This is a genomic window from Trichococcus shcherbakoviae, from assembly GCF_963666195.1.
GTDB classification, from domain to species: domain Bacteria; phylum Bacillota; class Bacilli; order Lactobacillales; family Aerococcaceae; genus Trichococcus; species Trichococcus shcherbakoviae.
The window spans coordinates 1,972,501-2,086,537 of sequence record NZ_OY762653.1 but is presented as its reverse complement, the minus strand read 5'-3'; the positions used below and the strand labels follow the sequence as shown (position 1 = coordinate 2,086,537).

Annotated in this window: 103 protein-coding genes, 25 tRNA genes, 5 rRNA genes and 3 riboswitches (2 of these 136 running past the window's edge); of the genes, 25 read left to right on the top strand and 108 right to left on the bottom strand. The window is 48.7% G+C overall.

All coding sequences use genetic code 11. The annotated features are described in order from the left end of the window. Both ACKPBX_RS10010 and ACKPBX_RS10005 read left to right on the top strand, forming a co-directional pair. Positions 1–328 carry the end of an ABC-F family ATP-binding cassette domain-containing protein gene (locus tag ACKPBX_RS10010; protein ID WP_319995272.1) on the top strand. 1,628 nt of this gene lie to the left of the window's left edge, so only the last 328 of its 1,956 coding nucleotides appear in the window; the start codon falls outside the window, past its left edge; the stop codon is at positions 326–328. A 108-nt stretch (positions 329–436) separates the two neighbouring features. Then, positions 437–1,093 (top strand): HAD family hydrolase, encoded by a 657-nt coding sequence (locus tag ACKPBX_RS10005; protein WP_319995271.1) that lies wholly within the window; start codon positions 437–439, stop codon positions 1,091–1,093. A gap of 55 nt (positions 1,094–1,148) precedes the next feature. Here the strand turns inward: ACKPBX_RS10005 and tsaD are convergent, their stop codons facing one another. From tsaD to tsaB, 4 genes are read right to left on the bottom strand one after another with little or no spacing between them, the layout of a single operon-like run. Then, the gene (tsaD, locus tag ACKPBX_RS10000; RefSeq protein WP_319995270.1) at positions 1,149–2,171 is read right to left on the bottom strand and encodes a tRNA (adenosine(37)-N6)-threonylcarbamoyltransferase complex transferase subunit TsaD; all 1,023 of its coding nucleotides are present in this window, start codon (positions 2,169–2,171) and stop codon (positions 1,149–1,151) included. Next, complete coding sequence (gene rimI, locus ACKPBX_RS09995; protein ID WP_160117119.1) at positions 2,171–2,671, bottom strand: ribosomal protein S18-alanine N-acetyltransferase; 501 nt, start codon at positions 2,669–2,671, stop codon at positions 2,171–2,173. The genes tsaD and rimI (ACKPBX_RS09995) overlap by 1 nt, the downstream gene beginning before the upstream one ends. Then, positions 2,655–3,272: a ribosomal protein S18-alanine N-acetyltransferase gene (gene rimI, locus ACKPBX_RS09990; RefSeq protein ID WP_119093838.1), complete on the bottom strand. Its 618-nt coding sequence runs from the start codon at positions 3,270–3,272 to the stop codon at positions 2,655–2,657. Before rimI (ACKPBX_RS09990) ends, rimI (ACKPBX_RS09995) begins: the two co-directional genes overlap by 17 nt. Beyond that, positions 3,247–3,981, bottom strand: coding sequence for a tRNA (adenosine(37)-N6)-threonylcarbamoyltransferase complex dimerization subunit type 1 TsaB (gene tsaB, locus ACKPBX_RS09985; protein ID WP_119093837.1), 735 nt, complete (start codon positions 3,979–3,981; stop codon positions 3,247–3,249). The genes rimI (ACKPBX_RS09990) and tsaB overlap by 26 nt, the downstream gene beginning before the upstream one ends. 210 nt (positions 3,982–4,191) lie before the next feature. On the opposite strand from tsaB, the gene ACKPBX_RS09980 reads away from it, so the two are divergent. Beyond that, a complete protein-coding gene (locus ACKPBX_RS09980; protein WP_086988720.1) occupies positions 4,192–4,425 on the top strand; it encodes a CsbD family protein in 234 nt (77 codons plus the stop codon). Positions 4,426–4,527: 102 nt separating this feature from the next. Here the strand turns inward: ACKPBX_RS09980 and ACKPBX_RS09975 are convergent, their stop codons facing one another. Together ACKPBX_RS09975 and galT are read right to left on the bottom strand one after the other, a co-directional pair. Next, positions 4,528–5,514, bottom strand: coding sequence for a LacI family DNA-binding transcriptional regulator (locus tag ACKPBX_RS09975; RefSeq protein WP_086629464.1), 987 nt, complete (start codon positions 5,512–5,514; stop codon positions 4,528–4,530). Positions 5,515–5,548: 34 nt separating this feature from the next. Then, entirely contained in the window at positions 5,549–7,051 is a 1,503-nt protein-coding gene (gene galT / locus ACKPBX_RS09970) for a UDP-glucose--hexose-1-phosphate uridylyltransferase (RefSeq protein ID WP_319995269.1), read from the bottom strand. A gap of 202 nt (positions 7,052–7,253) precedes the next feature. Between galT and ACKPBX_RS09965 the strand changes: the two genes are divergently transcribed. The 3 genes from ACKPBX_RS09965 to ACKPBX_RS09955 are packed head-to-tail and all read left to right on the top strand — an operon-like array spanning position 7,254 to position 9,142. Continuing rightward, positions 7,254–8,186 carry a ring-cleaving dioxygenase gene (locus tag ACKPBX_RS09965; RefSeq protein WP_319995268.1) on the top strand — a complete coding sequence of 311 codons (933 nt, stop codon included), beginning with the start codon at positions 7,254–7,256 and terminating at the stop codon, positions 8,184–8,186. A 19-nt stretch (positions 8,187–8,205) separates the two neighbouring features. Continuing rightward, positions 8,206–8,814, top strand: coding sequence for an alpha/beta hydrolase (locus ACKPBX_RS09960; RefSeq protein ID WP_319995267.1), 609 nt, complete (start codon positions 8,206–8,208; stop codon positions 8,812–8,814). A gap of 31 nt (positions 8,815–8,845) precedes the next feature. Continuing rightward, positions 8,846–9,142: a DUF896 domain-containing protein gene (locus tag ACKPBX_RS09955; RefSeq protein WP_086629470.1), complete on the top strand. Its 297-nt coding sequence runs from the start codon at positions 8,846–8,848 to the stop codon at positions 9,140–9,142. 57 nt (positions 9,143–9,199) lie between these two features. Here ACKPBX_RS09955 and ACKPBX_RS09950 read toward each other — a convergent pair whose 3' ends face one another. The 6 genes from ACKPBX_RS09950 to ACKPBX_RS09925 all read right to left on the bottom strand — a co-directional run bounded on the left by ACKPBX_RS09950 (position 9,200) and on the right by ACKPBX_RS09925 (position 16,547). Next, positions 9,200–10,264 carry an acyltransferase family protein gene (locus ACKPBX_RS09950; protein ID WP_319995266.1) on the bottom strand — a complete coding sequence of 355 codons (1,065 nt, stop codon included), beginning with the start codon at positions 10,262–10,264 and terminating at the stop codon, positions 9,200–9,202. Between the two features lie 140 nt (positions 10,265–10,404). Continuing rightward, positions 10,405–11,844, bottom strand: a complete 1,440-nt coding sequence (gene proS, locus ACKPBX_RS09945) for a proline--tRNA ligase (protein ID WP_086629474.1) — start codon at positions 11,842–11,844, stop codon at positions 10,405–10,407. A 335-nt stretch (positions 11,845–12,179) separates the two neighbouring features. Continuing rightward, the gene (locus tag ACKPBX_RS09940; RefSeq protein ID WP_086629476.1) at positions 12,180–12,743 is read right to left on the bottom strand and encodes a GNAT family N-acetyltransferase; all 564 of its coding nucleotides are present in this window, start codon (positions 12,741–12,743) and stop codon (positions 12,180–12,182) included. A 95-nt stretch (positions 12,744–12,838) separates the two neighbouring features. Then, positions 12,839–14,200 carry a class II fumarate hydratase gene (fumC, locus tag ACKPBX_RS09935; protein ID WP_119093835.1) on the bottom strand — a complete coding sequence of 454 codons (1,362 nt, stop codon included), beginning with the start codon at positions 14,198–14,200 and terminating at the stop codon, positions 12,839–12,841. Positions 14,201–14,251: 51 nt separating this feature from the next. Next, entirely contained in the window at positions 14,252–15,874 is a 1,623-nt protein-coding gene (locus ACKPBX_RS09930; protein ID WP_407702596.1) for an NAD-dependent malic enzyme, read from the bottom strand. A 97-nt stretch (positions 15,875–15,971) separates the two neighbouring features. Further along, positions 15,972–16,547, bottom strand: a complete 576-nt coding sequence (locus ACKPBX_RS09925) for an acyl-CoA thioesterase (protein ID WP_233436863.1) — start codon at positions 16,545–16,547, stop codon at positions 15,972–15,974. 172 nt (positions 16,548–16,719) lie between these two features. Between ACKPBX_RS09925 and ACKPBX_RS09920 the strand changes: the two genes are divergently transcribed. Beyond that, complete coding sequence (locus ACKPBX_RS09920) at positions 16,720–17,154, top strand: universal stress protein (protein ID WP_319995264.1); 435 nt, start codon at positions 16,720–16,722, stop codon at positions 17,152–17,154. A 152-nt stretch (positions 17,155–17,306) separates the two neighbouring features. On the opposite strand, the gene ACKPBX_RS09915 is transcribed toward ACKPBX_RS09920, so the two are convergent. Next, entirely contained in the window at positions 17,307–18,158 is an 852-nt protein-coding gene (locus ACKPBX_RS09915) for a DUF4352 domain-containing protein (protein ID WP_086629482.1), read from the bottom strand. 203 nt (positions 18,159–18,361) lie between these two features. Between ACKPBX_RS09915 and ACKPBX_RS09910 the strand changes: the two genes are divergently transcribed. Further along, on the top strand, positions 18,362–18,973 hold the full coding sequence (locus tag ACKPBX_RS09910) for a CAP domain-containing protein (protein WP_086629483.1): 612 nt from the start codon (positions 18,362–18,364) through the stop codon (positions 18,971–18,973). A gap of 72 nt (positions 18,974–19,045) precedes the next feature. Here ACKPBX_RS09910 and rrf (ACKPBX_RS09905) read toward each other — a convergent pair. The 12 genes from rrf (ACKPBX_RS09905) to ACKPBX_RS09850 form a co-directional block, all read right to left on the bottom strand. Beyond that, positions 19,046–19,161: ribosomal RNA gene (gene rrf / locus ACKPBX_RS09905) — 5S ribosomal RNA — on the bottom strand. A gap of 92 nt (positions 19,162–19,253) precedes the next feature. After that, a 23S ribosomal RNA gene (locus ACKPBX_RS09900) occupies positions 19,254–22,167 on the bottom strand. A gap of 210 nt (positions 22,168–22,377) precedes the next feature. Next, positions 22,378–23,936, bottom strand: a 16S ribosomal RNA gene (locus ACKPBX_RS09895). The 16S, 23S and 5S rRNA genes sit together here, the layout of an rRNA operon. A 532-nt stretch (positions 23,937–24,468) precedes the next feature. After that, positions 24,469–24,786, bottom strand: coding sequence for a PTS lactose/cellobiose transporter subunit IIA (locus ACKPBX_RS09890; protein WP_086986657.1), 318 nt, complete (start codon positions 24,784–24,786; stop codon positions 24,469–24,471). Positions 24,787–24,811: 25 nt separating this feature from the next. Continuing rightward, positions 24,812–25,132, bottom strand: a complete 321-nt coding sequence (locus ACKPBX_RS09885) for a PTS sugar transporter subunit IIB (protein ID WP_086629793.1) — start codon at positions 25,130–25,132, stop codon at positions 24,812–24,814. A gap of 139 nt (positions 25,133–25,271) precedes the next feature. After that, positions 25,272–26,708: a glycoside hydrolase family 1 protein gene (locus ACKPBX_RS09880; RefSeq protein ID WP_319995263.1), complete on the bottom strand. Its 1,437-nt coding sequence runs from the start codon at positions 26,706–26,708 to the stop codon at positions 25,272–25,274. Positions 26,709–26,813: 105 nt separating this feature from the next. Beyond that, positions 26,814–27,131 carry a PTS lactose/cellobiose transporter subunit IIA gene (locus ACKPBX_RS09875; protein WP_086629794.1) on the bottom strand — a complete coding sequence of 106 codons (318 nt, stop codon included), beginning with the start codon at positions 27,129–27,131 and terminating at the stop codon, positions 26,814–26,816. 25 nt (positions 27,132–27,156) lie between these two features. After that, positions 27,157–27,477: a PTS sugar transporter subunit IIB gene (locus ACKPBX_RS09870; RefSeq protein WP_086629793.1), complete on the bottom strand. Its 321-nt coding sequence runs from the start codon at positions 27,475–27,477 to the stop codon at positions 27,157–27,159. A 66-nt stretch (positions 27,478–27,543) separates the two neighbouring features. After that, positions 27,544–28,854 (bottom strand): PTS sugar transporter subunit IIC, encoded by a 1,311-nt coding sequence (locus tag ACKPBX_RS09865; RefSeq protein WP_119092713.1) that lies wholly within the window; start codon positions 28,852–28,854, stop codon positions 27,544–27,546. Between the two features lie 196 nt (positions 28,855–29,050). Next, positions 29,051–30,451, bottom strand: a complete 1,401-nt coding sequence (locus tag ACKPBX_RS09860; RefSeq protein WP_319995262.1) for a glycoside hydrolase family 1 protein — start codon at positions 30,449–30,451, stop codon at positions 29,051–29,053. 254 nt (positions 30,452–30,705) lie between these two features. Continuing rightward, a complete protein-coding gene (locus ACKPBX_RS09855) occupies positions 30,706–31,461 on the bottom strand; it encodes a MurR/RpiR family transcriptional regulator (protein ID WP_319995261.1) in 756 nt (251 codons plus the stop codon). A 178-nt stretch (positions 31,462–31,639) separates the two neighbouring features. Continuing rightward, complete coding sequence (locus ACKPBX_RS09850; RefSeq protein WP_086629789.1) at positions 31,640–32,677, bottom strand: DUF7309 domain-containing protein; 1,038 nt, start codon at positions 32,675–32,677, stop codon at positions 31,640–31,642. 196 nt (positions 32,678–32,873) lie between these two features. Between ACKPBX_RS09850 and ACKPBX_RS09845 the strand changes: the two genes are divergently transcribed. Further along, entirely contained in the window at positions 32,874–33,635 is a 762-nt protein-coding gene (locus ACKPBX_RS09845) for a GNAT family N-acetyltransferase (RefSeq protein WP_086629788.1), read from the top strand. Positions 33,636–33,988: 353 nt separating this feature from the next. Here ACKPBX_RS09845 and ACKPBX_RS09840 read toward each other — a convergent pair whose 3' ends face one another. From ACKPBX_RS09840 to ACKPBX_RS09795, 10 genes are all read right to left on the bottom strand, one after another. Further along, positions 33,989–34,273 (bottom strand): DUF503 domain-containing protein, encoded by a 285-nt coding sequence (locus tag ACKPBX_RS09840; RefSeq protein ID WP_233442751.1) that lies wholly within the window; start codon positions 34,271–34,273, stop codon positions 33,989–33,991. 244 nt (positions 34,274–34,517) lie between these two features. Then, complete coding sequence (gene hisIE, locus ACKPBX_RS09835) at positions 34,518–35,159, bottom strand: bifunctional phosphoribosyl-AMP cyclohydrolase/phosphoribosyl-ATP diphosphatase HisIE (protein ID WP_319995260.1); 642 nt, start codon at positions 35,157–35,159, stop codon at positions 34,518–34,520. Further along, positions 35,152–35,916 (bottom strand): imidazole glycerol phosphate synthase subunit HisF, encoded by a 765-nt coding sequence (gene hisF, locus ACKPBX_RS09830; protein WP_119092716.1) that lies wholly within the window; start codon positions 35,914–35,916, stop codon positions 35,152–35,154. Before hisF ends, hisIE begins: the two co-directional genes overlap by 8 nt. Continuing rightward, complete coding sequence (gene hisA / locus ACKPBX_RS09825; protein ID WP_086629784.1) at positions 35,913–36,617, bottom strand: 1-(5-phosphoribosyl)-5-((5-phosphoribosylamino)methylideneamino)imidazole-4-carboxamide isomerase; 705 nt, start codon at positions 36,615–36,617, stop codon at positions 35,913–35,915. Before hisA ends, hisF begins: the two co-directional genes overlap by 4 nt. Then, positions 36,618–37,193: an imidazole glycerol phosphate synthase subunit HisH gene (gene hisH, locus ACKPBX_RS09820; protein ID WP_086629783.1), complete on the bottom strand. Its 576-nt coding sequence runs from the start codon at positions 37,191–37,193 to the stop codon at positions 36,618–36,620. After that, positions 37,190–37,768 (bottom strand): imidazoleglycerol-phosphate dehydratase HisB, encoded by a 579-nt coding sequence (gene hisB / locus ACKPBX_RS09815; protein WP_119092717.1) that lies wholly within the window; start codon positions 37,766–37,768, stop codon positions 37,190–37,192. Before hisB ends, hisH begins: the two co-directional genes overlap by 4 nt. After that, complete coding sequence (locus ACKPBX_RS09810; RefSeq protein WP_140186260.1) at positions 37,765–38,763, bottom strand: pyridoxal phosphate-dependent aminotransferase; 999 nt, start codon at positions 38,761–38,763, stop codon at positions 37,765–37,767. Before ACKPBX_RS09810 ends, hisB begins: the two co-directional genes overlap by 4 nt. Continuing rightward, the gene (gene hisD / locus ACKPBX_RS09805; RefSeq protein ID WP_119092719.1) at positions 38,760–40,010 is read right to left on the bottom strand and encodes a histidinol dehydrogenase; all 1,251 of its coding nucleotides are present in this window, start codon (positions 40,008–40,010) and stop codon (positions 38,760–38,762) included. The genes ACKPBX_RS09810 and hisD overlap by 4 nt, the downstream gene beginning before the upstream one ends. Continuing rightward, a complete protein-coding gene (hisG, locus tag ACKPBX_RS09800; protein WP_119092720.1) occupies positions 39,997–40,614 on the bottom strand; it encodes an ATP phosphoribosyltransferase in 618 nt (205 codons plus the stop codon). The genes hisD and hisG overlap by 14 nt, the downstream gene beginning before the upstream one ends. Before the next feature lie 12 nt (positions 40,615–40,626). Continuing rightward, positions 40,627–41,448 (bottom strand): ATP phosphoribosyltransferase regulatory subunit, encoded by an 822-nt coding sequence (locus ACKPBX_RS09795; protein WP_319996428.1) that lies wholly within the window; start codon positions 41,446–41,448, stop codon positions 40,627–40,629. 159 nt (positions 41,449–41,607) lie between these two features. Here ACKPBX_RS09795 and hisJ point away from each other — a divergent pair, with 159 nt between their 5' ends. The 3 genes from hisJ to ACKPBX_RS09780 all read left to right on the top strand — a co-directional run bounded on the left by hisJ (position 41,608) and on the right by ACKPBX_RS09780 (position 43,997). Next, the gene (gene hisJ, locus ACKPBX_RS09790) at positions 41,608–42,414 is read left to right on the top strand and encodes a histidinol-phosphatase HisJ (protein ID WP_319995259.1); all 807 of its coding nucleotides are present in this window, start codon (positions 41,608–41,610) and stop codon (positions 42,412–42,414) included. A 157-nt stretch (positions 42,415–42,571) separates the two neighbouring features. Further along, positions 42,572–43,147 (top strand): DUF1836 domain-containing protein, encoded by a 576-nt coding sequence (locus ACKPBX_RS09785; protein WP_160116960.1) that lies wholly within the window; start codon positions 42,572–42,574, stop codon positions 43,145–43,147. Next, positions 43,134–43,997, top strand: coding sequence for a DegV family protein (locus ACKPBX_RS09780; RefSeq protein ID WP_233436759.1), 864 nt, complete (start codon positions 43,134–43,136; stop codon positions 43,995–43,997). The genes ACKPBX_RS09785 and ACKPBX_RS09780 overlap by 14 nt, the downstream gene beginning before the upstream one ends. Before the next feature lie 260 nt (positions 43,998–44,257). On the opposite strand, the gene ACKPBX_RS09775 is transcribed toward ACKPBX_RS09780, so the two are convergent. Continuing rightward, positions 44,258–45,655: a 6-phospho-beta-glucosidase gene (locus tag ACKPBX_RS09775; protein ID WP_319995258.1), complete on the bottom strand. Its 1,398-nt coding sequence runs from the start codon at positions 45,653–45,655 to the stop codon at positions 44,258–44,260. A gap of 263 nt (positions 45,656–45,918) precedes the next feature. Continuing rightward, positions 45,919–46,818 (bottom strand): aldo/keto reductase, encoded by a 900-nt coding sequence (locus ACKPBX_RS09770; protein ID WP_086629774.1) that lies wholly within the window; start codon positions 46,816–46,818, stop codon positions 45,919–45,921. A gap of 232 nt (positions 46,819–47,050) precedes the next feature. Between ACKPBX_RS09770 and ACKPBX_RS09765 the strand changes: the two genes are divergently transcribed. Continuing rightward, positions 47,051–48,028 (top strand): aldo/keto reductase family protein, encoded by a 978-nt coding sequence (locus ACKPBX_RS09765; RefSeq protein WP_319995257.1) that lies wholly within the window; start codon positions 47,051–47,053, stop codon positions 48,026–48,028. A gap of 255 nt (positions 48,029–48,283) precedes the next feature. On the opposite strand, the gene aroD is transcribed toward ACKPBX_RS09765, so the two are convergent. From aroD to arfA, 12 genes are all read right to left on the bottom strand, one after another. Continuing rightward, positions 48,284–49,063, bottom strand: coding sequence for a type I 3-dehydroquinate dehydratase (aroD, locus tag ACKPBX_RS09760; RefSeq protein ID WP_324291910.1), 780 nt, complete (start codon positions 49,061–49,063; stop codon positions 48,284–48,286). A 146-nt stretch (positions 49,064–49,209) separates the two neighbouring features. Then, complete coding sequence (locus tag ACKPBX_RS09755) at positions 49,210–50,481, bottom strand: alpha-galactosidase (protein WP_319995256.1); 1,272 nt, start codon at positions 50,479–50,481, stop codon at positions 49,210–49,212. Then, complete coding sequence (locus ACKPBX_RS09750; RefSeq protein WP_319995255.1) at positions 50,474–52,462, bottom strand: glycoside hydrolase family 127 protein; 1,989 nt, start codon at positions 52,460–52,462, stop codon at positions 50,474–50,476. The genes ACKPBX_RS09755 and ACKPBX_RS09750 overlap by 8 nt, the downstream gene beginning before the upstream one ends. A gap of 130 nt (positions 52,463–52,592) precedes the next feature. Continuing rightward, positions 52,593–52,829: a DUF6171 family protein gene (locus ACKPBX_RS09745; RefSeq protein ID WP_319995254.1), complete on the bottom strand. Its 237-nt coding sequence runs from the start codon at positions 52,827–52,829 to the stop codon at positions 52,593–52,595. A gap of 1 nt (position 52,830) precedes the next feature. Next, positions 52,831–54,282: an alpha-N-arabinofuranosidase gene (locus ACKPBX_RS09740; protein ID WP_407702542.1), complete on the bottom strand. Its 1,452-nt coding sequence runs from the start codon at positions 54,280–54,282 to the stop codon at positions 52,831–52,833. Positions 54,283–54,299: 17 nt separating this feature from the next. Next, a complete protein-coding gene (locus tag ACKPBX_RS09735; RefSeq protein WP_319996426.1) occupies positions 54,300–55,253 on the bottom strand; it encodes a glycoside hydrolase family 43 protein in 954 nt (317 codons plus the stop codon). Between the two features lie 37 nt (positions 55,254–55,290). Then, positions 55,291–56,733 carry a glycoside hydrolase family 43 protein gene (locus ACKPBX_RS09730; RefSeq protein WP_319995253.1) on the bottom strand — a complete coding sequence of 481 codons (1,443 nt, stop codon included), beginning with the start codon at positions 56,731–56,733 and terminating at the stop codon, positions 55,291–55,293. A 34-nt stretch (positions 56,734–56,767) separates the two neighbouring features. Next, a complete protein-coding gene (locus ACKPBX_RS09725) occupies positions 56,768–57,181 on the bottom strand; it encodes a hypothetical protein (RefSeq protein ID WP_319995252.1) in 414 nt (137 codons plus the stop codon). A gap of 14 nt (positions 57,182–57,195) precedes the next feature. Further along, positions 57,196–58,035 carry a carbohydrate ABC transporter permease gene (locus ACKPBX_RS09720; RefSeq protein ID WP_086629765.1) on the bottom strand — a complete coding sequence of 280 codons (840 nt, stop codon included), beginning with the start codon at positions 58,033–58,035 and terminating at the stop codon, positions 57,196–57,198. Positions 58,036–58,040: 5 nt separating this feature from the next. Then, positions 58,041–58,964, bottom strand: coding sequence for a carbohydrate ABC transporter permease (locus ACKPBX_RS09715; protein WP_086629764.1), 924 nt, complete (start codon positions 58,962–58,964; stop codon positions 58,041–58,043). Between the two features lie 98 nt (positions 58,965–59,062). Continuing rightward, a complete protein-coding gene (locus ACKPBX_RS09710) occupies positions 59,063–60,292 on the bottom strand; it encodes an extracellular solute-binding protein (protein WP_319995251.1) in 1,230 nt (409 codons plus the stop codon). 16 nt (positions 60,293–60,308) lie between these two features. Further along, entirely contained in the window at positions 60,309–61,808 is a 1,500-nt protein-coding gene (gene arfA / locus ACKPBX_RS09705; RefSeq protein ID WP_319995250.1) for an arabinosylfuranosidase ArfA, read from the bottom strand. 344 nt (positions 61,809–62,152) lie between these two features. Between arfA and ACKPBX_RS09700 the strand changes: the two genes are divergently transcribed. After that, on the top strand, positions 62,153–63,055 hold the full coding sequence (locus tag ACKPBX_RS09700) for an ArsR/SmtB family transcription factor (protein WP_086629761.1): 903 nt from the start codon (positions 62,153–62,155) through the stop codon (positions 63,053–63,055). Positions 63,056–63,418: 363 nt separating this feature from the next. Here ACKPBX_RS09700 and tkt read toward each other — a convergent pair whose 3' ends face one another. The 3 genes from tkt to ACKPBX_RS09685 form a co-directional block, all read right to left on the bottom strand. After that, positions 63,419–65,422, bottom strand: a complete 2,004-nt coding sequence (gene tkt / locus ACKPBX_RS09695) for a transketolase (RefSeq protein WP_319995249.1) — start codon at positions 65,420–65,422, stop codon at positions 63,419–63,421. Between the two features lie 195 nt (positions 65,423–65,617). Then, complete coding sequence (locus tag ACKPBX_RS09690) at positions 65,618–67,003, bottom strand: MATE family efflux transporter (RefSeq protein WP_319995248.1); 1,386 nt, start codon at positions 67,001–67,003, stop codon at positions 65,618–65,620. A gap of 105 nt (positions 67,004–67,108) precedes the next feature. Continuing rightward, a complete protein-coding gene (locus ACKPBX_RS09685; protein ID WP_174565829.1) occupies positions 67,109–68,029 on the bottom strand; it encodes a Gfo/Idh/MocA family protein in 921 nt (306 codons plus the stop codon). A gap of 189 nt (positions 68,030–68,218) precedes the next feature. On the opposite strand from ACKPBX_RS09685, the gene ACKPBX_RS09680 reads away from it, so the two are divergent. The 6 genes from ACKPBX_RS09680 (at position 68,219) to ACKPBX_RS09655 (ending at position 75,019) form a co-directional block, all read left to right on the top strand. Then, positions 68,219–69,613 (top strand): 6-phospho-beta-glucosidase GmuD, encoded by a 1,395-nt coding sequence (locus ACKPBX_RS09680; protein ID WP_068561631.1) that lies wholly within the window; start codon positions 68,219–68,221, stop codon positions 69,611–69,613. A 25-nt stretch (positions 69,614–69,638) separates the two neighbouring features. Continuing rightward, complete coding sequence (gene celB / locus ACKPBX_RS09675; RefSeq protein ID WP_086629756.1) at positions 69,639–70,967, top strand: PTS cellobiose transporter subunit IIC; 1,329 nt, start codon at positions 69,639–69,641, stop codon at positions 70,965–70,967. Between the two features lie 179 nt (positions 70,968–71,146). Further along, a complete protein-coding gene (locus ACKPBX_RS09670; protein ID WP_086629755.1) occupies positions 71,147–71,860 on the top strand; it encodes a GntR family transcriptional regulator in 714 nt (237 codons plus the stop codon). Positions 71,861–71,881: 21 nt separating this feature from the next. Then, the gene (manA, locus tag ACKPBX_RS09665; protein ID WP_319995247.1) at positions 71,882–72,841 is read left to right on the top strand and encodes a mannose-6-phosphate isomerase, class I; all 960 of its coding nucleotides are present in this window, start codon (positions 71,882–71,884) and stop codon (positions 72,839–72,841) included. Positions 72,842–73,059: 218 nt separating this feature from the next. Next, a complete protein-coding gene (locus ACKPBX_RS09660; protein WP_319995246.1) occupies positions 73,060–74,766 on the top strand; it encodes an IS1634 family transposase in 1,707 nt (568 codons plus the stop codon). A gap of 91 nt (positions 74,767–74,857) precedes the next feature. Then, complete coding sequence (locus tag ACKPBX_RS09655) at positions 74,858–75,019, top strand: hypothetical protein (protein ID WP_407702541.1); 162 nt, start codon at positions 74,858–74,860, stop codon at positions 75,017–75,019. 80 nt (positions 75,020–75,099) lie between these two features. Here the strand turns inward: ACKPBX_RS09655 and ACKPBX_RS09650 are convergent, their stop codons facing one another. Continuing rightward, positions 75,100–75,960 carry an ROK family protein gene (locus tag ACKPBX_RS09650; RefSeq protein ID WP_140186228.1) on the bottom strand — a complete coding sequence of 287 codons (861 nt, stop codon included), beginning with the start codon at positions 75,958–75,960 and terminating at the stop codon, positions 75,100–75,102. Positions 75,961–76,311: 351 nt separating this feature from the next. Here ACKPBX_RS09650 and ACKPBX_RS09645 point away from each other — a divergent pair, with 351 nt between their 5' ends. Continuing rightward, the gene (locus tag ACKPBX_RS09645; RefSeq protein ID WP_319995245.1) at positions 76,312–77,361 is read left to right on the top strand and encodes an aldose epimerase family protein; all 1,050 of its coding nucleotides are present in this window, start codon (positions 76,312–76,314) and stop codon (positions 77,359–77,361) included. 253 nt (positions 77,362–77,614) lie between these two features. On the opposite strand, the gene ACKPBX_RS09640 is transcribed toward ACKPBX_RS09645, so the two are convergent. The 3 genes from ACKPBX_RS09640 to gloA2 all read right to left on the bottom strand — a co-directional run bounded on the left by ACKPBX_RS09640 (position 77,615) and on the right by gloA2 (position 80,472). Next, entirely contained in the window at positions 77,615–78,508 is an 894-nt protein-coding gene (locus tag ACKPBX_RS09640) for a DMT family transporter (protein WP_119092756.1), read from the bottom strand. Between the two features lie 238 nt (positions 78,509–78,746). Then, positions 78,747–79,736 carry an L-glyceraldehyde 3-phosphate reductase gene (gene mgrA / locus ACKPBX_RS09635; protein ID WP_068561642.1) on the bottom strand — a complete coding sequence of 330 codons (990 nt, stop codon included), beginning with the start codon at positions 79,734–79,736 and terminating at the stop codon, positions 78,747–78,749. 355 nt (positions 79,737–80,091) lie between these two features. Further along, a complete protein-coding gene (gloA2, locus tag ACKPBX_RS09630; protein WP_086629743.1) occupies positions 80,092–80,472 on the bottom strand; it encodes an SMU1112c/YaeR family gloxylase I-like metalloprotein in 381 nt (126 codons plus the stop codon). 219 nt (positions 80,473–80,691) lie between these two features. Between gloA2 and ACKPBX_RS09625 the strand changes: the two genes are divergently transcribed. Next, positions 80,692–81,033, top strand: coding sequence for a heavy metal-binding domain-containing protein (locus ACKPBX_RS09625; protein ID WP_086629742.1), 342 nt, complete (start codon positions 80,692–80,694; stop codon positions 81,031–81,033). Positions 81,034–81,083: 50 nt separating this feature from the next. On the opposite strand, the gene ACKPBX_RS09620 is transcribed toward ACKPBX_RS09625, so the two are convergent. From ACKPBX_RS09620 to ACKPBX_RS09605, 4 genes are all read right to left on the bottom strand, one after another. After that, the gene (locus ACKPBX_RS09620) at positions 81,084–83,258 is read right to left on the bottom strand and encodes a type IA DNA topoisomerase (RefSeq protein ID WP_319995244.1); all 2,175 of its coding nucleotides are present in this window, start codon (positions 83,256–83,258) and stop codon (positions 81,084–81,086) included. A 154-nt stretch (positions 83,259–83,412) separates the two neighbouring features. Next, positions 83,413–85,608 (bottom strand): DNA topoisomerase III, encoded by a 2,196-nt coding sequence (locus tag ACKPBX_RS09615; protein ID WP_119092738.1) that lies wholly within the window; start codon positions 85,606–85,608, stop codon positions 83,413–83,415. A gap of 120 nt (positions 85,609–85,728) precedes the next feature. After that, positions 85,729–86,280 carry an ECF transporter S component gene (locus ACKPBX_RS09610; RefSeq protein WP_233436760.1) on the bottom strand — a complete coding sequence of 184 codons (552 nt, stop codon included), beginning with the start codon at positions 86,278–86,280 and terminating at the stop codon, positions 85,729–85,731. Next, the gene (locus tag ACKPBX_RS09605) at positions 86,259–86,681 is read right to left on the bottom strand and encodes a DUF4430 domain-containing protein (RefSeq protein ID WP_160116962.1); all 423 of its coding nucleotides are present in this window, start codon (positions 86,679–86,681) and stop codon (positions 86,259–86,261) included. The genes ACKPBX_RS09610 and ACKPBX_RS09605 overlap by 22 nt, the downstream gene beginning before the upstream one ends. An 87-nt stretch (positions 86,682–86,768) precedes the next feature. Then, positions 86,769–86,925: riboswitch (adenosylcobalamin (AdoCbl) riboswitch) on the bottom strand. 358 nt (positions 86,926–87,283) lie between these two features. Here ACKPBX_RS09605 and ACKPBX_RS09600 point away from each other — a divergent pair. The 3 genes from ACKPBX_RS09600 (at position 87,284) to ACKPBX_RS09590 (ending at position 91,257) form a co-directional block, all read left to right on the top strand. Beyond that, entirely contained in the window at positions 87,284–89,320 is a 2,037-nt protein-coding gene (locus tag ACKPBX_RS09600; protein ID WP_119092739.1) for a copper-translocating P-type ATPase, read from the top strand. Positions 89,321–89,538: 218 nt separating this feature from the next. Continuing rightward, positions 89,539–90,963 carry an IS5 family transposase gene (locus ACKPBX_RS09595; RefSeq protein ID WP_319995243.1) on the top strand — a complete coding sequence of 475 codons (1,425 nt, stop codon included), beginning with the start codon at positions 89,539–89,541 and terminating at the stop codon, positions 90,961–90,963. Positions 90,964–91,059: 96 nt separating this feature from the next. Beyond that, complete coding sequence (locus ACKPBX_RS09590; RefSeq protein ID WP_233436761.1) at positions 91,060–91,257, top strand: SHOCT domain-containing protein; 198 nt, start codon at positions 91,060–91,062, stop codon at positions 91,255–91,257. A 97-nt stretch (positions 91,258–91,354) separates the two neighbouring features. On the opposite strand, the gene ACKPBX_RS09585 is transcribed toward ACKPBX_RS09590, so the two are convergent. The 48 genes from ACKPBX_RS09585 to ACKPBX_RS09350 all read right to left on the bottom strand — a co-directional run. Continuing rightward, positions 91,355–92,755, bottom strand: a complete 1,401-nt coding sequence (locus tag ACKPBX_RS09585; RefSeq protein ID WP_119092741.1) for a sensor histidine kinase — start codon at positions 92,753–92,755, stop codon at positions 91,355–91,357. Next, positions 92,752–93,435 carry a response regulator transcription factor gene (locus ACKPBX_RS09580; protein WP_119092742.1) on the bottom strand — a complete coding sequence of 228 codons (684 nt, stop codon included), beginning with the start codon at positions 93,433–93,435 and terminating at the stop codon, positions 92,752–92,754. The genes ACKPBX_RS09585 and ACKPBX_RS09580 overlap by 4 nt, the downstream gene beginning before the upstream one ends. 32 nt (positions 93,436–93,467) lie before the next feature. Next, positions 93,468–94,982 (bottom strand): multicopper oxidase family protein, encoded by a 1,515-nt coding sequence (locus tag ACKPBX_RS09575; protein WP_119092743.1) that lies wholly within the window; start codon positions 94,980–94,982, stop codon positions 93,468–93,470. 153 nt (positions 94,983–95,135) lie between these two features. Continuing rightward, complete coding sequence (locus tag ACKPBX_RS09570; protein ID WP_086629731.1) at positions 95,136–96,266, bottom strand: sodium ion-translocating decarboxylase subunit beta; 1,131 nt, start codon at positions 96,264–96,266, stop codon at positions 95,136–95,138. A 16-nt stretch (positions 96,267–96,282) separates the two neighbouring features. After that, positions 96,283–96,630, bottom strand: coding sequence for a biotin/lipoyl-containing protein (locus tag ACKPBX_RS09565; protein ID WP_086629730.1), 348 nt, complete (start codon positions 96,628–96,630; stop codon positions 96,283–96,285). 34 nt (positions 96,631–96,664) lie between these two features. Then, complete coding sequence (locus tag ACKPBX_RS09560; protein ID WP_086629729.1) at positions 96,665–96,961, bottom strand: OadG family transporter subunit; 297 nt, start codon at positions 96,959–96,961, stop codon at positions 96,665–96,667. A gap of 18 nt (positions 96,962–96,979) precedes the next feature. Then, the gene (locus ACKPBX_RS09555; RefSeq protein WP_233436764.1) at positions 96,980–98,359 is read right to left on the bottom strand and encodes an oxaloacetate decarboxylase subunit alpha; all 1,380 of its coding nucleotides are present in this window, start codon (positions 98,357–98,359) and stop codon (positions 96,980–96,982) included. A gap of 285 nt (positions 98,360–98,644) precedes the next feature. Beyond that, positions 98,645–99,019, bottom strand: a complete 375-nt coding sequence (gene dhaM / locus ACKPBX_RS09550; RefSeq protein WP_119092745.1) for a dihydroxyacetone kinase phosphoryl donor subunit DhaM — start codon at positions 99,017–99,019, stop codon at positions 98,645–98,647. After that, positions 99,012–99,605, bottom strand: a complete 594-nt coding sequence (gene dhaL, locus ACKPBX_RS09545) for a dihydroxyacetone kinase subunit DhaL (protein ID WP_319996425.1) — start codon at positions 99,603–99,605, stop codon at positions 99,012–99,014. Before dhaL ends, dhaM begins: the two co-directional genes overlap by 8 nt. A gap of 121 nt (positions 99,606–99,726) precedes the next feature. After that, positions 99,727–100,434, bottom strand: a complete 708-nt coding sequence (nagB, locus tag ACKPBX_RS09540; RefSeq protein ID WP_319995242.1) for a glucosamine-6-phosphate deaminase — start codon at positions 100,432–100,434, stop codon at positions 99,727–99,729. 10 nt (positions 100,435–100,444) lie between these two features. Continuing rightward, positions 100,445–101,590, bottom strand: coding sequence for an N-acetylglucosamine-6-phosphate deacetylase (gene nagA, locus ACKPBX_RS09535; protein ID WP_319995241.1), 1,146 nt, complete (start codon positions 101,588–101,590; stop codon positions 100,445–100,447). 68 nt (positions 101,591–101,658) lie between these two features. Beyond that, positions 101,659–102,474 carry a MurR/RpiR family transcriptional regulator gene (locus tag ACKPBX_RS09530; RefSeq protein WP_319995240.1) on the bottom strand — a complete coding sequence of 272 codons (816 nt, stop codon included), beginning with the start codon at positions 102,472–102,474 and terminating at the stop codon, positions 101,659–101,661. A gap of 297 nt (positions 102,475–102,771) precedes the next feature. Further along, positions 102,772–103,263: an energy coupling factor transporter S component ThiW gene (thiW, locus tag ACKPBX_RS09525; RefSeq protein WP_319995239.1), complete on the bottom strand. Its 492-nt coding sequence runs from the start codon at positions 103,261–103,263 to the stop codon at positions 102,772–102,774. Between the two features lie 131 nt (positions 103,264–103,394). Continuing rightward, a riboswitch (TPP riboswitch) is annotated at positions 103,395–103,496 on the bottom strand. A 62-nt stretch (positions 103,497–103,558) separates the two neighbouring features. Then, positions 103,559–103,661, bottom strand: a riboswitch (TPP riboswitch). 36 nt (positions 103,662–103,697) lie between these two features. After that, positions 103,698–104,681 (bottom strand): zinc-binding dehydrogenase, encoded by a 984-nt coding sequence (locus tag ACKPBX_RS09520; protein ID WP_140186178.1) that lies wholly within the window; start codon positions 104,679–104,681, stop codon positions 103,698–103,700. Positions 104,682–104,705: 24 nt separating this feature from the next. Then, on the bottom strand, positions 104,706–105,515 hold the full coding sequence (locus ACKPBX_RS09515) for a DUF5131 family protein (protein ID WP_319995238.1): 810 nt from the start codon (positions 105,513–105,515) through the stop codon (positions 104,706–104,708). Positions 105,516–105,602: 87 nt separating this feature from the next. Beyond that, a complete protein-coding gene (locus ACKPBX_RS09510; protein WP_140186174.1) occupies positions 105,603–106,226 on the bottom strand; it encodes an ABC transporter permease in 624 nt (207 codons plus the stop codon). Continuing rightward, the gene (locus ACKPBX_RS09505) at positions 106,223–106,996 is read right to left on the bottom strand and encodes an ABC transporter ATP-binding protein (protein WP_086629702.1); all 774 of its coding nucleotides are present in this window, start codon (positions 106,994–106,996) and stop codon (positions 106,223–106,225) included. The genes ACKPBX_RS09510 and ACKPBX_RS09505 overlap by 4 nt, the downstream gene beginning before the upstream one ends. 17 nt (positions 106,997–107,013) lie before the next feature. Then, positions 107,014–107,913: a glycine betaine ABC transporter substrate-binding protein gene (locus ACKPBX_RS09500; protein WP_319995237.1), complete on the bottom strand. Its 900-nt coding sequence runs from the start codon at positions 107,911–107,913 to the stop codon at positions 107,014–107,016. Then, positions 107,914–108,543: an ABC transporter permease gene (locus ACKPBX_RS09495; RefSeq protein WP_140186171.1), complete on the bottom strand. Its 630-nt coding sequence runs from the start codon at positions 108,541–108,543 to the stop codon at positions 107,914–107,916. Positions 108,544–108,556: 13 nt separating this feature from the next. After that, the gene (locus ACKPBX_RS09490; protein WP_119092754.1) at positions 108,557–108,847 is read right to left on the bottom strand and encodes a hypothetical protein; all 291 of its coding nucleotides are present in this window, start codon (positions 108,845–108,847) and stop codon (positions 108,557–108,559) included. A 377-nt stretch (positions 108,848–109,224) separates the two neighbouring features. After that, positions 109,225–109,563, bottom strand: coding sequence for a winged helix-turn-helix transcriptional regulator (locus ACKPBX_RS09485; RefSeq protein ID WP_068561675.1), 339 nt, complete (start codon positions 109,561–109,563; stop codon positions 109,225–109,227). 163 nt (positions 109,564–109,726) lie between these two features. Next, positions 109,727–109,810, bottom strand: a tRNA-Leu gene (locus tag ACKPBX_RS09480). Positions 109,811–109,849: 39 nt separating this feature from the next. Then, positions 109,850–109,920, bottom strand: a tRNA-Cys gene (locus ACKPBX_RS09475). Between the two features lie 22 nt (positions 109,921–109,942). After that, positions 109,943–110,014: transfer RNA gene (locus tag ACKPBX_RS09470), tRNA-Gln, on the bottom strand. Positions 110,015–110,022: 8 nt separating this feature from the next. Then, positions 110,023–110,095 (bottom strand) — tRNA-His (locus ACKPBX_RS09465). A gap of 11 nt (positions 110,096–110,106) precedes the next feature. Further along, positions 110,107–110,187, bottom strand: a tRNA-Tyr gene (locus tag ACKPBX_RS09460). Positions 110,188–110,200: 13 nt separating this feature from the next. Beyond that, a tRNA-Phe gene (locus tag ACKPBX_RS09455) sits at positions 110,201–110,273 on the bottom strand. Positions 110,274–110,292: 19 nt separating this feature from the next. Next, a tRNA-Asp gene (locus tag ACKPBX_RS09450) sits at positions 110,293–110,365 on the bottom strand. Between the two features lie 2 nt (positions 110,366–110,367). Continuing rightward, positions 110,368–110,440, bottom strand: a tRNA-Val gene (locus ACKPBX_RS09445). 77 nt (positions 110,441–110,517) lie between these two features. Continuing rightward, positions 110,518–110,589: transfer RNA gene (locus ACKPBX_RS09440), tRNA-Glu, on the bottom strand. A gap of 28 nt (positions 110,590–110,617) precedes the next feature. After that, a tRNA-Ser gene (locus ACKPBX_RS09435) sits at positions 110,618–110,705 on the bottom strand. A gap of 39 nt (positions 110,706–110,744) precedes the next feature. Further along, positions 110,745–110,818: transfer RNA gene (locus ACKPBX_RS09430), tRNA-Ile, on the bottom strand. A gap of 11 nt (positions 110,819–110,829) precedes the next feature. Continuing rightward, positions 110,830–110,900, bottom strand: a tRNA-Gly gene (locus tag ACKPBX_RS09425). A 1-nt stretch (position 110,901) separates the two neighbouring features. Continuing rightward, positions 110,902–110,977, bottom strand: a tRNA-Asp gene (locus ACKPBX_RS09420). Between the two features lie 89 nt (positions 110,978–111,066). Then, positions 111,067–111,138: transfer RNA gene (locus ACKPBX_RS09415), tRNA-Met, on the bottom strand. Between the two features lie 103 nt (positions 111,139–111,241). Next, positions 111,242–111,331: transfer RNA gene (locus ACKPBX_RS09410), tRNA-Ser, on the bottom strand. 20 nt (positions 111,332–111,351) lie between these two features. Further along, positions 111,352–111,425, bottom strand: a tRNA-Ile gene (locus ACKPBX_RS09405). 14 nt (positions 111,426–111,439) lie between these two features. Beyond that, positions 111,440–111,513: transfer RNA gene (locus ACKPBX_RS09400), tRNA-Met, on the bottom strand. Positions 111,514–111,523: 10 nt separating this feature from the next. Continuing rightward, a tRNA-Ala gene (locus tag ACKPBX_RS09395) sits at positions 111,524–111,596 on the bottom strand. A 16-nt stretch (positions 111,597–111,612) separates the two neighbouring features. After that, positions 111,613–111,686: transfer RNA gene (locus ACKPBX_RS09390), tRNA-Pro, on the bottom strand. 19 nt (positions 111,687–111,705) lie between these two features. Further along, a tRNA-Arg gene (locus ACKPBX_RS09385) sits at positions 111,706–111,779 on the bottom strand. Between the two features lie 32 nt (positions 111,780–111,811). Then, a tRNA-Gly gene (locus ACKPBX_RS09380) sits at positions 111,812–111,883 on the bottom strand. Positions 111,884–111,886: 3 nt separating this feature from the next. Then, a tRNA-Thr gene (locus ACKPBX_RS09375) sits at positions 111,887–111,962 on the bottom strand. Between the two features lie 12 nt (positions 111,963–111,974). Beyond that, positions 111,975–112,056: transfer RNA gene (locus ACKPBX_RS09370), tRNA-Leu, on the bottom strand. A 3-nt stretch (positions 112,057–112,059) separates the two neighbouring features. Continuing rightward, positions 112,060–112,132, bottom strand: a tRNA-Lys gene (locus ACKPBX_RS09365). A gap of 15 nt (positions 112,133–112,147) precedes the next feature. Further along, positions 112,148–112,221, bottom strand: a tRNA-Asn gene (locus tag ACKPBX_RS09360). Positions 112,222–112,242: 21 nt separating this feature from the next. Then, positions 112,243–112,358 (bottom strand): 5S ribosomal RNA (gene rrf / locus ACKPBX_RS09355). A gap of 93 nt (positions 112,359–112,451) precedes the next feature. After that, a 23S ribosomal RNA gene (locus ACKPBX_RS09350) occupies positions 112,452–114,037 on the bottom strand; it runs 1,328 nt beyond the window's last position.

Here is a 114,037-nt window from a genome sequence, read left to right as displayed (position 1 = left end):
AGCTCTGCAGCAGGCCGAAAACGCCACGGAAACAAACACTGCCGTTGAGCCTCTTTCGAAAGCCAAAGGGGATTATGTTTCTTCCAAGGAAAAGCTGAAATTGGAAAGAAAACTGGCCCGGCAAGTGGAGGCTTTGGAGGATGAATTGGCGACCGTCGAGGGGGCCATCGCTGCCATCGAACTGCAATTGACCGAGCCGGAAGTCTACGGTGATCACGAAAAAGTCCAACATTTCAACCAGCAATTGCTTGCCCTACAGGCACGGCAGGATGAACTGATGCAGGATTGGGAAGAACAGACAATGGCGCTCGAGGAACTGAGTGAATAATGAAGCGGATAACCGTTTTGGCTCACGCGCTTTCGGTTTCAGTTGAGGGATGCCGGAACTTTTGTTAAGATGCACTGGAACAAGTACGCATAATATGGAGGTTAGCATATGTTAGAAGCCGTTTTATTTGATATGGATGGTGTCATCATCGATACGGAACCATTCTTTTTGCGATCAGAGAGTATGTTATTGAAGGAATTTGGAGTGGACACCGAGTTGGAGTACCATTTCCGCTATCAGGGAACAACGCATGAGTATATGTGGGAAACAATGAAAAATGAATTCGATCTGGATGCCCCAGTCGGAGAATTGGTGGAGCGAGCGAACGTCATCCGAAACCGCCTGATGGAAGAAGATGGCCTGCAACCGATCCCTGGTGTGATCTCATTCATTGCGCGTCTGCATGAAGCAGGTGTCCCATTGGCAATCGCCTCTTCCTCTCCGTTGACAGATATCCATAAGGCTGTAAAAGCATTGGACATCGAAAAATATTTCAGCTATTTCGTTTCGGGAGAGAGCGTTGCGCACTCCAAGCCTGCGCCGGATATTTTCCTGAATGCTGCCGAAAACCTGAAAGCCAATCCGGAAAACTGCGTCGTCATAGAGGACTCCCGAAACGGGGTTGCCTCTGCACATGCGGCAGGCTGCAAATGCATCGGTTTCCGCAATCTTGAGTTCCCTCCGCAGGATCTATCCTTGGCGACCGTCATCGTCACCGATTTTTCGGATCTCGATGCTGATTACTGTAGAACGCTGGTCGATTAATAAGCACAAAAAAGAGAACGCTGGTCGACATAATCGGCCAGCGTTCTCTTTTTTCTTATTCTCCCAACACCAATCCGGGATGTGCATTCAGATTGTATCCGGCAAAATGTTTTTGTCGGTATTCGGTGTAGGCCGCAGCCCCGATCATCGCCGCATTGTCCCCGCAAAGCGACAATGGTGGAATGACGACTTCGACTTCCGGAAGCTCTAATGCCATTTTTGCGGACAAAGCCTCACGTAAGCCTCTGTTGGCGGCGACTCCGCCAGCCAGCAGCAGCTGCTTGATGTTCTTTTCCTTGGCCGCACGCAACGTCTTATGTACCAAAACCTCCACGACACTCGCCTGAAAACTGGCGGCCAAGTCGTAAGGATTGATGTCATCCCCTTTTTGGCGCGCATTATGGACAGTATTGATGACGGAACTTTTCAATCCGCTGAAGCTGAAATCATAATTGTCCTCTTTGATCATAGCGCGCGGAAAATGCATCGTTTCTTTACCTTCATGAGCCATTTCATCCATTTTTTTCCCGCCTGGATACGGCAAGCCCAAAATGCGGCCGATTTTGTCGTAAGCCTCTCCCGCAGCATCATCCCGCGTTTCGCCGATGATGTCGAAAGAGCCGTCCTTTTCCATATACACCAATTCCGTATGCCCTCCGCTGACAACCAAAGACAACAACGGGTAGCGCATCGGCGTCACCAACTGGTTCGCATAAATATGGCCGGCCATATGATTGACCGGAATGAGCGGTTTCTGATGCGCAAAAGCCAACGCCTTCGCTGCACTGACGCCGATCAGCAACGAGCCGACCAACCCTGGACCATGCGTTACCGCAATCGCATCGATTGCATCGAAAGTGACCTGGGCCTCATGCAATGCCGCTTCAACGATTTGGGTGATCTGCTCGACATGATGACGGCTCGCCACTTCCGGCACGACCCCGCCAAAGCGCATATGGCTTTTGATCTGGGAAGCGACAACATTCGAAAGGACCGTATTTCCGTTTTTCACCACAGCTACACTTGTTTCATCGCAACTGCTCTCAATCGCGAGTATGGTCACATCTGTTTCCGTCATCAGTCTTCCGCCTCCTCTTTATTTTCCGATGTCAGCGCCAATTCCATGATGTAGGCATCCTCGATCGGATTCTGATAATACTCTTTTCTTCGGTATATTTCTGTGAAACCTATTTTTTTGTACAGGTTGTAGGCAGCTTCGTTGGAGACACGGACTTCAAGCCAAAGCCGTTCCATCCCCTGCGTTTGCAGCAAGACGATCATCTCCTGCAACAATTTTGTTCCGATGCCTTTTCCTTGCTGATTAGGTGCTACCGCAAAATTATTGACCGATGCCTCATCCACAACCGCCATGCAACAAATATAGCCCACCAGCTTGTTTTCTTCCATGCAGCCTGTGTAAAGGGAATGATTATCCTTCAGTTCAGACAGGAACGAAGAAGCTTTCCAACTGGAATGCCCCTCATTGGCCAGCAATGTAAGTTCGTACAAATCCTGTGCATGTTGCTCCAACTTGCCTGCGTCCGCCTTCAGGTCGCAGATTTCAAACGTGCGTTGCATGAACATCTTCCTTTACTTCCGATTGTTTTCCCGCTAACGGCCATACCATCTCCAAAGCGTCTTCGCCATCACCGTGGTAATAATGCTGCTTGACACGCTCAGGCAGAAAACCCATTTTCGCGTACAAAGCCTTCGCCCGATGGTTTGACATCCTCACTTCCAGACTGATGCTGGTGGCGCCTTTTTCGTCTGCAAAGCTTCTCAGTACCCGCAACAACAAAGTAGCCGCACCTATCTGCTGAAATTCGGGCACTACCGCCAAATTCGTGATATGGATATCTTTTCCGTCCAATCTGGCACCCAAAAAAGCGATGGGCGAATACCCTTCATACAGAACGTAATACAGCGATTTGGGATTCTGCAATATATCATTCTCCAATGCGGTCCTTCCCCAAGGGGTCGCGCCAGCATAGCTCATCCGTTCGATATAGAGAATATCCGGAATATGCTGTTTCCTGCCGATCATCAATCTGACGGGCAGCTGATTACGCAGCAAATAGGTTTCCTCATCGGAGGGAACGCGCTTTGAAAGGAATTTAGCCAGAACATCAGCCTGAACTTCCTTGTACACGGATTTAAATCGATGAATCCACTCTTTCAACGTAGTCTTCCCTCCGATTACTGTGATGCTTTTCTTCCCATTTTTCTTCAGCTTCCGGGTTTTTCAAGTAAGCCGGCACAAATGTGTGCGGATCCTCCGCTGTTCCGGATTCCGAAAGTGTGGCCAGAACGCTCGCGCGCGGCAAAGCCTGTGACTCTCCCGCAAACAGCGCGCGTTCCTTGAATAGTTCACTGATGCGCTCGCGGTATTTGCTGATGTCTTCTCCCACAAACAGATAGGTGCCTTCTTCCGCCAACAAGCGTTGGAACCACTCTTCACTGGCTATATGTGTGTCGGCAATCCGTTCCACCAACAAGTTGTCCTCGAATTGATAAACCGCTGTGTAACAGTTGCCCCGGCGTGCGTCAATCATTGGGACAAGCTTGTGCGCAGCCCCTTCACAATTGCCGGCGATAACCTTCAGGCTGGAGATCGGCACCAAAGGAATCGCCAATGTCCATGCCAAAGTCTTGGCGATGGTCGCTCCGATCCTGACCCCTGTGTACGATCCCGGACCCTTAGCGACTGCGATGCGTTCCAAATCGGCAGGCTTCCATCCGGCAAGTTGCATGACATGGTCCACTGCGGGCATCAATTGGGTGCTGTGCTGAAGATTTCCGTTTGTGGTGACCTCTGCGAGCAAGCGGCCATTTTCGCATACAGCCGCACTCATTGTCTGGTTTGAGGATTCGATGGCTAATATTTTCATCTGAATAGCCTCCTTTCCCTGATTATTCTGCTCATCTAGTATAGCATTTAATCAAGGCGATAAAAAGTATGCATCCTTCCAAATACTTCCTGAAGGACGCTGGATGCCCAGTTGGTCTCAAGGGCTATTGCTTGATTCTGATAATAAATGCTTTAAAATAGGTTATAGTAAGCGAAGCCAATCAGTGTGAAATCAAAAGGAGGAAACATCATGGATTCAGGTATGGGCGATAAATTAAAAGGCATGAAGGACAAAGTAGTCGGCAAAATCAAAGAGGAATACGGCGACCTAGTGGACGACCCAGAAAAAGAACTCGAAGGAAAACTCCAACAAGCACGCGGTGAAGCAGTCGAAAAAGCGGGCGAAATCAAAGAAGACATCAGCGACAAAGTCGATGATTTAGCCGATAAAGCAAATGATAAAATCGATGAGTGGAAAAAATAAGACTCATTTTTGATGTGAAAAGAAGCCGCCCCAACAACCTGTAACGGATTGTTGGGGCGGCTTCTTCTTTTTTCAGAGCGGTTCAGCATTGACTTGGTGGAATCACTTTGTCGATGCGCGCTTGATCCATTCAGTGGACAAGCTGATTTTTTTGGCTATTTTCCGCGGATAGGCGATGCGGTCAAGCAACAAGGATACACCTGTGTTGCCCATCTCGCGCGTATCGACACGGATGGTCGACAAAGTCGGATAGACGTATTTGGCGACCTTGCTATCGTTGAATCCGACTACTGAAATTTGATTTGGTACCGCAATATCCGCTTCCTGCAAAGCACGCAAGGCACCTATCGCAATTGCATCGTTTTCGGCAAACAGGAAAGTCGGAAGCTGTTCCCGGTTTTCGTTGATTAACTGATTCATCATTTCGTATCCCGAGGAAGTGCTGAAACTCCCGACGCGGTGATACTTGTCCCGGTACCAGCCGCGCTTGCGCAGTTCGGCAAGAAACAGCTCCGAGCGCAGATCGCGGACCAGCATTTCTTTGTCGTTCGTCAGCTCTTTGCCTTCCAAAAATCCGATTTTGGTGTGTTCGCCTCTGTCCATTTCGGCAATGACCTGTTCCATCGCTGATGCAAAATCAACAATGACGCAATCCTGTTTCCATTTGAATTGGTCCGAGTCGATGAAGCACAGGGGCTTGCCGAAATCCATCAGCCTCTGCACCTGTCGCTCTCCGAATTTACCGATTGCCACGATGCCGATGACGTCCTTTTCGATATCGAAGGTCACATCATGGAAAACCCGTACGACATCGTACCCTTCGGCTTCGGCACGTTCTTCGGCCCCTAAACGGATGCCTTGATAATAGAGGTCATCCAATTCTTCCTCTTGGGTGTACCACTGCAGCAGCAGGATCTTTTCCCTGCTTTTCTTTTTTTTCGTTTTAGTATAATTCAGCTCTTTTGCGGCTGCGAAAATCCGATCTTTCGTTTCCTTGCCGACAGAAAGCGTCTCATCGTGGTTCAGCACGCGCGAAACCGTCGCAGTCGAGACTCCTGCCCTTTCGGCGATGTCCTTCATGGTCGCCATACTTACTCCACCTCAGTCGTTCTTCTGTGTATTTTCATTGTTGACTTTCAAGTGTGCTCAAAAAGCGATCAAAGGCAGCTTGGCCTTCCGCTGTTTGCTTATACACACCCGCATCCTCGATCACGCGCAGGAATTTTTCCCCGACTGCCTCATGGAACATTTCCATGACGGAATCTGCTTCGAAAGGCCCTTGCTGCTTTAGTTCTTCGGCCCACTCCCGATGGCAGGAGGCGACATCAGCGGTTTTCCCCAGCAGATAGTCGGCAACTTCGTTGAGCTCTGTATCCAATCGCGGCGGCAAAATCGCCAGGCCGAGCACTTCGATTAAGCCGATGTTTTCTTTTTTGATGTGCTGGACATCCGGATGCGGATGGAAGATGCCGTCAGGCAACGCTTCGCTTGTCCGGTTATTCCGCAACACCACATCCAACTCGTAAGCTTCTCCGACACGGCGCGCAATGAGGGTTACCGCATTATGGCGCATGCCTGCCGATTCCGCTAAGATATCCGCTTGCGGGTCGCTGTACCTTTGCCATTCTTCCATAATGGTGCACGCGGCGGCAGCGACCACATCCCTATCCTCTGAACGGAGACGAATGACCGAAAGCGGCCAAAAGAGTACTTCGGCTTCGACTTCCGGGAAACCTTCCAACGCCAGGTTCCGGAGAACTTTGGCAGCTTCCATGGGGAAATGGTGACGCCCGCCTTGATAATGTTCATGGCTGAGGATGGAACCTCCGACTATCGGCAAACCCGCATTGGATCCGATGAAGTAATGTGGGAAAACCGTCACGATCTCCAACAGGTTCGCAATCGTCTCTTCATTGACATGCATGGGCACATGCTCTTCGGAAAGGATGATGCAGTGCTCGTTATAATAGGAATAAGGCGAATATTGAAAGCCCCAATTTTCCCCGAACAAAGGAAGACGCACAATCCGATGATTGCTTCTTGCGGCCGAGTCTGATCTCCCTCTGTATCCTTCATTTTCCATGCAGAGCGCACAAATAGGATAGTTGCCGCCTTCCGTTGCACGCGCAGCCTCCATCTGTTGGCGCGTTTTCTCGGGTTTGGAAAGGTTTATCGTGATCTCCAGCTTGCCGTATTTGGAATCGATCGAAAAATGTTTGTTTTTTGCGATTTTCCTAGTCTTGATGTAGTCATTATCCTGACTCAAACGATAGAACTCATCGGTTGCCCGCATCGGTGCTTCTTCATAATGCATCCAGAAACGCTTGTTCACTTCCGAAGGCAAAGGTGTGATCAGTTCCATTACTTGCGCTTCCATGATTTCGATTTCCTCAGGAATATCCGAAATCAGATGCTTTTCAATCGCGTAGCCGATCATCCGATCCAGTGAGTCCAGTAAATTGGGCAAAGGAATGGAAGGTATTTTTTGAACATCATAAGTGTCTATCTCTAATAAACCCAATAAGTGATTGATGGCGTATCGCTCATCCAGGCTATGGATGCGATGTGCCGCAATGCCTTTACTGACAAAATCCCGTATGACTTGGTCGATGCTGCTATCCTGCAAATTTACCCCTCATTCCTCTGTTGTTGTAGGTTTAATTATAGCATATGCCCCGCGGTAAATTTTACTCCTATCTTAACTTTTTATTTACCCACCGCTTCACACTTACTATTTGACAGCGTGATTTTCTCGTGTTATTATTATTTCGAATTCGAGATATTAAATTTACTGAACCCAAAATTATTTAAAAGGAGTGTCTTTTATAATGAAAAAAACAGCAGGAATCCATCATATTACAGCCATCGTGGGTCATCCCCAGGAAAACGTCGATTTCTATGCAGGCGTGCTCGGGATGCGCATGATCAAACAGACAGTCAACTTCGACGATCCAGAAACCTATCATCTTTACTTCGGCAACGCGGACGGCGACCCCGGTACCGTCATCACATTCTTCCCATGGGCCAAATCCCGCCAAGGCAGCATCGGCGATGGGCAGGTCGGCATCACCGTATATGCAGTTCCGGCCGGATCACTGTCATTCTGGGAAAAACGCCTGTCCGGTTACAACGTTCCGTTCGATAAATCGACTCGTTTCGGGGAAACTTACCTGGACTTTGATGATCCCCATGGTTTGCATCTGGAATTGGTGGAACGTGAAGACGGAAAAAATAACCCTTATTCCTTCAACGGTGTCCCCTCAGAACATGCCATTAAAGGTTTTGCGGGAGCCATCCTGTTGACGGGGGCGCCCGAGGAAACTGCAGCTGTCGTCGAAAAAGTAATGGGCTTGGAACGCATCGGGCAGGAAAATGATCTGATCCGTTTCCGTTCCGAAGCTGCTCTCGGCAATACCGTCGACATCAAAATGACCTCCGTCGGTGCTGGTGTCATGGGCGTCGGAACCGTCCATCATATCGCATGGCGGGCAAAAGATGAAGCGGACCATCTGGATTGGCTGAAGCATGTCACCGCCCTTGGCCAGCACGCCACACCTGTCCGGGACCGCAATTATTTCAAAGCCCTTTACTTCAGGGAAAAAGGCGGCATCCTTTTCGAAATCGCTTCGGACTCGCCGGGCTTCGCCATAGATGAGCCACTCGAAACGATGGGCCAAAAATTGATGCTTCCGCCGCAGTACGAAAGCAAACGTGAGGCATTGACGGCAGGACTCATCCCATTCGAAGTCCGCAACGTATAAACAGAGAGGATTGATTTAGATGAATCATCAACATATTTTCAAACAAGGGAATCCGGAAAGGCCTTTGCTGCTGTTATTGCACGGCACGGGCGGAACCGAACACGACCTGTTTTTCCTCGGAGAGGCGATCGATCCGGAAGCTTCTCTGCTGGGTGTGCGCGGAAACGTGACCGAATCCGGCATGAACCGATATTTCCGCCGTTTGGCAGAAGGTGTATTCGACGAAAATGACCTGGATTACCGCACAAATGAATTGATTGCGTTCCTGGAGGAAGCCTCCAAGGAATACGGTTTCGGCCGGAATAACATCGTTGCGATCGGGTACTCAAATGGTGCAAATATCGCCGGGAGTATGATATACTCTTTCAAAGATGTTGTCAAAGGGGCCATCCTTCATCATCCGATGGTGCCGTTCCGCAATCGTCAATTGCCTGATCTGCATTCCCTTCCTGTCTTTATCGGTGCGGGCACAAATGATCCGCTTTGCGCACCGGAAGAAAGCACGGAATTGAAGGCAACACTAGAAGGAGCCGGCAGTGAGGTATCCATTTATTGGGGAAATGCTGGACACTCACTGACGAACGAAGAGGTTGTTGCAGCGAAAGCTTGGTACAACAAACACTTCTGATCTCTCCTTCCACATGAGAGGAGAAACATAAATGGAAAAACTATTGAACAGAATCAATGAATTGGCCCGTAAAGCCAAAACGGCGGATGGTCTGACCGAAACCGAAAAAATCGAGCAGCAGCAACTGCGTCAAACTTACATCAAATCGTTCCGCAGTTCTTTTGATGAAATCCTTTTGAATTCAAAAGTTTATGATCCCGAGGGTAATGACATTACGCCCAAGAAACTGGTCGAAGCTCAAAAAGACAAACGCCGGACTGATGTGAAAAACATTTTGGGCGGGGAAAAAATCGTGCACCTGCACCCAGAGGATGCCGATAAAAAATAGCAACGAAAAAGAAGAGATCATCCATTTCAGTTTGGATGGTCTCTTCTTTTTTAATAGTTATCCAGTATTTACAGTAAATTCCCTAAACGGCACTCTCCTCAAAATATAAGGAAAGAATCTGTTGATCAATTCGATCATCACAACATTCATGATCATGCTTAAAATACAAATCATGACATCATAGGAATATCGCTCAAAAGACATCCCCGTCATACCTAGAATATTCTTTGAAATTTCTGTTAGCGGAACAATCGACTGAGTTCCCATAATTATCATTGAATTTCTGCCAAAATACTCTAAAACCCTATTATTCGGAATGATAAATTTAAAGAACAGCAGCGTGGAAACAGTGCCCAGTAATGCGCACACATAGTAGAGTACTGGATTATTCAGGACAGAATAATGTAAATCTACCGAGGGGTTGCTTTGTGCTAAAAAGAAATTGGCGACAAACATCACAATCCCCAAAATGATCAGTCTCGGTTTGTTGGCACCAGTAGCTGCCTTCTCTAATTTTCCAAAGAGGCTGTACCCGAACCAGATAAAAACAGTTCCAATCAAAGACCGATTAAACATATTGTAGAATCGTTCTAAATACGTGGTCAGCAAGTCTCTTTCAAGCGGAATAGCAACCTGCAAATACATTCCACTCACAGAAGTCAGCAACACTAAACAACCAACTAAGAGGATGCTCCTCTTATGTCCTCTGAATATCATCAGAAAAAAGATTTCCGCCATCAGCAACGCTGGTAAAAACCATATTGCACCATAACCATCCAGACTTAATGTATCTATGATAACTTGTATGATAAAATTAGCATCTGCATGTCCGTGCTTCAGTTGATCAACCACTAACCATATCAATGTTATCAAGCTAAATGTGAAGTATGGATACAACAACTGTACTGACCGCTTCTTAACATTCACCCATAAGCCGGTGCTTAAACAATTATTTTTATAAGCCATCAACATTCCGGATAACACAAAAAATAGCGGCATATGAAATGAATAAATCCAGTTGTTTAGAGGATTATTCCCCATATCAATGTGTCCCAAAACAACCAATATGATAGCGACACCTTTAGCGCAGTCTAAATAAGTCATTCTTTGCATTTTCTTCATTTCGCCTTCCTGCCATTCCGTTTTGATGATCAAAACATTATGTATACTTTTCATAAACAATTGAGGTTTGCTGCCAATATTCAGAGAATACGGCAACAAACCTCATTTATTTTACTCTATAGCTTTCAATATTCACTGTTTTAGTATGCTCTTGCTAACCAGACTGTGTGTTTAGCTGGCTTGCCTGATACGATACAGGTTGTTTTTTCGACTGGTGGGTTGAAAGGCATGTTGCGGGTCGTGAAGCCAGTTTCTTCCTTGATTTTTGCTTCCGTTTCAAGCTCGCCGTCCCATCCTGCCAATACGAAACCAGGCACTTCGCCAGCTGCTCGCTTAGATTCGATGTGGGCTTTCAGTTCATCCAATGTATCGATGTTCGTGTATTCATTGGCTTTGCGGTTTTCGCGGGCTGTTTCCAAGAGACGGACTTGCATGTCATCCAATGCTTTCGGAACGAAGTCCATGATCTCATCCAAGGATACCGCCACTTTGTCGGAAAGATCACGCATTTTCACCATGACTTGGTTGTTTTCCATATCGCGTGGCCCGAATTCGATGCGAATCGGTACGCCCTTCAGTTCCCACTCGTTGAATTTGAAGCCAGGCGAGTTATCGCTGTCGTCCAAGAGAACGCGGATACCGGCAGCCTTCAGATCCTTTTGCAATACTTCCAGACGTTCCACGATTTCAGGTTTCTTCTTCCATGGGCCAACCGGCATCAAGACAACTTGCTTTGCTGCGACCTTAGGAGGCAAAACCAATCCTTGGTCATCGCCATGAACCATGATCAGCGCACCGATCAAACGTGTGGAGACGCCCCAAGAAGTAGTATGCGCATAAACGTGCTCGTTATCGCTGTTCAAGTATTTGATGTCGAATGCTTCCGCGAATTTCGTGCCCATATAGTGGGAAGTCCCGGCCTGAACCGCTTTTCCGTCTTTCATCATCGCTTCTACGGAGTAGGTATCCACCGCACCTGCGAAACGTTCTGAAGGCGTTTTTTGCCCTTCGTAGACAGGCACTGCCAACAAGCCTTCGATGACTTCTTTGTAGACTTGCAGCATGCGCATGGTGCGACGGCGCGCATCTTCTTCATCGGCATGGGCAGTATGTCCTTCTTGCCAAAGGAACTCGGAAGTGCGCAAGAACGGCAAGGTTTTCTTTTCCCAACGGAACACGTTCGCCCATTGGTTGATTTCCATCGGCAGATCGCGGTAAGAATTGATCCAGTCACCGAAAGCCGTACCGATCATCGTTTCCGATGTCGGACGCAAGGCCAAGCGTTCTTCCAATTTTTCGCCTGCAGCTTCCGTTACCCATGGCAATTCCGGGCTGAAGCCTTCGATATGGTCTTTTTCTTTTGTGAAGAATGATTCCGGAATCAGCATCGGGAAGTAAGCGTTACGGATGCCTTCCTCTTTGAAACGTGCGTTGAATTCTTCCTGGATATGTTCCCAAATTTCATAGCCGTCCGGTTTGAAGATCATGCAGCCGCGTACAGGTGAATAATCCATCAGATCAGCTTGTTTGATGGTTTGGATATACCATGCCGAAAAATCTTCTTTTTGTAAAGTACTCATGTTTTTCCTCCTGATTTTTAATATTTTTATTTGATTGCAAAAAAATAAGCATAATCCATCCTTAACAAGGACGAAATATACTTTCCTGATGTATTTCCGCGGTACCACCTTCATTGGCCTTCATTATTTGCGAAAGCCCAACTCAACATCTGGTAACGGCAGAAAACCGGCCATATTTCTACGGCATACTGTCAGGTAGGTTCAACGAATCAGTGGGGGTCCCTCTTCCAGCCTAGGAAAGACTCTCTTTACCCATCATCCATTTACTGTTCCTTACATTCAATCACTAATTATTGTATGAGAAAAGCTCCGAAATAGCAATGCTTTTTTACGGTTCAGACTTCCCTCGCTTGTTGGAAATATTCTTCCTTCAAAATTCCATAATAAGCCATGTCGCAGCTGCGCCCTTTGAAGACTTTGTGTCTGCGCAATATCCCTTCCGATTGCATCCCTAGCCGCTTCATCACTTCGCCCGAAGCCGGGTTCAGGATATCATGCATCGCAAAGACTTTTTCCAGTTCCAAAACTTCAAAAGCCAGCGCTGTGATGAGCTTTCCCGCTTCCGTCATATAGCCGTTCCCGCAGTACCCCTTGTTCAAGGTGTAGCCTATTTCCGCAATGCGGTCAGTCGGGTTCGGACGGATATCGATTGTCCCGATCATCTTTTTGGTGTCCTTCACTACAATCGCATACTTTCCAGCCGGCGCCGCCATAAAGTAATTCGCGATGGCCTCTTCCGTCATCGCCCGATCACGATGCGTTTCGAAGACAAACCGGGTCGTTTCCTCATCGGAAGCATATTCGAACATATCCGGAGCATCCGCCAACCCGACTGGACGCAGCAAAATCCGTTCACCTTCCAGGGTGCTGTGCTTCATCAATTCTAAGGTTATATCCATGTTTAGGGCCTCCTGTGTTTGATCTGTTTCAAAACAATAGACAACAAAAACGGATCGACTGGACTTGCCTGCCGATCCGCACTTCGCCGAAAAAATTAAACCATCTTCATCGGATCCACGTACTTATCAAACTCTTCAGCAGTGACATGCCCCATCGCGACAGCCGCCTCTTTCAAGGAAGTGCCGTCCACAAAAGCCTTCTGAGCGATCTTGGCTGCTTTCTCATAGCCGATGTACGGGTTCAAGGCAGTCACCAGCATCAAGGAATTGGTCAGGTTATAGTTGATTTTGTCCTGTTCCGCCTTGATTCCGCTCGCACAGTTTTCATCAAAGCTGATCAGTGCATCCGCAAGCAGGCGGACAGACTGCATGAAGTTGTTCACGATCAGTGGCATATAGGTGTTCAGCTGGAAAGAACCTTGCGAAGCCGCAAAGCCGATGGCGCTGTCGTTGCCCATCACTTGGATGCAGGCCATCGTTACGGCTTCGGATTGGGTCGGATTGACTTTTCCAGGCATGATCGAACTTCCCGGCTCATTCATCGGGATGCTGATTTCGCCGATGCCGCTTCTCGGGCCGCTCGCCAGCCAACGGACATCATTGGCGATTTTGTAGAAATTGGCCGCCAAAGCTTTGACTGCCCCGTGCGTATGCACAAAAGCATCCTTGCTGGTCAGCGCATGGAATTTATTCTCAGCTCCGACGAATGCTTCGCCCGTGCGTTCCGCAACTTTTTCGATTGTTTTTTGGATGAAGACCGGATCGGCGTTCAGTCCCGTTCCGACCGCTGTGCCGCCTAAGGCTACTTGGCGCATGTATTTCAAGGAGTCCTCGATCATGGACATGGTTTCTTCAAGCATGACGCGCCATGCGCTGATTTCCTGGCCTAATGTCAATGGCGTAGCATCCTGCAGATGGGTACGGCCCAATTTGACGATCGCCGCATTCTCTTGCTCCAAGCGGGTCAGGGTGCCGATCAATTGTTCAATCGCCGGATACAGCTTGTTTTTTATGTAGAGTACGCCGGCAATGTGCATGGCAGCCGGGAATGTATCATTGGAGCTCTGGCCCTTGTTCACGTGGTCGTTGGGATGGATGCCGCCGTCGACAAGCTGGTTGCCCCGGTTCGCCAGCACTTCGTTGACGTTCATATTGGATTGCGTGCCGCTTCCGGTCTGCCATACGGACAAAGGAAATTGATCGTCCCACTTACCTTCAAGCACTTCATCAGCCGCCAAAAGGATGCCCTTTGCCACAGTCTCGTCCAACAAACCGACTTCATGGTTTGATGCCGCGGCAGCCCGCTTGATTTCGACCAATGCGTAGATGACTTCCATCGGAATCTTTTCGATGCCGATTTTGAAGTTTTCCAGACTGCGTTGCGTCTGTGCACCCCATAATTTATCCGCTGCTACTTTTACTTCCCCTAATGAGTCATGTTCAATCCGATATTCCATTCATCCCGTTCCTTCCTGTCGGTTCTTCCGTTTTTGGACGTGCTTTTTTTCCTAATATTCCGCTTTCCAGATGGCAGCTTCGACAGCTTCCATCGGGTCCGTTATTTCAACGCCATGTACGCCGTCTTCGATGGCAGCTTGGATGACGGCTGCCGCAACCAATTTCGATGCTTCGCGCAACTGGGAAACCGGCGGCAAAATCGCTGCTCCCGCTTCCTCCAAGTTCTGCAGGGAAGTGATGCCGTGCGCGGCAGCGGAAAGCATCCTGTCGGTTACAGTCTTGGCTTTTGCGATGACGATCCCGAAGCCCAAGCCCGGATACAATAGGGCATTGTTCGCCTGGCCAATTTTATAGTCCACACCATTGTATGCGATCGGATCGGAAGGGCTGCCGGTAACGACCAACGCTCTCCCCTCGGACCAAGCAATGACATCTGAAGCCTTTGCTTCACATAATCTGGTCGGATTCGAGATCGGCATGATTGCAGGTCGTTCATTGTATGCTGCCATCTTTTCGACGACTGCTTGCGTAAAGGCACCGGCTTGACCTGATGTTCCAATCAGCACGGTCGGTTTGACGGCATCGATGATTTCAGCCAAATCGGTCAGCTGCGTAGGGAATTCATCCGCGGTGCGCGCATACTTTTGCTGACCCGGCGTAAGGTCTGCCATATTATCGGTGACCAAACCGTAACGATCGACCATGTAAAACTGTTTGCGGGCTTCCTCGCTGTCGGCCCCTTGGAGCAACATCTCCATGAGAATTTGGTCGGAAACGCCGACGCCGGCAGTCCCGCCTCCGAAAACAAGGATTTTGTGTTCCGTAATCGGCTTATCGGTGATCCGGACCACCGAATCCATTGCAGCGGACATCATCACGCCGGTCCCTTGGATATCATCATTGAACGTGCAGATCTTATCGCGGTACTGTTCCAATATATTGGCGGCGTTATCGCGGCCGAAATCTTCCCAGTGGAACAATACATCCGGGAACAGCGCAGAAGCCTCTTCAACGAATGTTTCGATGAATGGGTAATAAGCCTCCCCGGTCACGCGTTTGTGCTTGTTGCCGAGATAGAACTGATCTTCCAACAGCTCTTCGTTGTTTGTGCCCGCATCGATCACAATCGGCAACACCTGTTGCGGATTCAATCCCGAAGCGACTGTGTAGACGGCCAGTTTCCCGACCGAAATCGCGATGCCTTGGATGCCCCAATCGCCGATGCCCAACACCCCTTCGCCATCCGTGATGACCATCATTTTGATTTCTTCATCCATACCTTTGCTGCCGTTCAGCAAAGCGCTACGGATAGCTTCCGGACGATTCACATCCAAATACACCGCGTCCTGGGGAATCTGGTAATCCCGCGAATAATTCATGACTGTGTCGGCAATGGTCGGCGTATAGATTACCGGCAACAACTCCGTCACATGTTTCCCGATGACATGGTAAAAAAGCACACGGTTCTGGGCGTAGATATTCATCAGGTGCTTCTGTTTGGAATAGGCATCTGTCAGTTGACCCAGTTGGGCATAGACAATCTCTCCCTGCTCTTCCAGTGTACGGACTGCTGTCGGCAACAAACCTTCCAGTCCCAAAGTTGCCCGTTCTTCCAAAGTGAATGCGGTCCCTTTATTCAAAAATGGCTGACCCAATAAATCTTTTCCGATAATTTTCGACACGTTGACACACTCCTGCTCCATCATTTGTATGTATTTCTTTCCATGCTTTTCAGATCAAGGCTTGGCGTACTGTTTCTGTCGGCAAACGCTAATCTGCCCAAGGTATTTCTATTGTGAGATGCTCATGCAGCTCTTTTTGGTAGTCCAGATCGGCTCTACGTTTTTGCCGTCTTTCTTCATATCCGCTGTTGATGAATTTTTCCTCGACCGTTTCCGGTACGATTTTCGGAAGGCAGACTTTATTGCCATTTTCATCAGGTAGCGCCACAAAGGTCAAAAAGCAGGTTGCCGCCAAGTAACGTTCTCCCGTCCGAAGATTCTCTCCCGTCACTTTTGTGAAGATTTCCATGGACGTCTTCCCTGCTCCGGACACAAACGTATCAATGCAGACCGAGTGCCCTGTCGGAAGCGGCTTGATGAAGTTCAATGTGTCCACCGATGCGGTCACATTTGTCGTACGACCGAAACGCTCTCCAGAAATTGCCGCACAATCATCGATCATGCTCATCAGTTTACCGCCGAACAAAGTACCGTGGTAATTTGAATCGAACGGAAAGACATGGTGTGTCTGAATCACCTTCGTCTGCCTGCAATATCTGCTCTCCCGCTCTTGGTTCGTTTCCGTCATATCCGTCTTCAATCCTCTCTTGTTTCGTAAATTCATTTTAGCATGCTTCATTTATTTTTAATAGTTCCGCCAACCAAACAATTCTCGTCCTTTTCATGTGTTTTTCACATGTTTTTCCCGTGTACCCCGCTTTCCTTTCAAACAGTGTTGTTGTAAAATTAACTTAGGAAGCGTTTTCTGAACAAAATCAAAAAAGGAGCGGGTAGAAATGTTAGCAGAATACAAAAATATTTTGGTTCCCGTTGACGGTTCAGGTCAGTCAGAAGATTCGTTCAAAAAAGCTATTGCCATTGCCAAACGCAATAACGCCGCGTTACACCTTATCTACGTCAAGGACACACGAAATGTTCCTCTTAGCCCTGAATATGAATCCAGATTGACGGAAGCATACAAGGACATGGAATATGAATTCCTCGATGAAATGATGACATTCGCCACAAATGAAGGGATTGAAATCAAGAAGTCTGTAACCAACGGCAACCCAATGACGTTGATCGCTGAAGCATTTCCAAAAGAATATAACATCGATCTTATTGTCATCGGAGCGACCGGCAAAGGTGCAATCACCAGGGCTTTTGTTGGATCGGTCTCTAACTATGTGGTCCGTCATGCACCGTGTGATGTTTTGGTTGTCCGTACCTAAAAGTAGCGCACAATTTTTGCAGCCGTACCTCAGAAAACGTAAGAACAGCCCTGTACAGCTTTCGCTGCACAAGGCTGTTTCCTTTTATGCACTAATTAGCACAAACCTTTTACGGGACAATTTTCCGTAGTTTTTCGATATCATTCAGTCAGCTAGATATCATTGACTGTCCCGCCCGCTTCCTCACTGTCGATCCAAGCGCCATCAAAAAATTGGATGGCATACGGCCCTTCACTGGTGATGTCAAAATAAACCTTATCTGTGAAGGACTCTCCAGGTGCGACAGAATGCAGCCAGAAATGGGTATAGCGCAAAGGCAGGTTTTTCCCCTCGGCATCAAGTGCCGAAAAGTAGTTGGGCGCGATATAGGTATCGACGCTGCCATTGTTGACATATTGTATTTCCACTTCCAATAGTCTTTTGCCAAGCGGGTTGAGTTCTTCCAGCGCATCTATTTCCCGGATTTCCGTTACCGTCACCAATTCATTTATCCCGGAATCCTCGCTCAAAAAGTTTTGCGCTTCGCCTTCATTGACCGTAAAAGCAGGCGGGGTTATCGTTGGGTTATCATTGGGTATAAAAGTTATGGTGACATAGCTTTCAGGTGCAAGATCAGCCAGTTCGATCCCGGTATCGCCATAGAGTACGGATGTATCCGTCGTGAAGGTAATTTCCGTCTCGACTCCAGGCCCTTGATAAGGATAATCGAACTCCCACACGTTGTTCGTCTCGCGGTAGTCGACAGCCGTTCCTTCGATGATGGTCGTCACTTGATCATACCCTTCAGCGGTACCTTCTAAAGCAAAATAGTTGTACTTGTCGCCTCTGGTGATTCCGTCCTTAACACCGCTGGAAAAAAGAATCGTTTTAGTTACACTTTCCTCAGCCTCAACCGTAGATTCTTCGCTCACCAAAGAATCTACGGTTGCACTTTCAGTTTCATTTTGGCATGAAGCAAAAATACCGACACAGGCAACAAGCAACAATCCAAACCTTTTGTTCATAGGAATTCCCCCTTCAGCAATCCGCACAACAGGTTTCCATCTTTCGATTCTTACCCCCATTTTAGCAAATTAACCGACAAAAAACGAATTCCGGACTTTCTTCAGGACATTACGCGGAGAAATGACTATAATGGAAGCATACTTAATTCCTTAAGAGATTCCTCAGGGATAAGCCATTCGAAAATCAGAAAGGAGCGTTGCGGATGCGTTTAATAAAAGGCCTGCTGTTCACTGGCATAGCTGCACTAGTGGTCGGATACGGAATAAACCCAACCGCCTTTAACGAAAAGTTCCCCTTTTTGGAGCAGGCAGTCCAATCAGACGTGACCGAAAAAATAAAAGTGCTGACAAGTCCTGGAGGCGTCGATCTGCTCACAGCGCCATTCACCCGACCTGATGAAATCGACTATACACTAGTGGAAGACAAAATAATGACTTTGCTGAATGAACTCCGCCTGGAGCAAGGGCTGCTTCCCCTCACGAAGAACGAAACGCTTAAAGCGGCAGCCGATCACCGAGCCATTGAAACCCAGACATCATTTTCGCACACCCGGCCGGACGGGACAGATTTTTACACAATCATCCTGACAGATGATTACTGGTACCCTTATCAAACTGTCGGAGAAAATCTGGCAATGGCAACCTATTTCAAGGACGAAGCAGGTATGGCTGAATTTTTGTTCGATGGATGGGTGGAAAGCGAAGGACATTATGCCAATATGGTTCATCCCGATTTCCTCGAGGTAGGCATCGGCGTCCATTATGACGGGGAATTCCTGTATGCCGTACAAATTTTCGGAAAACAAAATCAATAAATTGAATTAATCCGAAAAAATGCAAAAAAAAAAGCAAGCATCAGGAATATCCTGCATGCTTGCTTTTCGTTTGCGCGGCAACGTCCTACTCTCACAAAGGGAAACCCTTCACTACAATCGGCGCTAAGAAGCTTAACTTCTGTGTTCGAGATGGGAACAGGTGTGACCTTCTTGCCATCGTCACCGCACATTTTTCAAGAGAACGTTGTTCTCTCAAAACTGAATCTACAAAATTAAAGGGAACCCGAAAACACCGCTTGAGTTTTCTTCTTTTTAAAAATTGGTTAAGTCCTCGACCGATTAGTATTGGTCCGCTCCATACATCGCTGTACTTCCACTCCCAACCTATCTACCTGATCATCTCTCAGGGGTCTTACTCACTTAAAGTGATGGGAAATCTCATCTTGAGGGGGGCTTCACGCTTAGATGCTTTCAGCGTTTATCCCGTCCACACATAGCTACCCAGCGATGCTCTTGGCAGAACAACTGGTACACCAGCGGTGTGTCCATCCCGGTCCTCTCGTACTAAGGACAGCTCCTCTCAAATTTCCAACGCCCGCGACGGATAGGGACCGAACTGTCTCACGACGTTCTGAACCCAGCTCGCGTACCGCTTTAATGGGCGAACAGCCCAACCCTTGGGACCGACTACAGCCCCAGGATGCGATGAGCCGACATCGAGGTGCCAAACCTCCCCGTCGATGTGAACTCTTGGGGGAGATAAGCCTGTTATCCCCAGGGTAGCTTTTATCCGTTGAGCGATGGCCCTTCCATGCGGAACCACCGGATCACTAAGCCCGACTTTCGTCCCTGCTCGACTTGTAGGTCTCGCAGTCAAGCTCCCTTCTGCCTTTACACTCTACGAATGATTTCCAACCATTCTGAGGGAACCTTTGGGCGCCTCCGTTACATTTTTGGAGGCGACCGCCCCAGTCAAACTGCCCGTCTGACACTGTCTCCCTGCTCGCTAAGAGCAGCGGGTTAGAGTGGTCATATCACAAGGGTAGTATCCCACCGTTGCCTCCTCCGAGACTGGCGTCCCGGTATCATTGGCTCCTACCTATCCTGTACATGTGATACAAACACGCAATATCAAACTGCAGTAAAGCTCCATGGGGTCTTTCCGTCCTGTCGCGGGTAACCAGCATCTTCACTGGTACTATAATTTCACCGAGTCTCTCGTTGAGACAGTGCCCAAATCGTTACGCCTTTCGTGCGGGTCGGAACTTACCCGACAAGGAATTTCGCTACCTTAGGACCGTTATAGTTACGGCCGCCGTTTACTGGGGCTTCAATTCAAAGCTTCGCTTGCGCTAACCTCTCCTCTTAACCTTCCAGCACCGGGCAGGCGTCAGCCCCTATACGTCATCTTTCGATTTTGCAGAGACCTGTGTTTTTGATAAACAGTCGCTTGGGCCTATTCACTGCGGCTGACCTTGCGGTCAGCACCCCTTCTCCCGAAGTTACGGGGTCATTTTGCCGAGTTCCTTAACGAGAGTTCTCTCGCACACCTTAGGATTCTCTCCTCAACTACCTGTGTCGGTTTGCGGTACGGGCAGTTACTTTCTCACTAGAAGCTTTTCTTGGCAGTGTGACATCAGGAACTTCGCTACTAAATTTCGCTCCCCATCACAACTTGTCCTTGAGAGAAAAAGCATTTCACTCGTTCTCAGACTTGTTGCTTGGACACACATTTCCGATCGTGTGCATTCCTTAGCCTCCTGCGTCCCTCCATCGCTCAAACAAAAGCAACTGGTACAGGAATATCAACCTGTTGTCCATCGCCTACGCCTATCGGCCTCAGCTTAGGTCCCGACTAACCCTGGGAGGACGAGCCTTCCCCAGGAAACCTTAGTTATTCGGTGGACGGGATTCTCACCCGTCTTGCGCTACTCATACCGGCATTCTCACTTCTAAGCGCTCCACCAGTCCTCACGATCTGGCTTCGATGCCCTTAGAACGCTCTCCTACCACGGAACCCGAAGGTTCCATCCACAGCTTCGGTGATCTGTTTAGCCCCGGTAAATTTTCGGCGCAGGGTCACTCGACTAGTGAGCTATTACGCACTCTTTAAATGATGGCTGCTTCTGAGCCAACATCCTAGTTGTCTGTGCAACCCCACATCCTTTTCCACTTAACAGATACTTTGGGACCTTAGCTGGTGGTCTGGGCTGTTTCCCTTTTGACTACGGATCTTATCACTCGCAGTCTGACTCCCGGATCTAAATCAATGGCATTCGGAGTTTATCTGAATTCGGTAACCCGAGAAGGGCCCCTAGTCCAAACAGTGCTCTACCTCCATGATTCGCATATCCGAGGCTAGCCCTAAAGCTATTTCGGAGAGAACCAGCTATCTCCAAGTTCGATTGGAATTTCTCCGCTACCCACACCTCATCCCCGCACTTTTCAACGTGCGTGGGTTCGGTCCTCCAGTGCGTATTACCGCACCTTCAACCTGGACATGGGTAGGTCACTTGGTTTCGGGTCTACGACCTCATACTTATTCGCCCTATTCAGACTCGCTTTCGCTGCGGCTCCGTCTTTTCAACTTAACCTTGCATGAAATCGTAACTCGCCGGTCCATTCTACAAAAGGTACGCCATCACCCATTAACGGGCTTTGACTACTTGTAGGCACACGGTTTCAGGTACTGTTTCACTCCCCTTCCGGGGTGCTTTTCACCTTTCCCTCACGGTACTGGTTCACTATCGGTCACTAGGGAGTATTTAGCCTTGGGAGATGGTCCTCCCGGATTCCGACGGAATTTCTCGTGTTCCGCCGTACTCAGGATACTGGTAGAGCTGTTTTGGATTTCGCATACGGGGCTATTACCCTATGTTGCGCAACTTTCCAGTTGGCTTCTGCTATCCATTGCAGTCTCATGTCCCAGTCCTACAACCCCAAAGAGCAAGCTCTTTGGTTTGGGCTTTTCCCGTTTCGCTCGCCGCTACTAAGGGAATCGAATTTTCTTTCTCTTCCTGCAGGTAATGAGATGTTTCAGTTCCCTGCGTGTTCCTCGATACACCTATGTATTCAGTGTAACGTAATATCCTATCAAAGATATTGGGTTGCCCCATTCGGAAATCTCCGGATCAAAGCTTACTTACAGCTCCCCGGAGCATATCGGTGTTAGTCCCGTCCTTCATCGGCTCCTAGTGCCTAGGCATCCACCGTGCGCCCTTATTCACTTAACCTATGGTTAAGCTCGCCATTGCTGGCTTGCTAACTTATTTCGTTAAAAACTCATTTAAGTTAACTTAAAACGCGGTAAAATGTTTAGGTTTCTTACTTTATTTTTGTAGTATTCAGTTTTCAAAGAACAAATTTTCTTGCTTGAGAGATTGATCTCTCAAAACTGAATAAAGAATGATTGAACCAAGCAAGGATTCCATTATATTCCTTAGAAAGGAGGTGATCCAGCCGCACCTTCCGATACGGCTACCTTGTTACGACTTCACCCCAATCATCTGTCCCACCTTAGGCGGCTGGCTCCAAAAAGGTTACCTCACCGACTTCGGGTGTTACAAACTCTCGTGGTGTGACGGGCGGTGTGTACAAGACCCGGGAACGTATTCACCGCGGCGTGCTGATCCGCGATTACTAGCGATTCCGGCTTCATGCAGGCGAGTTGCAGCCTGCAATCCGAACTGAGAATGGCTTTAAGAGATTCGCTTGACCTCGCGGTCTTGCTGCTCGTTGTACCATCCATTGTAGCACGTGTGTAGCCCAGGTCATAAGGGGCATGATGATTTGACGTCATCCCCACCTTCCTCCGGTTTGTCACCGGCAGTCTCATTAGAGTGCCCAACTGAATGCTGGCAACTAACAATAGGGGTTGCGCTCGTTGCGGGACTTAACCCAACATCTCACGACACGAGCTGACGACAACCATGCACCACCTGTCACTTTGTCCCCGAAGGGAAAGTCCTATCTCTAGGTTTGTCAAAGGATGTCAAGACCTGGTAAGGTTCTTCGCGTTGCTTCGAATTAAACCACATGCTCCACCGCTTGTGCGGGTCCCCGTCAATTCCTTTGAGTTTCAGCCTTGCGGCCGTACTCCCCAGGCGGAGTGCTTAATGCGTTAGCTGCAGCACTGAAGGGTGGAAACCCTCCAACACTTAGCACTCATCGTTTACGGCGTGGACTACCAGGGTATCTAATCCTGTTTGCTCCCCACGCTTTCGAGCCTCAGCGTCAGTTACAGACCAGAGAGTCGCCTTCGCCACTGGTGTTCCTCCATATATCTACGCATTTCACCGCTACACATGGAATTCCACTCTCCTCTTCTGCACTCAAGTTCCCCAGTTTCCAATGACCTTCCACGGTTGAGCCGTGGGCTTTCACATCAGACTTAAGGAACCGCCTGCGCTCGCTTTACGCCCAATAAATCCGGACAACGCTTGCCACCTACGTATTACCGCGGCTGCTGGCACGTAGTTAGCCGTGGCTTTCTGGTCAGATACCGTCAAGGCTGGAGCAGTTACTCTCCAACTTGTTCTTCTCTGACAACAGAGTTTTACGATCCGAAAACCTTCTTCACTCACGCGGCGTTGCTCCGTCAGACTTTCGTCCATTGCGGAAGATTCCCTACTGCTGCCTCCCGTAGGAGTTTGGGCCGTGTCTCAGTCCCAATGTGGCCGATCACCCTCTCAGGTCGGCTACGTATCATCGTCTTGGTGAGCCATTACCTCACCAACTAACTAATACGCCGCGGGTCCATCCATAAGCGACAGCACAAAGGCCGTCTTTCCTTTCTCGATCATGCGATCAAGAAAACTATGCGGTATTAGCACCCGTTTCCGGATGTTATCCCCCTCTTATGGGCAGGTTACCCACGTGTTACTCACCCGTCCGCCACTATCTCCTCAGTGGAAGCAAGCTTCCATAGAAAAGACCGTTCGACTTGCATGTATTAGGCACGCCGCCAGCGTTCGTCCTGAGCCAGGATCAAACTCTCATGTAAATGTGGACTCTTGTACAGAAATCCTACATGTAAAAGCTGATAGCTCTTAATTTCTTGCTGACTTTATGTTTGCGATACTAAGTATCGTCTTCGTTTGCTTCGACCGAAGTCTAAGCTCCTTGCACATTTGGTTCGTTCATTCTTTATTCAGTTTTCAAAGGTCAATCGTTTATCACGCGTTACGTGATTACTTACTCATATTAGCACGGCTTCGTCTATCCGTCAAGCTATTTTTGAAATATTTTTCAAAAATGTTTACTGACGACCACTCGAAGCAGCAACTTTCATATCTTATCACCCATACGATTGCATGTCAACAATTTTTTTCAATTATTTTCTTTGCTCCCGTGGACAACTTCTAAATACTACCACCAGGCACCTACTGTTGTCAACACTTTTTAGCAGATAAAAATCCGGAGCGCCGAATAAATGATTTCGTTTATGCATTCCTTCATTAGAGTGCGATCCAAAAAAACGCGAATAAAAAAGTGGACATCCGGTTTCCGCCGAATATCCACTTGCATTTGATTAATTATTTGCTGATTTTCTCGTAGATTTCGACGATTTCTTTCGCCAAATCTTTGAATGCGATGGAAGTCATCAAATGATCTTGTCCGTGGACCATCAATAACGACAGTTCCACTGCATCGCCTGATGCTTCTTGTGTCAACAGACCGGTCTGCGCATGGTGGGCTTCCACCAATGCTTTTTCCGATTCACTGATTTTTTCGTTTGCTAATGCAAAGTCTCCTGCTTTTGCCGCTTCGATCGCTTCAATCGCATTTCCTTTTGCATCGCCCCCATGCATGATCAACTGCATGATGACATCCAGGTTTTTTGGTTCTGCCATTAGAGTTACTCCTTCAGTGTTGTTATTATTCGCCCATTAAAGTAAGAGCTGTTTTCAATACTTTTTCGCCGTTCATCATGCCGTAGTCCTGCATGTTGATGACATCCATTTTTGTGTCAGTGCCGGCAACTTTATCTTCGAATTGTTTCTTCATGTATTTGACTTGAGGTCCCAACATCAGGACGTCGATTTTTTGCTTAGCCAAATGTGCGTCTGCTTCTGAAGCGGATACTGCGAAAATATCAGCGTCCAATCCTTGTGCCACCGCCGCTTTTTGCATTTTTGACACAAGTAAGCTGGTGCTCATTCCAGCTGCACATACTAACATGATTGTTTTATCTGCCATATTCATTCTCTCCATCCATAAAATTAATTTGATATGCAATTATTATAACACAGATGAGAGCGTTTGTCGAAAACACTTACATGAATTTACAAACGTTTTCAGAAAATCGCTTTCTTTTCGCTTCCGAGAAGGCAAGACCCTACTTCAGGTTCTTGCCGTTTTGTTCTATGACCTCTTTGTACCAGTAATAGCTGGCCTTTTTGTAGCGTTTCAATTCTTTCGGACTGTCTTCATCGCGGTCCACATATACAAACCCATAGCGCTTTTGATAACCATTCAACCAGCTCAAAAGATCGGTATAGCTCCAAGTGCAGTAGCCAAGCACTGTGACCCCATCCGTGATGGCTTCCTGAACCGCTTTGGCATGGTCGTTCAAATAGTCGATCCGGTATTGGTCATGGATTTCTCCGTCTTCAAGCTTGTCGTATTCGCCCAATCCGTTTTCGGTTATCAATATCGGCAATCCGTAGCGGCTGTTGATCCGACGCAAGGCAATCCGTAGCCCAACTGGATCGATATCCCAATCCCAATTGGTTTTTTCGACAAATGGATTCAGCACTTCTTTGAAGACGCCTGGAGTCCCGCCTCTTTCCGTACTTCCCTTTTCACCGGAATAGTTCGGCGTCCCGACGCCGATGCCATCCAATGGGTTTGCGGCAACAGTTGATGTCTGATAATAATTCACGCCCATGAAATCCGGTTTACCGGCTTTCAATACCTCAAAATCTTCCGGAAGCGTTTCGGGCAACAAATCATTCTCTTCCAACCAATTCCAGATGACCGAAGGGTACTCCCCCTTGGCATAGACATCCATCCAAAAATAAGCATTCAGTTCATCGAAGTTCTCCGCCGCCAAAACATTCTCGGGCCGGGCATCAATAGGATAGCCTGGCGAATAAGCGAAACTCGGACCGATTTTCCCTTGAAATCCAAGCGAACGGTATTTTTTGATGGCCGATGCATTCGCTAAATTTGCATGATGGTTGGCTTGGTACATCCGTTTCGGATCTTTCACTGCCGGCGGATGGGTGGCCATCAAGTAGCCATGGGAAATGAAGACATTTTGTTCATTCAATGTTACCCAATAGTTGACCCGATCACCATATCTCCGGAACACGGTTTCTGAATAAGTTGTAAAGTCTTCGATTACCTGACGGGATTCCCAGCCCAGATATTCATCCTGCAGATACTGCGGGATATCCCAATGATACAACGTGACAACCGGTTCAATATGATTCGCCAGCAATTCATCGATCAGATCGTCATAGAACTGCAGACCTTTTTCGTTCACTTCCTGCATGTTGTGAGGGAAAATCCGGCTCCACGCAATCGAGAAACGGTAAGCCTTCAGCCCTTGTTCAGCCATCAGCGCAACATCCTCTTTGAACCGGTGGTAGTGATCAACCGCTACATCCCCGTTCGTGCCTTTAAAAGTCTTGCCAGGAATCCTGACAAAGGTATCCCAGACAGATACGCCTTTCCCATCTTCATCCCAAGCCCCTTCGACTTGATAGGCGGCCGAGGCAGAGCCCCATAAAAAGTCTTCCGGAAAATCCTTCATTTTTTTGTGTTGCATATCATGACCCGCTTTCTGTTTAGTTTGTTTTTGATTTTAAAAATGCGAAATGGACCATAAATCATATGAGCGATTTATGGTCCATCTATGTTTGGTGATCAGTGACTATTTTGCGATTTTCTCATAGATTTCGACGATTTCTTTCGCCAAGTCTTTGAATGCTATGGACGTCATCAAGTGATCTTGTCCGTGGACCATCAATAAGGACAATTCCACTGCATCGCCTGATGCTTCTTGTGTCAACAGACCGGTCTGCGCATGGTGGGCTTCCACCAATGCTTTTTCCGATTCACTGATTTTTTCGTTTGCTAATGCAAAGTCTCCTGCTTTTGCCGCTTCGATCGCTTCAATCGCATTTCCTTTTGCATCGCCCCCATGCATGATCAACTGCATGATGACATCCAGGTTTTTTGGTTCTGCCATTAGAGTTACTCCTTCAGTGTTGTTATTATTCGCCCATTAAAGTAAGAGCTGTTTTCAATACTTTTTCGCCGTTCATCATGCCGTAGTCCTGCATGTTGATGACATCCATTTTTGTGTCAGTGCCGGCAACTTTATCTTCGAATTGTTTCTTCATGTATTTGACTTGAGGTCCCAACATCAGGACGTCGATTTTTTGCTTAGCCAAATGTGCGTCTGCTTCTGAAGCGGATACTGCGAAAATATCAGCGTCCAATCCTTGTGCCACCGCCGCTTTTTGCATTTTTGATACAAGTAAGCTGGTGCTCATCCCAGCTGCACATACTAACATGATTGTTTTGTCTGCCATAATATTTCCCCATCCTTATATCTAATTTGAGCCCCTATGAAAGGGGCTCATTTTGACGTTATATGATTATGCTACTACGTTGCCTGATTCATCAGCTTCGATTTGACCCATTTCGATTTGGTAAGCTTTGTTATCTTCCAATTTGAAGAATGGGTAGAAGATTAAAGCACTTAAGCCCATTTCGATTACTTGCCATACAGCACCTTGCCAGCCGCTTATAAGGAATCCAGAAATAATTGGTGGTGTAGTCCAAGGTATGTTTACCCCATTTGTAAGTGGAATCAAGCCAATGTTCATCAAGATATACGTTAAGGTAGTCATGACTACCGGTGACACAATGAATGGAATCATCAAGATAGGATTCAATACGATTGGCATACCAAAGATCAACGGTTCGTTGATGTTAAATATTGCGGGTCCGATTGCTAACTTACCCAACGTTTTGAATTGGCTCGATTTTGCAACGAATAAACACAATAACGCTAGTCCAAAAGTTGCTCCAGCACCACCAATTTTAATGAAATTTGCATAGAATTGAGCATTGACGATGTTTGGTAATACTTCTCCTGCTGCATATGCACTAGCATTTTCAGCAGTCAGTGTCAACCAAATTGGGTTCATTACCGCACCCAAGATATTTGGACCATGCAAGCCGAATGAGAACAATAGTGTTTCTAAGATGACTACAAGGATTGTCGCTGGTAACGTGGCACCAATACTAGTCAATGGTGCTTGAATAATTTCAAAAATGAATGCTTGGGCTGTTTCAAATGATGTCATAGCAAAAATCAATTTCAAAATATCGAATACCAAGATAACAAACAAGCCAGGTATTAAGGCATCAAATGATCTCGCAACGTTTGCAGGAACCGAATCTGGCATTTTGATTGTCCATCCTCTGCCCAAAACGAAACGTACAATTTCAACTGCCAAAACAGTACTCATCATACCTAAGAACAATCCGCTAGCACTCAAGTTTCCCATTGGGATTCCTGCTGCATTATCGGTGCTTAAGATTGACGGTGTCAAAATAAGGAATCCAACAAGCGCATAAATAATCCCTGCTACATCATCAATTCCATAGGTTTTGCATAAATCTTTCGCCATCCCGATCATAACGAAGATTGTCATGATGTTCATGGTCATATCGAATGGAACCATGAAGAATTGTGTCCAGTCAGCGCCGAAAACACCTGCCATGAAATCAGCGTATCCTGGAATTGGTAAGTTAGCAACTAATAGGAACATGGAGCCGATGATCAATAGTGACATCGCTCCGAAGAAACCTTCTTTAATTGCCGATAAGTAACGGTTTGCATTTAATTTATACGCTATAGGACCCAATTTTCCTTCTAAAAATTCTAAGAATTTATCCATAATAAAATCCTCCTCTGTTAGGAACACTTGTGAAGACAGCGTGCCGTCTTCGAAAACAGTAAAATAAATTGATATGATTGCTTGTCCGGATTCTGCCAGTCAGTCTCAGAACAATGGGCCTTCGTTTTCCGCATTCACTTGCCGCTGTTCTTTATCAACAATGGATGGTGCGAAAAACTATTCTTGCTTTCTACCTCTAACCTTCCAGTTTTCCTCCGTTTGACGCGATCACTCCTTTATACCAATAGAAACTATCTTTCCGGTATCTCTTCAGATCTTTGAGATCGAAGTCTTCCCGGTTGACGTAAACAAAGCCATAACGCTTGCGGAACCCTTGGTGGGTGCTGATGAGATCAATCGCACTCCAGGTGCAATAACCGAACACATCTGCTCCATCCGTAACTGCCAGGTTCATCTGTTCGATATGGTTGCGGAGATAGTCGATCCGATAGTTATCATGGACCTTCCCATCTTCCAGCTTATCAATACCACCTAAACCGTTTTCAGTAACGATCAGGGGTTTACGATAACGAGAGTAAATTTGGTTAATCGTCGTGCGGAATCCAGTAGGGTCGATCTGCCAACCGAATTCAGTATAAGGAAGATGCTCATTGTCGGATCCTGCGAAGAATCCTTCTTGGCTATCTGATAATTGCTGATCTTTTTTGCCTGTTGCGCGTTCCGTTCCGGCTGGATAGGCTTGAACAGTCGAGCTGTTGTAGTAGTTGAAGGCGATGAAATCACATTCCGCGGATTTCAGTATCTCCAAATCACCCGGTTCCATATCAGGCAGGGCTTCATTTTCTTCCAGGTAAGCCCACACTTGGTGATTGTATACACCATACACGGCGATATCCAGATAAAGCCAGTTACGGATTGCGGTATACAGATCGGCTGCTTGGACATCCGCTGGGTTGTTCGATTTCGGATAGACGGCCGATATGTTCGGTGCCGGTCCGATTTTCACATGCGGTAATTTTTCGTGGCAGTTGTTCATCACCATCGCTTGCGCAACAAGCATGTGGTGGTTTTGTTGGTACAAGGATTTCAAAGTGCTTTCACCTGTACCGACTGCAGCGCCGTGAAGAATCATCATGTTTTGTTCATTGATCGTCAGCCATAATTTGACGCGGTCTCCTAAGTTATCGAAGAGGACATCGCAGTAGCGGACAAAAGCATCGATTGTGGCACGGTTTTCCCAGCCGCCTTTTTCAGCAAGTCCTTGCGGCAAGTCAAAGTGGTAGACCGTCACTAACGGTTCGATACCGTATTTCAGACATTCATCAATCAAATCGCTGTAGAACTGAAGTCCTTTCGGATTGACTTCGCCGTCACCGTCCGGAATGACCCGTGACCATGAAATCGAGAAGCGATAGGTTTTGAATCCCATCTCAGCCAACAACGCGATATCTTCCTGCATGTGGTGGTAATGGTCAGTAGCTACTTTAAAATCGGAAGTGTCGGGAACGATTTCCTTCACGTCCTGAACTGATGGGCCTTTACCGTCTTCGTCCCATGCGCCTTCAACTTGATATGCGCTGGTTGCGGACCCCCATAAAAAACCTTCTTTAAACGGTTTCAATTTCTTATGATACATACTCTCATTCCTTCCAATCGGCTTTCAATCAGTAAGCCGCCTGCCTTTAAGCGGTTACATCCATTTGGAAAACAAATGCTCTTTCTTTAAAAAGAGCGGCTTTGCAATCGCGGATGCGCTTTCTGTTTTTCAACATAAGCTTATTATAGAGTTTGTGAACGAAATGTAAACAGTTTCACCTCGTAAAGGAACGATAATCAGCTTTTGGAATGACGTTTCAGAAAAGAAACGATTTGTTTCAGCTTAACCTGGCTTCAAGCCTTATCGTTGCGCATTTGTTGCATGTAGTTATAATTGCGTCTTGCCAGTGTTTCAATTAAAAATACGGCCGGCAATTGGGAAGTTACGTTTACCTCTTCGTCCACGTATTCTGGTGTCAGATGATAAGCGAGGTTGATTTCTGACTGTCTTGCCAATGAATTGGTGGAGGAATTCGTAATGCTGATGATTTTGCTCCCCAGACTCTTCAAATCGCCCACTTTTCTTAACATGATTTCTGTTTCTCCGGAAACGGAACAAACAATCGCTACTGTGTTTGTATATTGTCTGCTGATCAAATGGAATGGATAATAGGGGTCTTGGATATGGAAGGTGCTTTGACCCAGGTTTGAAAACTGTCGGGATGCATAGGCAGCAACCAATCCAGACGTGCCGATGCCAAAGAAAACGGCAACGTCGGAATTTGCTATCAACTCAACTGCGGAGTGGATTTTTTCCTCATATTCGGATTGCATGGAACGGCTGAAAAACTCTTCGACGATTTCCGAAGTTTCAAACACCTTCTTATTGTGTTTGCGGTTGTCCATTTCCTTCAGATGCAGCTTGCACTCCCAGATATTTTCGAAACCCAGCTTGCTGATGGTCCGCGTAACTGTCGCCGGCGATACATGGGTCTCGGATGCGATCTCACGAACGCTCATACGGATGACTTTTTGGGTATGCTGTACAATGTACTCGTATACCTTTAACTCTGTATTCGTCAGTAACTTTACATTCTCTTGATTGAACACGTAAAAACCCCTTTATCCGGAACAAAATAAGCTCTGAGGCGTGCATTAGTTCGTTGTCTTTTCTTCTTAACCATTTTACCATTTATTTTGAAAATAACAAAAAACAAAACAATTTTTTACGGAACGCAAAATTGTTTTGTTTTTTATGATGCTTATTTCAGAAAAACGGGCTGTTTCATTAGAAGATATCTTCCGCAAGGCTTTTGCGGAATGCCTCGATTTTTCGCAGTTTGCTCTTTTCGCTGTGTGCGATGTCCAGCTCATCCAACAAGGGAACCAACATTTCGTAGGTTTCCAACACGCTGTCGCCGCGCATCTCGATTTTTGCAGGGAAGACTTTCGCTTCAAACAGGTATTTGTACAGTTCGAATTGGATATCGCGTGATTTATCGGAAGTCAGCACTGTAGCCAGAAGAACTTCCCCTGATTTCTTATCCGCGATGGCCATCATCTTCACAAAACGCGGCCGTTCCCCTTCTTTGAAGGTGATTGGTTGCGGTAAATAGAACAAATCTACTTCGAAGGTGTTTCTTAAGAACGTTTTCTTCTCCATCATCAGACGACGGATTTCGAACTGGGAAAGCATCAGATCGTATGGGCCTTTCGTCAATTCGCCGCCAGTCAGGAACGCGAGGATATGTTCTTCTTTCAATTTCCAAACGCTGTCCTTTGTTCCTGCTTGGTAATAGTAGCGAGTCGGAACGTCATCTGCCGCAAAGGACTTGTCAAAGTCCAGTTTGCTGTAGGTGGGGAACATTTCCAAAAAGCTCTCCAGTACCCGCTCAAAAAGAGCGATGTCCTCTTCGGTAGCCGACCAAGGAACAAAGCCTGGCGTAAAATCCAGCAGTTCCGGCCAAGCTTTCTTGCCGCGGAATTTGACATCCGTTGTGCGGATGCGGTTATAGTCGATTTCTTCCAGTTTGCTTCGGTCGACGAATTCAAGTCTGATGTTCTTCAGCTTTTCGGTGTATTCCCCGATGCCATCCGCTTCCGTGAACTCAGACTCCAACAGATCCAAGTAGAGAATGTATTCCGAAACATCCCTGAACACACTCAATCCTATGCTGTCCTCATCCAGCCCATCCAAAGCAAAGAATACAGGCTCCTTGCGATCGGAATATTTGATTCCGACGACGTCCGTGTCTTTCATTTTGTCCCAAGGTTTCAATTTATGAAAAGCCTTTATGTTCTCGTACAATTTTTGATAATCTCTCATTTATATCTCCTATCTATTAAAAAACACAAGCGCAAACACTTGATAATGGTCGAACGCGGAGCACACGCCGCTGCTTTTGGCATGTGTTTCCAGCGATTCCGCCGCTTATCCTGTTTCGGCTTATTGTAACAAATTCCTTTCCTATGCTATCATATCTTGAAGCCTGCATCAATTTTTCTTTTTAAGGAGTCCAAAAATGACCTTTTCTTTCAAGGATATCGAACACAGCAAGTCTATAGCCAAAGAAACCTCTCTGTACACGCACAATCGCAATGAAGAAGCTTTTTTCATGCACATCGAAAATTATGTGATTTTCCATCGCGTCCCCACCTTCGCTGAATTCGTGGAGACGGAAGCTTATTTGAAATCAGAGCACCAAAAAAATGGCCAGGATTTCATAAAATTCATTTGGCCCGAAGATTGTGAAATTCCGCAGCCGATTATTTCCTATCTGGGATCGAACGATTTCAGCCTGGATGTATTGGAGTTGTACGCGGCTCCTCCCGGAACCTTTGTGCCGACGCGGATTTATGAAACGCCTTCCGACGTCAGAGTGGACTGGGTGAACGCCGAGAACCGCAGTGCCTATCTGTCTTTATCCGCCCAGGCAGACAAGGAAGTCAGCGAGGAATTCGCGAAACAGAAGCAACCCTACACCCAAGCTAAATTCGAAAATCCGGCCTTCCGTCCCATCGTGGCCCTATGCTCTGATGAAGCGGTCGGTTCCATCGACCTTTATCTGAAAGAGGACAGCATTGAAATAGATAATTTCTATGTCGCCATAGATTCCCGGTGCAAAGGGATCGGAACGGCGCTGCAACAATTCGTGATGGAGCATGCCGACGGGAAGACCGTCCTTTTGGTGGCTGATGCAGCGGATACGGCGCGCGAGATGTACAATCGCCAAAATTACACATACATTTCTTTCCGCTACGAGCTCCTTAAAGTCTTCAAATAACCGATCAATGGGCTGTCTCATACGTAGACAGCCCATTCTTTGCGGGCAGCAGCCCTAACGGGAGCGCTAGATGTCCGATAATCCAGATGAATCGGACATCCAGAGCTCGTACGATGCGTTCGTTGTCTGATATTCCGAATGAATCGGACATCCAGAGCTCGTAGGATGCATTCGTTGTCCGATAATTCGATTGAATCGGACAACCAGGGTTCGTCAGATCCGTTCGTTGTCCGATAATCCAGATAAATCGGACATCCAGGATGCTACAAGAAATAAAATAGGGATTGAATTAAAAAGGGCTGTATCAAAACCAGAAAATCCTATTCCGGTTCTGATACAGCTCCTTCAGCTTCTTATTCGACTTCGTTGATTTGGTAGATTTCCACCGGATAGTTCGATTCAATTTCCTCAATGATTTTATCCACGATTTGTTGGCATAGGACCCGGGAGCTGTTGACAACCGCCAATCCGATGACGGCCTGGTTCAACATATCCTGTGCCGATACTTCCGCAATGCTGACATTGTACCGTTGATGCATCTTGGCAAGGATGCTTTTCACAACGCTGCGCTTGTCCTTCAGAGAATTGGAATCAAAAAGCCGCATAGACAGTTCCACAGCCAACACGTTCATCGTCATCGCCCCATTTTTGTTTAATATGGAAACATTCTCTCTTCAAGACAAAAAATAACCGAAACTGCCCCTTCTGTCAAGGGATAGCTCCGGTTACCGGATAAATCAAGGACGGGATTCATCGTATCCTAGTAGTTGAACTCTGAATTGCAGGGGATTCCGCCTAAGCTGACATTACGTCACGGCCAAAAAGCGGCCGTTCTCGTAATGTCCTCTTAGTGCTCATCCCCTACCCGCAATTCATCGTATCCTAGTAATTATCTACATCTTTTCTTTCGCCTTTGAAGTTGTTTTTCTTTTGGTGGCGTTCGATTAGGACTTTGGTCACATCGGCAACGTCGACGCCTTGGTCGTACAGGAGTACGCCGAGGTGGTAAAGCAGGTCTGCCGTTTCGTTGGCGACTTCTTCTTTGTCGTGATTTTTTGCGCCGATGACGACTTCGAAAGCCTCTTCACCGAATTTCTTTGCGATTTTATCTGTTCCCTTATCCAACAAGTAGTTTGTATAGGACTTTTCATCATGTCCGACAGCGCGCTGGCGGATCGTCTCTTCCAAGTCATCCAAACCAAAGGCAACCGGCACATCGAAACAGCTTTCCGTGTTACGGTGGCAAGTCGGGCCAGCCGGATCAATCATGATGAGCAACGCATCCTGATCGCAGTCCAGATACATGTCCTTCACGAACTGGTAATGCTCGCTGGACTCGCCTTTTTTCCAGAGCCGGTTCTTGCTTCTGGAAAAGAACCAGACAACCTCGTCCCGTTTCGTCAATTCGAAGGCCTCTTCATTCATGAAGCCGACCATCAAAACATTTTTGTTCGTAAAGTGCTGAAGAACGACAGTCAATAACCCTTTCGAAAAATCAGGCACTAGTGCATCGTATTTAGACATTGCGCATATCCACTCCATTCTCCGTGCAGCATTCTTTCACTTCGGCGATTGACACTTCTTCATCATGGAAGATTGAAGCTGCCAATCCTGCCGATACATCTGTTTCCTTGAACAAGGCGGCGAAATGCTGGGCATTGCCGCCGCCTCCGGAAGCGATGACAGGGATCGATACCAAGGCTTGGATTTTGTTCAGCAAACGGTGATCGAAGCCTTGCTTCATGCCATCATAATCCATGCTGGTGACCAGCAATTCGCCGGCCCCCAGCGCTTCCACTTGCTGCACCCAGTCCAACGTCTTGATGTCGGTCCGTTTTTTGCCGCCGTGGGTATAGCAATACCATTCCTCTTTATCGGCTTCCCATTTCGCATCGACAGCGATGCAGATGCATTGGCTGCCGAACTTGTCGCTCGCTTCCTTGATCAGCTGCGGATTCGCCAACGCCGATGAATTCAGGCTGACTTTATCGGCTCCAGCATTGAGCAACCGGGAAATGTCATCCGTCGATTTGATGCCGCCGCCGATCGTCATCGGGATGAACAGCTGTTGCGCCGTTTTGCGGATGACATCAATCATCAGGTTGTGCCCGGTTTCGGTTGCGGAGATGTCCAGAAAGACCAGTTCATCCGCACCCAAAGCATTGTAGCGCTTCGCCAATTCGACCGGATCGCCGATTTCGCGCAACCCCTTGAATTGGATCCCTTTTACGACCGTGCCGTCCTTCACATCCAGGCAGGGAATGATCCGTTTCTTTATCATGCCAAGCCCTCCCAGAAGGCATCCGTATTGGCCGCTTTGCCGACGATCGCTGCCGCCACACCCAAAGCTTCCAATTTTTTGATGTCTTCGATGTTGCGGACGCCGCCAGATGCAGTTATGGGATGGGTCGAGAGTTCGACAAGCTTGCCCGTCAACTCAAAGTTCGGTCCGGCCATCTTGCCGTCTTTCGAGATATCCGTATAGATGATGCCGCCCAAAGCCATCGGATTCGTCGCTTCCACGACATCATAGATGGTCTGGCGGCCCGTTTCGGTCCAGCCGTTCACGGCGACCAGTTCGCCTTTTGCATCCAGACCCAAGTAGATCTTGCCGGGATATTTCGCCGTCATCTCAGCCAACCATGGCAGATCCTGCAGCCCTTTCGTCCCGACGATCACATAGCTGGCGCCTTTTTCGAAATAGTGCTTGATGGTTTCTTCGGAACGGATGCCCCCGCCGATTTCGACAGGCAATGCGCTCTGTTGCAAAAGTTGCTCGATGAACGGTGTCTCTTCCGGTTTTTGGTTCAAGGCGCCCATCAGATCCACTATATGGATGCGTTTCACTTGTTCATATTGCGCATAAAAAGCGATGGCTTCCTGAGGCGTGCGCTGCATTTCTTCTTTCGTTCCGTAGTCCCCTTCGGTCAGACGGACACTCTTGTTGTCGATCAAGTCGATCGCCGGCCAAATCTCTATCATTTATTTCCATCCCCCTTGCAAAGCTTGGTTCAAAATTTCCAGACCGTAATCCCCGCTTTTTTCCGGGTGGAACTGGATGCCGATGACGTTATCCTTCTGGACGATAGCCACGATTTCCTGACCATAATCCGCCGTTGCCACAACATTTTCGTCGGTCACTACCTTGTAGGAATGGATGAAATAGACATCCTTGTCCAAGCCCGGTTGGCTTGAATGCAGATTGTTCCAGCCCAAATGCGGAACCGGCAAATCGCTGACGATGTATTTCACTTCGCCAGGCAAAAAGCCCAACCCATCCACATCGCCTTCTTCGCTGTGCTGGAACAGGAGTTGCATACCGAGACAGATACCGATGAAAGGCTTCGTCTGCTCCAACTCAGTAAGGAGTTCCCGCAAACCGATCGCATCGATCCGCTCGATGGCATCCTTGAAATGGCCCACACCAGGCAGGACAATGACGTCCGCCTTGCGCAATTCTGCTTCGTCATGCGTCAGGACCGTTTCATAGCCCAGAAAACGGATGGCATTCGTCAGGTTCGCGATGTTCCCCAAACCATAATCAACGATTGCTATCATTCGATCACTCCTTTTGAGGAAGGCAAGCGCTGCACGTCGGAGTCGGCCATCGCGATGCGCAGGCTTTGCGCAAAGGCTTTGAAGATGGCTTCGATTTCATGGTGCGTATTGCCGCCGCGGATCAGGTCGATATGTACAGTGTAACGGGCATTGATGACCAAACCATGGAAGAATTCTTCAACCAGTTCCACATCGAAACTGCCCACCTTTTCTTTCGAAAACGCGGCATTGAAACTAAGATAAGGGCGGCCGCTGATGTCGATGACGGAACGGGCCAAGGTTTCATCCATCGGCACATAGGCACTCCCGTAGCGATTGATGGCGCCTTTGTCCTGGCCCAATTCAGCCAACAACTGCCCCAAGACGATCCCGACATCTTCGGTTGTGTGATGATCATCCACATCCGTGTCGCCGTCCACCTGCACATCCAAAACGAAGTGGCCATGGAAAGCGAAAAGATCCAACATATGGTTCAAGAAGCCCACACCTGTGTTGATGACGGAAGGTTCCAACCCTCGTTCCAAGGTGATGGCGATTTTCGTTTCTTTGGTAATGCGCTCTTTTGATACGCTCACAGCTGTTCTCTCCATTCTCTGATGATTTCGGCTAAGGCATCCAACTGTTCATCCGTGGCGATCGAGTAACGCACAGCCGTTTCGATACACGGGATGCCTGATTTTTCATAAGTCCGCGGCTGATAGCCGTGGTCGATGATCCATTGACCCAAAGCAGGCGCCAATTCACCGTAAGTGAAGACGAAATTCGTCTCGCTAGGCAGTACGGAAAGAATATCCCCTACGCCCTCATTGAAGATTTTCTTCAGTTTGGCGGAAAGCCGGCGCTGATCAGCCATGAAGGCCCTCAGCCGTTCCGGATGCTCCAGCAAGTAGGCCGCGATGCTCAATGATAAAGTATTGAGCGGATACGGATGCGCGATGGAGTTCAACAACTGCATCGTCTTCTCAGTCGAACTGGCGATGCCGATGCGCAGACCAGCCAAGCCGTAGATTTTTGACAAGGTACGCAAAAGGATGACGTGATCCCCTACCGGACGCGCCGGCGGATTGTCCACGAAATCCATGTAAGCCTCATCCAAAATCAGATAGCCGCCGGATTCAGCCAGCAGATCCGCTGTCTTTTCGATGAAAGCGGCAGGATGCAGCCCGCCCAGCGGGTTGTTCGGTTGCGAAACGATGAAATAGGAAGGCTTTTCCTTCTCGATGACGGCGTACACTTGGTCATAGTCAAAGGAATAATCTGCTCGGCACGGCACTTTGATGATTTCACGTTGGAATTGCGCGGCATACTCTTCGTACATCACGAAATCCGGCTCCAGCATCAGGATCGGCCCGTCCCCCAAAAGGATTGTGCACTTCTGGATCCACTCATCCGATCCGTTGGCAAAAGCGATCAGGGCTGGATCTTCGCCGTGGAAAGCGGCGTACGCTTCCGTCAGGCGGTCGATGGCATCGTCCGTATACTCCTGGAAGCGCGTCGAGACGGCTATTTCGGCAATTTCTTCATTTGTCAGTGCACGGATGGGACTTTCATTTTTGTTTATCCGGATCATTTGTCGTCCCCCATTCTGACAGCCAAGGAATCGTGGTGGGCCTGCAACGACTCTTCTGTCGCGATCAGCATTCCGGCCGGAGCCATTTTCCGGAACGTTTCTTTCTTCAGGTTCAGGACAGAGTTCGGGCGCAGGAAGTCGTTTACGGACAAACCGTTCGCAAAGCGTGCATTGCCTCCGGTAGGTAGCACGTGGCTAGGTCCGGCAACATAATCCCCGATCGCTTCAGGCGAATATTCACCGATGAAGATCGCTCCGGCAGTTTCGATGGCATCAATGTAATCTTCTGCGTCTTTTGTCTGGATCGAGACGTGCTCGCCTGCAATCAGATTCACGACTTCGATGTTCTCTTCTTTACCGCTAGTCAAAATCGGGAAGTGATTGTGCTTCAAACTCTCCTCGATGACCTCTATGCGGCTTTGTTTCGCTTTTTGGACAAGCAGTTCGGCTTCGATGGCGGCCAATTTCTCTTCGTTGTCGCAGACAAGGAAAGTGCGGGCCAATTCATCGTGCTCGGCTTGCGCCAGCAGATCGATGGCAACCCATTCGTTGTTCGCCGTTTCGTCGACGACTACGACGATTTCGGATGGTCCGGCGATCGAATCGATGCCGACATCTCCGTACACCAATTTTTTGGCCAAAGCGACGTATTGGTTCCCGGGTCCGACGATTTTGTCGACGCGCGGAATGGTTTCCGTCCCGTAAGCCAGGGCAGCAACTGCTTGGGCTCCGCCCACTTGATAAACGTGGGTCACGCCGCAGATATAGCAAGCGGCCAAGGTTGCTTGATTGATGGCGGTCTTTTGCGGCGGAGTCACGACGATTGTTTCCTTTACGCCGGCTACATTGGCCAATACCGCAGTCATCAGGACTGTGGAAGGATAGCTCGCTTTACCGCCCGGCACATAGATGCCGACTTTGTTCAGCGGATGGATTTTCTGGTACAGTTCCCCAGCCGTAGACTGTTGCCATTTGATGCTTTCCTGGTAGACTGTGATGTTATCACGGGCTTCCTCCAAAGCAGCGCGCAAGTCCGCGTCCAAGCTGTCATAGGCTTCCTTGATGACGCTCTGTGGCACTTCCAATTCCGTGATGTCCGCCCCATCGAAACGTTTTGCGTATTCGAACAGAGCCGCATCGCCTTTTTCCTGGACCGTCTGGATGATTTCCATAACGGCTTGCGTCTTCGAAAAGTCGATCGTATTTTTGGTTTTGTAAGCTTCCTTGAACGTTTTAGTTGTGTACATTATTCGTCACCTTCAATTGATTGATTATAGTCTGGATTTCATCATATTTGGAGAAATAAGCATGCTTATTCGAAATCAGGCGGGCATTGATTTCATCAAGCCGGACTTGCTCACTCAAACCATTATCATGCAGCGTTTTGCCGGATTGGACGATATCCATGATGGCATCCGCCATATCGATGGTAGCGGCCAATTCAACGGACCCATTCAGCTTGATGATCTTCACGGGTTGCTTGATGGAATCAAAATATTGTCTGGTGAAGTTCACGTACTTCGTCGCAACCACTGGATAAACGTCCTTCTTCTCTTTGCTGGCGATGGCGAAATGGCAATAGCCGAAAGGCAGATCCATCAGATTGTTGATATTGCAGTTCTGCTCGATCAGAATATCGCTGCCGGTGATGCCCAGATCCGCGATCCCTTCCTCCACATATACGGGCACATCTTCCCCTTTAACCAAAATGAAGCGGGTGTCCTTTGTCTGAATGACCAATTCCCGAGAAACGGACTTCAATGCTGTCGACCATTCCGTCAGGTTGATTTCATCCAAGTATTGGATAAAATCCTTAAGCTGTCTGCCTTTTGATAGCGCGATAGTAATCATTTTTTCCCTCCGTTAATTGTTGATGGCCATTCCGAATGCTTTGGAAGAGCTTGTATATTGACCGCCCGATGCTACGGGTTCCGTTTGGTTTTCGCCGTAAAGTTGTATAAAAATCCCTTTGTAATAAGATTGGTTCGGCAATGCCAGCATATCCGCGTAGACGTAATCCACGTTCTTGCTTTTCAGCGTCGCTTCCCATTCCGCCAGTTCATTCAAATGTCCGGTCAGTTCAGGATAGTTTTCCTTCAGATAGCCGGCCTGTTCCGTAGGTGCTTTGTCCATCAAACCGATCAGCGGATGGTTCGCACCCAAACGATGCTTCAAGGCATCCTGGTTTCTTTCACAAATGAACTTGCGGACTGAAGGATCTTCCAACTCCCGCGGGCTCAGAATTTTTTTCAGTAATTTGTTATGGCTGACTACCGCAACCGATAAGGAAAGGTCCAATTCCTTCTCCATGAATGTGATCATATCCCCTAAAACCTCGATCTGTTTCGGAATCGAGTCGGTAAATGTTTCCACACCCAATTGGTGACGCTCTTTCAGCAGCGAATAGACCGGGCCGGAATAGGCTATTTTATCGGCGTGTAAATGGTACTGCTTGCGGTATCTCACGATGGCATTCGTCCAGTCACTGCGCAGTGCGAAAAGTTTATCGCCGCTTTGCCATTTATGCCGGTTCAGCATCAGATGCAAGTCATCATGAGACAGTTGTGTCCACTCAAATTTCTCTACGACTCCCAGGTCTATCAGATCGTACCCTAAGTGGTGGAAATGATGGAGAAACCCCATCTCTCTTTGTTTCTTCGCTAGCAACGATTCATTCGTCATCATTTCGTCCAAACTGTCTCACTCCCATTTCTTTTTGATAGTCCATCTGTTATCCTTAGAATATCGTTAGAATACCATTAGACGTTGGTGTTATCATACCATAGAAAGCCGCCACATTGTATCCTAAAATGATGACACTTTACGAAGGAAGGAAGATGGAAGATGCACAGCGACAGACACGTCCATACCCCCTATTGCCTGCACGGTTCATCCGATGCAATGGAAAATTATGTGAAGGTTGCCATCGAAGCCGGCCTCGAGTCCCTCACATTCACGGAACACGCCCCTTTACCGATGGAAGATCCGCTTCCGGACAAGGACAGTTCGATGCGCCTTGAAGATGTCGATGCTTACCTTTCCGAAGTCCGCGCCCTTGCCAAGAAGTATCAAGGCAGCATTGAAATCCACGCCGGTTTTGAATTGGATTATCTGGAAGGAAAAGAAAAAGAAACGCGCGCCTTCCTGGAAAAATACCCGGAGACCGTCCCCCACTCGATTCTGAGCGTGCATTTCGTGCAGCTCGCGCCGGAAGAATACTTCTGCATCGACTTGGATCGCGAATCGTTCACGCAAAAAGGTGAAGAAATCGGCTACGAAACACTCTACACCCTTTACGAAGCGGCAGTCAAAAAGGCGTTGACGCTTCCGTATGGAGAACTGACCCCGAAAAAAATCGGGCACATCAATCTGATCCACAAGTTCCAAAAAGCTTACAGCGTCAGTGATCCCATCGACTGGAAGCTGCTGTTGGATAAGGTGAAGGAGAGTGGGTATACCCTTGATTACAATTTTGCCGGAATCGACAAACCGGACTACGGCAAAACTTACCCGGATCCGGAAATGATGGCTTATGCCATCAAGATCGGCCTCACCTACGAGAAGGGTTCCGATGCCCATGCCTCCCATGAAGTCGCCCGTTATTTCGGTACCGCAACAGAAACGGAATATGATGACTGGAAAGAAGCCTGAAATGGCTTCTTTTTTAATAGTCTTATCCTGTCAGCGCCGAGCCTTCGGAATTGAATTTTCTGTCGAATACTGGTACATTCATCTAGTGACAATAAGCATTACATCTAGTATCGAAAACTAGATTAAATTTTCTTTAGTTCAGAAAGCAGGTTTTCCCGTGAAGCTTAAACCAGAATTGGAAGAATATCAGCAACAGCTGCTCGCCTTGACGTTCATCCGATTTGACGAGCTGCCTGATTTTGGCCTCTACAGCGATCAAGTGATCGCCATCATCGAAAAGCAATTGAGTTTCCTGAACGCCACCCAGGAAGAACGCATCATCACACCGGCTATGATCAATAATTACGTAAAACTGCAGCTGATCGATAAACCAGAGAAAAAGAAATATTTCAAAACCCACATCGCCCAACTGATCGTCATCACCTTGCTCAAACAGGTATTGCCGTTGTCAGAGGTGAAAAAAGGACTGGAACTGCAAGTCTCCATCCGCGGATTCCAGATCGCGTACGACACCTTCTGCCAAGAATTGGAGTATGCTTTTCGGATGCTCTTCCGTGATCTCGACAAGAAAGAGCATTTCACCTATACCTTGGAGGACATCCACAGCGAAAACATCGCTTTGAAGATGATCACGCTGTCGCTCGCTTCGAAATTGTTGACACAAAAAATCATATTGGTCGATGGCGTCAGTCACGCATCCAATAAAGAGGAGAATACTAATGATGAAATCTAATTCCATTGCCGTCTTGGCCGATTCCTGCAACGATATTCCGCAGGAGCTGCTCGACAAATACCATATCTACACCTTGCCGCTGATGATCAATTATAAAGACGCGAGCTATCGCGATCGGGTTGACATCACACCGGAACAGGTCTACGCAAGATTCCAGGAAGAGATCCCGAAGACAAGCCTACCTTTGCCGGAAACGATTGCCGACACTTTCGCCAAGATCAAAGCGGACGGCTTCGATCAAGTGATCGTATCCGCCATTTCCAGCGGCTTGAGCGGCACCTGCCAAGCCATCAAATTGTTGGCGGAAGATATCACGGATATGCAGATCGTCGTCATCGATACGCTGAATATCGCCATCGCCTCCGGATTTGTGGCGCTGTTCACGGCCGAGCAGATCGAAGCGGGGCTTCCGTTCGATGAAGTCGTTTCGAGAACACAAGCAGCCGTGAAAAAGTCCACCATCCTGTTCGGGGTCGGCACCTTGGAGTACCTGATGAAAGGCGGCCGCATCGGTAAAGTCTCCGGAATCCTCGGAAGCGCCTTGAACATCAAACCGATCATCTCCTGCAACGAAGAAGGCATCTACGACACGGTCGCAAAAGTGCGTGGCCGCAAACAAAGCATCCAGAAGCTGATCGACATGACCCGCGAAAAACTCGGTCAGCACAAAAATTACTACTTGTCGATCTGCCATGGGGATGCCTACGAAGAGATGCTCGTTATGAAAGAACAGCTGAAGGATCTGGTCGCCGGCGCCAAAATCTACGCCGAAGGCCAAATTTCGCCGGTATTAGGTGTCCACACCGGACCCGGATTGCTTGGAATCGGCATCATGGTCCTTGAGGATTAAAAGAGAGTGTGATGAATCCCACTCTAGAAATCGAGCACTAAGAGGCTATTACGAGAATGGACGTTTTTTGTCCGTGACGTAATAGCAGCTTAGGCACAGATTTCTGGGATTCAGAACACGTTTTGAGTGTGATGGTCGCGGCCGGAGTACACCGACGATGATCAGCCTCAGCTCCGGCGAAGCCTCCGTTCTCCGGAGGTCTCAAACACAAAAAGAGTGGCTGCCCGAAATGGCAGCCACTCTTTTTATGCTATCTGTTTTTAGTTTGATTTCATCAATTCATCGACGTAAGCAACTGTTTCCGGTTGGTTTGCTTCGATTTCAGCGATTTTCTCTGCGAATTGTGGCAAGTGCTCTTTGTGCGCATACAATAATTCATCCAACAAAGTCTTGGCTGTTGTACCGCCTGGCACAAGCGGGTTAATTGTGAATGCTTGCAATGCCGCACCGTAGCTGCCTGTGATGGCTGCGCGGATGACTGTTTCTTCCATCGCTTTCATGCCTTGCAATAAGCCACGGGCCGCGGAAGGCATTTCGCCCCAGTTGTATGGTTCAGCGCCATGAGCTGTGATCAAGGCGGAAACTTCTACGACGCAATCATAAGGCATATCTTGGATCGTACCGTTGTTTGCTGTTGATACGACCATATCCGTGCGTTTGTCATTTTGGATCGACGCGATCACTTCGCAGGCTGCATCGCTGTAGTGCGTACCGCCGCGTTGCGATAATTCTTCCGGCTTGTAGTTCAAAGCAGGATCTTTGTAAAGTTCGAACAAGCGCGTTTCTGTTGCCTTGACGACTTGTGCACGCGTTTCGCCTTTTTCGAACTCTTCGATGGAATGCTTCAACATTTCATCTTCGATATAGTAATAACGGTGGTATCCGCATGGAAGCAATCCTAAGTCCTTCAATTGCTCGTAGTGGAATTGCGCACTGTGGATATTTTTCAGATGGTTTTCATCTTCTGTTTTTTGCGGTCCGTAAACCATATCGATCACTTCATCTGTGCGTTCAACGCCCTTGTCATCCCAGACACGGTGCCAGTGGAAGTGGTTGATTCCGGCAAATTTGAATAATAATTCCTCTTCTGGAATCGCTAATTTTTCTGCTGCGACTTTGCGGTGTCCGATCGGAACATTGCATAGGCCGATTGTTTTCTTCCAACCGAAATGTTTGATGGCTGCTTCAGTCACCATACCTGCAGGGTTCGTAAAGTTGATCAACCATGCATCCGGACATTGCACACTCATATCCGCAATGATCTGGCCGATGATTGGAATCGTACGGAAAGCTTTGAACATTCCGCCTGCACCATTGGTTTCTTGACCCAAAACACCATGGGACAATGGGATGCGCTCATCTTTGATACGAGCATTCAGTAAACCTACACGGAATTGCGTCGTTACGAAATCCGCATCTTTCAAAGCATTGAAACGATCCAATGTTAAGTGGACTTCCCAGTCCAAACCAGCCGCCTCGACTTGGCGTTTCGCCATTGCGCCGACGATCTCCAGTTTTTCCTTACCTGCTTCGATATCCACCAACCAAATTTCTTTGATAGGCAATTCATCTTTTCTTAAGATGTATCCTTCAATCAATTCCGGTGTATAACTGGAACCTCCACCAATCGTTACAATCTTCAAAGCTTCTTTCGACATGCATGCTTCCTCCTATTTTTGGTTACTTTTTTGCTTTCCGGCTCAAAAATTCTGTCGTGACAATGCATTCCCTAGCAAAAACAGCTAATGTCCACCAACACCCGTACAGGAAAGGCTTTCATTCCAGCCGTCCGTGAAAGGGCTTTTCGCTTCCTGAGTTTATGATAGCACACCCCCGTTGCATCCGGAGAATCCCCTTACATTTTGATTGCAGGTTCCCTATTATGATTTTCGTTTCAGAAATGAAACAGTTTGTTTCATCTTCAAAGGATATCCAGCGCCGTTTTGTGAGCGGGTGCCGGGAACCTTTTGTCCAGCAGTTTCAGATCTTCGTCATCCAGACGAATTTTGGAAGCTTGGGCATTGAGATACGTGTGGTCGGGGTTGGAAGATCGCGGTATCGCTGCAATGTCCGGCTGGATGATGCACCACGCCAGAATGATCTGGATTGCTTCGACACCGTGTTTTTTGGCGATGCGCTGCACTTCTTCACTCTCCAGCAGTTGCTCGCGCAACCTGCCTCCCTGGGCTAATGGCGAGTAGGCCATGATCGGAATGTTGTGCTCCCGTTGCCATTTCAACAGATCGTACTCAATGCCGCGGGACCCCAAATGATACAAGACCTGATTGACTTGGCATTGGTTCCCGTGCTCCATCGACAAAAGATCCTGCATATCATGGATGTCGAAGTTGGAAACGCCCCATCTGCCGATCTTTCCTTCCGCCTTCAACTGCTCCATTCCGGCTATCGTTTGCGACAAAGGCACACTTCCGCGCCAATGCAGCAAATAAAGGTCCAAGTGGTCCGTATCCAATCTGCGCAAGCTTTCGGCACAGGCAGCCAAAATTTCATTCCGGCTGGCCCGATGCGGATACACTTTGGAAACAAGGTAGACTTGGTCACGGATACCTTTGATCGCTTCACCTACCAAGCGCTCCGACTTCCCGTCCCCGTACATTTCGGCTGTATCGATAAGGGTCATGCCCAATTGCACACCTAAACGCAAAGCTTCTATTTCCTCTTGCCTTTTTGCAGAATCCTCACCCAAGTACCACGTTCCTTGCCCCACCTGTGGCATGATGCTGCCATCCGGCAACGCAACCATCCGATTGGCATTTGCTTTCCGCAGAGAAGCCATGATGTTTTCGTCTATGTTCGTCATTTACAGACCCCATCCTTTCTGTTCTTTGACACCGTTCCTTACATCAAGTATACCTTTTTTTGTCGTTAATACAAAAAAAATCACAGCGCTTCCATTTTTTTCGATTCGGTGGCCTTTTCCTTTGGCGATTTCGATTTTGTGGCTTATGATAAGGATAGAAAGCTATTATATTTATCATCAAAGTCTGATTAATGGCTCAAAGATTGTCATCATAATCAAGGAGGACGAGTGGATGAAATACAGGAATCTAGGGAAAAGTGGTTTGCGCGTCAGCGAAATCGCACTGGGCAGTTGGTTGACGTACGGAAAATCGGTAGCGGATCAGACAGCGGAGGAATGCATCCGGACCGCGTATGATGCAGGCATCAACTTTTTCGACACAGCCAACGTTTATGAAAAGGGTGCTGCTGAGACTGTGCTCGGAAAAGTGCTGAAGGACTATCGGCGCTCCAGTTTGGTCGTCGCCAGCAAAGTCTATTTCCCGATGGGTGACGGCCCGAACGACAGGGGCTTGTCGCGCAAGCACATCATCGAATCCTGCGACGCCAGCCTGAAACGCTTGGATATGGATTATCTGGACCTTTACCAATGTCACCGTTACGATCCGAGCGTACCGATGGAGGAAACGCTCTGGGCGCTCGATGATCTGCAGCGTCAAGGAAAGATCCTTTATGCCGGCGTCAGCGAATGGCCAGCCGACAAAATCCAGGAAGCCCACCAGATCGCAAAACAGCATAATTTCCGGCCGCTCGTTTCCAACCAACCGATTTACAATATGATTGAGCGCTACATCGAGGTCGATGTGTTGCCCGTCTCCGTCGCCAATGGCATGGGGCAAGTGGTCTTTTCCCCATTGGGACAAGGCATCCTGACCGGAAAGTACAAATCCGGCCAACAAGTTCCGGAAGGCAGCCGCGCCGCCAACAGCAAGCTGAACAGCACGATGCAAAAATATCTGGAAAACGAGTCCCTGTTGGAAGCCATCGGGGAAATCGAAGCCATCGCCCATGAATTGGAAATAACCATGCCGCAACTGGCCTTGGCCTGGATTCTGCGCCAACCCGGCGTCAGCTCCGCCATCATCGGCGCCAGCCGTCCGGAACAGATCGAGGATAACATCAAGTCGGTGGATATCGAATTGACGGACGAACTGCTGCTTGGCATCAACCAAATTTTATTGAAAGTGAGCAGCTTCAAACCGAGAAGTTGAGAAGAAGCAACACCGGCAACCACGCAAGCCAAAAAGGCCAACCTTTCTCGGGATGGCCTTTTTGGCTTACTTGCTTATCCAGGGTTCCGCTTCTGTCCTCCGGTGAGCGGAGACTTCGTCGGAGTTCGGACAACCTTTCATTTGTTTCCTCCGATTGGAGCGGCTTCATCGAAGCTGAGATGGAGCATTACCGTTTTTCTCCGGCGGGCGCAAGCCTCGCCGGAGCTGAAGCCCACACATTTCAGATCGCGTTCCTTAATCCAACGCCAAAATCTCCAGGATGGAACGGACATCGCGGACAGACACTTGGCCCGGCGCGGAAACCTCTTTGGCAGCCGCGAAAGTCAAACACGAACCGAACAGTTCTCCTGCCAAGCGCGAAATGACACCGTATTTGCCCATCGACATCGTGATGCACGGGCGGTCAGCTTTCGCTTTTTTCATTTCCAATGTCGCCGCCAGCAGCGTCAGCACATCTTCCTCGCTTTGCGGCATGACCGCAATCTTCGTGATATCCGCCCCGATTCCTTGCATCTTCACCAATCTCGCGACGATTTCTTCTTTAGGGGGCGTCCGGAAGAAATCATGGCTCGACAGAACGACTTTCACGTTGTTTTCTTTCGCTTCGGCAATCAATTCGATCACCTCTGCTTCAGAACTGAACAGTTCGAGATCGACCAGGTCCACCAGCCCGCTCTGGATCACGAAACGGTTCAGTTCAAAATAGCGATCCAAGCTCAGCTCGCGCTCCCCGCCCTCTTTTTTGGTGCGGAACGTGAACAACAACGGCTTTTTGTAGATGCTGTTGATTTCTGCCAACAATGCCCCGACCTGATCGGGATGCTCTACATCTTCGAAAAAATCGATGCGCAACTCCGCCAGATCGAAAGCGACGTTTTCCAACATTTTTACCTCGGCAATGATTTCCTGTTTTGTTTTCCCTACCAACGGCACGCAGATTTTCGGCCTGCCTTCGTTGAAGACGACATCTTTCACTTGAACGGTTTTCACTGTTGTATCCCCTCCATGGCGCATTTTGGTCCCCTCTCCCTTGAACCTTTCCGGCCAAAGGAAGCTGAACTTCCGTGTATATGATACCTCCCATTTTATCCTTAAACGCGCCAAAAGCATAGGGACACTTTACGGAACTTTTCCGATCCGCCCAATTTCCCGTTCTGTTTCTACTTGGAAACATACAGAGCGACGCCGTGCGGAGCGATAAAAGCCGTTTCCGCATCCGCAATCGACACCGTCCGGTTCGCCCAAACTTCATGCATGTCTCCGCCCATTGTCCGCAGCCATTCCCCGGCGGATTCAGGCAAACGGGCCGGATCATCCGACAGATTGAAGCAAGCGACATATTTCCTGGCATCACTTTGTGAAACCCAAACCACAAAATCATCCTTCCGGTGTACTTCCTTTGCATCGCGCCCGTTCTGATGCGCATCGATCAGATAAGGGTCGGTCAACAGCGACCGCGTCCAATCATCCAATTTCCGCAGATCGCCGCCGAACAGCAACGGCGAACGGAAAACCGACCACAGCGTCATCAAGGAGCGCTGTTCATCCTTCGTGAACCGTGTCACACGCGCTTCCGATCCGTCGGCAACGGTTCGGGTGCCGATAAGGCCCAGCGGCAGCATGTCGCAATCCGGCCAGGAACCGGCTCCGACAAAAGCCGACCATTTCCCGCAGCGTCCGAACATGTCATAAAGCTGTTGCCAGTTGTCCCACATGTCATCCGTCAGCCGCCACATGTTGGCATTCCGTTGGAAAAAGGAGCCCGCTTCGATCGGGGCGGGTCCCGGTGAGAGGCTCAACACCATCGGCCTGCCGCAGCCGTCGATGGCATTCCGGATCAGTTCGATTTCGCCTGTGTGGGTTCCGTATAATTTTGAATCGGCGATATCATCCACTTTCAGGAAGTCGACTCCCCAGGAAGCGTATAAAGCCAGCAGCGAATCATAATACGCTTGTGCTCCTTTTTTCGACGCATCCACGCCATACATATCCGTGTTCCACGGGCAGATGGAATTTTCATCCGCAATATCCCGTGCTGTTTTTTGCGTACCCAAAATTGGGGTATCGCCATGCACCGCCTGCCTCGGGATGCCGCGCATGATATGGATGCCGAATTTCAGCCCCATTGCGTGCACCGCATCCGCCAACGGTTTGAACCCTTGTCCCCCGGCACTCGAAGGGAAGCGATTTTCGGCAGGGATCAGTCGGCTGGATTCATCCTGACAAAGTTCGGTGAACGGGTGATAAGCACAGGAATCGGCGCGCGGTTCATACCACTGGATATCAACAACAACGTATTCCCAACCATAGTCCTTCAAATTTTTCGCCATCACTTCAGCGTTGGTCAACACTTCCTCTTCCGTCACGCTAGCCCCGAAAGAATCCCAACTGTTCCAACCTTTTGGCGGTGTCTGTGCGTAACCTCTAAACATGCGCGTCCTCCTTATCGATCCATACCTGCATTTCTCCCAAGGAGCGATTGCCCCAACTGTAGTAAGGGATGAAAGTCAGTTTTTGGGGAACAGTTTGCGGTTTCTTATGGACGCGGTACAGCGTGTCCTGCCAATCATCCTCCATCACATGCAGCTCCCCTTCGGCTTCCAGGCAGACGATATCGCCGAGAATCTTATCCGATCGGAAACGCGGTCGGATCGCTCCGGTCAATGCCAGCAGATGCAGCTGTTTCCGGTTGTCCTGTTCTTCCATACAATATATGAAAGGCCCCCGTTGCAGGGAGACTTTGCCCTTATCCGCTTTGACGAGCGGGTGCGCCTCTAGTTCATTGATTGCGATTGTGTAGCTCAATTCAATAGCCGTCGATTCGGACTTTACGGTCACATAGGTATAGCCATTGCTGATTTCAGCGACCACTTCTTCGCCATCCACAACCAGCATTGGATTCTCCGTCCAGTAAGGGATACGGATGCCCAAACGCAGCACAGCGGAGGTTGTTTTTTCGACCGTGATGAGGGTCCGGCCCTGCTCGAAAAACGTATGGCTTTGTCGAATCGTGTATGCTTTGCCATCTTTTTCCGCGGCCAACTCGCAGTCGATGAACAGATTCAGCAGCACTTCATCAGCCTTTTGGGTAAAGGCGTATCTTCCCACAGCGGGCAGCGTGCGCGCCAAGTTCGGCGGACAGCAAGCACAACCGAACCAGGAAGGCCGCGTCGCTTTCACATGGCTCTTGTCCGGATTCATGGCGCTCGCTTGCGGATCCACCTCCAACGGATTGACGTAAAAGAAGTGTTTTCCGTCCAAGGCCATGCCACTGATGATGCCGTTATAGAGCGTCCTTTCGATAATGTCCGCATACCGGCTGTCGGTTTCGCTTTTCAAGAGTTCATTCGAAAAATTCAGTAGCCCGATCGCCGCGCATGTTTCGCAGTACATCAGATCGTTCGGCAAATCATAATCATAGGTGAAGGCTTCCCCGCGGACAGTCGAGCCGATGCCGCCTGTGACGTACATCCTTTTTTGGACGATGTTTTCCCAGATTTTTTTCGCCGCAGCAACCAATTTTTCATTTTCCTGGTAATGTCCGGTACCCGCCATGGCCTGCGCCATATAGACCAACCGGACAGCGTGCCCTCTGGCCGTATCCTGTTCAATGACCGGTTTATCCGCTTGATGGTAGACGGTGTTGATGACAGGCTTGGGTCCTTGCTGCAATCCCAAGCGGTCATTATCTTCCAACTGCTCCGCAAAGAAATGCGGGTTCTGTCCGCGTACCTCCAGGAAGTAGCTGCTCAAATCCAAGTATTTCCGGTTGCCCGTCAACTCGTACAGCCGCACAAGCGCGAGTTCGATTTCCTGGTGGCCATCGCTACCGTCGATTTTCCCTTCCGCTTTGCCGAAATGCGCTTCGATGCAGTCGATCGCTTTGTCGGCAATCTGAAGCAGCCGATCTGAACCGATCGCTTCATGATAGGCGATGGCGGCTTCGATCAGATGACCGATACAGTACAGTTCATGGCTTTCGAACAACCTTCTGAACTTTAGTTGCGGAGCATCGATCTGATAATAGGTGCTCAAATACCCGTCATCAGCCTGCGCCGCTTCCAGGAGGTCGATCGTTTCCTCCACTTGGGCGGCCAGAGCTTCATCCGTTTCCAATGCGAGTGTGTTGGCTGCCGCTTCGATCCATTTGTACAGATCGCTGTCCTGGAACAGCCATCCGTAATGGTTGCCTTCCTTCAGCCCAGCCGCTATCTTGAAGTTTTCGATCACATGGCTTTTTTCCGTCGGGATGGTCGCATCGTCCCTTTCGCTTTCGATGGTGATGTTCCCTCTGTCGTTCAGGACCTCCCATTGGAAGGGGATCATTTCCTCCTTCACCAGTTGCCTGTACTTCAGCCAAAATCTGTCCGATACTGTCACTTTCGGTTGTTGCTGCAGCAATGGTCTGTTCATTATGTATCCTCATTTCATTCAATTTTTAACCTGATTTTATGCCAGGATACAAGAAAAGCCACCAGCAAGCCGGCAGCTATTCCTGTTGATATGAGCGTTAATGCAAAAGCGGTGCCTGAAACGGATGGATTCACCACTTACCCAATGGGCAGCGTTTGTCCTGCAGACTGGCACGGAAACGCACGAAGCAGCCGCAATGCCGGCACGTATGCTCCGAAAGCGCGGGACAGACACTGCAGGCAGCCAGCCGTTGATCCCTCAGCTCTTCGGAAGCGTGGTTCAGTTCCATCGACAGTTGCTCATCGATGGCGCTCTCGATATCCATCTCCATCATCTGGTTGTTACGTTCGCAGCCTTTGCAGGTCATGTCAGTTTTCCTTTGCGTAAACGGAAACGACACTCATCGGAGGCAGCGTGATCGTCAATTCGTGGCCATCCACCTTGAACTCAGTGAATGCTTGTTTCGAAACGGCTTCAGGATTTTCGAATGAGTTATGATCATCCGTTTTGTTTCCGAAAATCCCCTCTGCTTCCACATCCCCGAATGCGCCATCCACTAGGCTCATCGTGACGGTTTCCGCGTCGGTCAGGCTGTAGTTGCAGAAGGATGCCGTCATGACGCCGTCTTTTTTGGATACCGTGTAACTGGTCGTGCCGGAAACGACGCCATCAGCGTCCACAAGGGTTGCGTCCTGGTGATTTTTATAGAGATCGAACACATGGTAGGTAGGTGTCTTGATCATTTCTGCACCCTCGGTCAGGATCATGGCCTGCAGCACATTGACCATTTGGGCAATGTTCGCCATCTGCACGCGCTCTGCATGCTTATGGAAAATATTCAGAGTCAGACTCGCGATCATCGCATCCCTGATCGTGTTCTGTTGGTACAGGAAGCCTGGGTTCGTGCCCGGCTCAACAGCCAACCAGGAGCCCCATTCATCCACAATCAGACCGACACGTTTGTCAGGATCGTATTTGTCCATGATTGTGCTGTGGCGCGTGATCAATTCATCCATCTTCAAAGCGCTGTCGATCAGCGAGAACCATTCTTTTTCAGGGAAGCCCAACGCCGGGCGCTTGTCTTCCCATACGGAAGCCAGCGCATAATGGTGCAGGCTGATGCCGTCCATGAACGGTGCCGCATTCTTCATCAGCACATCCATCCAGTTGTAATCGTCGATGTTCGGACCGCAGGCGATTTTGTAAAGTGGTTCTTTCGTGTACTGTCTGACGTAGGTTTGGTAACGGCGGTACAGATCAGCGTAGTATTCCGGCCGCATGTTGCCGCCGCAGCCCCAGCTCTCATTGCCGACGCCGAAGAATTTGACTTTCCAAGGCTCGTCCTGGCCATTTTCGCGCCGCAACTTCGACATCGGCGAAATGCCGTCCATCGTCATGTATTCGACCCATTCTTGCATCTCCTGGACTGTGCCGCTGCCGACGTTACCGTTGATGTAGGCTTCAGCCCCGACCTGTCTGCATAATTCAAAGAACTCATGCGTACCGAAATGGTTGTTCTCCGTCACGCCGCCCCAGTGCGTATTCACGATTGTGGCACGCTCTTCGGTAGGACCGATACCGTCTTTCCAGTGGTACTCGTCCGCAAAGCAGCCGCCCGGCCATCTGATTACCGGAACCTGAATGGCTTTCAGCGCCTCCACAACGTCTTGCCTGATGCCATTGACATTCGGGATTTCCGAATCGGCTCCCACCCAGACTCCTTCATAGATGCATCTGCCCAGATGCTCCGCAAATTGACCATATATATAACGGCTGATGTTTCCTTTTTCCCTGTTCAAGGTTACTTGTATCTTATTCAAATCGCTATCCATCCCTTCTAGTCATTGTCTGTTCCGGGCTCACCGAAAATCGGAAACCCGTTATCGCTCCATGAAAACACTTGCGCATGCGCATGACGGTCGGGCACATCCAAGGGATCGCCTTCCGTCACGATTTTCGGGCGCGCGTGGTAGATCAGCACGTCGTTTTCCCCGTCTTCGCTACGGGTGAAGCTGTTGTGCCCCGGCCCGAACAGTTGGTTTTTTGAAGAACTCTGGAAGACCGGTTCCGCCAGTTTGTGCCAGTTGTAGCCGTTCAACAAGTTGGTTTCCGCATCCGCCCACAACAGGCCCATGCAATAATTTTCATCTGTGGCACTGCCGGAATAGGTGATGAAGACTTTGCCGTTGCGGATGATGACCGCCGGCCCTTCGTTCACCAGGAAACCGACTTTTTCCCAATCATGTTCCGGAATGCTCAGGAGCGTCTGCTTGCCGCAGAGCGTCCAAGGGTTCTGCATTTCGGAAATGTAGAGATTGGAATTGCCCGGAATGGCCGGATCTTTCTGGGCCCAGACATAATAGAGCTTGTTGCCCAATTCGAACACAGTCGCATCCAGGCTGAAGCTTTCGAATGCCGTTTTGACCTGGCCTTTTTCGATCCAATTGCCTGTCAACGGGTTTTCACCGTCGCATTCCAGCACGTACATGCGGTGCTGGAACGTGCCTTTGGCGACTTGATCCGTTTCAGCTGCGGCGAAATAGATGTACCAGCGCCCTTGGATCAGATGGATTTCTGGCGCCCAGATCAGGCTGCTCATAGGACCTGTTGCATGCGCCTGCCAAACGCTGGCGCGTTCGCCATTTTCAAGCTCGTTCAGGCTTTTCGCGCGGCGCACTTCGATTTCCTGATAGCCCGGCACCGAGCCGGTGAAATAATAATAGCCGTCCGTATGTTTGTAGACCCAAGGATCCGCTCTTTCGATCACGATCGGTTTTTTGTAAGTTGTCATAGCCTTAACCAAAGCATCCACCTCTTTATTCTTTACTCTAATCTTCTATTTTTTTGATGCCGAACAGGGCTTCCCCTTCAGCGGATAGGCCTGAAAAAGTCGTCGTTTCGACGCCGTTCACTTCATCCCATTGTCTGATGAAGTAGCCATTGTATTCGGTGAAATTCACGACCAAACTGGATTCGTTCGGCAATTCCGACCCTTTCCAGTAACCGCTGCCTTGACCGTAGACAAGGTGCGTAGCGGTCAACGTCAGCGCGAGTTCCTCTTCATAGTCGGCATCGATTGCATTGTCCATTTTGTAGAAGCGGTAATCCCCTGCTATATCCGCTGTTTCCAAAGTATCTAGGGACTCCCCGGCATATCTCATCGGCGCAATCACCGGCCACCCATCCGAATTAAAGAACAATTGATGCACCCGCACTTCATTATGCTCGCCCTTGTTTGGAAAGCGTGCGTGGAAAATGATGTAGTACTTGTCCTCAACTTCATCGTAGTAGGCTGAATTATGCCCAGGCGACACATAGCCGCCGACCGGGATATCCTGTTCATTCGTGATCTCAAAATTACCGATAAGCTTGGTTCCGTAGTCTTCTATCGCCTTATCATCGAAGAAGCTGCCTTCTTCACCTTTGGCTTCCATCATCGCATTGCCGCTTGCGTCCTCATACGGCCCATCGGGATTCTTCGATCGCGCGACCCTTATGTTGTAGCCGCCGCTTGCGTCCAAGCCGCCAAAGGACAGGAACAGGTAATAATACTCGGTGTCTTTGTTGTATAAAATATAGGGGGCTTCAATCCTGCTGTGGTTGCCGCCCAGCAATTTTTTGCCATAGCCTTGATTTTCTTTCGGAAACCCGGTTGCGGAGTCCATCTCAAGTATAAAAATACCTCCCGAGTAGGATCCATATACCATCCACAGCCTTTCTTCCTCGTCGTAAAAAACGTGCGGATCAATGACGTTCGGCTCTTCCGTCGCATCGAACGCCGCACCGGTAACGCTCTCGGTGCCCGATGTCAAAAAGATGCCTTTGTCCTCGTAGGGGCCTTCGATTGAATCCGACACTGCCACTCCCAGCGTCGACTGCGGGCTGCTGCCTTCACAGAAACAATAATAAAGATAGTATTTCCCGTCCTTCAGTTGGGTTATGTCGCTTGCCCAGAGCGTATCCGTTCTGGCATAATCGAAACTTTCCGCCAACGAAACGGTGACGTCCTCGAACAACTCGCTTGTCGAAACACTCGTAGCCAATTGATCCCAATTCATCAAGTCCGGACTCTTCGCGAATGCCAGATGGGACCCGATGACATAGTATTGCTCCTCCGCAAAAATGATCGACGGGTCATGGACGGAAGCTTCCTTGAAATTTTGATTCAGGCTGACCTCCTGGTTCGGTACCGCTGTCGCATTTTTTGCTTCTTCCCCGCAGCCGGCCAATAATGCCACAGCCGACAGACTAAACAGTATTTTATTCCGCACAATCACAACCTCGACTTTTCTCTTCATTATGAAATCAAAGGGACATTTGGTTTGCCAATCGGATCGCTTTATTGCGCGATTGATAGATGACGAACAGCACCGAGTAGATGATGATGCCGATGACATCCATTGTGCTGATCGAGAAGAGGAGCAATCCCACCAGCCAAACAACTACCCTTTTCTGTATTTGATTATTCCGGAGACGGCGCACAATAATGATATTGAATACACCGATGATCAACTGCAGAATGCCGTACCCGACTGCAATGGTGTAGACGGAGTCGATCAAAGAACCGTCGAAATTGATATCGGATGACATCCCGGAAGACAGCGCACCGATTCCGGATGTTTTGATCCAGGTTGCATATCCCAGTATCGTGACCATCCCATTGATGAGATTCCAGATGGCACCGCCTCTTAATAGGTTTCTTTCCAAAGTCCTTTTCATCTATTAACACCCCGTTACTTAATGCCTACATTTAGATTTAATGAATCAATGAAATACTTCTGTGCAAATACGAACAACAGCACTGTTGGGATCATGGCGATAACTGCAGCCGACATCAGTTGCCCGATCATCACATAGTTGCCGTACAAGTCCTGCAACAATTGCAGACCAGCTGTGATCGTCATTTTTTTGACATCGCTCAAAACGATGGTTGGCCACAGGAAGTCATTCCATGAGCCGACGAACGAGAACATTCCCGCAACAATCAGGACAGGCTTCACTAAAGGAAGGATGATGTTTTTATAGATCACGAAATCCGAAGCGCCATCCATTCTTGCGGACTCATCGTATTCTGCCGGAATGTTCTGCATGAATTGGCGGACCAGAAACACATTTCCGACGCCTCCCAAACCCGGGATGATGACTGCCAAGTACGTGTTCACCCAACCCAAGGAATCCACTATCTTATAGGAAGGAATGATATTCACGGCGGAAGGGAACATCGAGATGGCAAGCACGCCATAGAACAAAGCATCGCGGCCTTTGAAATTGACCCTTGTGTAGCCGAATGCAGCCAAGGAGACGACTACCACAACCAACAAAGCATGCGTGGTCGAAACGAACAATGAATTGAAGAACCACGTGATGATTGGCGCGCTCGATGTATTCTGCAGCAATTTCAGGTAATTGGTGACGATCCAGTTGGCAGGGAACATCCGGAAGCCCACTTCCATGATGTCACCTTGGGATTTGAAGGATGTGAACAGCCCGAAAAGAGCCGGGAACAACCAGACAAGCGCCAACAGAATCAGGAAGGCATAAGCCAAATATTTTGAAACATTGTTTTTTCTCATCTTTTTCACCCCTTCGATCTTTTCGTCATGACATAGAATTGCAAGGCAGAGACTGCCAGAATGACCAGACCCAACAGGACTGCCATTGCGGAAGCCATACCCGCAACCGACTCGCCCGAGCCGAATGCCAGGTTGCGGATGTACATCATCAAGACAGTTGTGGACTGATTAGGTCCCCCATTCGTTGCCATCAGTGGTTGAACGTAGACATTGAAGGCACCCGCAGTGGACATGACGAATGTATAGAACAGCGGGAACCGGATGGAAGGCAATGTGATACTGATGAATTTTCGGAACGAGCCCGCACCGTCAATTTCAGCGGCTTCGTAAAGGTCCTCCGATACGCCCGCCATAGCGGAACGATAAATGATCAGGTTTCCGCCGATCGCACCCCACATCGACATCACGAAGATGACGATCCAGGCATACGGTTGCTGGGCTGTCCAAACGACATCCGAAGCGACCAAGTTGTTCATGGGCCCCAATCTCGGATTAAAGATCAATAGCCAAATCAAGGCGCCTGCCGAGGCGGAAACGAGTCCTGGAACATAAAAGATGGCTTGGAACAAGCCTTTGAATTTCAGTCCTTTATGCTGCATGACGGTTGCGATCATCAGCGGGAACAGAATTTGGAAAGGGATCGTGTAGAGCACAAAGAGCAAAGTGTTTTTCAGACCATTCCGGAATTGAAAATAGAACGTCGACTCCTGGTCCAACAAAATCGTTTTGTAGTTGTTTAAGCCTACCCAAGTCTGGTCGGAAATAAGGTTCCACTGTGTGAATGAAGAATAAATACCGTATATGATCGGCAACAGCACGAATACAAAGAACAGAATCAAGTGGGGACCTATGAAATACAGAAATTTAAAGTTTTTTTTCTTGTTGTCTTTAACGTTCACTTTGGTGGATACAGCTTCAGATGTTTGCATATTATCTTCCTTTCAAAAAAATCCATACAGCGATTCCGATTAAGAATGCCGTATGAATTTTTGAATTACTTCCTTGTCACTCCATTGCGGTTGGATGATCAGCTTGCGTTTTCGGCAATCAGATCTTCGACTGTTTTTTGAGCTTGATCCAGACCTTCATCGATTGTGATGTTGCCGTAGATCATATCAGATAAAACAGTAGCCAGAGCCGATTCGACATAGCTGTAATATTTGTACTCGAAGATATAGGAAGCTTCTTTTTCGACATCTGAGCTTGTGAAGAAGGATTGTGGATACTGTTGATATTCTTCGCTCTCGAACACTTCTTTACTTGCCACGATTTGACCGGCACCAGCCCAATCGATCGAGTTTTCGCGCATCCAGCTCAAGAAGTCTGCAACCCCTTGTTCTTTTTCGTCGGTTCTGTCTTCGTTGTTCAACAACGAGAATAAGTGGGCAGAAGATCTGTTTGTGAATTTGTCAGGCGTCACGGAATAAATGTTGGTCACTCCGAAGTTCAACCCTTCAACAGACCCGTGTGCTGTGGATGTCCAGGTTCCGTCAGTAGAGAACAACACGTCTCCCGATTGGAACATCGCATAACCATCTTCTCCGTAAGGGGACATCAAGCCTGCGTCCGCTACCGATTTCAATTGTTCGACTACCGTTTTCATCGCATCCGTATTGATGGTAGGATTGCCTGCCTCATCGGAAATATCCCCACCAACGTTGACGACGTTCGCCAATGCAACCCATTCAATCAAGGCATTGTTGATGGCATACTGTCCTTCGTCCAGTTTCCCATCCAACGACAGGATTTCTTCGATCGTCACCACATCATCATCCAGGAAAGTGTTTGCGTCATATTTATCCAACAGATCGGTGTTGTAATACATCGCATTCCCGTGGATATCCAACGGAACCGTGTATTGCGTTCCTTCATAATTGCCTGCATTCCAGGCTACTTCAAGGTAGTTGTCCGCTTTCAGATCGGTATTCGTTGCCATCAACCCTTCGACAGGCTCCAACATATCCAGGTCAGCGAATTGGGGAACCCGGTCCGCGTGAATCAAGGTTAAATCCGGAATGTCTTTGCCGGAGTTCATGACTGTGTAAATTTTGGTGTACATATCCGCTGTGATGACGCTCTCAACGGGGAATTCAGGGTCTGTCTCATTGTACTCGGCAACCAACGCATCCATGTAGGCACCATCGTCCCCGGTCAACGGGTTCCAGAATGTGATCGTATTTGCGTTCCCGCAACCTGCCAATAAGGTGATGCCTGCCAAAGTCGCTGCTGATAAAAACTTTCTGTGTGCATTTTTCATTTTAATGCCTCCAATTTTATTTTGTTTTTATTCTGATGACATTCCAAGATAACGGTTTCAAAACAGTGGAAAACTTTCCATCCTTCAGTTCAACATCCGACTTGTCTTTCAATTTGACCAAATCATGATCCCTTGCATTTGTGTCGCTTTTATCATACCCAGCCATCTCCGTCGCTTCGGAGATGCTTTCCAACCCGAACCCTTCTTCTTCGAAGGTGAAGGCGATGTCCGTATCTTCTGATCGGTTCACCGCAAAAATCACCAGTTCATCCGTCTCATCGTTGTGGACTGCGATCGTTTCGATATACGGCACTTCGGCAAAATCCTTCGAAGCGTATGTTTCCGACTCGACATGCGGAGTCAGCACCACGCCTCTTCCATAATTGGATACTTGCATGAACGGATAGAAGATGGTTTGTTTCCAGGTGTCTCCGTTCTTTTCAGTCATGATCGGTGCAATGACATTAACCAATTGGGCCAGACAAGCAATCTTGACGCGATCGGCATTTTTCAACAACGTAATCAACAAGCACCCCACCATCAAGGCATCCTCGAAATTATAGATATCCTCCAATAAAGGCGGCGCGACTTGCCATGGTTCCAATTCCTTATCCTGATCATTGGAGTGATACCATACGTTCCACTCGTCAAACGACAGATTGATCTGTTTGTCGCTGCCTTTTTTGACCTTCACGAAATCGCAGATGGAAACGACTGTCTTGATGAAGCGGTCCATATCCAAAGATTGTGCCAGATAATTGCCAATGTCATTTTCCTTATTTCCATAATAGCAATGCAATGAAAGATAGTCGACATAATCGTAGGTATGCTCCAGAACGATCCGTTCCCAGTCACCGAAAGTCGGCATTTTGCTGGTCGAACTTCCACAAACGACCAATTCGATGCTGCCATCGACCAACTTCATCGCTTTAGCCGTCTCTGCCGCCAAGCGTCCGTATTCTTCAGCGGTCTTATGACCGATTTGCCAAGGCCCATCCATTTCATTGCCGAGCGACCAAGTCTTGATCCCGAAAGGTTCCGCTGATCCGTTCTGTTTGCGCAGGTCGCTCCAGTGGGTTCCACCTTCAAAGTTGCAGTATTCCAAGCATTCCACAGCTTCCTGGATGCCGCGTGTTCCTAGATTGACTGCCATGTTCACTTCAGCATTGACTTCTTTTGCCCACTTGGCGAATTCGTGAATGCCTACCTGGTTCGTCTCCAGAGAGCGCCACGCCAAATCCAATTTTTTGGGACGCGTCTCTTTTGGCCCGATCCCATCCTCCCACTTATATCCTGAAACAAAATTCCCTCCTGGATAACGGATAAGCGGTACATTCAGTTCCGCCACTACCGCTTTGACATCTTTCCGAAAGCCCTCTGCATCGGCATTTTTGTGTTCCGGTTCGTAAATGCCATCATAGACAGCCCTTCCTAAGTGTTCTATGAACGAACCATACAAACGCTTATCTATCTTGCTGATGGTACTCTGCCTGTTGATTGATAATTTCGCTTCCATTTGTCCTCCTCACCAACTTAGTTAACCTTTTCATTCACTAAGGTTAATAAAATTAACTTATGAGGTAATAATATCGAACTATGCAAACGTTGTCAACATTATTTTTGTTGTTTTAACAAAAAAATGCTTAACTTGATAAACACATTTGTTAACCTTGTTCGTTTTCGCTGCCACAGCAGGCTTCTTAGCCAGCCTTTTTGTCGCTATAATAGACAAAAATCATTTTTAGTTAACTTATGGAGTAATGTAAGCCAACCTATTGACAGACTAGTGATAAACTTTTATATTTATCACATACAGTGATATACAATATCATTAACAAAAATGAAAAATGAGGTGAGCTTATGCAATTGGACATATCCGAATCATCTTTGGCTGTATATGAGGCATTGGCTAGCGATATACGCTTAAAGATCATCCAATTATTATCCAAACAAAAAATGAATGTGAAAGATCTCGCGCTTGAACTGAATCTAAGCAGCGCCATCATTTCAAAACACATCAAAAAACTTGAAGCCGTTGGTATCATCAAAACGGAAAGGATTCCCGGCATATCCGGTCTCCAAAAGGTATCCATCCTGAAAGTCGATCATATCGACATCCATTTTCCGAAGAAAATCTACCACTCCTTCGAAACCTTTGATACCGCCATTCCAATCGGGCACTACACGGATTATCACGTCACTCCGACCTGCGGCTTAGCTGACTCCAAAGATTTCATCGGAAATGTCGATGAACCGAAATACTTCATGGACTCCGGGCGAATGGACGCCAGCATCCTTTGGTTCACTGCAGGCTATGTGGAATACAAAACCCCCAACTTCCTGACGCCTGACGACACGCTGGAGCAAATCGACATCAGCATGGAAATCAGTTCGGAATTCCCTTTTTCGAATGATGTTTGGCCGTCCGACATCACATTCACCTTGAACGGAACAGAATTGGGCACATGGACGAGCCCAGGCGATTTCGCGGACACGCGCGGGAAGCTGAATCCATCCTGGTGGCCTTCGAATTTGAACCAATACGGTTTGTTGAAAACATTAAGGGTAACCCATCATGGTACTTATATGGATGGAGACCCTCTTTCCCAAGTCAGTATCGCTGACCTGAATAAGACAGCTGAAACATGGGAGATCCGCATCGAAGTGAAGCCGGATGCTGAAAACGTCGGAGGCGTGACCCTATTCGGCAAAAAATTCGGAAATCATGACCAGGACATCAACTTCAAAGCCTACTATTCCTGATAGAAAAGCGGAACGGGTTCGTTCAACCCTTGCTAAGGAAACACTGTGACCTAAACGGTCAAGTGTATCATGCCTCTAAGCGATTGAAATCGCAAGAGTCATGACAATTTAGGAAATCGTGCCGACTGAGCATCGTAGAGCGCAATATGCTGAGAGACTTCCTGCGTCAGCAGGTTAGTCGAATAGTATCCTTGGCTCGTAGAGACAAGGGGTTCCTTTGTCCTTTCCGAAGGGCTTACCCGTGAAGCTAGCCATCATTTTTGATGCATAAAACATTTTATAAATTCCTTTATGCTCAACAAAAAAGCTGCGACCCACTCCTCCCGGAGTGGGTCGCAGCTTTTTGATTCCTAAAATTGAAGTCTATTTTGTGAATTTTGCTTGATAGGCTGCAACCACTTTTTCAGTAGTGAAGCCATATTCCGCCATTACGACGTTGCCATTGCCGCTTGCGCCGTAAGTATCGATGCCGTAAGCAAGGCCATCCAGGCCGACATAACGTTCCCAACCGAAGGTAGCGCCCATCTCGATGGACATACGGTTGCGGACTGCACCAGGCAAGACTTGCTCTTTGTAGGCAGCATCCTGGGCTTCGAACAGATCGAAACTCGGCATGGAGACAACAGAGACGTCCACTCCAGCTTCACGCAATTGTTGCTGCGCTTCCACAGCCATGCTCACTTCCGAACCGGTTGCGATCAGAATGCCGGCAGGTGTTTCGCCTTGTTGCGGAGAAAGCACATATGCCCCCTTCTTCACGCCTTCGCGGGCCATTTCTTTTGTGCCTTCCAAAACAGGCAAGTTTTGGCGCGTCAGCACCAACATCGTTGGTTTGTCCGCTGAAGACACGGCGATTTCCCAAGCAGCACTGACTTCGTTGCCGTCGGCCGGACGCAGAACCGTCAAGTTCGGCATGCCACGGTAGCTGGACAAGTGTTCCACTGGCTCATGCGTCGGGCCGTCTTCGCCGACCGCGATTGAGTCATGCGTCATCACGTACGTGCCAGGCAAGTGCGAGATGGCAGCCAAACGCATTGCTGGACGTAGGTAATCCGTGAAGACGAAGAATGTCCCTACATACGTTCTGGTTCCGCCATGCAGCACGATGCCGTTCATGATAGCGGCCATCGCGAATTCGCGCACACCGTACCAGATGTTGCGGCCGGCATAGTTGCCCGGCTCAAAGTCACTTGCCGATTTGATCATTGTGTTGTTTGAAGACGATAAGTCCGCAGAACCACCCCAGAAATAAGGTACAGCTTCACCCAATGCTTGGATCGCTTCAGCACTGGTCACACGGCTAGCTTTGGCTGCGCTGCCCACTTCATAAGTCGGCAGTTTGTCTTGCCAGCCTTCAGGTAATTTACCGTCGATGGCAGCTTCGAATTGTTGCGCCAATTCCGGATAAGCTGCTTTGTAGTCGTTGAACATTGCTGTCCATGCGGCTTCAGCCTCTTGGCCTTCTGCAACCATTGTTTCGTCGAAACGGGTTGTCACTTCAGCCGGTACGCAGAAAGCTTCATCCGCACAGCCGTAAGCCGCTTTAGCAAATGTAACGCCTTCCGCTCCAAGAGGAGCACCATGCACTTTATGCGTTCCTGCGTCAGGAGCACCAAAGCCGATGATGGTTTTGATTTCAATCAAAGTCGGTTTTTCGGTTTCAGCTTTCGCTTCTTCGATGGCTTTGGAGATGGCTTCCAGATCATTGCCGTCCTTGACCAGGATATGTTGCCAACCGTAGGCTTCAAAACGGGCAGCTACATCTTCAGTGAATGATTTCGAAGTCGGTCCATCCAAGGAGATATCATTGGAGTCATACAAACCGATCAGTTTGCCCAATTTCAGGTGGCCGGCTAAGCTGGCTGCTTCATGGGAGATGCCTTCCATCAGATCGCCGTCGCCGTTCAGGAAGTAGGTGTAGTGATCCACAACCGGGAAGTTTTCTTTGTTGTAAGTAGCCGCCAAGTGCGCTTCCGCCATTGCGAAACCGACTGCATTCGCGATCCCTTGTCCCAATGGACCGGTTGTCGCTTCCACGCCGTCCGTATCATGCACTTCCGGGTGTCCAGGTGTTTTGCTGCCGAATTGGCGGAAGTTCTTCACGTCGTCCAGGCTCACATTGAAGCCGGATAAGTGCAGCAAGCTGTACAACATGGATGACCCATGTCCAGCTGATAATACGAAACGGTCACGGTCTGCCCATAAACTGTTCTTAGGGTTGACTTTCAAATGTTTTGTCCAAAGCGCGTAGGCCATCGGAGCGGCTCCCATCGGCAAACCAGGATGCCCTGAATTGGCCTTCTGTACGGCGTCTATGCTAAGTGTACGTACTGCATTAACTGCTAACTCATCAATTTGATCAAACATTTTTTTCCTCCTCAAGATAGTGAATCTAGTATTGAACTCCTAAACGAACACACAACCTGAACCATGCCGGCTTACCCTAAACTATTCCGTTCGAGGGGCAACCAACTTTTACAATCATGATTTAATCTTATTATAGCATATTCCGAATCGGTTTATATCGGTTTATTAACTTAGATATGCATCAATAATGGATTATCAATCCGACAATTCAACCAATCGCTCACCCTCGGCTTCCTTGCATCTTTTCTCTTCCAATAATGTCAATTTTCTTTTCAACTGACGATAAGCGTACATCATGGGTACGGCAGCCCCCACCCAAGCAACGGGATTGGCAAAGGCGACAGCCTGGTAGCCCAGCAGACCGGAAAATCCCAACGGAACGAGGACGCGAGCGACCATCTCCATTACACCACCAAAGGTAGGCGCAGCGTTTTCCCCAACTCCTTGCAGCGTATACCGCAAGATGATCAACGTCGTCAATACAAGATAGAAGCTGGCCGTGGCAACAAAATACGTATGCGCATACGCCAATACGGCCGGATCATTCTGATTGAACAACGACCGGATGAGATCCGTCCCGAAGAACAAAAGCGCTCCTCCCAACAGAATGCTGTAGACAAAAGACAGCAGCAAACTGATGCGGGCGCCCGCCCAAATCCGCGAGTACAAACCGGCTCCATAGTTTTGGGCTGCGAAAGTGGCCATAGCGATACCGATGGAAGCTATCGGCAATGTTACCATGATGTCCAATTTTTGGGCGATGGCGTATCCACCGACAGCTTCCGGGCCAAAACCATTCAGACTTTTCTGCAATACAATCAAACCGATCGAAATGATGGAGGCTTGCAGACCGATCGGGAGCGAAATTTTCAACGGCAACGAGAAATCCGTAGGCTGCATGTGCCAATCTTCTCTGGAGAAACGCAGGATCGCCATTTTCTTACTTATGTATACGAAACAGAGAAAACTGGCGAACAATTGCGACGCAACAGTCGCCAGCGCCGCTCCTGCGACCCCCATAGAAAACCAGACAATGAACACATAATCCAAAACCACATTCAATAGGGAAGAAATCATCAGGATGACCAGGGGCAGTTTGCTGTCGCCCAGCGAGCGCAGGATGTTACTCAACAAATTGAACACCATGATCGCCACCGAACCCCACATCAATGTCAAAAAGTAGGCTTCGGCTTCCTTGCTTATTTCAGCCGGCGTATCCATGTACAGCAGGATATCTTCAGCGAACAAAACACTCAGGAGGGTTATGAGGACAGTCATGATGAGCGTTATCCAGACGCTTATCGTGATACTCTTCCGGATCCGCTCCTCATTTTTCGTACCAAAACGCTGCGCGATGACGATCCCTAAACCCGAAGTGACCCCGATCCCAAATCCATGGATAAAAAAGAGCACCCCGCCTACCGATCCGATGGCCGCCAGTCCGTCCACTCCCAATGTTCTGCCGATGATGATTGTGTCCGCTAAGCTGTACAGTTGTTGGAAGATATTCCCAATCAGCATCGGAACCGAGAACAGCACAAGCAGCTTCGCAGGACTGCCGGCAGTCATATCTTTTGTCATCCTTCACCTCCTTTTGATGATCCTAGGCCTTGCTGATTTACATTATACCAGATATGTACGAACAAATTAACAAATAAACATAATTTGTACCTACAAAAAAACATTCTATCCGTTTGGCTTGTTTCCGAATCCGTTGTCGGCGAGAATTTTCTCGCACAACGAATGGCTCAGATAGCTTGATTCTGTGGAGACTGGGTTGGTATGTTCCTTTACGCCCGCGACAAACGAATCGATCAATGGCTCGAATCCTCTTTTGCGGAGCGTCCCTTCCCAATCGCCGAAAGCAATTTGCTGCTTGCCATTTTTTTGTTGGATGGTCATATCGGTCAAATTCAGGACGCGCGCGATCCCCTCCGGACTTTGGACTTCCATGACTTCCTGATTGGCTCCCGCTTCATAGTTCATCGAAACGAAACAAGTGGCGCTCTTCGTTTCGAGCATCAGCCATAGCCGTTTCAACTCCCCTTCGTTTTCGACCAGATGCGATTGCACCGACACCACCTCATCATCCAACAAATACAAAGCGGTATCCGCGATATGGATGAACAAATCGTAGACGGCGAAGCGGACGGGTTCCACGTTCTTCACGCGATCCTTCTGAATAAGGATCATCTTTTTGTCAGGAATCCCTTTCAACCGTTCCACCATCGGAGCAAAACGGCGGTTGAAGCCAGCTGTAAGGAGCAAGCCCTTAGCGTCCGCCAACTCAATCAATTGCTTTGTTTCTTCCAGATCATCACTGATGGGCTTGTCCACATAGACCGAAATGCCGCGCTCCAGCAACTTGCGGATGATTTCCGCATGGGCAACGGTAGCTACGTGCACAAAGGCAGCCTCGATTCCGCTGTCCAACCATTCCTCGATCGAGGTATACAAATGCTGGAAGCCAAATTTTTTTCCTACGGCTTCCAGCTTCTCTCTGTTTCGCGAGCACAGATGCCATTCCACCTCATCCTGCATCTCGACCATGACCGGGAGATACGCCTTTTGTGCAATGTTACCTAACCCGATGACTCCAATTTTCATCACCTATCGCCTCCAAACCTGTTTGTTCTTTTTATACCATAATTTCGTTGCGAATTCTCGCTAAAAAGCGGAAATAATTGAGAAATAATAAAAATATATATTTTTCTTTGAAATCGATTGCATTTTCTTTTTTTGTTTTGTATAATTCTTTTTGAAGTTATGTATAGACATAGAAATGGAGTTGTTTAGATGAAATACGAATTTCCTGCAGGTTTTTGGTGGGGCTCGGCAGCAAGCGGACCGCAGACAGAGGGCACGGTTGCCGGAGACGGCAAAGGAGACAGCATCTGGGATCATTGGTACAAACAGAACCCAGAGCTGTTCTTCAATCAAGTCGGTCCTGAAGACACATCCTACGTATACAATCGCTACAAAGAAGATATAGCACTCATGAAAAAAACGGGACACACTACGTACCGAACCTCCATTCAATGGAGCCGTCTGATTCCGGATGGGATCGGCGCAGTGAATCCTGAGGCGGTGGCGTTTTACAATAGCTACATCGACGAGCTATTGGCCAACGGCATCGAACCTTTCATGAATCTTTATCACTTTGATATGCCGTTGTCATTACAACAGAAAGGAGGCTGGGAAAGCAAAGAAGTCGTGGATGCCTATGCGGATTACGCGCGCATCTGCTTCGAACTGTTCGGCGACCGCGTAAAAAAATGGTTCACCCACAATGAACCGATTGTTCCGGTCGAAGGCGGCTATCTCTACCAATTCCACTACCCTAGTGTCGTGGATATGAAAAAAGCCGCTCAAGTCGCTTATCACGAAACGTTGTCAAGCGCAAAAGCCATCAAAATTTATCATGAAATGAACCTTGACGGGCAAATCGGCATCATCCTCAATCTGACGCCTAGTTACCCGCGCAATGAGAATGATCCTGAAGACGTCAAGGCAGCCCGTCTCGCTGATGCCTTCTTCAACCGTTCCTTCTTGGACCCTGCCATCAAAGGCACCTTCCCCGAAGATTTGGTTTCGCTGCTGAAGGAATTGGATTACCTACCGGAATATACGCAATCGGAATTAGAACTCATCAAACATAATACCATCGACATTCTGGGGATCAATTACTATCAGCCAAGACGCATCATGAAAAAAGAAAGCACGGAACGCTTGTCCGACAACCCGATGCCGGATGATTACTTCGACAATTACATCTGGCCGGAACGCAAAATGAATCCATACCGTGGCTGGGAAATCTACGAAAAAGGCATTTATGATTGCCTGATCAACGTCCGTGACAACTACGGAAACCTGCCCTGCTACATTTCCGAAAACGGGATGGGTGTGGAAGGCGAAGAGCGCTTCATCAACGCGGATGGCATGATCGAAGATGATTACCGTATCGAATTTGTCCAAGATCATCTGAAATATGTCCATCAAGCGTTGCAGGAGGGTTGCAACGTGAAAGGTTACCATATGTGGACGTGCATGGATAACTGGTCCTGGACAAACGCCTACAAAAACCGCTACGGCTTCATTGCGGTCGATCTGGCGGAAGAAGGAAAACGCACAATCAAGAAAAGTGGTTACTGGTTTAAACAGGTTTCAGACAAAAATGGTTTTGACGCATAAGTTTTCTAAGAGAGGAAAATGACCAATGAATAATTTTATTGATAATTTAGCCGAAAAATTGACTCCCCTTGCCGGCAAGCTCGGCTCAAACAGATACTTAGCAGTATTGCGTGACGCTTTTATGCTTTCTTTCCCACTGACGATGTTCGGTTCAATCGTCGTTGTATTGAACAACCTGCCGTTCTGGAGCGATGATCTGAAAGGGACTTTGGGCGGTCTGTTCGGAAACGGGCAAAACGCGACTATGTCCATCATGACGATTTTCATCACGTTCGGTATCGGGTATTACCTGACCCGTTCTTATGATGAAGATGGCATCTTCGGAGGAGCTGTTTCATTATCTTCTTACTTGATTTTGACACCCTTCAACTTTACAACAGCAGACGGTGCTGAAGTCAGCGGCGCCCTTTCCTTGGATCGCCTAGGCGCTAAAGGAATGTTCATCGGCATGTTGGCTGCCTTCATCGCAGCTGAGATTTATGTGCGAATCACCAAAAAAGGAATCGTCATCAAAATGCCTGAAGGTGTTCCTGATGCTGTTGCCCGCTCATTCGGTGCCCTGATTCCGGCAATTTCTACACTTACCATTTTCCTGATGCTTAATGCATTGGTTTCTGGCGTTTTTACAACAAACTTGCATGATGTCATCTACACAGTCATCCAAAAACCGCTTGTCGGATTGGGAAGCAGCTTGCCTGCTACTTTGGTTTCCCTGTTCTTCGTGCAAATCCTTTGGTTCTTCGGCTTACATGGCCAAATCATCGTCAACTCCGTCATGGATCCGATCTGGAACACCTTGGCTTTGGAAAACTTGGATGCTTTTAAAGCTGGCGAAGCACTGCCGCACATCATCACAAAGCCATTCATGGAAACATTCACAGTCGGTCTGGGTGGTTCCGGTATGACGTTGATGGTAGTCATCTTGATGGCATTCGTCATGAAGAGCCGTCAAATGAAGGATATCGGTCGTTTGGCGATCGGACCTGGCTTGTTCAACGTTAACGAACCTGTCATCTTCGGATTACCGATTGTATTGAACGCATCCATCGCTATCCCTTGGATTTTGACACCTTTAATCGTAACGACCGTAAACTACTTATCAATGGCATCCGGTTTGTTCCCTACTCCAACTGGTGTAACGGTTCCGTGGACTGTTCCGTTGTTCTTCAGCGGTATGATGGCCACCAACTCCGTTATGGGCGGCGTGCTGCAACTGATCGACTTCGTAATCGTCGGAGTGATGTGGTATCCATTCCTGAAGGTTGTCGATAAAGCGAATTTGGCACTTACTTTCGAGGAAGACACGCAGGCATCTGACCGCACTTCCTTGCAAGGCGCGCAATCAAAAAACTAAGCTGATTCAATCCGGAAACTGCATTCTCTGTTCTTTCCTAGCAAATGGCCCGAGGCAACCTGCTTCGGGCCATTTGCCTTTCCTTAATCAGCCAAATGTAAAGGTTAGCTTGTTTCAAGTCTAGCCATTACGGTATAATGGGGATTGAAATCGTGTAATTTCCGGGAGGATAGACTGTAATGAAAAAATATGAAGAAATAGCGGATGAATTGCGGCGCCGCATCGCTGATGGCGAATACGCGGAAGATGAAATGCTCCCGGACCAGATCGCTTTGGCGGAAGAATTTGGCGTCAGCCGGATGACCTTAAAGAAAGCCATCGACATGATCGCAATGGAAGGCCTGATTTTCCGCAAACGGGGTGTCGGCACTTTTGTCATCAAGAGCGCTCTCTGGAATAGCGGAGATTCCAAAGCAGATGAATATGCAGGCTTATCCAAACAGTTTCCGAATAAAACGGTAAAGAGCAAAATCATCCTCTTTGATATCCTGTTCCCTTCCGAAAATATAAAATCCTTGTTGATGCTGGAGGACAATCAGCCTGTCTACCACCTGCAACGCCTGAGGATTATTGACGACAAACCTTATATCCTTGAAAACACCTACTTTGTAGCCGGATTGGTCAAGGACTTGACTGAAGATATTATCCATCATTCCATCTATGACCACATCCGCGACACCTTAGGGCTAAAAATCGGTGGTGCTTACCGAAAAATCCACGCTGATCGCTCTAATGAACTGGATTGGCAAGAATTGGCATGCGATCAACATACGCCGATTCTTGAAGTGGAACAAGTCGTTTATCTGACGAATGGGACTCCTTTCGAGTACTCCACTGCTCGCAGTCGCTTCGATACACGTTCCTACACCATCACCGATATCATCAAACAATAACAAAATATTAGGAGGAAAAATATGCAAGAGCCATTGTTTATCCAACCTGTCCTGCAAGAAAAAATCTGGGGCGGCACCAAGCTGCGCGACATCTACGGGTACGACATCCCCAGCGACCATACCGGCGAATGCTGGGCCATCAGCGCCCATCCCGACGGCACCGGAGCTGTGGAAAACGGACAATTCACCGGCACCAAACTGGATGTCCTCTATGCGGAGCATCCTGAGTTGTTCGAAAATCCGACTTCGCCCGTCTTCCCATTGCTGACCAAAATCATCGATGCTGCCGAAGCCTTATCCGTCCAAGTGCATCCTGATGATGCTTATGGACTGAAGCATGAAGGCGAGTTGGGGAAAACCGAATGCTGGTACATCATCGATGCCGATGACGATTCCGAAATCATCTACGGACACAATGCCCAAACAAAAGAACAGTTCTCGGAAATGATCGCGGAAGGAAACTGGGATGGGCTGTTGCGCCACGTCAAAGTGAAGAAAGGCGACTTCTTCTTCGTTCCGAGCGGTACCATCCATGCCATCGGCGGCGGAATCACGATTCTGGAGACGCAACAGAGCAGCAACACGACTTACCGCGTCTACGACTTCGACCGCAAAGACGATCAAGGCAACACCCGCGACCTGCACATCCAACAATCGATCGCTGTGTCGATGATCCCGCATAAAGATCCTGCGAATCATTTCGAAACAACCACTGTGGACGGAAATACCGTGACTACTTTTATCGAAAGTGACTATTTCACTGTCTATAAATGGGACATCCTTTCGGAAATGGCCTTCAACAAGACGGCTCCCTATACCTTGGCGAGCGTCATTGAAGGCACCGGCAGCCTGACTGTCGATGGAAAAGCTTACCCATTGCAGAAAGGCGACCACTTCATTCTGCCTGCGACGGTTACAGCTTGGTCTTTATCCGGCAGCATGGAACTGGTAGCTTCCACTCCCGGACCGAAAAACAGCTGATAAAAATAATAAAGCGGCCCCATCCTGACGATAGCTTCGTCGGGATGGGGCCGCTGTTCTGTTACTGGTTCGATCGTTTTTTCCCGACTTTTACAGTTTAATCAATCAAAAAGTGCTAGAAACGTTAATTTTATAATGTTTCTAGCACTTTTCACTTGTTTTTATATTGTATATATGTATGTATATATGTTATAATAGCTGTAAAGGTGGTGTCGGAAATGTATCTTCAAATTTTCAAAAATCGGGATCAAGAATACGTGCGCATCGCGGAATCTTACAGGGATCCCGAAACAAAGAAACCAAAGATTCGCGTGATACAAAATTTTGGAAACAAAGAAAAGTTACTAGCGGAGAACCCCAACGCTATCGAAGAACTTCAGAAAAAAGTGGACCAGATGAACTTGGAAAAAGAACATACGGAAGTTTCGATGGCCACCCAACGCGTGAGCGCGTTTATCGAGCACGCCAGTGCTCAACCGAGTGACGCAGGCGCTCCGGTACAAAATTATGGCTATGAAGTCTATCAATGGCTGTGGGATCAACTGAAGCTTGATTCTTTTCTGCAGTACCGCCAGAAAAAGGAAACAAACATTCATTTCCCTACTAAAACGCCAATCGCATTGATGGTTTACTCCCGATTATTGTTCCCTGGTTCAAAACGTTCCACATTTGAGGGGAAAGATCGCTTCGCAAGCGAATTCCCTTGTGAATTGGAACAGATGTATCGCGCCTTGCCTTTTTTGGCATCACAGAAAAACCAGTTAGAGGAACATTTGAACAAGCAGATCAGTCAGTTTTTCGACCGCAACCTTTCGGTTGCCTTCTATGACGTCACGACTTATTATTTTGAGTCGGTCAAAGCAGATGATTTGAAGAAATTTGGCTACTCAAAGGACAACAAAGTGAATCAGGTTCAGGTTGTGATGGGACTCCTCATCGATGACAAAGGCATTCCGATCAGCTATGAATTATTCCCTGGAAACACCAATGATTTCAAGACTTTGGAGCCTGTACTCATACGATTGAAGGAGCAGTACGGCATCTCCAAGATGATCATTACAGCGGATCGAGGGCTGAATTCCAAAAAAAATCTGGTGTTCCTAAAATCCATCGGATTCGAATATATCATGTCCTACAAAATCCGTTCCGGTTCGAAAGCTGCCAAAGCAATGGTTCTCGAAGAAGAAGGCTACACCTACTCTTCAACTGATTTCAAATGGAAAAAATGCGGCTTTCAATCGACGGTCCGGATAGATAGCAAGAGTCATGAGATTCAGGATCAACTCCTGGTCACGTGGTCCTTGAAGCGAGAACGAAAAGATCGTAAGGACCGCGAGCGGATTGTGGAAAAATCCCGTAATCTCGTGGAATCCAAGTCGAGAATGAAGTCAGAAATGAAAAAAGGCGGGAAAAAATATGTTCAACTGACCTTGATGGAAGATGATCAGATTTCATTTAACGAGAAGCAGTTGGAAATTGATGAACGGTTTGATGGCTATTACGGAATCGAATATAGTGATGCCACATTAACACCGGAACAGGTGTTGGGGGCTTATCATGGGCTTTGGAAAATTGAGGAAAGTTTCCGAGTTCTGAAAAGCAATCTGGAGGCAAGACCCATTTACGTCTGGAGCGAAGACAGTATTCAGGGCCATTTCGTTCTCTGCTACTTAGCGTTGGTTCTGCAGCGCCTACTGGAATATCACCTTCATGAAAAAGGAATCGACTTCTCCACGGAGGCAATCCAGACCGCTCTTCGCAGCGCTACAATCACCAGTGTGAATATGGACAATACTGATATTTTTATCAAAAACAAAGCAACCGAAGGTTTCACCAACATTCTGGGTGTGCTTGGGTTAGAAGATATTCCCCCCTACGGGAAAAAAGACAAACGCAAGCGTGCATATCTACATACCAAAAAATAAAAAAATCCCCATAAACGCATATATAACGCGATTTATGGGGATTTTTCGGTTTAGCAACTGTAAAAGTCGGGACAAGACGGCTCCCTATACCTTGGCGAGCGTCATTGAAGGCACCGGCAGCCTGACTGTCGATGGAAAAGCTTACCCATTGCAGAAAGGCGACCACTTCATTCTGCCTGCGACGGTTACAGCTTGGTCTTTATCCGGCAGCATGGAACTGGTAGCTTCCACTCCCGGACCGAAAAACAGCTGATAAAAATAATAAAGCGGCCCCATCCTGACGATAGCTTCGTCGGGATGGGGCCGCTGTTCTGTTACTGGTTCGATCGTTTTTTACGCCTTCACTTCATTCGCCAGGATGATCGCACCGGTGATGCCGGCATCATCTACCAAGCCTGGCAACACAAGATAATCATCGACAGCAGGGACCGGCACATAGTCGGCAAGCAGCTTCGTAAATTTCGCTTTGATATTATCAAGCATACCAGGGACCTTCATGACGCCCCCGCCCAATACAATGCGCTCCGGACGCAGGATGACCGTGTAGGCTTCCAAAGCTTGCGCAATATAATAAGCGATGTAATCCCAGACTGCATCGGTAGGTTCCACATCTTTGCCGGCTTTACCCAGACGTCCGTCGATTGAAGGACCGGCAGCCATCCCTTCGAGGCAGTTGCCGTGGTAAGGGCAGAAACCTTCATAGTGATCATCTTCATGCGGACGCACCAATATGTGCCCCATTTCCGGATGGCCGATGCCTTCCAGAATTTTCCCATCGACGATTGCACCGGCTCCAACACCTGTGCCGATCGTGATGTACATGATGTTCTTCATCCCTTTTGCAGCACCAAGAGCGGATTCGCCCAAGGCAGCGCCATTCACGTCAGTCGTCCATCCCATTGGAACAGCATATCTTGCTTTCATGGCACCAAGGAAATCAAAATCTTTCCAGGCCAACTTTGGTGTGGAGAGGATATGTCCATATGTTTCCGAGTCTTTGTTGACGTCGATTGGCCCAAAGGAACCGATTCCGATTGCGGCTAAATCAAAACGATCAAAGAAAGCAAATACCTGCTCCAATGTTTCTTCCGGCGTAGTCGTCGGGAAAGCGACCCGCTCCAACAACTCATTTTTTTCATTTCCGACGGCGCACACAAATTTTGTTCCGCCTGCTTCAATTCCACCTACTAGCATAAATTCCTCACTCCAATTGGTTAGTTTTCGCGTGCGTTGCCACCTCGGATTCCGCTCAATAGCCGTCCGATTTTTATGAAAAAGCAGATTCGCACCTCTTTCCATTATACCGCTTTCAGTTGCCGGAATCATGTTTTTCAAGCATTTTCTGCTGAAATTCAGCACTTTTTCCTACACCGCCTACAGCATTGCTAAATATTTACTTAATTCGCTAAAAATTTTACTGTTTGTATTGATTTTAAAAAATCAAACGCTTACAATGTGGAGTGGGAATAAAACTATACTTTAAAAGAAAATCATAGCGGATCGATTGCTTCGCTTGAACGAAGCAATCACGAAAGGGGAACAATAATGAAAGTATCTGAAACAATAATCGGGCAAGTTCACGGAAAGGAGGTCGTAGCTTACACCTTGACGAATCCAAACGGCATCTCCCTTACAGCGATGACCTACGGTGCCACTATCACGGAACTTTTGATGCCGGATAAAAATGGAAAGACGGAGAACGTTATTTTGGCGATGGATTCATTGGATGATTACGTGACGCATCGACCGTATTACGGAGCTACTATCGGCCGGGTTGCCGGACGCATCACCAAAGGGGCTTTTGATTTGGACGGAACAGCGCATCAAGTGGTCGTGAATGAAGGAGGCAATCAACTCCACGGCGGCCCGACCGGATTGGATACCCTTGTCTGGGATGCGGAGGTGCAGGCATCCGCTGACGAGGCCAGTGTCCACTTCACGACAATCGATGCAGATGGCGCCAATGGCTATCCTGGAACACTTTCGGTAACGGTCAGCTACACGCTAACTTCCGACAGCGAATGGAAAGTCACTTATCGGGCAACGACGGATCAGGCAACTTTATTCAACCCGACTAACCATGTCTACTTCAACCTGAGCGGGGACATCAACAAACCGATCCTGCAGCACGACCTGCAACTGAACAGCGCGGCTTTTGCCGAATTGGGCGATGAGAATCTCCCTTCCGGAGCCTTGTTGCCGGCTGAAGGCACCCCTTTTGATTTCCGCAGCGGAGGAAAGCTCTCAGTCGCAGCTGAAGGGAGCCATCCGCAGACTCGGAAAGTCGCCGGCTTCGACCACCCTTTCCTGCTTCAGCATGACGAAGGCCAACCCGATGCGATCCTCAGCGACACAGAGTCCGGCCGAAGTGTCAAAATGTTTACCGATCAGGATTGCGTCGTGATCTTCATGCACAACGGCGCCGTCGATAAGTACACGATCGCCGGCAGTCCGGTCATCCAATATGCAGGCATCACCTTGGAGACGCAGGCATTGCCTGACGCCATCAACCAAGAAGGCTTCGGTGACATCACGCTCCATCCGGATGAAGTATATTCGGCTGAAACGATCTACAAATTCGAAGTACAGAACTGATTGTTAACAAAAGAAGGTGGACCGTAAATCATCCAGATTTACGGTCCACCTTCTTTTGCTCATGTGATAACAGCATAAAACCCGGTGATGGCTGGTTCACCGGGAAATTTTGGCCTGAGGGAATCCGATTTCCCGGTGGAGATTGTCTCATCGGGAAATCGCAGACGATTGGAGTCCGATTTCCCGTCGAAAGTCCCCTCACCGGGAATTTCAGCCTTTCGTATATCCTTATGCCATCATGTCCGGCATCTGCTCAGTCTTGAGCATCCGGAATAGCATTTTGGTCTGTCCGGACTGTCTTCGGTTTCAGTTCCACGACCAATACGCCAGCCAATATCAAAGCTGCTCCGATAAGCATCCGCAACGTGATCTCTTCCTTCAGAAAAAGCGCTGAAGCGACCATCCCGAACACGGCTTCCAGCGACAGGATGATGGCTGTTTCCGTTTCTTTGGTGAACTGCTGCGAGGCCGTTTGGATCAGAAAGCCCAGCATCGTGCTGACCGTTCCCAGATAAATGATGGAAAAGTAGCCTTCCGCGGCTGCCGGAAACAAAAATTCTCCCCTTGCGAGCGATACGAGCACCCCCAAGAGCGCGGCGGTGCCCATCTGGATGGTGGTCAATGCGTAAATGTTTTCACCCAGCACGAACCTATTTGTGAAGATGATCTGCAAGGCGAACAACAGAGCGCAAACCAGCGTCAGCATATCCCCGAAGTTTACACTGTGGAAGTCGGTAAGGGAAATGACGGCGATGCCGCCGATCGACAACAGCGCGCCCACGATGGCTGGGGCTGTAACTTTCCTTCTGAAGAACAATGCGCCTATGAACGGCACCAATACGACATTGAAGGCGGTAAGGAAAGCGTTCTTCGAAGGTGTCGTATATACAAGACCTACCGTCTGAAACAAGAAAGCCAAGTAAAGGATGGTTCCGAGGCCGATGCCTTTGAGATAGGTCTTTTTGGTCGCATGCTTCAGCTGGCCGAAAAAAATTGCCCCCATCAGTATGAATGCCAACAAAAAACGCATGGTCAATATTTGGTATGGGGAAAAATACTCCAAAGATATGGCGCTCACGACGAAACCTGAACCCCATATCATCGTCACAAAAATAAGTCCAATCTGTCCCTTTCTTCTGTCTGTCATATAACTTCCCCTTTCTATGAATAAAGATGCTTGCCCGATTGGCTTGATGCTGATGAACAATCCGGGCATACTTATCCACTTTACCCAACATTCTGATTGTCTGCAAGCAGATTTCTGCAAAATAGTAATACTATTTTCTGTTCACGATGCCTGTACAATGGAGCAGATACATCAGCCTGTCAGCAAAAAAGCTCCCCGAATGATGCATGGCATCGCTTCGGGAAGCTGTTCCTATTTTTTATTTTGCCAATACCGCTTCGATTTCATCCAATTCTTCATTGGTGAAATCAAGGTTTTCCAACGCTTTTACGTTATCATCGATTTGGCTCACTCGGCTAGCGCCGATCAGCACGCTTGTGACTTTCCCATCACGGAGAATCCAAGCGACTGCCATCTCAGCCAATGTTTGGCCGCGTCTTTGCGCGATTTCATTCAAAGCGCGTGATTTCTCGATGGTTTCCTGCACCCGCTCCGCGTTCAAGAACGGAGAAGAAGGTCTGCCGGCACGTGAATCTTCCGGAATGCCATGCAAATAGCGGTCGGTCAGCATGCCTTGCGCCAACGGACTGAAGGCGATGGTTCCCAACTTATTGGCCGTCAGAACATCCTGCAGCCCATCCTCGATCCAACGATTGTACATATTGTAGGCCGGTTGGTGGATGATGAACGGCGTCTTAAGATCTTTGAAGATGGCTGCAATTTCAGCAGTCTGCTCCGCAGAATAGTTGGAGATGCCGATATACAGAGCTTTTCCTTGACGGACCATCAGATCCAATGCTTGCGCAGTTTCTTCGAATGGTGTTTCAGGATCCGGACGATGCGAATAAAAAATATCCACATAATCAAGCCCCATCCGTTTCAGACTTTGATCAAGGCTCGCCGTCAAATACTTTTTGGAGCCCCATTCCCCGTATGGACCGGGCCACATATCATAGCCGGCCTTGCTGGAAATGATCAGCTCATCCCGGTAAGGCAGGAAGTCCTTCTTCAAAATCTTGCCGAAAGTTTCTTCCGCGCTGCCCGGAGGCGGACCGTAGTTGTTCGCCAGATCGAAATGAGTGATCCCCAGATCGAAGGCTCGTTGGACCATTTTGCGCGAATTGTCGAACAGATCCACCTCCCCGAAGTTATGCCAAAGCCCTAGGGAAATGGCAGGCAGTTTCAGACCGCTGTTGCCTACGCGGTTATAGATCATTTTGTCATATCTGTTTTGTGCCGGTTGATACATATCATCACCTCAACAAGTTAATATATCCAGTATAGCGTTTTCATTATTGTAACGCAAAGTATTTACGGAAAACGGAATTAATAGTTTTATCCTTCAATCTACCTCCTTGCCTGTGCTCCGGTGAACATAAGCTTCGCCGAAGTTCAGACCGTAATTTTCCATGCGTTCTCCGATGAGGGCGGACTCGCAGGAGTGGATAACAATTAGCAACACTGTGCTCCGGCGAGAGGGTCCTCACCGGAGCTGAAGGAAACTGGAGGAAAAACACCACGAATCCCCAACAAAAAATATTGGTTGGGATGGCCGAAAAAACGGGGAGCGCCTCAAATGAGACACTACCCGTTTCAGCTAAGCTTTATTCATGCAGCTCCAGCGGCAAGCCGTCCGGATCCTTGAAAAAAGTGAATTTTTTGTTCGTGTAGTCATCCAAGCGGATCGGCTCAGTTTCCACACCTTTGCGATTCAACTCCGCTACAGTCGCCTCGACATCCTCTACGTAGAAACAAAGATGGCGGAGCCCGACTGATTCCGGACCGCTGGGGCGCTCAGGAGGATTAGGAAAGGAGAACAGTTCGATTTCGCTCTCCCCCAGCTTGAGATCGAGTTTGTAGGAATCCCTTTCGGCCCGGTAGTTTTCGCGGATAATCGGCAATTCCAACACCTCAGTGTAGAAAGCTTTTGAGGCCTCATAATCGGAGGCGATGATCGCCACATGGTGAATTTTTTCAAATTTCATGGTAACAGTCCCTTCTGTTTCGAATCTTCCGTAATTTTACCATTAACGAACAATCTGTACACTTTTACCATAACATTTTTCTGCCCAATGGCCACCAAGATGACAGGTTTCTGTATCTTTTCAAGCCGTACTTTTGATATAATGAAGGCATCACCAGAAAGTTATAATCGATTTGTTGCACTGATTGTTTCACCGTTAGGAGAAAGGATGGTAAGTCACATGATTATTACAACAACAGCCCATATCGAGGGCAAAAAAATCACTGCCTATCAAGGCATCGTTTTCGGAGAAGTCATCACAGGCATCAACGTGTTCAAGGACTTCGGAGCCGGCATCCGCAATATCGTAGGCGGACGTTCAAAGAGCTACGAGGATGAATTGACTGTGGCACGCGAAAACGCCTTGGCGGAAATGCAAGATCGCGCCTCTGCAAAAGGCGCAAACGCCATCGTCGGCATGAAGATGGATTATGAAGTACTGGGAGCCGATAACGGCATGCTGATGGTCACCTGCAGCGGCACCGCCGTTAAATTGATGGATGAATCAGAATATTTAGGCTAAAAAATCAGAAAAGGTATCCGGGAATCAATTTCCTGGATACCTTTTTAGGTTCATTGTATTTTTTTGCGCACCGGCTTTTTCTTGCTCGGAGCGAACGGTTTGAAGGAAACGGCATACTTGCCGGCTTCGTCTTTTCCCAACAGTAAAGCCGTCGAAAAACTCTTCCCGTCTTTTTTCTTGAAACCGGAAAGACGCTTCGTTTCTTTCCGGGCCAACAGTTCTTTGGCTTCCTCAGGAGACAGATAGCGGCGGGCGATATAGCGGGAAATCCGGAACGAACAGGCCTCACCGTAGTCCTGGCATTGGAGGTAACTTCCCTTGATGATCGCTTCTTTCCCGCAGACCGGGCAAGCACCTACGACCGCACCATCGCCTGCAGCATCGATGCGCTCTGCGATCCCTTCGGACTGCAGCATCTCGTTCTTCGTGCCGAGGATTTCCATGACGAAACGTTTGATGTTATCGAGGAAATAGTCCTGGTCACCCTCGCCTTTATGGATTTTCGCCAAATACTTTTCCCATTCGGCCGTGAAGGCGACATCACTCATCTTGTTGCCGGCCACGGCCTCACAAAGCAGGATTCCCTTTTCGGTGATCGCCAGCTGGTTCTTCGAAGCAGTTATGTAGCCCCTGTCCTTCAGGTTTTCGATGACGCCGGCGCGGGTCGCTTCCGTTCCGATGCCGTGCGTTTCCTTCAGGATTGCCTTGTCCTCGGCATCATCCACTTCTTTGCCGGCGTTCTTCATGGCTGCAATCAGCGTGCCTTCTGTGTAAGGCTTCGGAGGAGTGGTCTTCTTCTCCTTCGTGGCCAAAACGGCTGTTCCGGCTTCCCCTACCGTAACCATCGGCAGGATTTTGTCCTCCGGTTCACCTTTTTTCCTTGTGTTGCCTTCCAGCTTCTTCCATCCGATATTCTTGATGATCTTACCGGATGCCACAAAGTCCAGTCCGCCGATATCCGTAATGATGGTCGGTTCATCGTAGATGAAGTCCTCTTCAAACATCGCCAAGGTCCGGCGCAGGACGAGGTCATAGATTTTCTGCTGGTTCGCATTCAATTTCGCGATTCGGGCCTGATCCGGCACTTTTTTCGTCGGGATGATGGCATAATGCTCCTGTACTTTGGCATCATCGACGTATTTTTTGCGCGGAGTCAGATTCGGCTTGTCGATTGTATGTCCCAAGATTCCCAAATAGCCGGAAAGATTGTCCTTCAGGTAGGCGAATTCATTCTTGGTGATGACGGTTGAGTCCGTCCGCGGATAGGAAAGCAGCTTTGCTTCATACAAAGACTGCACGGTTGCCAAGGTGTCTTTCGCGCCCATCTTGAATTTGGCGTTGGCTGCCCGCTGCAGATCGCTCAGAGAATACAGGCGCGGCGCCAACTCGCGCTTGTTCTCGTTGGCTTCGAAGCGCTTGATGACGGCGGGCATCTCAGCCGCCAATCCATGCGCCGAGATGAAGGTTTTCATTTCCTGTTTCGACTCAAATTCATGCTGATACTTCGCTTCGAACGTCCCATTCGTGACCGTGATCCGGGCCAAACACTCGTAATGCGTCTCTTCCTGGAAGGCGGCGATCTCCCTCATGCGCTTATAGATCATGAAGAGCGTCGGCGTCTGCACGCGGCCTACCGAAAAAGCCCCTTCTTTGATCCCGGCCTTCTGGAGCGCAATCGTGTACAGCCGGCTCAGGTTCATCCCCACCAGCCAATCGGCGATTTCTCGGCTTTGGGCCTCGATGTAGGATGGATACGTGTCTTTCCCGTCCAGCAATTCGCTGAATCCGCGGCGGATCTCATTGGATTCCAGGCTGTTGATCCAGAGGCGCTTCATCTCCTTCTTTTCTGCGCCGGCGTGCCGGATGATCGAACGGGCGATATTTTCCCCTTCGCGATCCGAGTCGGTGGCGATGATGATGCGGTCCGCTTCCTTGAGCTGCTGTTTGATGTTCGCCATCTGCTTGCCTTTTCCATATTGGATCTTGTATTTGTAGTTTTCCGGGAAAATCGGCAAGTGATCCAGGCTCCATTTTTTCCATTTCGGATCATATTCTTCCGGCTGCAACAAGCCCAAAAGATGACCCGAGGCATGTACGATGACCGTTTCGCCATCGAACATGCTATCCTGGATGACGTAGTTTCCGGCAACCGTCGCCTTCTTTTGGAATGAGCTCGCGTAGGCGGCCGCTTGCGATGATTTTTCGGCTAAAATGACTGTTTTCATTCTGAAATTTCCTCCCTGACAGGATTGCCGTCTGAGACTTTTAAGGCAATCGATACCCTACAATTATAACATACGCGCATTCCCGAAACCCGATCGAAAAAGGACTGCGACAGGCACAAAAAGCGCCATTGCAGTCCTTTTCAGTAAATTGTTTTTAATCGTCCAGCTTGAGTTTCTTCAGCGCTTCGAATAAGGCGGAATTCACCGGCTCTTCCTCTTGATTCTGTTTCTTCAGATATTTTTGGACATCCTGCTTGGCGGCTTTTCCGCCGGAGCCTTTTTTGCGTCGTTCGTTGAAGGCCGAAAGCTTTTCGCGGTAACCGCACTTGCAGGTGAATATCTGGCCATCGCCTTCGCCGTGCAGCTCCATTTTCTTCATGCACTGCGGACAGCGGGCATTGGTGACACGCGCCACATTTTTGCGGTACCCGCAATCGCGGTCCTGGCACACAAGCATCTTGCCTTTTTTTCCGTTCACTTCCAGCATCGGTTTGCCGCAATCCGGGCAGGTCTTGGTGGAGATGTTTTCGTGTTTGAACTTGCCTTCGCTCATCTTGATTTCCGAAACGATCTCTTTCGTGTAGGCCTTCATTTCGTTGATGAATACGTCCTTCTTCAGCTTGCCGGCAGCGATCTGCTCGAGCTTTCGCTCCCACTCGCCAGTCAGAGCCGGGGATTTCAGTTCTTCCGGAACCAACTCCAGCAGTTGCTTGCCTTTGGAAGTGATATGGATTTCCTGTCCGCGTCTTTCGATAAGGAAGGAATTGAACAACTTCTCGATGATGTCGGCGCGCGTAGCCACGGTTCCCAATCCGCCCGTTTCCTTCAGCGTCTGAGCCAAAGCTTTGTCAGTCGTTTCCATATATTTCGCCGGATTTTCCATCGCCGTCAATAGCGTTGCTTCATTGAAGTAGGCAGGCGGTTTCGTCTGCCCGGATGTCTCGCTTACGTAACGGACAGCCAGCACATCGCCTGCCTCGATTTTCGGCAACAGTTGCTCCTGGAGACCGTCTTCCGACTCCTCATCCTCCGTGCGATTGCTGTAGACTTCTTTCCAGCCGGCAGCGATGACCGTCTTGCCGCGGGCCACAAAGCGCTCGCCCCCGATGTCCGCGCGTAAAGTCAGCTGCTCATATTCGTAAGCCGGGAAAAGCACAGCCAAGAAGCGTTTCACAACCAGGTCATAGATTTTGAGTTCCTGAGCCGAGAGCTTCCCGATTTGCACGACTTGTTCCGTCGGGATGATGGCATGGTGATCGGAAACTTTGCTGTCATCGACGAACGACTTATTCGCCTTGATCGGTTTCGCCAACACCTTGTTCACGAGCGGACGGTATTCCTTGATGGCGCATGCCTTCAGCCTGTCCGGCAGCGTGGCGACGATGTCGTTCGACAGGTAGCGGGAATCCGTACGCGGATAAGTCAATAATTTATGCTGCTCATAGAGTTTCTGCATGATGTTCAGCGTCTCTTTGGCGGAATAGCCGAAAAGCTTGTTGGCGTCGCGTTGCAGTTCGGTCAGGTCGTACAGGCCTGGTGCATAGGCTTTTTTCGGTTTGCGGTCGACCGCAACAACCGTAGCCTGCTGCTTATCCAACTTTTTGACGATGGCTGTGACCTTGTCGCGCTCGAAACTCTTCGTGTCGTTCGTTTTCTCGTCCTGCCAAATCAGCTTCAGCTTCGTATCGGTCTGCGCCTCGATGCCGTAGTAGGTCTTCGGCTGGAATTGCTTGATTTCATCTTCGCGTCTGGCGATGATGGCGACAACCGGCGTCTGGACGCGGCCACAGTTCAACTGGGCGTTGAATTTCGTCGTCAGCGCGCGGGTCGCATTCAGGCCGATGTACCAATCCGCTTCCGAACGGGCCACAGCAGATTGATACAAGTTTTCATAATCCTTTCCCGGCTTTAGGTTCTGGAAGCCGTCTTTGATGGCCTTGTCAGTCACGGATGAAATCCACAGGCGTTTGACTGGCTTATTGACTTTCGCTTTTTCGATGATCCAGCGGGCAACCAGTTCGCCTTCGCGGCCGGCATCCGTTGCGATGATGATGTCGGAAACGTCATTCCGCACCAACTGGGACTTGACAGCATTGAACTGCTTGCCGGACTGCTTGATGACAGTCAGCTTCAGGTCTTGCGGAAGCATCGGCAGATCCGCCAGATTCCAATTTTTGTACTTCACATCATAGGCTTCCGGATCGGCAAGCGTCACAAGATGACCCAAGGCCCAAGTGACGATATAGTCTTTCCCTTCCAGGTACCCTTGACCCTGTTTTTCGCACTGCAGCACGCGGGCGATATCGCGCGCCACCGATGGTTTTTCAGCTAATACTAGACTCTTTCCCATAATATATATTTGCTCCCTTATCTCTCGATTCTCGTGTCCTACTATATCACAGATAGCGCAAAAACAGAAAAAACTATAGCGGACTCCCATACAGGGAATTCTCTATAGTCTCCTCAATTTTTATGTTTTTTTCTGTTGCGCCAGCAACAAAGGCGCCAAAATCGGCTCCAGTATCAGATAGAACCCGGCATTCCCCAGGCCGTGCAGGAGATCGAAAGGGATTCCGGCAATGTAATAAGCCCAAAAACTGTTTATGCCCATCAATTTCACGGAAATGACGGAGATGACGAATCCGTAAAGCAGTCCTCCGAAAAAGGCGAATAGCGCGAATAGGATTCTGCGGCTCCTTTTTTGGCTTATATTGTAAAACGGCTTCACGAACAAACCAGTGACTACGATCAGAACGCCGAAACTGGCGATCTGCGCAATCGTCCATGGCCCCATTCCCAGCAGGAAGTTGGACAGGATGATGGACAGGATGGCCACAATGAAACCATCCGTCATGCCCAACGTAAGCGTCAGGATGATCAGCACGGCTGTCACCGGTTGGACATTCGGGATGAACTGGAACACCATCCTCCCGACATAGCACAGAGCCGTCAAAATCGACAGCAGCGCCAGTCGCCTTACCCCGAAGCCCATAGTCTTCTTTACATTTCTGTCAGGTTCCACACGATTACGTCTCCTTCTTGGAGCGCCACATCAGCGGCTCCGACCATCGAAGGCTCACCGTTTACATCAAACATCCAATATTTGGCTTTCGTTTCGGCTGACTCTTCCACTTGTGCCAACCCATCGATGGCGGTGATGAAGCCGCCATCTTCTTCGATTGTATAGTTTTCTTTCATGACATCAAATAAGCTCGTGCCCGCTTCAACCTCCACCGTTTTTTCAGAGCCTGCGACGACTGTGCCGCCATCCGTCAAAGAAATCGTTACGCTGACTGTCTCTGCTGCTTCGGAGCTGGCCGCGACAGTCGACTCCTGCAGGATGGAACTTGTTTCCGCTTCTTCCGTCGGGGCGCACCCGAATAATACCAAACTCAACGATAAGGCCAACAACAATTTTTTCATTTTACCACTCCTAATCTTTATTCGACAGGGGTTGCATCGCCAACGGCCGGGATCATGCAAAAAAAGCCCATGCGCCATCGCATAGACAAGTAACGGAACCGTTTTACCTCGAAACGGCACGCTTGCAAAAAATAGCAGCTTGGAATGAAGACCTGACTTAGACGTTCCGGGACGTCATCACAGTGGCGGGACCGCGTTGGATTTTCACCAAACTTCCAAATTCCAAGTGTCTTTGAATGGTTTTCCTATCCCTTCCATTTTACTCAAAGGAGAAAAAAATACAAGACCAGTTGCGCTTTTCAGTGCATGCTGGTCTTGCAATTGATGATAAGTGTGTCAAGTCAATCTTTGATTCCCGTAGCGTTTCTTCAACTCTGCAGTTGATGCGCCACCCCATAGGAAGTTTTCTGGGAATTTCAATTCTATCAAAGTCCTTCATCTCTTTCGTGATAGCGGTTTAGTTCTATATTTTACCTGAACGTCCGCAGAAAGGAAACCGTTACCATCCTAGCTCTGAATTCTGCTATGATAAGCATAAGAAGCTGCAGTCATTTTTATGGACCTTATTGTTTGGACGTTTTGAAGCAAGGAGGAATGGCAAGATGGATGAACACAAACAGAAACAGGCCGCTTCCCAGAGTCACGATCAGCACATGAACCATGATGAAGCTGGGCATGCCGCCACAGGACATGCCAGCCACCACGAACAGATGGTGGCCGAATACCGGAAACGTTTTTGGATTGTCTTGCTGCTGACGATTCCGGTAACCATGTTGTCCCCCATGATGATGATGCTCTTCGGTTACCATTTCGACTTTCCGGGAGCGAATTTTGTCGTCTTCGGCCTATCCACCGTCATCTTCTTCTACGGCGGCAAACCATTTCTGGAGGGAGCTTGGGAGGAATGGAAGAACCGATCGCTTGGCATGATGATGCTGATTTCCTTGGCAATTGTTTCTGCCTATATCTACAGCACTTTCACAGCCTTCTTCATAGAGGGCTCGGACTTCTATTTCGAACTGGCAACCTTGATCCTTATCATGCTGCTCGGACATTGGATCGAGATGAAATCCCAGATGGGGGCATCCAAGGCTCTGGAAGAACTCATCAAACTGATGCCCAAGGAAGCCCACCGGTTGGATGCGGCCGGCAATGTCGAAGAAGTATCGATCGAAGCCCTCGTTCCGGGTGAACGCATCCTCGTCAAGCCCGGCGAAAAAATCCCTTTGGACGGAAAAATCTACGAAGGCCTCTCAACGGTTGACGAATCGATGCTGACGGGAGAATCCGTGCCCATCGAAAAACAACCGGGCATGCAGGCCATCGGCGGCTCCATCAATGGTTCTGGTGTCCTGAAGCTGACCGTGGAAAAGGTCGGAAATGAAACCTACTTGGCTCAGGTCATCAACATGGTTCAGGAAGCCCAGCAACAAAAATCCAAATCGCAGGGTTTGGCCGACAAAGCGGCGGGCTGGCTGTTCTATATCGCCGTCACAGCCGGCCTCTTAACTTTCGTTTATTGGATTTTTGCAGCCGACTTGGCCTTCGCTTTGGAGCGGATGGTGACGGTACTCGTCATCGCTTGTCCCCATGCACTCGGGCTGGCTGTCCCTTTGGTGAATGCGGTGTCCACTTCAATCGCAGCCCGAAATGGCTTGCTGATCCGCAACCGGACGCAATTCGAGGAGGCGCGCAACGTGGATCGGATCGTCTTCGACAAGACCGGGACCTTGACGGAAGGCAACTTCGGCGTGACCGACATTCTTCCCGCAGCTGGGGTCTCCAAGAAGGAATTACTGACGTTGGCCTATTCTGCCGAAAGCCAATCTGAACACCCGATCGCAAAAGGGATCGTCCGCAAAGGGGAAGCAGCAGCCCTCACCCTTTTGCCGGTAACTGATTATCAAAACCTTACTGGCCAAGGTCTGCAGGTCACTGTGGACGGCATGCAGGTCGCTGTCGTCAGCCCCGGCACCATGGATGAGCGCGGCATCGCATACAACAAGGAGACATTCGCCAGCTTGGCGCAGCAAGGCAAAACCGTTGTCTTCGTCCTGAAGGAAGGCATCCTGCAGGGGATGGTCGCCAACGCTGATATCATCCGTGCGTCATCGCACGAAGTCGTGACTGCCCTGAAGGAGCAAGGCATTGAAGCCATCATGCTGACAGGCGACAATAGCCGCGCAGCGCAATACGTGGGCGAGCAGTTAGGTCTGGCTCAAGTATTTGCGGAAGTTCTGCCTGCCGAGAAATCGAAACACATCGCTGCACTGAAAGCCGGAAACAAAAAAGTCGCGATGGTCGGGGATGGCGTCAATGATGCGCCCGCTCTGGCGGAAGCTGATCTTGGCATTGCAATCGGCGCCGGAACGGATGTCGCCATCGAAACAGCCGACGTCATTCTGGTGGACAGCAATCCGAAAGACGTATTGACCATCATCACCCTTTCGAAAGCCACTTACCGCAAGATGGTCGAGAACCTGATTTGGGCGGTGGGCTATAACGTGATCGCCATCCCACTGGCTGCAGGTGTATTGTCCAATCAGGGCCTCCTTATCACCCCGGCCATCGGGGCAGCCGTCATGTCTATCAGCACAATCATCTGCGCGGTCAACGCGCGGCTCTTGAAGATAGACTGAGCTTGCACGTCAAATACTCACTGCAACAGACTATAAAACTACATCCAATCTACACAATAGGACTGTATACTGCATATATAATGTCTACTGAATAATTAACAAACCTTATCATAACAGCGTTTTTAGATGTTTTTTGGTATAATAGATGCATGGAATCCAGGGCAAAACACCAAAAACCCGTGCACTTTTTTCAAAAATGATACGAAGAGGCGATGAAAATGTACAAAAAGCAGACGAATCGGCAATTAACCATTTATGACTTCGATCAGCCATTGGGCCTTACGATGAACCCAGAAAACCGTTGGGTCAAAAAAGCGGATTCGATTCCCTGGTCAGTCATTGAAGATAAGTATGCTGCTCTGTTCAACAGTGACAGAGGAAACATCGCCAAACCGGTAAGGATGGCACTAGGTGCCTTGATTATTCAAAGCGAATTTCAGTATGCAGATACCGAAGTCGTCAATCAGATTCGCGAAAATCCCTATCTGCAGTACTTTGTCGGACTACCTTCCTATAAGGATGAAAAGCCATTCGATGCTTCTTCGATGGTGCACTTCCGCAAACGTCTCTCGTCCGAAATTCTGATTGAAATCAATGAATTGATCCTCAAACCTATAGAGGATGGAGCAGATGATTCCCAAACTGACGATAATGACAATAATGATGACAATGATGCATCAGGATCTGAGAATGAAGGGACGCTCATTCTAGATGCCACTTGCGCGCCTTCAGAAATCAAGTTCCCGCAAGACACGGAACTGTTGAACGAATGTCGTGAAAAGTTGGAAGGCATCATCGACGTAATCTGCGAAGCAAACCACCTTCCCAAACCCCGCACCTATCGGAAAATGGCCCGAAGGGATTATCTCAACATCGCGCGCAAGAAAAAGAAAAGCAGCAAACAAATTCGCAAAGCCATCGGCAAGCAACTGAACTACATCCGGCGAGATTTAGGGTACATCGACGCATTTCTGGAGCAAGGTTATACGCTAGGAACGAAGCAAGTCGACCTGTTGGGGACTTTGCGGAAATTGTATGAACAGCAGCTCTATATGCACACAAGCAGGACGCACAAAGTGCAGGATCGCATCGTCAGTATCAGCCAGCCGTTTATTCGCCCGATTGTCCGCGGAAAAGCCAAGAACCCGGTGGAGTTCGGAGCCAAACTGGACATGAGCATAACCAATGGGTACGCCCGACTCGAAAAAATTTCCTTCGATGCCTACAACGAGAGCGAATGCCTCATAGTTGCAGTGGAACGCTACAAAGAACGGATGGGAGTGTATCCTGAACGAGTTTTGGCGGATAAAATATACCGAAATCGCACAAACTTGAGCTACTGCAAAGAACTCGGAATCCGATTATCCGGCCCGTCGCTCGGCAGGCCCAAGAAGGATCAAAAGGTTGACAAAAAACAAGAATACACCGACAACTGCGATCGAGTAGAGGTCGAAAGAGGCTTCAGCCTGGCGAAAAGAAAGTTCGGGCTCAGGCTTATTCGAACACGCCTTGAAGAGACCAGTCTGTGTGTGATTGCTTTATCCATTCTTACAATGAACCTGTCCAAGGTTTCATTGCGCATTTTTTTGACTATCATCCAATTGATGAGCTTACCCAGAATTGAACCCCTTGTGAACCCGTAAGCTAAAAATAGCTATTTATTCAGCAGGCATTATATAGAGAAAAAAGGGGGCCTTTGCATGTTTGGCAGATGCTTACAATATTTTGGAGGTTTTGGCATGGGCGGCATGATGTTTATGGGAATTTTCTGGATTGCTTTGTTCATACTCGTCATTTACTTGGCAAGCAGGCTTTTGAACGATAGATCAGGCAAAGCTTCTTCAACGGACGAGTCCGCTTTGGATATCCTGAAAAAAGAATTGGCTAAAGGGAACATTACCGAGGAAGAGTTCGATCGCAAGAAGAAACTGTTGTAATCCAGCATGAATACAAAACGAGGGACAGCCACATTTTGTGGCTGTCCCTCGTTTTGTTTATCATTTATGTGTCGGCTTAGGTTGCAAAATTTCCCATTCATAGCCTCTTCTGATCCAACGGAATGGCAACCGTGAACGTGGCTCCCTTGCCGATATCGCTGGCAACCCGCACAGTCCCGTTGTGCTTCTTGATGATACTTTTGACGATGGCTAGACCGAGCCCTTGCCCTCCGGATTTGCTGTTGCGCGATGGCTCCGTCATATAGAAGCGCTCGAAAATCTTTTCCTGGTCTTCCGGATCGATGCCGATGCCGTCATCGGACACTTTCAGCACCGCTTGGTTACCCTCCAGATGAGTTTCGATATGGATATTCCCTTGCTTCGGAGTGAACTTGATCGCATTAGCCAAAAGGTTCGTCAGCACTTGGCTGATTTTGTCCTGATCCGCCGTTATCATCAGCGGCTCCCCGGTTACCGCCAAGATAATATTCTTTTTGGCGGCTGCAGCCGTAAAGTTCGTCGCGACTTTCTTGCTCAAAGCCTGCAGGTCAAAACGGCTGAATTCCAATTTTTCGTGATTGCTTTCCATTTCGTTGATTTTGTCGATATTCCCGATCAGGCGGGAAATCCGGTTCACTTCATCATAGCAGATCTTCAACCGCTCGCTGCTCGGCTCCCAAATGCCGTCCAGCATCGCTTCCAGATTTCCTTTCAATGTCGTAAGCGGGGTTCGGATTTCATGCGCAATATCGGAAGAAAGGCGGTTCCGGATTTCCTGTTGGCTGTCCAGTTGACGGGATAGGCTGTCCACCGAACGGATCAACGCATCGATTTCGACGATGTTCGTTTCCTTAGGCGGATGCTCCGTGTAGTTGCCTTTGGCGATTTCTCCAGTGAAGCGGCTCACCGCAAAGACCGGCACGCTCAACTTTCTGGCGATCCAGACCGCGAAGAAAAGCGACAAGGCGAAAGCCAGCAGCGCCACGATCAGCAGATTGTTGCGGATGTCGCTCATGAATGAGACATCATGTTCCGTATAGAAGTACGTCCCCATCGTTCCGATTGCCAAGCTGCCGATTGTCCGGGTACCATCATTAAGTTCAACAGTGGTCACCGTATATTCGCTCTCTGTCCCGCCCATCATCTCGTTCATCTGCGACATATGGCTGGACATCATCTGGCGGTTGTCCTGTTCCTCCATCGCAGTGGGGGTCCAGATCAGCGTTCCTTGGCTATCATAGACTTTCAGGATGATGTCGGCCTGCAATGCCTGTCTGCCGATGACCGCTACGGCAGCCTCGTCCCAACCGCCTTGTTGGGCATAGACCGCCTCGATTTCATCCGTAAAACCGGTTATTTCTTCCGTGCGCCGTTCGCTGACATATTCCGAGAAGTGGCTGTCCAATAAGCGTACGCTGAACCAGCCGAACAGCCCGATGATGACGATTGAAAAGAGCAGGAAGGAAAAAATCAGCTGCCAACTGATCGTCCTCCTCATCGTTTCCCTCCAAACCGATAGCCGCTTCCCCGGACAGTCAGAATATAGATGGGCTGTTTCGGTTCCGGCTCTATCTTTTGCCTGATGTTCTTGATATGCGTATCGATGACCCTATCCAAACCTTCAAAATCCATCCCTTTTACGGTCTCCAGCAATTCTTCCCTCGTGAAGAGTCGGCTCGGATTCTTGGCCAATAACGTCAACAGTTCATATTCGGTAGCCGTCAATGCGACTTCCTGCTGCTGCGCGAAAACTTGCTTCGTTTTGGGATGAATGACCAATTCGCCGCCATCGAAGCTCCATTTTTCTTCAGCATCGGCTGGGGCAGCGCGCCTCAAAACTGTCTCGACCCGCGCCACCAGCTCCTTAGGGCTGAATGGCTTGACCATGTAATCATCCGCTCCGATCTGCAAGCCGCTCAAGATATCCTTTTCGGATGACCTTGCCGTCAGCATGATGATGGGAACGTTGGATTCTTCGCGGATTTTGGCGCAGACATCGCCGCCTGCCATATCCGGCAGCATCAGATCCAAAACAATCAGATCCGGATGGAAGGCATGAAATTTCTCCAATGCCTCCGCCCCGGTCTCGGCACGGTACACTTGATATTTTTTGGCGGCCAGATAGGCCTCCACGATATCCAAAATATTTGGTTCATCATCGACGATTAAAACCTTCATCGGCATCCACCTCCATCATATTTCCCAGATTTTTATTGTACACTGACCTGACCCATCATGCCATTATCCTCATGCTCCAAAATGTGGCAATGATACATGAAGACTCCCTTCTCAGAAAAAGTCACCGCCAGCCGGACCGTTTCGCCGGGATAAACGGCGATAGTGTCCTTCCAGCCTTGCTCGTTCTGCGGCGGCTCTACTCCATCACGCGAGAGCACCTGGAATTGGACGCCATGGATGTGGAAAGGGTGAACCATGCTGCCCATCATATCCTGCGCATTGCGGACTTCCCAGATAACTGTTTCATTCAGGCGTTGTTCGATATCGATCCGAGCCATGTCGAACTGATTGCCGTTGATGTTGACCATGAAGGACATGCCGCTCAGCGTGAACTGTTGGACGGCCGCCCCTTCCGTCACCATTTCAGGAATATCGTTCAACGTTTGCGGAAGCGCCGTTTGCTTGTCCGTCTCTTCCGTGACGTTCAGGGCAAGGACTGTTACATCCCCATCCATCAGCTTCACGGTGTCCCCTTCGGCGTATTCGCTCAGGTCCACGATGATTTCCGCCCGTTCACCAGGCGTCAACGTCACAGATTTCAACGCAACCGGCTGCTCCAGGAAACCGCCGTCGCTGGCGATCTGATTGAACACCGCGCCATTTTCCAATCCAAACGTGTAATTGCGGGCATTCGAGCCATTCACCAGACGCAACCGGACCAGTTCATTTGTGACTTCCACATAGGGATTGATGGTCCCGTTGATCAGCAAGGTATCGCCATAGGTACCGTCGGGATTGTAAGTCCCTGCGTAATCAAATTGATTGTCCACATCGAAGGTCCGGTCCTGAACAATCAAAGGAAAGTCATTCACCCCATAGTCCTTCGGCAAATCAAGCTGATCGGAGTTGTCGTCCTCGACAAAAATCAATCCGGCCAAACCGGCATACACTTGTTCAGCAGTCGTTCCCAAGGCATGCGGGTGGAACCACAACGTCGCCGCCTCCTGTTTGACCGTGAAATCCACTTGCATCGTTTCATTCGGTCCGACCGGATGATGCGGCCCGCCATCCATATCAGAAGGGAGCTTCACGCCGTGCCAATGGAAAGAGGTTGCTTCGGACAACTGGTTTTCGGTCTTGATATGCACCTCTTGGCCTTCATGCACAACCAAAACCGGGCCAAGATAGGAACCGTTGTAGCCGAGCGTCTCCGTCTTTTCCCCTTCCAGGAAGGCAGTCTCCCCTGCTTGAGCCGTGACCGTATAAGTGATTTCAGTAGCGGATTCGGAATCAGGTTCCATCAGTTCCGGCAACCGGAGCGCGGTCATTTCCTGCCCGCTTTCGTCCAAGACTGTAGCCCTATCTGCCCCCATCATATGCCCCATCCCGCTGAAATTCCCTGAACTGTTCAAATCTGTATCGATAGTCGTCACAGATGTCCGGCTTTCCCCGTCATTAAATAACGTCGAAAAAAGATTGACCGATACAAACAGCAATAAAGTTAGCGAAACGACCAAAGCGACAATCAATGATGTTCTTTTATTCATTATAATTCGCCCTCCATTTCTGACTCTTTCGTTGCCTTCATTATACATCCTCCATGTGTAGAACAGATGGATTTAGCAATCGTGCGGCTTCGAAACAATAAAAAATCCCCTTCTGACATGAAAAATCAGAAGGAGATGATTAATAGTCCGCACTCAGCCGAAGAACGCCAACAGGACACCTGCAGCCACAGCCGACCCGATGACGCCTGCCACATTCGGACCCATCGCATGCATCAGCAAGTAATTGGAAGGGTTGTATTTGATGCCTTCCTTCTGCACGACCCGCGCAGCCATCGGAACGGCCGAAACACCGGCAGCACCGATCAGCGGGTTCACTTTACCGTTCGTCAGTTTGTACATCAGTTTTCCCATCAGTACGCCGGCTGCGGTTCCGATTGAGAAAGCAAAAAGGCCAAGTACGATGATTTTTATCGTGGTCAGTGAAAGGAAGAGCTCGCCGTTCGCCTTGGCTCCGACGGTTACGCCCAGGATGACGGTGATGGTGTACATCATGGCATTCTGCAGCGTTTCCGTCAGTTTCGGAACCTGGCCGCTTTCCCGGATCAGATTACCCAGCATCAGCATCCCCACAAGCGCTGTGGCTGATGGGACGACCAAGCTGACGAAGATCGTGGTGACGATCGGGAACAGGATACGCTCGTTCTTGGACACTACGCGCATCTGCTTCATGACAGTCTGCCGCTCTTTTTCGGTCGTCAACAGGCGCATGATCGGCGGCTGGATAAGGGGAACCAAGGCCATATAGGAATAGGCCGCCAGGGCGATGACCGATAAGAGATGGTTGGCCAATTTTGTCGTCAAATAGATGGCAGTCGGTCCGTCCGCCCCACCTATGATGCCGACGGATGCGGCTTCCTGGGGCGTCATCCCCAAGGCCAAGGCCCCGAAGAATGCCGCAAAGATGCCGAACTGTGCTGCCCCGCCCAACAACAACGTTTTCGGATTGGCGATGAGCGGCCCGAAATCGGTCGCTGCCCCCAGACAGAGGAAGATCAACGGCGGATAGATGCCCAGATTAGTACCTTGGTAGAGGTAATAGATCAGCCCTCCCGGTTCGCTTTCGGTAGGCGGCGTCATCAATCCGGCTAACGGAAGATTCACCAACAGGATGCCGAACGCAATCGGGATCAACAAATAGGGCTCATAGCCCTTTTTGATGGCCAAATAAAGGAAAATGCAGGCAATGATGATCATAATGATTTCTTTATACGTAAGGTGAGCCAATCCGGACATCCGGATCAGATCAGTCAGAGCTTGAATCATAGGAATCCCTCCTCTTCTAGAGAATCAACAATGGTTGGTCGGATTCGACACTGTCATTTGCTTTCACCAAAATACTTCTGATGACGCCATCCTCATCTGCAACGATCTCATTTTCCATCTTCATGGCTTCGAGGACGATGAGGTTTTCGCCTTTTTTGACCCGTTGCCCCTCTTTGACGAGGATGCGCAAGATGGTGCCCGCCATAGGAGCCAACATTGTTTTCCCTTCTGTTTGGGTCGCAGAATCAGCAACGTGTCTGCCGCTGTCTGCCTTAGGTTGCTCCGTCATGACTGCATCATCCGGCAACTCCCTCACTTTGACATGATAAACTTGCCCGTCAATTTCGATCTCATAATTTTTCATAAAAAATCCTCCCTTTATAGTCAGCAGATGGCATTTATTTAATACGCGTTACATCAACGATCTCGAACTTCTTAGCCGGATGAGCCTCATATGCGGCGACCAATGCCATTATCGCCGCGGCTTTGGCCCGTTGCTCATCCACACCCGGATCCAGCAGAACGGGCTGTAGATCATCTTCTTGGTGAACCGGTGCTATAGCTGCCTGTGCAGGTTCCCCGACTAATTTATGGACCAGTTCAACCAAGAACCAAAGGCTTGCCAGTACGGCAAAAACAACGATCATCGCAACAACCGTGACAACCAGACCATCTCCCAAATTGAATGTTTCCATTTCTTTCACCTCTTCCTCTTAACTGCGGTAGCGGGCTTGGATCCGAATAACTGATTCCGCCGTCTCACCCTGAGATGGCGCTTTTATTTCTGCTTGTTCTTCAGGAATGGTTGGATAGTAGACTTCCTGCAGATAAGCTTTGCCGACCTGTGGGAACAATGCATAAGTCAATACGTCCTCGTCCGTACGCGCCAAGTCACCCAACTCCGCCTTCAATCTTGCGAACTCCGGCTCCAGATGATCCGCCGGGCGATCCGTGATGACAGCATCATCCCCGATGATACTGCGCCGGAAATTGTCGTTCACCGGGACCGGTGTCTTTCCGTATTTTCCGTGCAGGTAATCCTTCACTTCATTTGGGACCATCTTGTAGCGTTCTCCCGTCAGGACATTGAAAACGGCCTGTGTCCCGACCATTTGGCTCATTGGGGTGACCAATGGCGGAAAACCTAAGTCCGCTCTGACACGGGGAACCTCCCGCAGCACGGCCTCATATTTATCGCTGGCCTTTGCCTGCTTGAGTTGCGAATTCAAATTCGACAGCATCCCACCCGGCACTTGATAGATGAGCGCTTTGGGATCGACTGACAGCATCTTTGGGTCCAGCACACCCGAAGCGATGTACTTGTCGCGAATCGGTTTGAAATAATCTGCGATTTCTTCCAATTTGGCGATGTCCAGCCCTGTGCTGTATCCGAGTTCCTCTAACACCAGCGCCATCGATTCTGTAGGTGGTTGGCTTGTTCCTTCCGCAAAAGGCGAAATAGCGCAGTCGATGATGTCCGCACCCGCTTCGATGGCGGCCATATAGGTCATCTGCGAAACGCCGCTCGTGGCATGTGTGTGGATGTTTAAAGGCACATCGATAACGGCTTTGATGGCCGGAATCAGCTCTTTGGCTACTTTCGGCGTCAATATGCCGGCCATGTCCTTGATGCAGATCGAGTCCGCACCCATTTCAGTAAGTTCCTTGGCCAAGTCGGTGTAAAATGGGATGGTGTGGACATCGCTGATGGTATAACAGATTGTCAGTTGTGCATGGGCGCCATATTTTTTGACAGCTTCCAAGGATGCTTTCAAGTTTCTCGTGTCATTCAAGGCATCAAAAATCCGAAAAATATCGATACCGTTCTCGACGGCTTTCCCAACAAAACGATCCACGATATCATCCGCATAGTGGCGGTACCCGATCAGATTCTGTCCCCGAAGAAGCATCTGCAGTTTCGCATGGGGAGCGCGCTTGCGGATTTGCCGCAGTCTTTCCCACGGATCTTCATGCAGAAAACGGATAGCCGCATCATAGGTGGCGCCGCCCCAGCACTCGAGCGCGTAATACCCGGCTTCATCCATTTTCTCCACGATAGGGAGCATATCGGCCGTAGACATGCGTGTCGCCATCAAGCTTTGATGCGCATCGCGCAGAACGGTCTCAGTAAAAAGCACTTTCTTTCCTTTTTCCAATCCGATCACATCCATTCTTATCTTTGGTGCTAATATTGTAAGCGTTTTCTATAGTGTTAGCTTACACTAAATTGACCAATAATTCAATCTGTAGATAAAAAATACGAGAAAGAATATAGAAACAATCCACCTTCAATAATGGAAAAAAACGCCAAAAAAAAGACTGCATCTTGGCAGTCTTTTTCTTAATTGTGTTTTGTCACTGCAACTTTGCTCAGTCTTTCATTTTACGTAAAGTTCCTGCAACTGCTCACGGATTTTTTCATAGGGCGTATCCGCCTGCAGCAAAGCCGCTGTCAGATAGGCTCCCTCCACAAACGCCGCATCGCAAATGACCAGATTTTTTTCGGTCATTTCACTTACTAACTCAAGATTCATCTTGGCGCTGCCCAAATCATAAAAGGCCAATATATTAGGCTCCGGCATTTCATTGAGCGCCGCTGTGACTTTATCAAAACTAGTGCCGATTCCGCCGTCTTCCGCTCCGCCGACTGCTTTCACGGTAATGTCCTTTGCTACAGGCTTCAGCAATCGGGCCAGCCCTTCAGCGAGTTCCGTAACATGCGAAACCAATAAGATGCCGTACTGTTCACTCATCGTACACCCCCGCTTCCAGCATAGCCTCGAAGAAATAGCCGCAGGAGGCAGCTCCCGGATCGATATGGCCATTCAGTTGTTCCGACACATAGGCTGCGCGTCCCTTTTTCGCCTGGAAATCCTTCGTGCTTGTGACATATTCATTGATTTTTTCCAACGTCAGGCGCTTATTCCGGACGTCTTCCATGACCGGAATCCAAACATCAACTAAGGTCTTTTCCTTCAGTTCAGTAGGGCCGAACGTTTGGATGCCTTCAAGTCCGCTTGTCAGGCTGTCCATCAGATCGTTATCTTCTTGAAAAGCCTCCGACATATGCAGAAAGACTTGCCCATAAATGAGTCCGGCTGCCCCACCCGTTTTCTGGATGAAAGACATCCCCGCCATTTTGAACAGATCTGACAACCCTCCCTGAAGCCCTTCCGCTAATTTTGCCTTCAGATCTTTGGCGCCCCGAAGCATATTGGCCCCGTGATCGCCGTCACCTATGGATTCATCCAGCGTATTCAGATACTTCTCGTTTACTTCCAACTTTTCGATGAACAGGCTCAGCCATGTTCTGGCTGTCTCGACAGTCAACATTTCCATCACCGCCTTGGATTCCTGGATCACATGCTTTCCATGCTACCTCTGTCTCCATTGTAAACGTTTTAATCAAAAACGACAATCCGGAGACTCATGGGGAGTAGCCCGCGGATTGTCTAATTCACTATTTTTTCGTGAGCATTTGTGCCGCTGCTTCATCGAGTATCACGGTCACATGCTTGTGGGTCTGTAGGATACTCGCCGGCAACTCTTCCGTGACCGGACCTTCCAGTGCGGCTTTGACGGCAGCGGCTTTTTCTTTTCCGAAAGCCATCAGGATGATCTGTCTTGACGAGAGGATCGATTGGATCCCCATCGAATAGGCAAAACGCGGGACATCCTTTTCATCCGCAAAGTAACGTTTGTTGGAATCAATCGTGGATTGCCATAGTGCCACTTTCTGGGTCCGGGAATCAAAGGATGTGCCCGGCTCATTGAAACCAATGTGTCCGTTTGTGCCGATGCCGAGGATCTGCACATCGATCGGATTCGCGGCGATGATTTCTTCGAATTGCGCGCACTCTTCCATTTCATCAGCCATTCCATCCAGCAGATAGTTTTTCTTGAATGGTTTTGCATCGAACAAGTGCTCATGCATAAAATGATGGTAGCTGTGCGGACTGTCCTCGGACAACCCCATGTATTCGTCCAGATTGATCGATGTCATCCCCGAGAAATCAAGCTCGCTTTCCCGCATGATCCGGTACAGCCTGACCGGCGTGCTGCCTGTGGCTAACCCCAATACTTTTGCCCCGTTACTCATTTCTTCCCTGATTTTTTCGAATGCACAGCGGCTGGCCTCTTCAGGGTTCGCTTTAATGATTATTTCCATGATCTGTAACCTACTTTCCGTTTTTCTTGTATACTGTCTGTCCATAACTGATTGTCCGCTCAACCGCAAAAGTCTCCGAAAGCAGCACCATATCGGCATCTTTCCCCGGAGCGATGCCCCCTTTTCGCACCAGACCGAATTCGCGGGCCTGATTGACCGAACTCATCTTCACCGCATCCAAGATGCTGCAGCCGGTGAAGGCGATGATGTTCTTGAAAGCCTCCTGGAATTCCAGCACACTTCCTGCCAGATTTCCGCTTTCCAGACGGGCTTGTCCTTCTTTGACGATGACTTTCTGTCCGCCCAATTCACTGATGCCATCGCCCATCCCTTTGGCACGCATAGCATCGGTAATCAATTCGATACGGTCTGCGCCTTTTTGTTTGAAGGCGATCTTCACCATTTCCGGATTGATATGCAGGCCATCGACAATCATTTCCACGTAGATATTCTCCTCCAGGAACGCATGTCCGGTTACACCCGGCTCACGGTGATGAAGTCCCCTTTGCGCATTAAAGAGATGGGTGATGTGTGTTGCTTCGGATTGTTGCAATTGGCTTCGAACCGCATTTGAATGCCCTACCGAAAGCACGATGCGGCTATCTAGGCAATACTTTTCGAAGTCAGTCGCATCACTCGTCTCCGGCGCATAAGTGACCAACCGGATCAAGCCTCCGCTCAAGTCCTGCCACTTGCGCATTAGGGCAGCATCCGGCAGTTTGATGTGTTCTTCCGGTTGCGCTCCCTTAAATACTGCGGAAATGAATGGCCCTTCGAGGTGGATGCCTTGGATGACCGGATTTTTTTCCGCGGCCTTGCGGATGCCGGTCAACGCCTTTTCGATATTTTCAGAAGATTGCGTCATCGTCGTCGGAAAATAACTGGTGATTCCTTCCCGGTGCATCGCCGCAATCATCCGATCGATGCCCTCCGCATCGCCGTCCATGTTGTCCACACCATAGCCGCCATGGCTGTGGATATCAATGAAGCCGGGCACCAGCCTGCTCTCAGATGCGTCGATCACTTCCTCGCCTGATTCAGGAACGTATTCCGACATCTTACCGACTGTGCTGATTTCTTTTCCAAACCGGACAAACCCATCGGCGATGACCGTTTCTCCCGTATACACTTCTGCATGGATGATTACTTTTTTCATTTGTCTTTCCCCTCTTTGATTATGACCTGAATTTTTTTCATGAAAACACAGGCTATGCGCGCCACTTGCTATTCCGTTTTTTTTGAATAACCCTGTACATTTGCTCTCGTCAGATCCATGTTGTATTGGAAATCCTTGTCCTGCAGCAGGAGTGTCGAAATCACATCGATCAGGTACACCATCCCGAACTGTGTATTGACGAACACCGTGTTGTTGACGAACCGCGAGTGGTAACCGAAGCAGGTGACATCCGCTAGCTTCGTCAGAGAACTGTTTTTGAAGCTGGTCAGCGCGATGATCTTCGCTTTTTTCTTTTTCGCGATTTCCAATGACGCAATCAACTCCGGCGTTTCCCCCGAATTGGAAATGGCGATCACCAATTCGTCTTCCTTGATGATCGAGCTGTTGATGATCATCAAGTGGGAGTCGGTGACCCCAGTGACATTCAAGCCCATCCGGATCAAGCGTTGCGCCAATTCAGCGGCCGTAAATCCGGAACTGCCGATGCCGTAAATCACGGTTTTTTTTGCATTTTTGATCCAATCGACAACCGTTTCGATTGCTTGATCCTCGATCATCTGATTGGTTTCATCGATGACTTGCGTATAGTAGCCATAAATATCATCATAGACGGTCGGCATTTCTTTCAATTGCTGGTTGCTTGTCACTGAGCGCAACGCAATCTTCATATCCACAAACCCATCGATGTTGATATGTTTGCAGAAACGGGTGATGCTGGACGTCGATGTATCCACCTTCGCCGCTAAATCCTTGATATTCATATTTTTGATGGAAGCTTTGTTCCGGAGAATGTAATCCGCGATTTTTTTCTCATTTGCGGAAAAAGCGGAATACTGGTTTTGGATTTCCTCGATGATTGTCATTGCTTGTTGCCTCCTGCTGTGCGCAAACGCCAAAAGCGAGGTACGCATTTTTGACTTCGCCTTTTCTCTACGCTGATAGAATAACACATGAAAATAGTTTTTTCAATTATTATTTAATGAAAATTATTTTCTTTCGCATTAATGTTAGTCGCCTGCTACCATGCTCACCCGTTTACCGGTGGAGAACAACGGAAATAATCGCCAGCTTCGATCAGCGGCTATATCTCGGAGAACGGCAAAAAAACAACCGGTTCACGTTCCGGTTGTTTCTTAGTTAATTTATATAACAGCCTTTTCTTACGTTCTGTTCCGGTCCAACACGCTTCTTTTTCCCATTTCCAGGATGATGAAATAAGCCATACCCGCTCCGATGGCGGAACTGATCGCGAAGCTCGGCAAAAAGAGCATCAATGCGGCTTCCATGCCCATAAAGAACTGCGCCAGCAAAGTGCTCGCCAACGACCCCAGGATTCCGGTGCCAATCCATTCACCCAGTGCCGCGTAACCGAGCTTTTGCGTTCTGGCATAAAACAGACCTGCACAAATAGCCCCGATCATGCTGCCCGGAAAGGCAAAGACGGTCCCTGTCCCCAACAAGTTGCGCAGCACGGAAACGCCGAAGGCCTGAAGGACGGCATATCCGGGTCCTAACCAGACAGCAGTCAATACGTTCAGCAGATGCTGCATCGGTGCTACCTTTGCAATGCCGATCGGGATGACAAAGATGCTGTTGCTGACTACCCCCATGGCGATGATCAAGGCAGTGGTGACTAATTTTTTTGTGTTCATAATGTTTTCCCCTTTTCAGTTTGAATGATTCCTTTTTAATCCTGACCTATGCGAGCCGTTCCCCCTCCTCCCTGAATTGAATGAAAATAAACAGACACCTCCCCTGAGATGTCTTGGATATACGTACGGATTCCAGACCAAGCTCAGTTCCCTCCGCCAGTACGAACTGGATCAGGTTTGAAGGGTTCCGACAGTGTCGGTCTCAGCGCAGTTGCGCACCCCTACTGAAATTAAAAAACGCTATATAATCTGATGCGAAAATCAGAAAATATAACGTTTTGATGTCTATTATGCGAATAGTCAAACGCCACATTCCCTACGCTAGTATGAACTAGATCAGGTACAAAGAGTTCCGACAGTGTCGGTCTCAGCGCTTACGCGCACCCCCAGTGTTTCTCATTAAATTCTAACCAATAACCTGTGGAAACGCAACCCTATTCTGAAGCTTCTTCTCGTCTTGCGCTCGGATCCAGCACGATGACTTTTCCGAAACTGTTCTGGCTCTGCAAAAAGGCATGGGCTTGGGCAACCTTTTCGAGCGTGAAAACCCTCTCCGGATCCACCGCAACGCCTTTCCCCTCAATGTAAGCCAGCAGTTCATTCAACTTTTCACCGGAAACTTCATTCGAATGGAAAGTAGTCAAGTAGCTGTTGTGCTTCAATTCCATGATGGGATCGAAATCCTCCAGAAACCATTTCCCGCCGAGTTGACCGGTGCTGCAGACAATGCCAGCTTCCCGTATATGGGAAAGGCTGTCCTTGATCGTCGCGGGCCCAATCAATTCCAGAATCTTGTCGAAAGTCTCCTCGGTATCCAAAATGCCGTTGCGATCTTCGACGTAGTCGGTGAAGCCGGCTTCCTTCAGTCTCTCGCCCTTTTCGGCTTTTCGTGTGCTTCCGTAAATCCTGATATCGGGGAATTGGGCTCTGATTAACTTGGCAAAGGCAACCCCCACACCGCTCGTTGCCCCCCGAACCAAAATCTGATCGGACGATTGGATCCGCAGATTCTTCATGGAACCGAAAGCCGTATAGTAGGTTTCCGGAATGGCAGCCAGTTGGGACCAAGGCAGATCGGTGTGGACGGGATAGATTTGGTCATTCGGCAACAAAGCATATTCCGCATAACTCCCGTCGAATGCTCTCCCCATTTCCCCCATGATCGACACCACTTTTTGACCGAGCGGCAATCTCTCTTCGTCGGTCGAACGTTCCACAATCCCTACACATTCAATCCCTAAAATGCGGGGAAACTTGACCGAAGGGGATTTCCCCTCTCGGGTAAAGATTTCCGAATGGTTGATGCCGAAGCCCATGACCTTCACGAGCGACCAGCCTTCCCGGATTTCCGGAAGAGGAACTTCCTCATGCACCAGTTTTTCCGGTCCACCCGCTTCATGCACTACGACTGCCTTCATTCTTCCACCCTCTGTCTTAATTTTTCATAATGATAACATGCAGCTGGGGCTGCCGGATTGCGTACCGCAAAATTTCTTGTAGGCACAGGAATCGCACAAAGTCACGGCGTCGGTTCGAAAAAGCGGCACCGATTCGCCCTGGGCAACTTCCGTCAGATGAACCGAAACCGCACGCCCTTCATAAAACAAGCCGGATTTCTTTGCTTGCTCCTGCTGCTTTCTTTTGTCCAAAATTTCATACTTCCGTCCGTTCTTCACAAAATGATTCCCGGTTTCGATGAACTCGAAGTTCACATTATTTATCACGCAGTCTTGGTGCATCCTCTGCACCCATTCATATTGGCATTCCCTTGCCCCGTCATAGTTTTCCCCGCCGACGATGACGCGTTCGATTTTTCCGGATGACAAATGCTTCGTCAAGTCGATTTCGCCGATCAACGGTGCGGCCATGATGCCTCGATGTTTGAAAGGCAGATCTAGGAGTACCGGAATCCGCCTATCGGCCATCTTTTGGTTTTCGGCAGAGACATTCATCCACACGTTTTCCCAACCGTCTCCCCAATTTTCAGGCAGACAATCTTTCACGCGTTCGATTCTTTTCGTCAACAAGTAGAACAGCACGTCCGACCGCTTTTCAATCATCTTCCAGACTTCGCCGCGCCACTCGTCCGCTTCCTCAAGAAAGAAGTCAGAAGTCATGCAGACGCGTATCGTGGAACCGGGCGGTATGACGTAGTCGCCGCGCCGGTTCCTTTTCAGCGGACGATCGAAACTGCTCTGGACTTTGTAAATCAGCGCGCCATCTTTCCCTCGTTGACTGTCCAAATGAAACATATAACAATTTTGGCATCCCGGGCTGACCTTTTTGCAGCCGTGCCACGGGTTCCAGATATCACTCAAGCGATCACTCCTTTGAAAAAATCAGGCAAATCTCCGTCGCAACGCGTTCTCGAGCAAGTACAAGACGACATTGACAAACAGACACAAAAACATCGACAGCACAGTGCCCCACAACAGTTTTACGACGCTGAATGTCCGCAAGCCATCGAAAAGGACTGTCCCCAATCCGCCCGCATTGATTGTTGCGGCGATGGTTGCGATGCCGATTGTCGAGGTCGCGGCGATCCGTATCCCTGCGATTATGGATGACATTGCCAACGGAAGCTGGATTTTCCTGAACATTTGATTTCTCGTCATGCCCATCCCGACAGCGGCTTCGATGATGGTCGGATCGATTTCCTTGATTCCTGCAGAAAAACTGCGCAACAGGACATATTGGCAATAAATCACCAACACGATGATGGCCGTGTTCCTTCCCAGGCCAGTCAACGGGATCAAAATGGCAAACAGAGCCAGGCTTGGGATCGAATAAAGCAATGACGTCAAGTAGATCAAACCGTTCATCACGCGTTCCTGATGCATGCAAGCCAGAATTATGCCACTTGCAATGAGGATCGCAATCGTCAGGGTCGTCCCCACTAATTCGATGTGCTGCATCGTGGCGGTCAACAGTTTTTCATGGTAAGTATTCCAGTATGCAATCATTTCAACTCACTCCAAAATGCCTCTTGTTCCTTTACGGTGGCAATCAAGTTCGCAACAAACTCCGTTTTCGGATTCCGCATGATTTCCCGCGGCGTATCAAATTGACAAATCTTGCCTTTGTCCATTATCAGAACTCTCATCCCTAGCTTGAACGCCTCATTGATGTCATGGGTGACCAGCACAAAAGTTTTGTCGCCCAATTCTTTATGAATCTTTTGCAGTTCATTTTGCAGTTGCAGGCGCGTAATCGCATCGACCGCTCCAAACGGTTCATCCAACAGCATCACTTTCGGATTGGCGGCAAGCGCCCTCGCAACGCCGATACGCTGTTGTTGCCCGCCGGATAATTGTTTCGGCTTTCTGTCGGCAAACACTTCTGGATCCAGTTGGACAAGTTCCAGCAATTCTTTGATGCGGGATTGGATTTTCTTCTTGTCCCACTTCAGCAGTTCCGGAACTGTCGCGATGTTTTGGGCTACGGTCATATGCGGAAACAGGCCAATCTGTTGGACGACATAGCCGATTTTTCGCCTAAGATCCACTTCGTTCATTGAACTGATGTCTTCTCCGAAGAAGGTTATGTGTCCTTCATCTTCACGGATCAGGCGGTTGATCATTTTTAAAGTCGTCGTTTTGCCGGAGCCGGAAGAGCCCAGGACAGTGATGAACTCGCCCTCCTTAATTTCAAAGGAGATATCATCGACTGCTTTCGTGCCCCCTTCCCCGTAGAGCTTCGTCACATTTTTGAATTCTATCGCGGTTTGCTCCATGCGGCCTCAACGCCTCCTTAATTAATTGATTCGAAGTATTCTTTCGCTACCGCTTCATATTCTTGTCCATCGACGTCCACTTTGGCATTCAACCCGGTCACAGTTTCTGTATCCAGCATGCTGCTGATGTTGTTCAAAATTTCTGCAATCTCAGGATTTTCTTCCAATACTTCATTACGGATTACTGGAGCCAAGTTATACGGCGGCCAGAAATTTTTGTCATCCACCAAAACTGTGAATTCTTCTTTATTGGTCAGTTGACCTTCCGTCGTGTAGGCTGGTGCGACATCGGCTTCATCATTTTTCAAGACTTCATATTTCAAGCTGTTGTCGTAGACTGTCGAGCTCTTCCAGTTGAATTCTCCGTAAGCTTTAGTCAATCCAGGAATGCCATCTTCCCTCAGATCGAATTCACCTTGGGAAGCAAAACGAAGCTCTGAAGCATTTTTCTGCAGATCGGAAATGGTCTCAATGCCGTATTTTTCGGCTACGCTCGTTTTGATGACCAGCCCAGCGCTGTCATTGGCTTCCGCATAATCCAACCAAGTCAGATCAAACTGCTCTGCGTATTCTGCTTTGATTGTGTCATAGACTTTCTGCGGATCGGTTTCCATCTCCATTTCCAATATTACCAACAGACCTGTACCTGTATACTCCGGATAAAGATCGATTTCATCATTGGTGATCGATGTATGAACGACCGAGCTGGCGATATTCGGGATCCGTTCAACCTCATAACCGGCATCTTCCAAAGCCAAGGCATAAATTTCCGAAACAACTAAGTTTTCGGTAAAATCCTTGGAACCCACTCGGATGACTGTATCTTCCGTACTTCCGCCACCCAAACTTGAACACCCTGAGACTATAAGTGCTACGGCCAACATTGCAATCGTACTGATAATATTATTTCTTTTCATTTAATTTACGCTCCTTTTAATTATGTAATCAAGAAAGATGCTTGTCGTGAAGGCAATCATCGCTACCGATACCCCTCCAATGAGAAGCAGATCCATCCTGTTCAAACCCAATCCTGTAAAAATCAATGTTCCTAATCCACCAGCACCGATGTATGTTGCCAGCGTCGCACTCGAGATGATTTCCACTAAAGCAAGCTTCACACCAGTCATCACAAAAGGAAAAGCCAGCGGAATCTTTACCCTTTTCAAGAGCTCCCGATCGGTCATCCCCAAACCCTTTCCCGTTTCGATCATCACAGCAGGAACTTCCAGGAATCCGACTGTTGTATTGACCAAAATCGGCGGAATGCCCAGCAACACCAATGCGATCAAAGCTGGAACCCTTCCGACGCCTATGAAGGAGATCAATATAAAGAGGACCGCCAAACTGGGGATGATCCGCAAGGCTTGGGAACTGAGGGTGATCATCTGGCTGAGTTTCCGGTGCTGGTGGCTGATGTATCCCAGCGGAATGCCGATCAGACAAGAAATTCCGATTGCCTGGATACTCAATCCAAGGTGCTGGTAAACGTAAATCAAATATTGACTAAAATTCTCTTGAAAGTATTGCAGTATGTCATCAACTAGCATTTTGGACCTCCTTTCACTTCAAACAACGCTCCGAAAAATCTGCTATCTCGCTAAATACCTTCAAACTGGCTGTGCCGCTGCTCGTCAAGGAGTAATAGCAGTTTCTGTCGTCCTCAATCTGATTGACCACAATCGTATCCATTTGCAGTCGCCACAGACTGGTGATGACATTTTCTTTTTTCTCACCCGTCATTCGGACGATGTCATTGCAGCTCATGCTCGGGTAGTAAAGGAACAGGGACATAATGGCAAACTTAATGTCAGTATCAAAGATTGTTGCAAATACCAATAAAGGATCTATCATTACCCGCATTCCCCCATTCAACAGATACTCACCGAAAATTACCGCTGAACCAGCTTCTTCGCACAAGCAACATAGACAAGAATGGCTTTAGTGCTGGTCTAACATACTTAATGCCTCACTGATATTTCTCTCTTTCCATACTCTTACTATATCTTTAAAGATGCCCTTACAATAGTACGCACTTTTTTATCAGGTACTTACCTTTTTGTAAGCTACAGCAATAAGGATAGTTACACCAATTGATTGTAAAAAAAAGCTCCCTTTTGAAGCATTATAACGCTTCAAAAGGGAGGATGAAAATGATATAGCTTTTGGCTCTGCATCGGATAACAGAAAATACTGGATTCGCGACCCACTTTTCATTTGCCTACACTCGATTATTTTTGTTCCAAAAGATTATTTTTGATATAATCGGTTCCCCAATCACTCATACTGTTGATGATCGGTCTTAAGGAATCTCCAAGATCGGTTAACGAATATTCCACTCTGGGTGGCACTTCAGGAAATACTTCCCGTTTCACAATCCCATCAGACTCCATTTTCCGAAGATTTTCGGTCAATACTTTTTGGCTGATGCCATCCACCAATCGGTGCATTTCATTAAAACGCTTGGTCCCAGTCAACAATTCTCGCATTATCAGCAGTTTCCATTTATTTCCGATCAGATCAACGGTTGTCGCAACCGGACAAAATGGCAATTCTTCTTTGGTCAGCATCTTGTTCACCTCTTAGAGAGTAAGTTTCTTTTTGTAAGTTACAACGAATTATATACTTAAAATGAAACAATTTCAAATATTCCTTTCAGTTTCGTGTATAACTATGAAAAAAAAAAACAGGCTCCCAACGATGCTGTCATCGTCAGGAGCCTGTTTTGTGTGATACCGGCGGCCGGGGTCGAACCGGCACGCCCTCGCGGGCACTGGATTTTGAGTCCAGCGCGTCTGCCAATTCCGCCACGCCGGCATGATATGAAGAATGCAATTTTCCATCTTACTCATGGAAAGGCGGTAACCGGATTTGAACCGGTGATAGAGGTTTTGCAGACCTGTGCCTTACCACTTGGCTATACCGCCGAGGTGTTACTATTTGAAAAAACTGGGCTAGCTGGATTCGAACCAACGAATGACAGAGTCAAAGTCTGTTGCCTTACCGCTTGGCGATAGCCCAATAAAGAGGGCGACCGATGGGAATTGAACCCACGAATGCCGGATCCACAAACCGGTGCGTTAACCACTTCGCCACGATCGCCATAATAAGAATGGAGGGAGGCAGATTCGAACTGCCGAACCCGAAAGAGCGGATTTACAGTCCGCCGCGTTTAGCCACTTCGCTATCCCTCCATCATATAAAAAATGGTCCGAGACGGATTCGAACCGCCGACACCTTGAGCTTCAATCAAGTGCTCTACCAACTGAGCTATCAGACCAAAATAAAAATTTAGAAAACGGCTCCGACGGGATTTGAACCCGCGATCTCCTGCGTGACAGGCAGGCATGTTGACCCCTACACCACGGAACCAATGGAGGTTGACGGGATCGAACCGCCGACATTCTGCTTGTAAGGCAGACGCTCTCCCAGCTGAGCTAAACCTCCAGGTGTAGAAACACTGTGAGCTGACGCTCAAGTGTATCATGTCTGTAAAACAGCCGAAGCTGTAACAACCATGACAATGATCCGTACGGGAATCGAACCCGTGTTACCGCCGTGAAAGGGCGGTGTCTTAACCGCTTGACCAACGGACCATGTTTTTTTATTTTTTTGATAAAGCTACGGAGAAGGAGGGATTTGAACCCTCGCGCCGCGTTAACGACCTACACCCTTAGCAGGGGCGCCTCTTCAGCCACTTGAGTACTTCCCCATAACAAGAAATTTTCTGTTAATATTGTTGCTTTATCAATGGGCCTAAATGGACTCGAACCATCGACCTCACGCTTATCAGGCGTGCGCTCTAACCAGCTGAGCTATAGGCCCTTCTTAAAAAAAGCGGGTGAGGAGAATCGAACTCCCGACATCAGCTTGGAAGGCTGGGGTTTTACCACTAAACTACACCCGCATGGCGGCTCCGACGGGATTTGAACCCGCGATCTCCTGCGTGACAGGCAGGCATGTTGACCCCTACACCACGGAACCATGCGTAAAACTTTTATGAGGTTACACTGTGGGCTTGCGCCCAAGTGTATCATGCTTGTAAGCTGCTGAAGCAGCGACAATCATGATGATTGCGGGGACAGGACTTGAACCTGTGACCTCCGGGTTATGAGCCGGCGAGCTGCCAACTGCTCCACCCCGCGATAATAATAAGGAAACACTGTGAACTTACGTTCAAGTGTATCATGTCTGTAATGTCGCTAAAGCGCCAACAGCCATGACAATACAATGGCCTGAGGCCACTAAAGGAGGATAAGGGATTCGAACCCTTGCGCGCTTTTACACGCCTGACGGTTTTCAAGACCGTTCCCTTCAGCCGGACTTGGGTAATCCTCCATAAGCTGATAAATTTTTCATGGACCTTGCAGGACTCGAACCTGCGACCGGACGGTTATGAGCCGTCTGCTCTAACCAACTGAGCTAAAGGTCCAAAGCAAGGTATAATAGCGGCGAAGGGGGTCGAACCCATGACCTTCCGGGTATGAACCGGATGCTCTAGCCATCTGAGCTACACCGCCAAAATGAAAATGGAGCCTAGCGGGATCGAACCGCTGACCTCCTGCGTGCAAGGCAGGCGCTCTCCCAGCTGAGCTAAGGCCCCGTGAAGATTTGTTGAATCGGGAAGACAGGATTCGAACCTGCGACCCCTTGGTCCCAAACCAAGTGCTCTACCAAGCTGAGCTACTTCCCGGTGATAAATATGTGAAAAATGCACCCAACAGGAGTCGAACCTGTAACCGCTTGATTCGTAGTCAAGTACTCTATCCAATTGAGCTATGGGTGCAAAAGACAGTGCAAAGCACTATCTAAATTTGAAGCGGAAGACGGGGTTCGAACCCGCGACCCCCACCTTGGCAAGGTGATGTTCTACCACTGAACTACTTCCGCGAATGGTGCCGGCTAAAGGATTCGAACCCTCGACCCTCTGATTACAAATCAGATGCTCTACCAACTGAGCTAAGCCGGCGTATTCAATTAATGCGGGTGAAGGGACTCGAACCCCCACACCTTGCGGCGCTAGACCCTGATTCTAGTGCGTCTGCCAATTCCGCCACACCCGCAAATGAGTTATGCAGGGCTCGAACCTGCGACCCTCTGATTAAAAGTCAGATGCTCTACCAACTGAGCTAATAACTCATATTAAGAAAAAAACTCCGCAAGTAGGACTCGAACCTACGACATCATGATTAACAGTCATGCGCTACTACCAACTGAGCTATTGCGGAATAATTAACTATACAAAAAAAGCGCGGCAACGTCCTACTCTCACAAAGGGAAACCCTTCACTACAATCGGCGCTAAGAAGCTTAACTTCTGTGTTCGAGATGGGAACAGGTGTGACCTTCTTGCCATCGTCACCGCACATTTTTAATTAGAGAACGTTGTTCTCTCAAAACTGAATCTACAAAATTAAAGGGAACCCGAAAACACCGCTTGAGTTTTCATCTTTTAAAAATTGGTTAAGTCCTCGACCGATTAGTATTGGTCCGCTCCATACATCGCTGTACTTCCACTCCCAACCTATCTACCTGATCATCTCTCAGGGGTCTTACTCACTTAAAGTGATGGGAAATCTCATCTTGAGGGGGGCTTCACGCTTAGATGCTTTCAGCGTTTATCCCGTCCACACATAGCTACCCAGCGATGCTCTTGGCAGAACAACTGGTACACCAGCGGTGTGTCCATCCCGGTCCTCTCGTACTAAGGACAGCTCCTCTCAAATTTCCAACGCCCGCGACGGATAGGGACCGAACTGTCTCACGACGTTCTGAACCCAGCTCGCGTACCGCTTTAATGGGCGAACAGCCCAACCCTTGGGACCGACTACAGCCCCAGGATGCGATGAGCCGACATCGAGGTGCCAAACCTCCCCGTCGATGTGAACTCTTGGGGGAGATAAGCCTGTTATCCCCAGGGTAGCTTTTATCCGTTGAGCGATGGCCCTTCCATGCGGAACCACCGGATCACTAAGCCCGACTTTCGTCCCTGCTCGACTTGTAGGTCTCGCAGTCAAGCTCCCTTCTGCCTTTACACTCTACGAATGATTTCCAACCATTCTGAGGGAACCTTTGGGCGCCTCCGTTACATTTTTGGAGGCGACCGCCCCAGTCAAACTGCCCGTCTGACACTGTCTCCCTGCTCGCTAAGAGCAGCGGGTTAGAGTGGTCATATCACAAGGGTAGTATCCCACCGTTGCCTCCTCCGAGACTGGCGTCCCGGTATCATTGGCTCCTACCTATCCTGTACATGTGATACAAACACGCAATATCAAACTGCAGTAAAGCTCCATGGGGTCTTTCCGTCCTGTCGCGGGTAACCAGCATCTTCACTGGTACTATAATTTCACCGAGTCTCTCGTTGAGACAGTGCCCAAATCGTTACGCCTTTCGTGCGGGTCGGAACTTACCCGACAAGGAATTTCGCTACCTTAGGACCGTTATAGTTACGGCCGCCGTTTACTGGGGCTTCAATTCAAAGCTTCGCTTGCGCTAACCTCTCCTCTTAACCTTCCAGCACCGGGCAGGCGTCAGCCCCTATACGTCATCTTTCGATTTTGCAGAGACCTGTGTTTTTGATAAACAGTCGCTTGGGCCTATTCACTGCGGCTGACCTTGCGGTCAGCACCCCTTCTCCCGAAGTTACGGGGTCATTTTGCCGAGTTCCTTAACGAGAGTTCTCTCGCACACCTTAGGATTCTCTCCTCAACTACCTGTGTCGGTTTGCGGTACGGGCAGTTACTTTCTCACTAGAAGCTTTTCTTGGCAGTGTGACATCAGGAACTTCGCTACTAAATTTCGCTCCCCATCACAACTTGTCCTTGAGAGAAAAAGCATTTCACTCGTTCTCAGACTTGTTGCTTGGACACACATTTCCGATCGTGTGCATTCCTTAGCCTCCTGCGTCCCTCCATCGCTCAAACAAAAGCAACTGGTACAGGAATATCAACCTGTTGTCCATCGCCTACGCCTATCGGCCTCAGCTTAGGTCCCGACTAACCCTGGGAGGACGAGCCTTCCCCAGGAAACCTTAGTTATTCGGTGG

Excerpts from the sequence above, each read along its gene's own strand:
- ACKPBX_RS09690 (WP_319995248.1), bottom strand. The coding sequence starts at position 67,003 with ATGACAAAAGATATGACTGCCGGCAGTCCTGCGAAGCTGCTTGTGCTG.
- mgrA (WP_068561642.1), bottom strand. The coding sequence starts at position 79,736 with ATGTATCAACCGGCACAAAACAGATATGACAAAATGATCTATAACCGC.
- ACKPBX_RS09495 (WP_140186171.1), bottom strand. The coding sequence starts at position 108,543 with ATGCTAGTTGATGACATACTGCAATACTTTCAAGAGAATTTTAGTCAA.
- ACKPBX_RS09870 (WP_086629793.1), bottom strand. The coding sequence starts at position 27,477 with ATGGCAGACAAAACAATCATGTTAGTATGTGCAGCTGGGATGAGCACC.
- ACKPBX_RS09765 (WP_319995257.1), top strand. The coding sequence starts at position 47,051 with ATGAAATACAGGAATCTAGGGAAAAGTGGTTTGCGCGTCAGCGAAATC.
- ACKPBX_RS09920 (WP_319995264.1), top strand. The coding sequence starts at position 16,720 with ATGTTAGCAGAATACAAAAATATTTTGGTTCCCGTTGACGGTTCAGGT.
- ACKPBX_RS09735 (WP_319996426.1), bottom strand. The coding sequence starts at position 55,253 with ATGACAACTTACAAAAAACCGATCGTGATCGAAAGAGCGGATCCTTGG.
- fumC (WP_119093835.1), bottom strand. The coding sequence starts at position 14,200 with ATGGAATATCGGATTGAACATGACTCATTAGGGGAAGTAAAAGTAGCA.
- ACKPBX_RS09510 (WP_140186174.1), bottom strand. The coding sequence starts at position 106,226 with ATGATTGCATACTGGAATACTTACCATGAAAAACTGTTGACCGCCACG.
- ACKPBX_RS09570 (WP_086629731.1), bottom strand. The coding sequence starts at position 96,266 with ATGATTCAAGCTCTGACTGATCTGATCCGGATGTCCGGATTGGCTCAC.
- hisD (WP_119092719.1), bottom strand. The coding sequence starts at position 40,010 with ATGTACACAACTAAAACGTTCAAGGAAGCTTACAAAACCAAAAATACG.
- ACKPBX_RS09560 (WP_086629729.1), bottom strand. The coding sequence starts at position 96,961 with ATGGAAACATTCAATTTGGGAGATGGTCTGGTTGTCACGGTTGTTGCG.
- ACKPBX_RS09755 (WP_319995256.1), bottom strand. The coding sequence starts at position 50,481 with ATGTTTAGAGGTTACGCACAGACACCGCCAAAAGGTTGGAACAGTTGG.
- hisG (WP_119092720.1), bottom strand. The coding sequence starts at position 40,614 with ATGATTACTATCGCGCTATCAAAAGGCAGACAGCTTAAGGATTTTATC.
- ACKPBX_RS09775 (WP_319995258.1), bottom strand. The coding sequence starts at position 45,655 with ATGTCGAAAGAAGCTTTGAAGATTGTAACGATTGGTGGAGGTTCCAGT.
- tsaB (WP_119093837.1), bottom strand. The coding sequence starts at position 3,981 with ATGAAAATATTAGCCATCGAATCCTCAAACCAGACAATGAGTGCGGCT.
- ACKPBX_RS09580 (WP_119092742.1), bottom strand. The coding sequence starts at position 93,435 with ATGAAGGTTTTAATCGTCGATGATGAACCAAATATTTTGGATATCGTG.
- ACKPBX_RS09965 (WP_319995268.1), top strand. The coding sequence starts at position 7,254 with ATGAAAAAAACAGCAGGAATCCATCATATTACAGCCATCGTGGGTCAT.
- ACKPBX_RS09770 (WP_086629774.1), bottom strand. The coding sequence starts at position 46,818 with ATGACGAACATAGACGAAAACATCATGGCTTCTCTGCGGAAAGCAAAT.
- ACKPBX_RS09530 (WP_319995240.1), bottom strand. The coding sequence starts at position 102,474 with ATGACAATCATCGAGGAAATCCAAAACCAGTATTCCGCTTTTTCCGCA.
- ACKPBX_RS09885 (WP_086629793.1), bottom strand. The coding sequence starts at position 25,132 with ATGGCAGATAAAACAATCATGTTAGTATGTGCAGCTGGAATGAGCACC.
- nagB (WP_319995242.1), bottom strand. The coding sequence starts at position 100,434 with ATGGAAATAATCATTAAAGCGAACCCTGAAGAGGCCAGCCGCTGTGCA.
- ACKPBX_RS09670 (WP_086629755.1), top strand. The coding sequence starts at position 71,147 with ATGAAAAAATATGAAGAAATAGCGGATGAATTGCGGCGCCGCATCGCT.
- ACKPBX_RS09850 (WP_086629789.1), bottom strand. The coding sequence starts at position 32,677 with ATGAGAGATTATCAAAAATTGTACGAGAACATAAAGGCTTTTCATAAA.
- ACKPBX_RS09880 (WP_319995263.1), bottom strand. The coding sequence starts at position 26,708 with ATGCAACACAAAAAAATGAAGGATTTTCCGGAAGACTTTTTATGGGGC.
- ACKPBX_RS09600 (WP_119092739.1), top strand. The coding sequence starts at position 87,284 with ATGGATGAACACAAACAGAAACAGGCCGCTTCCCAGAGTCACGATCAG.
- ACKPBX_RS09595 (WP_319995243.1), top strand. The coding sequence starts at position 89,539 with ATGTACAAAAAGCAGACGAATCGGCAATTAACCATTTATGACTTCGAT.
- aroD (WP_324291910.1), bottom strand. The coding sequence starts at position 49,063 with ATGCGCCATGGAGGGGATACAACAGTGAAAACCGTTCAAGTGAAAGAT.
- ACKPBX_RS09660 (WP_319995246.1), top strand. The coding sequence starts at position 73,060 with ATGTATCTTCAAATTTTCAAAAATCGGGATCAAGAATACGTGCGCATC.
- gloA2 (WP_086629743.1), bottom strand. The coding sequence starts at position 80,472 with ATGAAATTTGAAAAAATTCACCATGTGGCGATCATCGCCTCCGATTAT.
- nagA (WP_319995241.1), bottom strand. The coding sequence starts at position 101,590 with ATGAAAAAAGTAATCATCCATGCAGAAGTGTATACGGGAGAAACGGTC.
- ACKPBX_RS09860 (WP_319995262.1), bottom strand. The coding sequence starts at position 30,451 with ATGTATCATAAGAAATTGAAACCGTTTAAAGAAGGTTTTTTATGGGGG.
- ACKPBX_RS09680 (WP_068561631.1), top strand. The coding sequence starts at position 68,219 with ATGAAATACGAATTTCCTGCAGGTTTTTGGTGGGGCTCGGCAGCAAGC.
- ACKPBX_RS09555 (WP_233436764.1), bottom strand. The coding sequence starts at position 98,359 with ATGGCGACACGCATGTCTACGGCCGATATGCTCCCTATCGTGGAGAAA.
- thiW (WP_319995239.1), bottom strand. The coding sequence starts at position 103,263 with ATGAACACAAAAAAATTAGTCACCACTGCCTTGATCATCGCCATGGGG.
- ACKPBX_RS09650 (WP_140186228.1), bottom strand. The coding sequence starts at position 75,960 with ATGCTAGTAGGTGGAATTGAAGCAGGCGGAACAAAATTTGTGTGCGCC.
- ACKPBX_RS09915 (WP_086629482.1), bottom strand. The coding sequence starts at position 18,158 with ATGAACAAAAGGTTTGGATTGTTGCTTGTTGCCTGTGTCGGTATTTTT.
- ACKPBX_RS09685 (WP_174565829.1), bottom strand. The coding sequence starts at position 68,029 with ATGAAAATTGGAGTCATCGGGTTAGGTAACATTGCACAAAAGGCGTAT.
- hisJ (WP_319995259.1), top strand. The coding sequence starts at position 41,608 with ATGCACAGCGACAGACACGTCCATACCCCCTATTGCCTGCACGGTTCA.
- proS (WP_086629474.1), bottom strand. The coding sequence starts at position 11,844 with ATGAGTACTTTACAAAAAGAAGATTTTTCGGCATGGTATATCCAAACC.
- ACKPBX_RS09565 (WP_086629730.1), bottom strand. The coding sequence starts at position 96,630 with ATGAAAAATTATGAGATCGAAATTGACGGGCAAGTTTATCATGTCAAA.
- ACKPBX_RS09780 (WP_233436759.1), top strand. The coding sequence starts at position 43,134 with ATGATGAAATCTAATTCCATTGCCGTCTTGGCCGATTCCTGCAACGAT.
- ACKPBX_RS09950 (WP_319995266.1), bottom strand. The coding sequence starts at position 10,264 with ATGAAGAAAATGCAAAGAATGACTTATTTAGACTGCGCTAAAGGTGTC.
- ACKPBX_RS09955 (WP_086629470.1), top strand. The coding sequence starts at position 8,846 with ATGGAAAAACTATTGAACAGAATCAATGAATTGGCCCGTAAAGCCAAA.
- ACKPBX_RS09925 (WP_233436863.1), bottom strand. The coding sequence starts at position 16,547 with ATGAATTTACGAAACAAGAGAGGATTGAAGACGGATATGACGGAAACG.
- ACKPBX_RS09485 (WP_068561675.1), bottom strand. The coding sequence starts at position 109,563 with ATGCTGACCAAAGAAGAATTGCCATTTTGTCCGGTTGCGACAACCGTT.
- ACKPBX_RS09520 (WP_140186178.1), bottom strand. The coding sequence starts at position 104,681 with ATGAAGGCAGTCGTAGTGCATGAAGCGGGTGGACCGGAAAAACTGGTG.
- ACKPBX_RS09875 (WP_086629794.1), bottom strand. The coding sequence starts at position 27,131 with ATGGCAGAACCAAAAAACCTGGATGTCATCATGCAGTTGATCATGCAT.
- hisF (WP_119092716.1), bottom strand. The coding sequence starts at position 35,916 with ATGATAAAGAAACGGATCATTCCCTGCCTGGATGTGAAGGACGGCACG.
- ACKPBX_RS09715 (WP_086629764.1), bottom strand. The coding sequence starts at position 58,964 with ATGCAAACATCTGAAGCTGTATCCACCAAAGTGAACGTTAAAGACAAC.
- ACKPBX_RS09605 (WP_160116962.1), bottom strand. The coding sequence starts at position 86,681 with ATGAAAAAATTGTTGTTGGCCTTATCGTTGAGTTTGGTATTATTCGGG.
- ACKPBX_RS09720 (WP_086629765.1), bottom strand. The coding sequence starts at position 58,035 with ATGAGAAAAAACAATGTTTCAAAATATTTGGCTTATGCCTTCCTGATT.
- ACKPBX_RS09725 (WP_319995252.1), bottom strand. The coding sequence starts at position 57,181 with ATGAAAAGGACTTTGGAAAGAAACCTATTAAGAGGCGGTGCCATCTGG.
- ACKPBX_RS09645 (WP_319995245.1), top strand. The coding sequence starts at position 76,312 with ATGAAAGTATCTGAAACAATAATCGGGCAAGTTCACGGAAAGGAGGTC.
- arfA (WP_319995250.1), bottom strand. The coding sequence starts at position 61,808 with ATGGAAGCGAAATTATCAATCAACAGGCAGAGTACCATCAGCAAGATA.
- rimI (WP_160117119.1), bottom strand. The coding sequence starts at position 2,671 with ATGCAACGCACGTTTGAAATCTGCGACCTGAAGGCGGACGCAGGCAAG.
- ACKPBX_RS09620 (WP_319995244.1), bottom strand. The coding sequence starts at position 83,258 with ATGAAAACAGTCATTTTAGCCGAAAAATCATCGCAAGCGGCCGCCTAC.
- ACKPBX_RS09845 (WP_086629788.1), top strand. The coding sequence starts at position 32,874 with ATGACCTTTTCTTTCAAGGATATCGAACACAGCAAGTCTATAGCCAAA.
- ACKPBX_RS09810 (WP_140186260.1), bottom strand. The coding sequence starts at position 38,763 with ATGATCCGGATAAACAAAAATGAAAGTCCCATCCGTGCACTGACAAAT.
- hisA (WP_086629784.1), bottom strand. The coding sequence starts at position 36,617 with ATGATAGAGATTTGGCCGGCGATCGACTTGATCGACAACAAGAGTGTC.
- ACKPBX_RS10005 (WP_319995271.1), top strand. The coding sequence starts at position 437 with ATGTTAGAAGCCGTTTTATTTGATATGGATGGTGTCATCATCGATACG.
- ACKPBX_RS09710 (WP_319995251.1), bottom strand. The coding sequence starts at position 60,292 with ATGAAAAATGCACACAGAAAGTTTTTATCAGCAGCGACTTTGGCAGGC.
- ACKPBX_RS09700 (WP_086629761.1), top strand. The coding sequence starts at position 62,153 with ATGCAATTGGACATATCCGAATCATCTTTGGCTGTATATGAGGCATTG.
- hisH (WP_086629783.1), bottom strand. The coding sequence starts at position 37,193 with ATGATAGCAATCGTTGATTATGGTTTGGGGAACATCGCGAACCTGACG.
- ACKPBX_RS09980 (WP_086988720.1), top strand. The coding sequence starts at position 4,192 with ATGGATTCAGGTATGGGCGATAAATTAAAAGGCATGAAGGACAAAGTA.
- ACKPBX_RS09490 (WP_119092754.1), bottom strand. The coding sequence starts at position 108,847 with ATGATAGATCCTTTATTGGTATTTGCAACAATCTTTGATACTGACATT.
- ACKPBX_RS09940 (WP_086629476.1), bottom strand. The coding sequence starts at position 12,743 with ATGGATATAACCTTAGAATTGATGAAGCACAGCACCCTGGAAGGTGAA.
- tkt (WP_319995249.1), bottom strand. The coding sequence starts at position 65,422 with ATGTTTGATCAAATTGATGAGTTAGCAGTTAATGCAGTACGTACACTT.
- hisIE (WP_319995260.1), bottom strand. The coding sequence starts at position 35,159 with ATGTCTAAATACGATGCACTAGTGCCTGATTTTTCGAAAGGGTTATTG.
- ACKPBX_RS09615 (WP_119092738.1), bottom strand. The coding sequence starts at position 85,608 with ATGGGAAAGAGTCTAGTATTAGCTGAAAAACCATCGGTGGCGCGCGAT.
- ACKPBX_RS09750 (WP_319995255.1), bottom strand. The coding sequence starts at position 52,462 with ATGAACAGACCATTGCTGCAGCAACAACCGAAAGTGACAGTATCGGAC.
- manA (WP_319995247.1), top strand. The coding sequence starts at position 71,882 with ATGCAAGAGCCATTGTTTATCCAACCTGTCCTGCAAGAAAAAATCTGG.
- ACKPBX_RS09890 (WP_086986657.1), bottom strand. The coding sequence starts at position 24,786 with ATGGCAGAACCAAAAAACCTGGATGTCATCATGCAGTTGATCATGCAT.
- ACKPBX_RS09625 (WP_086629742.1), top strand. The coding sequence starts at position 80,692 with ATGATTATTACAACAACAGCCCATATCGAGGGCAAAAAAATCACTGCC.
- celB (WP_086629756.1), top strand. The coding sequence starts at position 69,639 with ATGAATAATTTTATTGATAATTTAGCCGAAAAATTGACTCCCCTTGCC.
- ACKPBX_RS09590 (WP_233436761.1), top strand. The coding sequence starts at position 91,060 with ATGGGCGGCATGATGTTTATGGGAATTTTCTGGATTGCTTTGTTCATA.
- ACKPBX_RS09745 (WP_319995254.1), bottom strand. The coding sequence starts at position 52,829 with ATGACCTGCAAAGGCTGCGAACGTAACAACCAGATGATGGAGATGGAT.
- ACKPBX_RS09515 (WP_319995238.1), bottom strand. The coding sequence starts at position 105,515 with ATGTTTCATTTGGACAGTCAACGAGGGAAAGATGGCGCGCTGATTTAC.
- ACKPBX_RS09585 (WP_119092741.1), bottom strand. The coding sequence starts at position 92,755 with ATGAGGAGGACGATCAGTTGGCAGCTGATTTTTTCCTTCCTGCTCTTT.
- ACKPBX_RS09505 (WP_086629702.1), bottom strand. The coding sequence starts at position 106,996 with ATGGAGCAAACCGCGATAGAATTCAAAAATGTGACGAAGCTCTACGGG.
- ACKPBX_RS09960 (WP_319995267.1), top strand. The coding sequence starts at position 8,206 with ATGAATCATCAACATATTTTCAAACAAGGGAATCCGGAAAGGCCTTTG.
- ACKPBX_RS09500 (WP_319995237.1), bottom strand. The coding sequence starts at position 107,913 with ATGAAAAGAAATAATATTATCAGTACGATTGCAATGTTGGCCGTAGCA.
- tsaD (WP_319995270.1), bottom strand. The coding sequence starts at position 2,171 with ATGACGGAAACAGATGTGACCATACTCGCGATTGAGAGCAGTTGCGAT.
- dhaL (WP_319996425.1), bottom strand. The coding sequence starts at position 99,605 with ATGGAAATGTTGACTGTCGAGACAGCCAGAACATGGCTGAGCCTGTTC.
- ACKPBX_RS09975 (WP_086629464.1), bottom strand. The coding sequence starts at position 5,514 with ATGGCGACCATGAAGGACATCGCCGAAAGGGCAGGAGTCTCGACTGCG.
- ACKPBX_RS09640 (WP_119092756.1), bottom strand. The coding sequence starts at position 78,508 with ATGACAGACAGAAGAAAGGGACAGATTGGACTTATTTTTGTGACGATG.
- ACKPBX_RS09865 (WP_119092713.1), bottom strand. The coding sequence starts at position 28,854 with ATGGATAAATTCTTAGAATTTTTAGAAGGAAAATTGGGTCCTATAGCG.
- ACKPBX_RS09795 (WP_319996428.1), bottom strand. The coding sequence starts at position 41,448 with ATGATGACGAATGAATCGTTGCTAGCGAAGAAACAAAGAGAGATGGGG.
- ACKPBX_RS09910 (WP_086629483.1), top strand. The coding sequence starts at position 18,362 with ATGCGTTTAATAAAAGGCCTGCTGTTCACTGGCATAGCTGCACTAGTG.
- dhaM (WP_119092745.1), bottom strand. The coding sequence starts at position 99,019 with ATGAGTGAACAGTACGGCATCTTATTGGTTTCGCATGTTACGGAACTC.
- ACKPBX_RS09575 (WP_119092743.1), bottom strand. The coding sequence starts at position 94,982 with ATGAATAAAAGAACATCATTGATTGTCGCTTTGGTCGTTTCGCTAACT.
- ACKPBX_RS09840 (WP_233442751.1), bottom strand. The coding sequence starts at position 34,273 with ATGACGATGAACGTGTTGGCTGTGGAACTGTCTATGCGGCTTTTTGAT.